At 74.4% G+C, this 115,343-nt stretch carries 96 protein-coding genes and 2 pseudogenes (2 of these 98 cut by a window edge); 39 read left to right on the plus strand and 59 right to left on the minus strand.

The window, feature by feature from the left end; genetic code table 11:
- The 9 genes from pgsA to JOE68_RS02305 all read right to left on the minus strand — a co-directional run.
- Nucleotides 1-330: the 5' portion of a phosphatidylinositol phosphate synthase gene (gene pgsA, locus JOE68_RS02265; RefSeq protein ID WP_204840690.1), read on the minus strand. It extends 279 nt beyond the left edge of the window; 330 of the gene's 609 nt are visible here — the first part of the coding sequence; its start codon is at nt 328-330; its stop codon lies off the left edge, out of view.
- Nucleotides 331-392: 62 nt separating this feature from the next.
- A complete protein-coding gene (locus JOE68_RS02270; protein WP_204840691.1) occupies nt 393-1,232 on the minus strand; it encodes a helix-turn-helix domain-containing protein in 840 nt (279 codons plus the stop codon).
- A 156-nt stretch (nt 1,233-1,388) separates the two neighbouring features.
- Nucleotides 1,389-1,937: an HIT family protein gene (locus JOE68_RS02275; RefSeq protein WP_204840692.1), complete on the minus strand. Its 549-nt coding sequence runs from the start codon at nt 1,935-1,937 to the stop codon at nt 1,389-1,391.
- Nucleotides 1,934-3,949: a threonine--tRNA ligase gene (gene thrS / locus JOE68_RS02280; RefSeq protein WP_204840693.1), complete on the minus strand. Its 2,016-nt coding sequence runs from the start codon at nt 3,947-3,949 to the stop codon at nt 1,934-1,936. Before thrS ends, JOE68_RS02275 begins: the two co-directional genes overlap by 4 nt.
- A gap of 705 nt (nt 3,950-4,654) precedes the next feature.
- The gene (locus tag JOE68_RS02285) at nt 4,655-5,356 is read right to left on the minus strand and encodes a FadR/GntR family transcriptional regulator (RefSeq protein ID WP_204845872.1); all 702 of its coding nucleotides are present in this window, start codon (nt 5,354-5,356) and stop codon (nt 4,655-4,657) included.
- Nucleotides 5,356-6,123, minus strand: a complete 768-nt coding sequence (locus JOE68_RS02290) for a 3-oxoacyl-ACP reductase (RefSeq protein WP_204840694.1) — start codon at nt 6,121-6,123, stop codon at nt 5,356-5,358. The genes JOE68_RS02285 and JOE68_RS02290 overlap by 1 nt, the downstream gene beginning before the upstream one ends.
- A gap of 48 nt (nt 6,124-6,171) precedes the next feature.
- Complete coding sequence (locus tag JOE68_RS02295) at nt 6,172-7,530, minus strand: aldehyde dehydrogenase family protein (protein WP_204840695.1); 1,359 nt, start codon at nt 7,528-7,530, stop codon at nt 6,172-6,174.
- Nucleotides 7,530-8,225, minus strand: a complete 696-nt coding sequence (locus JOE68_RS02300; RefSeq protein WP_204840696.1) for a gamma-glutamyl-gamma-aminobutyrate hydrolase family protein — start codon at nt 8,223-8,225, stop codon at nt 7,530-7,532. Before JOE68_RS02300 ends, JOE68_RS02295 begins: the two co-directional genes overlap by 1 nt.
- A complete protein-coding gene (locus JOE68_RS02305) occupies nt 8,206-9,546 on the minus strand; it encodes a glutamine synthetase family protein (protein ID WP_204840697.1) in 1,341 nt (446 codons plus the stop codon). Before JOE68_RS02305 ends, JOE68_RS02300 begins: the two co-directional genes overlap by 20 nt.
- Before the next feature lie 165 nt (nt 9,547-9,711).
- On the opposite strand from JOE68_RS02305, the gene eat reads away from it, so the two are divergent.
- Both eat and JOE68_RS02315 read left to right on the plus strand, forming a co-directional pair.
- Complete coding sequence (eat, locus tag JOE68_RS02310; protein WP_204840698.1) at nt 9,712-11,127, plus strand: ethanolamine permease; 1,416 nt, start codon at nt 9,712-9,714, stop codon at nt 11,125-11,127.
- Nucleotides 11,128-11,166: 39 nt separating this feature from the next.
- Nucleotides 11,167-12,030: a 3-hydroxybutyryl-CoA dehydrogenase gene (locus tag JOE68_RS02315; protein WP_204840699.1), complete on the plus strand. Its 864-nt coding sequence runs from the start codon at nt 11,167-11,169 to the stop codon at nt 12,028-12,030.
- Nucleotides 12,031-12,179: 149 nt separating this feature from the next.
- Here JOE68_RS02315 and JOE68_RS02320 read toward each other — a convergent pair whose 3' ends face one another.
- A complete protein-coding gene (locus tag JOE68_RS02320) occupies nt 12,180-13,226 on the minus strand; it encodes a tryptophan dimethylallyltransferase family protein (RefSeq protein WP_239562095.1) in 1,047 nt (348 codons plus the stop codon).
- Between the two features lie 274 nt (nt 13,227-13,500).
- Here JOE68_RS02320 and JOE68_RS02325 point away from each other — a divergent pair, with 274 nt between their 5' ends.
- On the plus strand, nt 13,501-14,805 hold the full coding sequence (locus JOE68_RS02325; RefSeq protein ID WP_307819446.1) for a flavin-containing monooxygenase: 1,305 nt from the start codon (nt 13,501-13,503) through the stop codon (nt 14,803-14,805).
- A gap of 35 nt (nt 14,806-14,840) precedes the next feature.
- Here the strand turns inward: JOE68_RS02325 and JOE68_RS02330 are convergent, their stop codons facing one another.
- The 5 genes from JOE68_RS02330 to JOE68_RS02350 form a co-directional block, all read right to left on the minus strand.
- Nucleotides 14,841-15,434 (minus strand): GTP-binding protein, encoded by a 594-nt coding sequence (locus JOE68_RS02330; protein ID WP_204840702.1) that lies wholly within the window; start codon nt 15,432-15,434, stop codon nt 14,841-14,843.
- Nucleotides 15,415-15,786, minus strand: a complete 372-nt coding sequence (locus JOE68_RS02335) for a DUF742 domain-containing protein (protein ID WP_121007672.1) — start codon at nt 15,784-15,786, stop codon at nt 15,415-15,417. The genes JOE68_RS02330 and JOE68_RS02335 overlap by 20 nt, the downstream gene beginning before the upstream one ends.
- Entirely contained in the window at nt 15,786-16,220 is a 435-nt protein-coding gene (locus JOE68_RS02340) for a roadblock/LC7 domain-containing protein (protein ID WP_204840703.1), read from the minus strand. The genes JOE68_RS02335 and JOE68_RS02340 overlap by 1 nt, the downstream gene beginning before the upstream one ends.
- Nucleotides 16,221-16,262: 42 nt before the next feature.
- Nucleotides 16,263-18,674: a sensor histidine kinase gene (locus tag JOE68_RS02345; protein WP_204840704.1), complete on the minus strand. Its 2,412-nt coding sequence runs from the start codon at nt 18,672-18,674 to the stop codon at nt 16,263-16,265.
- Between the two features lie 217 nt (nt 18,675-18,891).
- On the minus strand, nt 18,892-19,806 hold the full coding sequence (locus tag JOE68_RS02350) for an SMP-30/gluconolactonase/LRE family protein (RefSeq protein WP_204840705.1): 915 nt from the start codon (nt 19,804-19,806) through the stop codon (nt 18,892-18,894).
- Nucleotides 19,807-20,092: 286 nt separating this feature from the next.
- On the opposite strand from JOE68_RS02350, the gene JOE68_RS31650 reads away from it, so the two are divergent.
- The 6 genes from JOE68_RS31650 (at nt 20,093) to JOE68_RS02375 (ending at nt 26,683) form a co-directional block, all read left to right on the plus strand.
- Nucleotides 20,093-20,224 carry a hypothetical protein gene (locus tag JOE68_RS31650; protein ID WP_275584697.1) on the plus strand — a complete coding sequence of 44 codons (132 nt, stop codon included), beginning with the start codon at nt 20,093-20,095 and terminating at the stop codon, nt 20,222-20,224.
- Complete coding sequence (locus JOE68_RS02355; RefSeq protein WP_204840706.1) at nt 20,224-21,096, plus strand: FAD binding domain-containing protein; 873 nt, start codon at nt 20,224-20,226, stop codon at nt 21,094-21,096. Before JOE68_RS31650 ends, JOE68_RS02355 begins: the two co-directional genes overlap by 1 nt.
- Before the next feature lie 3 nt (nt 21,097-21,099).
- The gene (locus JOE68_RS02360) at nt 21,100-21,570 is read left to right on the plus strand and encodes a (2Fe-2S)-binding protein (protein ID WP_204840707.1); all 471 of its coding nucleotides are present in this window, start codon (nt 21,100-21,102) and stop codon (nt 21,568-21,570) included.
- On the plus strand, nt 21,567-23,852 hold the full coding sequence (locus JOE68_RS02365; RefSeq protein ID WP_204840708.1) for a molybdopterin cofactor-binding domain-containing protein: 2,286 nt from the start codon (nt 21,567-21,569) through the stop codon (nt 23,850-23,852). Before JOE68_RS02360 ends, JOE68_RS02365 begins: the two co-directional genes overlap by 4 nt.
- 428 nt (nt 23,853-24,280) lie before the next feature.
- Nucleotides 24,281-24,460 (plus strand): hypothetical protein, encoded by a 180-nt coding sequence (locus tag JOE68_RS02370; RefSeq protein WP_204840709.1) that lies wholly within the window; start codon nt 24,281-24,283, stop codon nt 24,458-24,460.
- 156 nt (nt 24,461-24,616) lie between these two features.
- Nucleotides 24,617-26,683 carry an ATP-binding protein gene (locus JOE68_RS02375; RefSeq protein WP_204840710.1) on the plus strand — a complete coding sequence of 689 codons (2,067 nt, stop codon included), beginning with the start codon at nt 24,617-24,619 and terminating at the stop codon, nt 26,681-26,683.
- On the opposite strand, the gene JOE68_RS02380 is transcribed toward JOE68_RS02375, so the two are convergent.
- Nucleotides 26,626-26,814 (minus strand): hypothetical protein, encoded by a 189-nt coding sequence (locus JOE68_RS02380; protein WP_204840711.1) that lies wholly within the window; start codon nt 26,812-26,814, stop codon nt 26,626-26,628. The two genes, JOE68_RS02375 and JOE68_RS02380, sit on opposite strands and share 58 nt — an antisense overlap.
- Nucleotides 26,801-27,949, minus strand: coding sequence for a hypothetical protein (locus JOE68_RS02385; RefSeq protein ID WP_204840712.1), 1,149 nt, complete (start codon nt 27,947-27,949; stop codon nt 26,801-26,803). The genes JOE68_RS02380 and JOE68_RS02385 overlap by 14 nt, the downstream gene beginning before the upstream one ends.
- Before the next feature lie 264 nt (nt 27,950-28,213).
- On the opposite strand from JOE68_RS02385, the gene JOE68_RS02390 reads away from it, so the two are divergent.
- On the plus strand, nt 28,214-31,186 hold the full coding sequence (locus JOE68_RS02390) for an AfsR/SARP family transcriptional regulator (protein WP_204840713.1): 2,973 nt from the start codon (nt 28,214-28,216) through the stop codon (nt 31,184-31,186).
- Between the two features lie 306 nt (nt 31,187-31,492).
- Here the strand turns inward: JOE68_RS02390 and JOE68_RS02395 are convergent, their stop codons facing one another.
- On the minus strand, nt 31,493-32,995 hold the full coding sequence (locus tag JOE68_RS02395; protein ID WP_204840714.1) for an LVIVD repeat-containing protein: 1,503 nt from the start codon (nt 32,993-32,995) through the stop codon (nt 31,493-31,495).
- A gap of 146 nt (nt 32,996-33,141) precedes the next feature.
- Here JOE68_RS02395 and JOE68_RS02400 point away from each other — a divergent pair, with 146 nt between their 5' ends.
- Complete coding sequence (locus JOE68_RS02400) at nt 33,142-33,765, plus strand: DUF305 domain-containing protein (RefSeq protein ID WP_204840715.1); 624 nt, start codon at nt 33,142-33,144, stop codon at nt 33,763-33,765.
- On the opposite strand, the gene JOE68_RS02405 is transcribed toward JOE68_RS02400, so the two are convergent.
- From JOE68_RS02405 to JOE68_RS02415, 3 genes are read right to left on the minus strand one after another with little or no spacing between them, the layout of a single operon-like run.
- Nucleotides 33,752-33,922 (minus strand): hypothetical protein, encoded by a 171-nt coding sequence (locus JOE68_RS02405; protein WP_204840716.1) that lies wholly within the window; start codon nt 33,920-33,922, stop codon nt 33,752-33,754. The genes JOE68_RS02400 and JOE68_RS02405 overlap by 14 nt on opposite strands.
- Nucleotides 33,909-36,779: an FAD-binding and (Fe-S)-binding domain-containing protein gene (locus JOE68_RS02410; RefSeq protein WP_204840717.1), complete on the minus strand. Its 2,871-nt coding sequence runs from the start codon at nt 36,777-36,779 to the stop codon at nt 33,909-33,911. The genes JOE68_RS02405 and JOE68_RS02410 overlap by 14 nt, the downstream gene beginning before the upstream one ends.
- 34 nt (nt 36,780-36,813) lie before the next feature.
- Entirely contained in the window at nt 36,814-37,230 is a 417-nt protein-coding gene (locus JOE68_RS02415) for a hypothetical protein (protein WP_204840718.1), read from the minus strand.
- Between the two features lie 178 nt (nt 37,231-37,408).
- Here JOE68_RS02415 and JOE68_RS02420 point away from each other — a divergent pair, with 178 nt between their 5' ends.
- From JOE68_RS02420 to JOE68_RS02440, 5 genes are all read left to right on the plus strand, one after another.
- Entirely contained in the window at nt 37,409-38,179 is a 771-nt protein-coding gene (locus JOE68_RS02420; RefSeq protein WP_204840719.1) for a GntR family transcriptional regulator, read from the plus strand.
- Nucleotides 38,180-38,266: 87 nt separating this feature from the next.
- Nucleotides 38,267-39,352, plus strand: a complete 1,086-nt coding sequence (locus tag JOE68_RS02425) for an S-(hydroxymethyl)mycothiol dehydrogenase (protein WP_204840720.1) — start codon at nt 38,267-38,269, stop codon at nt 39,350-39,352.
- A complete protein-coding gene (locus JOE68_RS02430) occupies nt 39,352-39,972 on the plus strand; it encodes an MBL fold metallo-hydrolase (protein ID WP_239562096.1) in 621 nt (206 codons plus the stop codon). Before JOE68_RS02425 ends, JOE68_RS02430 begins: the two co-directional genes overlap by 1 nt.
- Before the next feature lie 992 nt (nt 39,973-40,964).
- Entirely contained in the window at nt 40,965-41,657 is a 693-nt protein-coding gene (locus JOE68_RS02435; RefSeq protein ID WP_204840721.1) for a peptidoglycan-binding protein, read from the plus strand.
- Between the two features lie 8 nt (nt 41,658-41,665).
- A complete protein-coding gene (locus JOE68_RS02440; protein ID WP_204840722.1) occupies nt 41,666-43,999 on the plus strand; it encodes a zinc metalloprotease in 2,334 nt (777 codons plus the stop codon).
- A gap of 142 nt (nt 44,000-44,141) precedes the next feature.
- Here JOE68_RS02440 and JOE68_RS02445 read toward each other — a convergent pair whose 3' ends face one another.
- The 10 genes and pseudogenes from JOE68_RS02445 to JOE68_RS02480 form a co-directional block, all read right to left on the minus strand.
- Complete coding sequence (locus tag JOE68_RS02445) at nt 44,142-45,299, minus strand: glycoside hydrolase family 3 N-terminal domain-containing protein (protein ID WP_239562097.1); 1,158 nt, start codon at nt 45,297-45,299, stop codon at nt 44,142-44,144.
- Between the two features lie 367 nt (nt 45,300-45,666).
- The gene (locus JOE68_RS02450) at nt 45,667-46,341 is read right to left on the minus strand and encodes a GNAT family N-acetyltransferase (RefSeq protein WP_204840724.1); all 675 of its coding nucleotides are present in this window, start codon (nt 46,339-46,341) and stop codon (nt 45,667-45,669) included.
- Nucleotides 46,342-46,798: 457 nt separating this feature from the next.
- Nucleotides 46,799-48,325 (minus strand): spherulation-specific family 4 protein, encoded by a 1,527-nt coding sequence (locus JOE68_RS02455; RefSeq protein WP_204840725.1) that lies wholly within the window; start codon nt 48,323-48,325, stop codon nt 46,799-46,801.
- A 270-nt stretch (nt 48,326-48,595) separates the two neighbouring features.
- Complete coding sequence (locus JOE68_RS02460; RefSeq protein ID WP_307819450.1) at nt 48,596-50,068, minus strand: cation:proton antiporter; 1,473 nt, start codon at nt 50,066-50,068, stop codon at nt 48,596-48,598.
- Nucleotides 49,954-50,229: pseudogene (locus JOE68_RS31655) on the minus strand (cation:proton antiporter domain-containing protein); the annotation flags it as partial. The gene JOE68_RS02460 and the pseudogene JOE68_RS31655, both read right to left, overlap by 115 nt.
- A gap of 105 nt (nt 50,230-50,334) precedes the next feature.
- Nucleotides 50,335-51,378, minus strand: coding sequence for an NAD-dependent epimerase/dehydratase family protein (locus JOE68_RS02465; RefSeq protein WP_204840726.1), 1,044 nt, complete (start codon nt 51,376-51,378; stop codon nt 50,335-50,337).
- A 73-nt stretch (nt 51,379-51,451) separates the two neighbouring features.
- A complete protein-coding gene (locus JOE68_RS02470) occupies nt 51,452-52,126 on the minus strand; it encodes a DUF1990 family protein (RefSeq protein ID WP_307819451.1) in 675 nt (224 codons plus the stop codon).
- An 82-nt stretch (nt 52,127-52,208) separates the two neighbouring features.
- Nucleotides 52,209-53,045: a J domain-containing protein gene (locus JOE68_RS30770; protein ID WP_307819453.1), complete on the minus strand. Its 837-nt coding sequence runs from the start codon at nt 53,043-53,045 to the stop codon at nt 52,209-52,211.
- Complete coding sequence (locus tag JOE68_RS02475; protein ID WP_204840728.1) at nt 53,042-53,707, minus strand: hypothetical protein; 666 nt, start codon at nt 53,705-53,707, stop codon at nt 53,042-53,044. The genes JOE68_RS30770 and JOE68_RS02475 overlap by 4 nt, the downstream gene beginning before the upstream one ends.
- Nucleotides 53,708-53,921: 214 nt before the next feature.
- Entirely contained in the window at nt 53,922-54,719 is a 798-nt protein-coding gene (locus tag JOE68_RS02480) for an SDR family NAD(P)-dependent oxidoreductase (RefSeq protein ID WP_204840729.1), read from the minus strand.
- A 540-nt stretch (nt 54,720-55,259) separates the two neighbouring features.
- Between JOE68_RS02480 and JOE68_RS02485 the strand changes: the two genes are divergently transcribed.
- The 3 genes from JOE68_RS02485 (at nt 55,260) to JOE68_RS02495 (ending at nt 58,486) form a co-directional block, all read left to right on the plus strand.
- On the plus strand, nt 55,260-56,849 hold the full coding sequence (locus JOE68_RS02485) for a GMC oxidoreductase (protein ID WP_204840730.1): 1,590 nt from the start codon (nt 55,260-55,262) through the stop codon (nt 56,847-56,849).
- A gap of 555 nt (nt 56,850-57,404) precedes the next feature.
- Nucleotides 57,405-57,896, plus strand: a complete 492-nt coding sequence (locus JOE68_RS02490; RefSeq protein ID WP_204840485.1) for a winged helix-turn-helix domain-containing protein — start codon at nt 57,405-57,407, stop codon at nt 57,894-57,896.
- Nucleotides 57,875-58,486, plus strand: coding sequence for a transposase (locus JOE68_RS02495; protein ID WP_307819415.1), 612 nt, complete (start codon nt 57,875-57,877; stop codon nt 58,484-58,486). The genes JOE68_RS02490 and JOE68_RS02495 overlap by 22 nt, the downstream gene beginning before the upstream one ends.
- A 248-nt stretch (nt 58,487-58,734) precedes the next feature.
- Here JOE68_RS02495 and JOE68_RS02500 read toward each other — a convergent pair whose 3' ends face one another.
- Nucleotides 58,735-59,301 (minus strand): RDD family protein, encoded by a 567-nt coding sequence (locus tag JOE68_RS02500; protein ID WP_307819455.1) that lies wholly within the window; start codon nt 59,299-59,301, stop codon nt 58,735-58,737.
- A gap of 524 nt (nt 59,302-59,825) precedes the next feature.
- On the opposite strand from JOE68_RS02500, the gene JOE68_RS02505 reads away from it, so the two are divergent.
- Together JOE68_RS02505 and JOE68_RS02510 are read left to right on the plus strand one after the other, a co-directional pair.
- Nucleotides 59,826-60,986 carry a cysteine desulfurase family protein gene (locus tag JOE68_RS02505; protein WP_307819456.1) on the plus strand — a complete coding sequence of 387 codons (1,161 nt, stop codon included), beginning with the start codon at nt 59,826-59,828 and terminating at the stop codon, nt 60,984-60,986.
- Between the two features lie 436 nt (nt 60,987-61,422).
- Nucleotides 61,423-63,024: an ATP-binding cassette domain-containing protein gene (locus tag JOE68_RS02510; RefSeq protein ID WP_204840733.1), complete on the plus strand. Its 1,602-nt coding sequence runs from the start codon at nt 61,423-61,425 to the stop codon at nt 63,022-63,024.
- Between the two features lie 146 nt (nt 63,025-63,170).
- Here JOE68_RS02510 and JOE68_RS02515 read toward each other — a convergent pair whose 3' ends face one another.
- From JOE68_RS02515 to JOE68_RS02555, 9 genes are all read right to left on the minus strand, one after another.
- Complete coding sequence (locus tag JOE68_RS02515) at nt 63,171-64,148, minus strand: methyltransferase (protein ID WP_204845874.1); 978 nt, start codon at nt 64,146-64,148, stop codon at nt 63,171-63,173.
- 130 nt (nt 64,149-64,278) lie between these two features.
- On the minus strand, nt 64,279-65,739 hold the full coding sequence (locus JOE68_RS02520) for an MFS transporter (protein ID WP_204840734.1): 1,461 nt from the start codon (nt 65,737-65,739) through the stop codon (nt 64,279-64,281).
- A 196-nt stretch (nt 65,740-65,935) separates the two neighbouring features.
- Nucleotides 65,936-67,159 carry a PP2C family protein-serine/threonine phosphatase gene (locus JOE68_RS02525; RefSeq protein ID WP_204840735.1) on the minus strand — a complete coding sequence of 408 codons (1,224 nt, stop codon included), beginning with the start codon at nt 67,157-67,159 and terminating at the stop codon, nt 65,936-65,938.
- Nucleotides 67,160-67,230: 71 nt separating this feature from the next.
- A complete protein-coding gene (locus JOE68_RS02530) occupies nt 67,231-67,452 on the minus strand; it encodes an Rv3202a family protein (protein ID WP_204840736.1) in 222 nt (73 codons plus the stop codon).
- 136 nt (nt 67,453-67,588) lie between these two features.
- Nucleotides 67,589-68,257 (minus strand): hypothetical protein, encoded by a 669-nt coding sequence (locus JOE68_RS02535; RefSeq protein WP_239562099.1) that lies wholly within the window; start codon nt 68,255-68,257, stop codon nt 67,589-67,591.
- An 89-nt stretch (nt 68,258-68,346) separates the two neighbouring features.
- Nucleotides 68,347-68,895: an EF-hand domain-containing protein gene (locus JOE68_RS02540; RefSeq protein WP_204840737.1), complete on the minus strand. Its 549-nt coding sequence runs from the start codon at nt 68,893-68,895 to the stop codon at nt 68,347-68,349.
- 283 nt (nt 68,896-69,178) lie between these two features.
- Nucleotides 69,179-70,120 carry a dimethylarginine dimethylaminohydrolase family protein gene (locus JOE68_RS02545; protein WP_204840738.1) on the minus strand — a complete coding sequence of 314 codons (942 nt, stop codon included), beginning with the start codon at nt 70,118-70,120 and terminating at the stop codon, nt 69,179-69,181.
- Nucleotides 70,121-70,195: 75 nt separating this feature from the next.
- Nucleotides 70,196-70,915 (minus strand): phosphatidylserine decarboxylase, encoded by a 720-nt coding sequence (locus tag JOE68_RS02550; RefSeq protein ID WP_204840739.1) that lies wholly within the window; start codon nt 70,913-70,915, stop codon nt 70,196-70,198.
- A gap of 43 nt (nt 70,916-70,958) precedes the next feature.
- Entirely contained in the window at nt 70,959-72,791 is a 1,833-nt protein-coding gene (locus JOE68_RS02555; RefSeq protein WP_204840740.1) for an ABC transporter ATP-binding protein, read from the minus strand.
- A 531-nt stretch (nt 72,792-73,322) separates the two neighbouring features.
- Between JOE68_RS02555 and JOE68_RS02560 the strand changes: the two genes are divergently transcribed.
- The 3 genes and pseudogenes from JOE68_RS02560 to JOE68_RS32375 form a co-directional block, all read left to right on the plus strand.
- Complete coding sequence (locus tag JOE68_RS02560; RefSeq protein WP_204840741.1) at nt 73,323-73,742, plus strand: YciI family protein; 420 nt, start codon at nt 73,323-73,325, stop codon at nt 73,740-73,742.
- A gap of 32 nt (nt 73,743-73,774) precedes the next feature.
- On the plus strand, nt 73,775-75,043 hold the full coding sequence (locus tag JOE68_RS02565; protein WP_204840742.1) for an RNA polymerase sigma factor: 1,269 nt from the start codon (nt 73,775-73,777) through the stop codon (nt 75,041-75,043).
- Between the two features lie 1,141 nt (nt 75,044-76,184).
- Nucleotides 76,185-76,451 (plus strand): annotated as a pseudogene (locus tag JOE68_RS32375) (spore photoproduct lyase family protein); the annotation flags it as partial.
- A gap of 98 nt (nt 76,452-76,549) precedes the next feature.
- Here JOE68_RS32375 and JOE68_RS31660 read toward each other — a convergent pair.
- The gene (locus JOE68_RS31660; protein WP_275584698.1) at nt 76,550-76,675 is read right to left on the minus strand and encodes a hypothetical protein; all 126 of its coding nucleotides are present in this window, start codon (nt 76,673-76,675) and stop codon (nt 76,550-76,552) included.
- Nucleotides 76,676-76,731: 56 nt separating this feature from the next.
- Between JOE68_RS31660 and JOE68_RS30780 the strand changes: the two genes are divergently transcribed.
- Nucleotides 76,732-77,172: a spore photoproduct lyase family protein gene (locus tag JOE68_RS30780; protein ID WP_239562101.1), complete on the plus strand. Its 441-nt coding sequence runs from the start codon at nt 76,732-76,734 to the stop codon at nt 77,170-77,172.
- On the opposite strand, the gene JOE68_RS02575 is transcribed toward JOE68_RS30780, so the two are convergent.
- The 3 genes from JOE68_RS02575 to JOE68_RS02585 all read right to left on the minus strand — a co-directional run bounded on the left by JOE68_RS02575 (nt 77,160) and on the right by JOE68_RS02585 (nt 80,442).
- Entirely contained in the window at nt 77,160-78,392 is a 1,233-nt protein-coding gene (locus tag JOE68_RS02575) for an MFS transporter (protein ID WP_204840743.1), read from the minus strand. The two genes, JOE68_RS30780 and JOE68_RS02575, sit on opposite strands and share 13 nt — an antisense overlap.
- Before the next feature lie 111 nt (nt 78,393-78,503).
- Nucleotides 78,504-79,790 (minus strand): ArsB/NhaD family transporter, encoded by a 1,287-nt coding sequence (locus tag JOE68_RS02580; RefSeq protein ID WP_204840744.1) that lies wholly within the window; start codon nt 79,788-79,790, stop codon nt 78,504-78,506.
- A 193-nt stretch (nt 79,791-79,983) separates the two neighbouring features.
- On the minus strand, nt 79,984-80,442 hold the full coding sequence (locus tag JOE68_RS02585; protein ID WP_204840745.1) for a CBS domain-containing protein: 459 nt from the start codon (nt 80,440-80,442) through the stop codon (nt 79,984-79,986).
- Between the two features lie 292 nt (nt 80,443-80,734).
- On the opposite strand from JOE68_RS02585, the gene JOE68_RS02590 reads away from it, so the two are divergent.
- Both JOE68_RS02590 and JOE68_RS02595 read left to right on the plus strand, forming a co-directional pair.
- Nucleotides 80,735-81,694, plus strand: coding sequence for a HAMP domain-containing sensor histidine kinase (locus tag JOE68_RS02590; RefSeq protein WP_307819458.1), 960 nt, complete (start codon nt 80,735-80,737; stop codon nt 81,692-81,694).
- Between the two features lie 2 nt (nt 81,695-81,696).
- Entirely contained in the window at nt 81,697-82,353 is a 657-nt protein-coding gene (locus tag JOE68_RS02595) for a response regulator (RefSeq protein ID WP_204840746.1), read from the plus strand.
- Nucleotides 82,354-82,462: 109 nt separating this feature from the next.
- Here JOE68_RS02595 and JOE68_RS02600 read toward each other — a convergent pair whose 3' ends face one another.
- From JOE68_RS02600 to JOE68_RS30785, 3 genes are all read right to left on the minus strand, one after another.
- A complete protein-coding gene (locus tag JOE68_RS02600) occupies nt 82,463-82,627 on the minus strand; it encodes a hypothetical protein (RefSeq protein ID WP_204840747.1) in 165 nt (54 codons plus the stop codon).
- 112 nt (nt 82,628-82,739) lie between these two features.
- On the minus strand, nt 82,740-83,126 hold the full coding sequence (locus JOE68_RS02605) for a hypothetical protein (RefSeq protein WP_204840748.1): 387 nt from the start codon (nt 83,124-83,126) through the stop codon (nt 82,740-82,742).
- A 158-nt stretch (nt 83,127-83,284) separates the two neighbouring features.
- Nucleotides 83,285-84,043 carry an alpha/beta fold hydrolase gene (locus tag JOE68_RS30785; protein WP_204840749.1) on the minus strand — a complete coding sequence of 253 codons (759 nt, stop codon included), beginning with the start codon at nt 84,041-84,043 and terminating at the stop codon, nt 83,285-83,287.
- 139 nt (nt 84,044-84,182) lie between these two features.
- Between JOE68_RS30785 and JOE68_RS02615 the strand changes: the two genes are divergently transcribed.
- Together JOE68_RS02615 and fabG are read left to right on the plus strand one after the other, a co-directional pair.
- On the plus strand, nt 84,183-84,944 hold the full coding sequence (locus JOE68_RS02615) for a helix-turn-helix transcriptional regulator (RefSeq protein WP_239562103.1): 762 nt from the start codon (nt 84,183-84,185) through the stop codon (nt 84,942-84,944).
- Entirely contained in the window at nt 84,941-85,666 is a 726-nt protein-coding gene (fabG, locus tag JOE68_RS02620; RefSeq protein WP_204840750.1) for a 3-oxoacyl-ACP reductase FabG, read from the plus strand. Before JOE68_RS02615 ends, fabG begins: the two co-directional genes overlap by 4 nt.
- A 9-nt stretch (nt 85,667-85,675) precedes the next feature.
- On the opposite strand, the gene JOE68_RS02625 is transcribed toward fabG, so the two are convergent.
- The 4 genes from JOE68_RS02625 to JOE68_RS02640 are packed head-to-tail and all read right to left on the minus strand — an operon-like array spanning nt 85,676 to nt 90,954.
- Nucleotides 85,676-87,211: an aldehyde dehydrogenase family protein gene (locus JOE68_RS02625; RefSeq protein ID WP_204840751.1), complete on the minus strand. Its 1,536-nt coding sequence runs from the start codon at nt 87,209-87,211 to the stop codon at nt 85,676-85,678.
- Complete coding sequence (locus tag JOE68_RS02630; protein WP_204840752.1) at nt 87,208-88,575, minus strand: acetyl-CoA carboxylase biotin carboxylase subunit; 1,368 nt, start codon at nt 88,573-88,575, stop codon at nt 87,208-87,210. Before JOE68_RS02630 ends, JOE68_RS02625 begins: the two co-directional genes overlap by 4 nt.
- On the minus strand, nt 88,572-89,264 hold the full coding sequence (locus tag JOE68_RS30790; RefSeq protein WP_307819459.1) for a biotin/lipoyl-containing protein: 693 nt from the start codon (nt 89,262-89,264) through the stop codon (nt 88,572-88,574). Before JOE68_RS30790 ends, JOE68_RS02630 begins: the two co-directional genes overlap by 4 nt.
- Entirely contained in the window at nt 89,257-90,954 is a 1,698-nt protein-coding gene (locus JOE68_RS02640) for an acetyl-coenzyme A carboxylase carboxyl transferase subunits beta/alpha (RefSeq protein WP_204840754.1), read from the minus strand. The genes JOE68_RS30790 and JOE68_RS02640 overlap by 8 nt, the downstream gene beginning before the upstream one ends.
- Before the next feature lie 233 nt (nt 90,955-91,187).
- Between JOE68_RS02640 and JOE68_RS02645 the strand changes: the two genes are divergently transcribed.
- On the plus strand, nt 91,188-94,016 hold the full coding sequence (locus tag JOE68_RS02645) for a polyketide synthase (RefSeq protein ID WP_204840755.1): 2,829 nt from the start codon (nt 91,188-91,190) through the stop codon (nt 94,014-94,016).
- Here JOE68_RS02645 and JOE68_RS02650 read toward each other — a convergent pair.
- Nucleotides 93,990-95,342 (minus strand): wax ester/triacylglycerol synthase domain-containing protein, encoded by a 1,353-nt coding sequence (locus JOE68_RS02650; RefSeq protein ID WP_204840756.1) that lies wholly within the window; start codon nt 95,340-95,342, stop codon nt 93,990-93,992. The genes JOE68_RS02645 and JOE68_RS02650 overlap by 27 nt on opposite strands.
- Nucleotides 95,343-95,681: 339 nt before the next feature.
- Between JOE68_RS02650 and JOE68_RS02655 the strand changes: the two genes are divergently transcribed.
- From JOE68_RS02655 to JOE68_RS02670, 4 genes are all read left to right on the plus strand, one after another.
- Entirely contained in the window at nt 95,682-97,175 is a 1,494-nt protein-coding gene (locus JOE68_RS02655) for a GMC oxidoreductase (protein ID WP_204840757.1), read from the plus strand.
- A gap of 172 nt (nt 97,176-97,347) precedes the next feature.
- Nucleotides 97,348-98,172: a S1 family peptidase gene (locus JOE68_RS02660; RefSeq protein WP_204840758.1), complete on the plus strand. Its 825-nt coding sequence runs from the start codon at nt 97,348-97,350 to the stop codon at nt 98,170-98,172.
- Nucleotides 98,173-98,350: 178 nt separating this feature from the next.
- On the plus strand, nt 98,351-98,830 hold the full coding sequence (locus JOE68_RS02665; protein ID WP_204840759.1) for a hypothetical protein: 480 nt from the start codon (nt 98,351-98,353) through the stop codon (nt 98,828-98,830).
- A gap of 150 nt (nt 98,831-98,980) precedes the next feature.
- Nucleotides 98,981-99,715, plus strand: coding sequence for a putative universal stress family protein (locus tag JOE68_RS02670; protein WP_204840760.1), 735 nt, complete (start codon nt 98,981-98,983; stop codon nt 99,713-99,715).
- A 55-nt stretch (nt 99,716-99,770) separates the two neighbouring features.
- Here JOE68_RS02670 and JOE68_RS02675 read toward each other — a convergent pair whose 3' ends face one another.
- Complete coding sequence (locus JOE68_RS02675; protein WP_204840761.1) at nt 99,771-100,211, minus strand: universal stress protein; 441 nt, start codon at nt 100,209-100,211, stop codon at nt 99,771-99,773.
- Nucleotides 100,212-100,852: 641 nt separating this feature from the next.
- On the opposite strand from JOE68_RS02675, the gene JOE68_RS02680 reads away from it, so the two are divergent.
- Both JOE68_RS02680 and JOE68_RS02685 read left to right on the plus strand, forming a co-directional pair.
- Nucleotides 100,853-101,056 carry an RICIN domain-containing protein gene (locus tag JOE68_RS02680; protein ID WP_204840762.1) on the plus strand — a complete coding sequence of 68 codons (204 nt, stop codon included), beginning with the start codon at nt 100,853-100,855 and terminating at the stop codon, nt 101,054-101,056.
- Between the two features lie 125 nt (nt 101,057-101,181).
- Nucleotides 101,182-101,472 (plus strand): RICIN domain-containing protein, encoded by a 291-nt coding sequence (locus tag JOE68_RS02685; RefSeq protein WP_204840763.1) that lies wholly within the window; start codon nt 101,182-101,184, stop codon nt 101,470-101,472.
- 110 nt (nt 101,473-101,582) lie between these two features.
- On the opposite strand, the gene JOE68_RS02690 is transcribed toward JOE68_RS02685, so the two are convergent.
- The 4 genes from JOE68_RS02690 to JOE68_RS02705 all read right to left on the minus strand — a co-directional run bounded on the left by JOE68_RS02690 (nt 101,583) and on the right by JOE68_RS02705 (nt 108,286).
- On the minus strand, nt 101,583-105,455 hold the full coding sequence (locus JOE68_RS02690; protein WP_204840764.1) for an nSTAND1 domain-containing NTPase: 3,873 nt from the start codon (nt 105,453-105,455) through the stop codon (nt 101,583-101,585).
- Nucleotides 105,456-105,590: 135 nt separating this feature from the next.
- On the minus strand, nt 105,591-106,469 hold the full coding sequence (locus tag JOE68_RS02695; protein ID WP_204840765.1) for a polysaccharide deacetylase family protein: 879 nt from the start codon (nt 106,467-106,469) through the stop codon (nt 105,591-105,593).
- A complete protein-coding gene (locus tag JOE68_RS02700; RefSeq protein ID WP_204840766.1) occupies nt 106,466-107,506 on the minus strand; it encodes an asparaginase in 1,041 nt (346 codons plus the stop codon). Before JOE68_RS02700 ends, JOE68_RS02695 begins: the two co-directional genes overlap by 4 nt.
- A 417-nt stretch (nt 107,507-107,923) precedes the next feature.
- A complete protein-coding gene (locus JOE68_RS02705) occupies nt 107,924-108,286 on the minus strand; it encodes a peptidase inhibitor family I36 protein (protein ID WP_204840767.1) in 363 nt (120 codons plus the stop codon).
- A gap of 224 nt (nt 108,287-108,510) precedes the next feature.
- On the opposite strand from JOE68_RS02705, the gene JOE68_RS02710 reads away from it, so the two are divergent.
- From JOE68_RS02710 to JOE68_RS02720, 3 genes are all read left to right on the plus strand, one after another.
- Nucleotides 108,511-111,279: an AfsR/SARP family transcriptional regulator gene (locus tag JOE68_RS02710; RefSeq protein WP_204840768.1), complete on the plus strand. Its 2,769-nt coding sequence runs from the start codon at nt 108,511-108,513 to the stop codon at nt 111,277-111,279.
- 18 nt (nt 111,280-111,297) lie between these two features.
- Nucleotides 111,298-111,789, plus strand: a complete 492-nt coding sequence (locus tag JOE68_RS02715; RefSeq protein ID WP_204840769.1) for a hypothetical protein — start codon at nt 111,298-111,300, stop codon at nt 111,787-111,789.
- A gap of 637 nt (nt 111,790-112,426) precedes the next feature.
- The gene (locus JOE68_RS02720; RefSeq protein WP_204840770.1) at nt 112,427-112,762 is read left to right on the plus strand and encodes a hypothetical protein; all 336 of its coding nucleotides are present in this window, start codon (nt 112,427-112,429) and stop codon (nt 112,760-112,762) included.
- Between the two features lie 646 nt (nt 112,763-113,408).
- Here JOE68_RS02720 and JOE68_RS02725 read toward each other — a convergent pair.
- Nucleotides 113,409-115,343, minus strand: the 3' portion of a protein-coding gene (locus JOE68_RS02725) for an NACHT and WD repeat domain-containing protein (RefSeq protein WP_204840771.1). The gene runs 1,953 nt beyond the window's last position; the window shows 1,935 of its 3,888 coding nt (coding positions 1,954-3,888); the start codon falls outside the window, past its right edge — the gene reads right to left on this strand; its stop codon occupies nt 113,409-113,411.

The raw sequence follows: 115,343 nt of genomic DNA on the forward strand, positions 1-115,343 counted from the left end.
CCCGTGCTCGAAGCACCACCAGGCGATCGCGGCGAACAGCGCGCCGTCGGCGATCCGGTCGCAGCTCGCGTCCAGCACCGCGCCGAACCGGGTGCCGCCGCCCTGCGCGCGCGCCATCGCGCCGTCGATCAGGTCGAACAGCACGAACGCCGTGACCAGCGCGGCGCCGGTGAACAGCCGGTCGCGCGGGATGAACCACAGCGAGGCCGCCACGGAGCCGAGGGTGCCCAGCACCGTGACGGCGTTCGGGGTGAGGCCGCGGCGCAGCAGCCACGCCCCGATCGGATCGGTGACGCGCGAGACCGACGCGCGGGCGAAGATGTTCAGCATGGGGCGGTGACTGCACCTACCGGCGGGGGACGACTGGGTCCCGGGCAGCCTAACGGCCCAGCTCAGCCGAGCTTGCGGTGGTCCCCGGAGATCTGTTCCAGCAGGTCCTCCAGCTGCTCACCGCGCATCGCCAGCCGTTCCAGCCGGCCGAACAGGGCCAGGTACTCGCGCACGTCGTGCGGGTCGGTGATGGTCGCGTTGCCGGTCAGCACGCTCAGCGTCACCACCCGCTCGTCGTAGACCTGGAACCCGTGCAGCGCCACCAGGTTCGCGTCCGCGGTCCACGGCACCACGCCCAGCTGGACGTTCGGCCTGCGCATGATCTGCGCCAGGTGCTCGATCTGCTCGCACATCAGGTCCGCCGAGCCCATCCGCCACCGCAGCGCGCCCTCGGCCAGCAGGAACACGAACCGCTTGCCCAGGTCGTCCATCCGCGCCCGCCGGGCCCGCAGCGTGGCGATCGCCGTGTCCTGCTCGTGCGCCGGCGTCGCGTTGAGCACCACCCGCAGGTAGTTCTCGCTCTGCAGCAGCGCCGGCACCCCGGCGTTCTGGAAGAAGCGGCTGGTGGTGGCGCGGGCCTCGATCCTCGCCACGGTCTGCTGGTGGCGGTGGGCCCCGCGGTGCAGCACCACCCGGCGGGTCTCGGCCTCGGCGTGCAGCTGGCGGGCCAGCTCCACCAGCTCGACCCGGGTCTCGCGGGACGCGGACAGCTCCGCCACCAGGCGCTCCACGTCGGTCACGGACGGGAGGAGCATGCCGTTCTCGATCTTCGACAACTTGGACTGGCTCATCCCGGTCGCCCGCGCGGTGGCCGTGCCGGTCATCTTGGCCTCCGTGCGCAGCCTGCGTAACTCGCGCGAGAGCCGTTCCCGTGCCAGCCGCGAACGCTCAGGTGCGGTCATGAAACGCACGCTATCGACGCGGGCGACCCGTGACGATCGGCCACACAGGGAATACTCACGGTCCACCGGCCCGGCCGGTGGTGATCTACGGCACGCGCGCGGCACGTATCCGGGGCGCACGTGCGAACGCACGTGCACCTGCACGTGCGCGCGCGATCAGCCCTTTTCCGCCCAGGCTTCCGAGAGCAGCCGGCGGGTCTCGCCGAGCAGCTGGGGCAGCACCTTCGTGTGACCGATGACCGGCATGAAGTTCGCGTCGCCGCCCCACCGCGGCACCACGTGCTGGTGCAGGTGGGCCGCGATGCCCGCGCCGGCGACCAGGCCCTGGTTCATGCCCACGTTGAACCCGTGCGGGCTCGACACCGCCCGGATCACCTTCATGGCGCGCTGGGTGAACTCGGCGAACTCCACCGTCTCGGCGGGCGTGAGGTCGGTGTAGTCGGGCACGTGCCGGTAGGGCAGCACCATCAGGTGGCCGGGGTTGTACGGGTAGAGGTTGAGCAGCGCGAACACCAGTTCGCCGCGGGCCAGGACCAGGCCGTCGGCGTCGTCCATCCCGATCACCCGGCAGAACGGGCAGCCCTCCGGCTCGTCGCCGTCGGCCTTGCCCTCGCCGCGCACGTACGAGAGGCGGTGCGGGGTCCACAACCGCTGGAGCGCGTCGCGGACCCCGACCCCGTCCTGCTCCTCGTACTCCGGCGTCACCGGAGGAGGTCCGCCGTGGGCGAGGCGTTCTCCCGGCGCTTCACCCAGTCGACGACCGTCGCGACCGCCTCGGCCACCGGCACCCCGTTGACCTGCGTGCCGTCCCGGAACCGGAAGGACACCGCGCCGGACTCCACGTCCTTGGCGCCGGCCAGCAGCATGAACGGCACCTTCTGCGTGGTGTGGTTGCGGATCTTCTTCTGCATCCGGTCGTCGGAGGCGTCCACCTCGACCCTGATCCGGTGCTCCCGCAGGGCCGCGGCCACCTGCTCCAAGTGCTCCACGTGCTCGTCGGCGATCGGGATGCCGACCACCTGCACGGGGGCCAGCCACGCCGGGAACGCGCCCGCGTAGTGCTCGGTGAGCACGCCGAAGAACCGCTCGATGGAGCCGAACAGCGCCCGGTGGATCATGATGGGCCGCTGCCGCGAGCCGTCCGGCGCGGTGTACTCCAGCTCGAACCGCTTGGGCTGGTTGAAGTCGAGCTGGATGGTCGACATCTGCCAGGACCGGCCGATGGCGTCCTTGGCCTGCACGCTGATCTTCGGGCCGTAGTAGGCCGCGCCGCCCGGGTCGGGCACCAGCTCCAGCCCGGAGTCCTCGGCCGCCCGCCGCAGCGTCTCGGTGGCCTCCTCCCACTCCTGCGGGTCGCCGATGAACTTCGGCGAGTCGTCGCGGGTGGACAGTTCCAGGTAGAAGTCGCTCAGGCCGTAGTCGGCCAGCAGGTCGAGCACGAACTTCAGCAGCGAGCGCAGCTCGCCCGGCATCTGCTCCTTGGTGCAGTAGATGTGCGAGTCGTCCATCGTCAGGCCGCGCACGCGGGTCAGCCCGTGCACCACGCCGGACTTCTCGTACCGGTAGACCGTGCCGAACTCGAACAGCCGCAGCGGCAGCTCGCGGTAGGACCGCCCGCGCGACCTGAAGATCAGGTTGTGCATCGGGCAGTTCATGGCCTTGAGGTAGTAGTCCTCGCCCTCGAACTCGATGGGCGGGAACATCGTGTCGGCGTAGTAGGGCAGGTGGCCGGAGGTGTGGAACAGGCCGCTCTTGCTGATGTGCGGCGTGTACACGAACTCGTAGTCGGACTCCTCGTGCCGGCGGCGCGAGTAGTCCTCCAGTTCGCGGCGGACGACGCCGCCCTTGGGGTGGAACACGGCCAGCCCCGAGCCCAGCTCGTCGGGGAAGCTGAACAGGTCCAGCTCGACGCCCAGCTTGCGGTGGTCGCGGCGCTCGGCCTCGGCCAGCATCTCCAGGTGCACGTCCAGCGCCTCGGGCGACTCCCAGGCCGTGCCGTAGATGCGCTGGAGCTGCGGGTTGTTCTCGTTGCCGCGCCAGTAGGCGGCGGCCACCCTGGTCAGCTTGAACGCCGGGATGTGCTTGGTCGTCGGCACGTGCGGGCCGCGGCACAGGTCGCCCCAGACGCGCTCGCCGGTGCGCGGGTCGAGGTTGTCGTAGATCGTCAGCTCGCCGCCGCCGACCTCCATCACCTCGGCCGTGTCGACATCGGACTTGATGTCCACCAGCTCCAGCTTGAACGGCTCGGCGGCCAGCTCCCGCTTCGCGGCCTCGACCGACTCCACCACCCGGCGGTCGAACCGCTGCGCGCCCTTGACGATCTGCTTCATGCGCTTCTCCAGCGCCTGCAGGTCCTCGGGCGTGAACGGCCGCTCCACCTGGAAGTCGTAGTAGAAGCCGTCCTTGACCGGCGGGCCGATGCCCAGCTTGGCCTCCGGGAACAGCTGCTGGACGGCCTGGGCGAGCACGTGGGCGGCGGAGTGCCGGATCACGCTGCGGCCGTCCGGGCTGTCGGCGGCGACCGGCTCCACCTCCACGTCCACCGACGGCGCCCACGACAGGTCGCGCAGGTGCCCCTCGGCGTCGCGGACCACCACGACGGCGTCCGACCCCTTGCCGGGCAACCCCGCCTCCCGGACCGCCGTGCCCGCGGTGGTCCCGGCCGGCACCACCACGCGCGGTGGGGCGAGTGCGGCTGCGGGTCGCGGCTGGGACACGGTGACTCCTCGGGTAGGCGGTGCGGTCTGCGCTGTCTGCACCCAGATGTTATCGGTGCTCACCCACCGGTTATCCGCCGACACCGGCCGCGCCGCCTGCCCGACCCCTCGGGCACGGGAGCGCGCAGGGACCTCCGCCGGGAACCGGAGCGGCAACCGCACCCCCACCTTCCGCACTGTGCACGAAGCGATGCCGCACCTAGTGCGCATACCGGTTGCTTCGTGTTCTCCTCCCCGTACGGCCTGGGCGCAGCCCGATCAGTTTCGTCCGGGGGTGTCAAGCACGCTTTACCGCTTGACACCCCCGGACGAAACTGATTGCCTTCGGCAGGCCGTACGAGGAGGAGAACACGACCGCTCTTGCTTTTTCCTCCTCCTTGGGGGCCTCTCGGCCGCTCTTCATACTTGGGTCGCGCACCGATCTGGGTAATAATCGGTGCGGTAGAGCCCGAAGCTGAAAAGAAAAAGAGTCCTCGCCGGACAGGCAGGCCGCCAAGGAGAATGAAAAGAAAGAGCGGTCGTGTTCCCCCCGCATGACCTGTCAAAGACGACCATGCTTTCTTGGGGGGTGCAAGCGAAAAGCGTGCTTGCACCCCCCAAGAAAGCATGGCAGCCCTCCGGGCAGGCCATACGGGGAGAACACGAAGACACCGGACTGCACGGGGCGTGCCGAAGGGCAAAAGCTACTGGCTGCCAGGTGTGGGTCTAGGACAGGAAGCCGCGCAGCAGTGCGGCCGTGCCGGCCAGGTGCTCGGCCATTTCCCGTCGTGCGCCGTCCGCGTCGCCGTCGAGGACGCGGGTGATGATCCGCTCGTGCTGTTCGTTGGAGTGCGCCAGGTTGGGTGGCAGCAGCGGGATGCGGTCGAGCAGTTCGTTGATCCGCGACCGGGAGTCCGCGATCGCCGCCGTCAGCGACGCCGACCCGGTGGACTCCGCGATCGCCAGGTGCAGCCGGGAGTCCTTGCGCCGGTAGTCGGCCAGGTCCGCCGCCGCGCACTCGGCCAGCCGCGCCCGCAGGTCGTGCCGCTCCCCCGGACCCAGCGCGGTGCCCGCGGCGCACTCGGCGGCCCCGGTCTCCAGGACCGACCGCAGCGTCAGCGCGTCCGCCAGGTCGGGCGGGCCCCCGCCGCGACCGGGCGGTGCGGCGGGCAGTTCGCCGTTGACGAACGTCCCGCCGTACCGGCCGCGTCGCGACTCGACGTACCCGGCGTCCTGCAGCGACCTGATCGCCTCGCGCAGCGTCACCCGGCTCACGCCCAGCCGGGTCGCGAGGTCGCGTTCGGCGGGCAGCCGCTCCCCCGGCGGGACGGCGCCGAGCCGGATGGCCTGCAGGAGCCGCTCGACGGTCCCCTCGAACGCGTTGCCCGCCCGCACCGGGCGGAACAGCGCGTCGCGCAGGGCGACCATCACAGCGGTGTCACGTACGCGCCCGAGATGCCCCCGTCCACCAGGAAGTTCGACGCGGTGATGAACGAGGAGTCGTCGCTGGCCAGGAACGCCACGGCGGCGGCGATCTCCTCCGGTTCGGCGAACCGGCCCAGCGGCACGTGCACCAGCCGCCGCGCGGCCCGCTCCGGGTCCTTCGCGAACAGCTCGCGCAGCAACGGGGTGTTGACCGGTCCGGGCGAGAGCGCGTTGACGCGCACGCCCTCGCGCGCGAACTGCACGCCCAGTTCCCGGCTCATCGCGAGCACGCCGCCCTTGGAGGCGGTGTAGGACACCTGTGACGTGGCGGCGCCCATGGTGGCGACGAACGACGCGGTGTTGATCACCGATCCCCTGCCCTGCCGCAGCATGTGCGGGATGGCGTGCTTGCAGCACAGGTACACCGACGTGAGGTTGACCCTCTGCACCCGGTCCCAGACCTCGATGCCGGTGGTCAGGACCGAGTCGTCCTCCGGCGGGGAAATGCCCGCGTTGTTGAACGCGATGTCGACCGAGCCGTAGGTGTCCGCGGCCGTCCGGTAGAGCGCGCGGACCTGTTCCTCGTCGGTCACGTCCACCTGCGCGAACAACCCGCCGACCTCGTCCGCGGCGGCCTTGCCCGCCGTCGCGTCGACGTCCGCGACGACGACGCGCGCGCCCTCGCTCGCCAGGCGGCGCACCGAGGCCAGGCCGATGCCACCGGCCCCGCCGGTCACGACGGCCACCCGGCCGTCCAATCGCTGTGCCATGTCTCTCCTGTTCGGGTGGGTCGCCGCGCGGGCGGTGGGGAGCGGCGGTCAGTGGGCGATGAAGACGTTCTTGGTGTCGGTGAACGCCGCCAGCGCGTCCGGCCCCAGCTCGCGCCCCAGGCCGGACTGCTTGAACCCGCCGAACGGCGTCCAGTAGCGCACCGAGGAGTGCGAGTTGACCGACAGGTTCCCGGCCTCCACCGCGCGCGAGACGCGCAGCGCCCGCCCGACGTCCCGGGTCCAGATCGAGCCGGACAGCCCGTACTCGCTGTCGTTGGCCAGCCGCACGGCCTCGGCCTCGTCGGCGAACGGCAGCACCGCCACCACGGGCCCGAAGACCTCCTCCACGGCCACCGGGTCGTGCGGCGAGACGGGGGCGAGCACCGTGGGCGGGAACCAGAAACCGGGGCCGTCGGGCGCCGAGCCGCGGAACGCCACGGGCGCGTCGTCGGGCACGTAGGAGGACACCTTCGCCAGGTGCGCGGCCGAGATCAGCGGTCCCATCTCGGTGGCCTCGTCCTCCGGCGCGCCGACCACCACGCCCTTCACCGCCGGTTCCAGCAGCTCCATGAACCGGTCGTAGACCGACTCCTGCACGAGGACGCGCGAGCGCGCGCAGCAGTCCTGGCCCGCGTTGTCGAACACCCCGTGCGGCGCGGTGGCGGCGGCCCGCTCCAGGTCGGCGTCGGCGAACACGATGTTGGCCGACTTGCCGCCCAGCTCCAGCGTCACCCGCTTCACCCGGTCCGCGCAGCCGGCCATGACCTGCTTGCCCACCCGCGTGGAACCGGTGAACACCACCTTGCGCACCGCCGGGTGGGTCACGAAGCGCTGCCCGACCACGGGCCCGGCGCCGGGCAGCACCTGGAACACGTCCTCCGGGATGCCCGCCTCGCGCGCCAGCTCGGCCAGCCGCAGCGCGGTCAGCGGCGTCAGCTCGGCGGGCTTGAGCACCACCGCGTTGCCCGCCGCCAGCGCGGGTGCGAAGCCCCAGACCGCGATCGGCATGGGGAAGTTCCACGGCACGATCACGCCGACCACGCCCAGCGGCTCCTGGAAGGTCACGTCCAGCCCGCCGGGGACGGGGATCTGCCTGCCGAACAGCCGTTCCGGCGCGGCGGAGTAGTAGTGCAGCACGTCGCGGACGTTGCCCGCCTCCCACCGGGCGTTGCCGATGGTGTGCCCGGAGTTGCGCACCTCCAGGCGCGCCAGCTCCTCGACCGCGCCGTCCACCGCGTCGGCGAAGCGGCGCAGCAGCCGGGCCCGGTCGCCCGGCGCGACCGCCCGCCACGCGGGGAAGGCGGCCCGCGCGCGGGCGATCGCCGCGTCGGCCTCCTCCCGCGAGGCGAGGTCGACGCGGCGGATCAGCTCCTCGTTCGCCGGGTTGATCACGTCGAAGGTGGTCATCACGCGCCTTTCCGCACGGCGTCGACGAGAGCCGCGAACAGCCGGTCCTCGCGATCGGCCTCGGGGTGGGACTGGACGCCCAGCGCGAACCGCAGCGCGGGCAGCTCGACGGCCTCCACCGTGCCGTCGGGCGCGGTGGCCACGACCTCCAACCCGGCGCCGACGCGGTCGAGGGCCTGGTGGTGGTGGCACAGCACGGACAGGGACGGGCCGACGATCCCGGCCAGCGCGCTGCCGGGCGCCACCGCCAGGTCGACCGGCTCGTACACGGCGGGCGTCACGTTGTGGCCCCCGACGTGCTGGCGCAGCGTGCCGCCGAGCACCACGTTGAGCACCTGGGCGCCCCGGCACACCGCCAGCAGCGGCAGGTCCAGCTCCAGCGCGGCGCGCGCCAGCGCCGTCTCGGCCTCGTCCCGCTCCGGGTCGGGCGGGCCGGTGCGCGGGTCCCGGGCCGCGCCGTACCGGGCGGGGTCGACGTCCGCGCCGCCCGCGAGCACCAGGCCGTCGAGGAACCCGGCGGCGCGCGCGGTCCAGTCGACCACCGGCGGCAGCAGCACGGGGCGACCGCCCGCCCGCACCACCGCGTCGAGGTAGGTCCGGTGCAGCACGGCGGCTTCGGCGTCCCAGACGCCGAACCTCGCGCGCTGGAGGTAGGTGCTGATGCCGATGAGCGGCTCAGAGCCGTTCGAAGCCACGGACGCGCTCCCAGTCGGTCACCGCCGAGTCGTACGCCGCCAGCTCCACCCGGGCGGCGTTGAGGTAGTGGTCCACCACGTCCGAGCCGAACGCGTCGCGCGCGATCGCGCTGCCCCGCAGCAGCGACGCCGCGTCGCGCAGCGTCGTCGGCACGGTGGCGCGGTCGGAGGCGTAGGCGTTGCCGACGAACCCGTCCTCCAGGTCGAGGTCGTTCTCGACGCCGTGGAGCCCCGCCGCGAGCAGCGCCGCCACCGCCAGGTAGGGGTTGACGTCCCCGCCGGGCACCCGGTTCTCGAACCGCAGCGACGGGCCGTGCCCGACCACCCGCAGCGCGCAGGTCCGGTTGTCGCGGCCCCACGCGACGGCGGTCGGCGCGAAGCTGCCGGGGGCGAAGCGCTTGTAGGAGTTGATGTTCGGCGCGAGGAAGCAGGTCAGCTCGCGCAGCGCGGCGAGCTGGCCGGCGAGGAAGGACCGCATCAGCGCCGACATCCCGCCGCCCTCGGCGAAGACCGGCTCGCCGTCGGCCGAGCGCAGGCTCAGGTGGACGTGGCAGGAGTTGCCCTCGCGCTCGTCGTACTTGGCCATGAACGTCAGGGACTTGCCGTGCTGCGCCGCGATCTCCTTGGCGCCGGTCTTGTAGACGCTGTGGTTGTCGCACGTGGCCAGCGCTTCCCCGTACCGGAAGGTGATCTCGTGCTGGCCGGGGTGGCACTCGCCCTTGGCGGACTCGACCTGCAGGCCCGCGCCCGCCATGTGGTTGCGGATGTCGCGCAGCAGCGGCTCGACGCGCCCGGTGCCCAGCAGCGAGTAGTCGACGTTGTACCGGTTGGCCGGGGTGAGCCCGCGGTAGCCGCGGTCCCAAGCCTGCTCGTAGGTGTCGTCGAAGACGATGAACTCCAGCTCCGTGCCGACGAACGCCCGCAGGCCCAGCGCGTCGAGGCGGTCGAGCTGGCGGCGCAGGACCTGCCGCGGCGAGGGGGCCACCGGCTCGCCGCCCTCCCGCACCACGTCGCACAGCACCAGGGCGGTGCCCTCGTGCCACGGCACGCGGCGCAGCGTGGCCAGGTCGGGTCTCATCACGAAGTCGCCGTACCCGGACGCCCACGACGACATCGCGTAGCCGTCGACGGTGTTCATGTCGGCGTCCACCGCCAGCAGGTAGTCGCAGCCCTCGGCGGCGTGCTCCAGGACCTCGCCCAGGAAGTACCGCGCGGCGCAGCGCTTGCCCTGGAGGCGCCCCTGCATGTCGACGATCGCCACGAGGACGGTGTCGACCTCCCCGGCGTCGACCAGCTCGCGCAACTCCTCCACGGTGAGCATCCGCAGTGCCTCCAAAGGTATGCCGGCGAGCCATTGGCCGCCTCATCCTGGCACCGCCGGGTGAGGGCCGCCAGCCTCCGGCGGGCGGCGGGTTCGCGCCCCGGTTGACACACCGGTGTGACCCGCGCCACCCTCGACCGTGCGCCGCCGACCAGGGGAGCGCGGATGGGCGAGCACGTCGAGTACGAGAAGGTGGGCAGCGACTACCTGGAGCGCCGGCGGCTCAAGCGCGGCGCGGCGGGCTGGGTGCTGCTCGCCGGGCTCGGGGTCTCCTACGTGATCTCCGGCGACTTCGCCGGGTGGAACTTCGGCCTCGCCCAGGGCGGCTGGGGCGGCCTGCTGATCGCGACCGCGCTGATGGCGACCATGTACGCGGGCATGGTGTTCGGCCTGGCCGAGCTGGCCGCCGCGCTGCCCGTCGCCGGGGCCGGGTACGGCTTCGCCCGGCGCGCGCTGGGCCCGCTGGGCGGGTTCGCGACCGGTGTCGCGATCCTCGTCGAGTACGCCATCGCGCCCGCCGCCATCTCGGTGTTCATCGGCGGGTACGTCGAGGCCCTGGGGCTGTTCGGGCTGGCCAACTCGTGGCCGGTGCACCTGGTCTGCTTCGCGGTCTTCGTCGGCGTGCACCTGTACGGGGTGGGCGAGGCGCTGCGGCTGATGTTCGCCATCACCGCCGTCGCGGTGGTCGCCCTGCTGGCGTTCGTCGTCGGGATGATCCCGAAGTTCGACGCCGACAAGCTGTTCGACCTCGCCGGCGGCGACGGGTTCCTGCCGTTCGGGTTCACCGGCGCGCTGGGCGCCCTGGTCTACGCGATCTGGTTCTTCCTCGCCGTGGAGGGCGTCCCGCTGGCCGCCGAGGAGGCCCGCGACCCCCGGCGCGACGTGCCGCGCGGCATCGTCGCCGCGCTGGCGGTGCTGCTGCTGTTCGCCGGCGCCATCCTGGTGCTGGCGCCCGGCGGGGCCGGGTCGGAGGCGCTCCGGGCGTCGGACAACCCGCTGCCCGACGCCGTGCGCGCGGCCTACGGCGGGGACAACGCGCTGGCGCGGGTGGTGGGCCACGTCGGCCTGGCCGGGCTGGTGGCGAGCTTCTTCTCGATCATCTTCGCCTACTCGCGGCAGCTGTTCGCGCTGTCGCGGGCGGGCTACCTGCCGCGGTGGCTGTCCAGGACGGGCCGGCGCGGGACGCCCCACTGGGCGCTGGTCGTGCCGGGGGTGATCGGGTTCGCGCTGGCGGCGCTGACCCGCGACGGGGCGCGGCTGATCAACATCGCGGTGTTCGGCGCGGCGCTGTCCTACGTGCTGATGATGGTGTCGCACATCGTGCTGCGGATCCGGGAGCCGGGGCTGGAGCGGCCCTACCGCACGCCGGGCGGCGTGGTGACCACCGGCGTCGCCCTGGTGCTGGCCGTGGCGGCGGTGGTGGCCACGTTCGTCGTCGACGAGCTGGCCGCCGGCGTCACGGCGGGCATCCTCGCGGTGGCGCTGGCGCACTTCTGGTTCCACAGCAGGCGCCACCTGGTCGCCGCCGCCCCGGAGGAGCGGTTCGCGGCCGACGAGCGGGCGCGGCGCGAGGCGGGCTGAGGTTGCGCCGGGGGCGCCCGCCCCTGGCAGGATCGCGGTGTGAGTGACATTCAACGAGTTGGAGTGGTGGGGTCCGGGCTCATGGGCTCCGGCATCGCCGAGGTCTGCGCGCGCGCCGGCCTGGACGTGCTGGTCGCCGAGGTGAACCCGGACGCCACCGAGGCCGCGAAGGGGCGGATCGCCTCGTCGTTGGGCAGGGGTGTGCGCAGCGGCAAGCTGACCGCCGAGGACCGGGACGCCGCACTGGAGCGCCTCCGGTTCACCACCGACCTCGCCGACTTCGCCGACCGGAACCTGGTCGTCGAGGCCGTCGCGGAGAACGAGCAGGTCAAGACCGACGTCTTCACCGCGCTGGACAAGGTCGTGGAGGACCCGGGCGCGATCTTCGCGTCGAACACGTCCTCCATCCCGATCATGAAGCTGGGCATGGCGACCGGCCGGCCGGAGCAGGTCATCGGGGTGCACTTCTTCAACCCGGTGCCGGTGCTCAAGCTGGTGGAGCTGGTGCCCTCGCTGCTGACCGGCGAGCGGACGCGGGCGCGCGCCGAGGCGTTCGTGACCGGCGTGCTGCACAAGGAGGTCATCCGGTCGCAGGACCGGGCCGGGTTCGTGGTCAACGCCCTGCTGATCCCCTACCTGCTGTCCGCGATCCGGATGCTGGAGTCGGGCTTCGCCAGCGCCGCCGACATCGACACCGGCATGGTGCTCGGCTGCGCGCACCCGATGGGGCCGCTGCGCCTGGCCGACCTGATCGGCCTGGACACCACCAAGGCCATCGCCGAGTCGATGTACGAGGAGTTCAAGGAGCCGCTGTACTCGCCGCCGCCGCTGCTGCTGCGCATGGTGGACGCGGGCCTGCTGGGCAAGAAGAGCGGGCGCGGGTTCCACGACTACTCGGCCTGAGCAGCACCCGGACCGGTTCCCCGGCGCGAGCCGGTCCGGACACCCCGGCGCGAGCCGGTCCGGTCCGCCCGGCCGCGCGAGCCGGCCCGACCCCGGTCGCGCGAGCCGGTCCGCGGGTCTCCGAGGCGATCCCGGAGACCCGCGCGCCGTCACGCGTGCGCGCCGTCCACCGCCGTGTTGTAGACCCCGAACCGGAAGTAGACGCCGAGGTCCGGGCGGCGGGTGGCCGTGCGGAAGCTCAGCAGCTCGTGCATCCCGGTCATCGAGTCCAGCGGTCGGGGCGCGAGCGCGCGCGCCACGTCCAGGTACTGCCGGTGGTCGACGCCGAACCGGCGCATGACCGAGGTGACGCGCGCGGCGGCGTCCGCGTCGGAGGCCACCTCGCTGGGCAGCCGCAGGTAGACGTTGGCCTCCTCCGGCCCGTCGCCGCCGGAGCGGAACGCCAGGCACGTCATGGGCTCGTTGTCGGGCAGCGCCGGCGAGCCGTACACGTCCCGGTACGCCGGCTCGGCCAGCACCGGGTCGTGGGTGCGGGCCAGCGACGCCACCCGGTCCAGGTCCACCCGGCCGGTGTGCCGGAAGTAGACCTTCACCCGCGCCTGCGGGCCGTCCACCAGGTCCAGCGCGACGAACTCCAGCTCGTGCCCCTCGTCGGCCAGGTCGGCGCACTGCTCGGCGACGCCCGCCCAGGCGGTCGCCAGGCCCAGCCGGCCCATCGCCGAGCGCATCACCTCGGGCACGGCGTCCCGGCCGTGCGCCTGGGGGTTGAGGTAGACCTTGTAGCGCGGCGCCTCGCCGGCGCGGCAGGCCAGCGAGTGCCACACCGTCGGCCGGAACGGCTCCGGGTCGTCCACGACGAACAGGTCCTCCACCGCGTCGTACCGGGCCAACGAGACACCCGGCCGCCCCGCCAGCGAGCGGGTCAGCTCCCGGCCCGCGTCCTGCGCCGCCCGCGCCGTGGGCGCCGCGCCCAGCGATTCGAACAGCACCCGCGCCTCCGGCACGCCGCCGCGCCAGCTCACCGAGAACTCCACCGGGAATCCGTCCCGGGAAACGAACGACGGATATGCGCAGCGCGCTCCGATCGGGCGGTCGGCCCAGTCGCCGAGCAACGCTCCCAGTTCGGCCGTCGACCGCGCCGACGACTCGGCGGAGAAACCCAGCGCGGCACCGATGGCGCGCCATTTGTCCCGCATGAACTCCCGATAGGTTGAATCCGATGCACTGAACAGGCCCTCACGGCGTGAGGCCCGAGCCACAACGGCAGAACTGGACACTAGGCACCTCCGGGCGCAAGGCTTACCCGGTGAACAGGGCGCACGCAATGGAGGATCGGGTGGCCGACGCAGATCACACCACCCGACCGGCGGGCACGCTGCGTGATCTGGTTGAGCCGAAAGGGTGGCGTCACTTGTGGCTGTTTTCCCCGTGAGTCAATACGCCGAACGTCCCATTCATGATCACACCTGCGTGATCGGCGCCGGCGTCTCGGGGCTCGCGGTCGCCGGAACGCTCCACGGCCGAGGCTTGCCGGTCACGGTTCTGGAACGATCCACGGGCATCGGCGGCCTCTGGCGGCACCCGGACCCGGCCGAACCCGGCCCGGCCTACCCGTCGCTGCACCTGAACACCTCCGCCAAGCTCACCGGGTACGACGACTTCCCGATGCCGGCCGACTTCCCGCGCTACCCGCGACACGACCAGGTGGCCTCCTACCTGCGGAGTTACGCGGATCACAAGGGCGTGACCGGGCTGGTGGAGCTGGGCGCGGAGGTCGAGGCGCTGGCCCGGGAGCCCGAGGGCACGTGGGTGGTGACCACGCGTCACCACGACGGCTCCCGCCGGCGGCGCAGGTTCGGCCACGTGGTCGTCGCGACCGGTCACCACTGGTCCCCGCGGGTGCCGTCGATCCCGGGGGACGAGACGTTCCCCGGTCGCAGAACGCACTCGTTCGACTACTCCGGCCCGGCCGTCCACGCGGGCAGACGGGTGGTCGTGGTCGGGTTCGGGAACTCGGCCGCGGACATCTCGGTCGAATTGTCCAGGGTGGCCGCGAAAACCGTGCTGGTGCAGCGGCGGGGCGTGCACGTGGTGCCCAAGACAATGCTCGGCATTCCCATCGACGAGATCGCGTCGGCCCCGTGGTGGGCCCGCCTGGGGCTGCCCGAACAACGCCGCCTGATCGAGCTGCTGCTGCGCCTGATGCGCGGCCGGCTGAGCGACTACGGGCTGGCCGAACCGGACCACCGCGTCTTCGGCGGGGCCCTCACCATATCCGACGAGCTGCTCAGCCGGATCAACCACGGGGCGCTGGTGGTGAAGCCCGCGATCGACCGGATCGTGAACTCCGTCGTACATTTCGCCGACGGCAGCGCGGAAGCGGCGGACGACCTGGTCTACTGCACCGGTTATCGGATCGAATTCCCGTTCCTGCCGTCCGAATGGGTGTTCGAACCGGCGGGCCGGGTCGCGCTCTACCAGCGGGTCGTGTCGCCGGTCCAGCCGGACCTCTACTTCGCCGGCCTGATCCGGCCGTTCGGCGCGATCACCCGGCTCGTGCAGGCCCAGGCGGAGTGGATCGCCGACCTCGTGGAGGGCGTCGCGGAGCTGCCCTCCCCGCGGGTGATGCGCCGGGAGGTCGACGCGCACCTGGCGGCGGCCGCCGCGCGCTACGGCCCGTCGGCGGCGGACTCGGTCCAGGTGGACTTCGCCGCGTACCTGGCGGCGCTGCGCGCGCAGCGCCGCTCCTCGGTGCTGACCACCCGCCGCGGCTGAGGCGCGGGCGCGGTCGGGCGCCCGCCCGGCCGCGCCTAGGCCATCGCGTCCAGGCGGTCCATGGTGTGCTGGATCAGGCTCACCAGGACCGTCTTGGCCGACTCCCGGTCGCGCGCGTCGCACAGCACGAGCGGGATCGCCTCGTCGACGTCCAGCGCGCGGCGCACCTCCTCCACCCCGTAGGCGTGCGCGCCCTCGAAGCAGTTGACCGCGATGATGAACGGGATGCCGCGGCGCTCGAAGAAGTCGATCGACGGGAAGCTGGAGTCCAGCCGGCGGGTGTCGACCAGGATCACGGCGCCGATCGCGCCGTAGGCCAGTTCGTCCCACATGAACCAGAACCGGTTCTGGCCGGGGGTGCCGAACAGGTACAGCACCACCTCCGGGTTGATCGTGATGCGCCCGAAGTCGAGGGCGACCGTGGTGGTCTCCTTCTGCTCCAGGCCCAGCACGTCGTCCACGCCGACGCCCGCCTCGGTGAGCAGCTCCTCGGTGTGCAGCGGCGGGATCTCGCTGACCGAGTTGACCATCGTCGTCTTCCCGGTGCCGAAACCGCCGGCGATGACGATCTTGACTGGGGTGGGGACCAGCAGTTCCCCGCCCGGTCGCTCAGATTCCACGGACACCATCCAGCACTGCCTGCAACAGGTTCCGGTCCGGCACTTGCGGGACTCGGGAGGGGTCTCGGATCACGACGTCACCGCGCTGGATGAGGTCGCTCAGCAGCACCTTGACGACCACCAGCGGCACGTCCAGGTACGCGGCGACCTCCGCCACCGACAGGGGGCGCCGGCACAGCTCCATGATTTCGAGGTGCTCGACGGACAGCGCGTCCGGGTCCGCCGGCGACGGCATCGCCCGCACCTGGGTCACCAGGTGCAGTTCCGGCCGCAGCGGACGGGTCCGGCCGCGCACCATCGCGTACGGGCGGACCAGCGGCCCCGCGGCCTCGTCGTACCACCAGTCCTCGCGGCCGGCCATCACGACGACCTGCGTGCCGCGGGCAAGGCCGACGAGGTGCCGCGCGGCGCGGAGGACAGGTAGGTCCCCACGCGCTTGACGAGCATGTTCATCTCGTAGGCGATCATCCCCATGTCGGAGTCCTCTTCGCCCAGCACGGCCAGGCAGGCGCCGTGGCCGGCCGCGGTGACGAAGAGGTAGGCGTGCTCCATCTCCACGATGGTCTGGCGCACCGCGCCGCCGCCGAAGTGCCGGCCGGTGCCGCGGGCCAGGCTCTGGAACGCCGACGCCATCGCGGACAGGTGGTCGGAGTCGTCCTTGGACAGTCCGGGCGACCGGCCCAGCAGCAGACCGTCGGCGGAGAGCACCACCGCGTGCCGGGCGCCCACCACGCGGCCGACCAGGTCGTCCAACAACCAGTTCAGTTCCTTGTGCTGGCTGGTCATGTCGTTCATCGCCGTTGCCTTTCCGGTTTCCAGTCGTCCGGCCACTGCTGGTCAGGGTTCGAGGGCGTCGTCGGAGCGGCGGGCGTCGCGCGTGCCCCGCTGGAACGCCGACAGGCCCTCGCGGACCCGTTCGGCGGACTGCTCGACGTCGGTCTCGGCGAGCGGTTCGGGCGAAGGGTGGAAATCGTTGCGCGCCAACTGCGGCGCGAGGTTCTGCTGCCGCTTGCGGCGGGGCAGCTCCGGTCGGTCCGCCGAGCCGGCGGAGGGCTCGTCCGCGGGCCACTCCGCGGTCCGCTTGCGCTGCGGGAGCTGCAGGTCCCCGCTGTGCTGCGGCAGGTCCGGCTCCTCGGTCAGTCGTCGCCGGTCCGCTGGAACGGAATGCTGGTTGGCCGCGGCTTCGGCTTGGGCCCAGAACCCCTCCAGCGCTCGGGAGGTGTCGGGAAACCTGGCGTCTCGCACTGAGGTGTCGCCCTGCTCCGGGATCACGTGGTCGTCTGGGAAGGTGCGGCGCGGCAGCTCGCGGGTCTCGGCGGGCTCCACCGCGCTGGTCGGCCCCGCGACGATAGCGGACGGGATCAGCACCAGGGCCAGCGTGCCACCGTAGGGCGACTCGCGCAGCTCGACGTGGATGCCGCGGCGGGCCGCGAGCCGCGCCACGACGAACAGGCCGAGGCGGGACTCGCCGCGCAGCCGCATGGCGTCGAACTCGGGCGGGTCGGCCAGCATCGCGTTGTGCTGCTCGCGGTCCTCGGGGTTGATGCCCAGGCCGTGGTCCTCGATCTCCACCACCACGCCCTGCGGCACCTCGCTGGCGTGCACCTGCACCTGCGAGCGCGGCGAGGAGAACGCGGTCGCGTTGTCGACCAGCTCGGCGACCAGGTGGATGGTGTCCGCGACGGCCGCGCCCACCAGGGCGGTCTCCGGCACGGGGTTGACCTTGACCCGGACGTACTGCTCGGTCTCGGCGACCGCGGCCCGCAGCACGTCCAGCAGCCGCACCGGCTTGCGCCACTGCCGGCCCGGCTGCTCGCCCGCGAGGATGATCAGGTTCTCGGCGTTGCGGCGGGCGCGGGTGGCGAGGTGGTCGAGCTGGAACAGCGCGTCGAGCTGCTCGGGGTTCTCCTCCTCGCGCTCCAGCTTGTCCAGGATCTTGAGCTGGCGGTGCACCAGGCCCTGGTTGCGGTGGGCGATGTCGAGGAAGACCCGGTTCACGCCCTCGCGCGCCTGGCTCTCCTTCACCGCGGCGGCCACGGCGGTGTACTGGGCGGCGTTGAACGCGTCGGCCACCTGGCCGATCTCGTCGCTGCCGTAGTCCAGCGGCGGCACCTCGACCTCGACGTCGACGTGCTTGCCCTCGCGCAGCCGGTCGACGATGTCGGGCAGCCGCTCGTGGGCCAGCGCCAGGGACTCCTTCTTCAGCGACGCGAGCCGGGTGATCAGGGCGCGGTTGACCAGGCGGTTGGAGATGCGGACGGCGAACACGATGCCGGCCAGCACCACGACCAGCGCGACCAGCGCGCCGATGAGGACGGTGACGAACCGGGTGTTGCCGCGCTCCAGGCCGATGTCGGCCGCGGCGGAAGCCTGGTCGATCGCCAGGTCCACCAGGCGCTCGGACACCGGGCGCGAGGCCGCCTGCCACTGCTCCGGGGTCACGTCGGGGTCGGGCGCGGCGATCAGCTCGTTCTCCAGCTGGACGAGCCGGCGCCAGTCGTCCGACTCGACCAGCGCCCGGTGCTCGCGCCGGATGCGCTCCTCGGCGTCCGGGGCGGTCGTGGTGAGCTGCGCGCGGTAGGAGCCGACCAGGTTGGCGAACTCCAGCCGGTCCTCGGCGCCGGGCGCGCCGGCCAGCAGCGAGCCGGCGGCCACCGAGGACGCCCGCGACATCGAGTCCGCGGCGCGGAACAGGTCGGTGGCGGTGAGGCCGCCCTGCGAGGCCACCGAGTCGGGCACCACGCGGGCCTGCGTGCCGAACAGGGCGGTGCCCGCGTCGACCAGGCTGTTGTAGTAGGCGTAGACCTCTTCCCGGTCGACCTTGCCGGTCTCGACGCCGGCGCGGCGCTGCGGCAGCTCGCCGAGCAGGACGTTCAGCTCGGTGATGCGGGTGAGCACCTCGTCCGGCGCGCTGCCGGAGACGTCGTCGAACGCCCGGCGCATGGCGCCGGTCGTGTCGTCCACGACGCGCTGCTGCTCGTGCAGGTCGGTGAGGTCGGGGTTCTGCCGGTTCAGCGCCGCCATGGCCAGCTGGCGCTCGCGCTGGACGGCGACGAACGCGTTCACCGCGGGGATGGAGGCGTCCTTGACGCTGACCGCCACGGCCCGGGTGTAGAAGCCGTCGAACACCGTGTAGGAGGAGAACGCCAACCACATCACCAGCAGGACCACGCTCGGCACCACCACCACGCCGGTGAGCCGGGAGCGGATCGTCTTCTGGTTCGTCTCCGCCTTGTTCTTCTGCTTCACAGTGCTCCGCAGCCTCGTGAACTAGTCCGCTTGGTCAGACGCAGCACTGGGAGCGCTGCCTCCTCTTCACCTGATCGGCCACGGAACGGTAACACCAGAAGATCATTATTACGAAGAGACAGCGATCACTCGCACGGCGCGCTGGTGAGGTTACCCAGTCGGGTGATGACCCGAACAGGGGGCTGATGTGAACTTTTGGCACACCAGCCCCTTGCTTTCACCTGGTGGGAACGGCCACCGCGGTGTACTCGGTGGTCGGCGTCGGCGGCGTCCCGAACCGGGCGTTGGGCAGGTAGAGCCGGCGGCCGTGGGCGGCGACGGTGGTGGGCACGTCGAACCGGGGGTCGGTGATCTTGGTCACCAGCTTTCCGCTGGTACCGGCCTTGTCGAGCTGGACGACGGCCACCGCGTTCGACCCGTTCAGGACCACGTGCAGGGTGCGCCCGCGGACCAGCAGGCCGTCGCCGCCGGTCAGCAGCTCGCCCCCGAGGTCGACGACCTCGGTCACCCCGTCGACGACGCGGTGCAGCTGCCCGGTGTGGGTGTGCACGACCAGCAGCGCTTTCCCGTCGGGCGTCCGCGCGATGCCGTTCGCGTTGATCGAACCGGGCACGAGCACGAAATCGCCGGTCAGCGGGATCGCGGTGTAGGTGTCGGGCAGTCGGCCGTGCCGACCGAAAGCGATCTTGTACAGCACCGCGTTGCGCGAGTCGGTGAAGTAGGCGCCGTCATCGGCGATCACGACGTCGTTGGCGAAAGCGCCGGGCGTGGTGATCGCATAGGACTTGAGGATCGCTCCACTTCGCGCGTCCACCACCCGGAGTTGGCCACCGCCGGCGACGAACAGCCGGCCGCGGCGGTCGACCTTCAACCCGATCGACGGCCCGCCGGGGCCCTGGCTGAACACCTCGCCCGCGCCCGTGCGCAGGTCGACGCGGTAGAGGTCGCCGTCGGCCAGCGAGCCGAAGTAGGCGATCGGGGTGTCGCCGATGGCGATCCCCTCGGGGCGGAACCCGTCGGGGAGCCGGAACTCGGTGGGGAACGGGGGTGCGTCTTCGGCGGCGGCCGGCGCGGCCGTCACGAGCGAGAGCCCGACGACGACCGCGGCCAGCACACCGGACATGCGAGACATGACCACTCCTTACGTTGTCCGTGGCGCGAGTGTCGCGCAGCCGCACCGCGCCGGATACCTCCCTTCGGAACCGACGCGTTCCACCCGACGCGCGCCCGGAGGTCGGGCCGGGGCGAGCCCGCCGGTGGCGGGCCGCGCCCGACGGGGCGAGTCCGCTGTTAGCCCGTTCGTGTCCGCAGGAGAGCGGGAACCGCCGCGTTGTAGGAACCTGGGGTTCAGGTGCGCCGCCGCAGCCGCTCGGCTTCCCCCGGTCGGTGTGCTGGTCACCGCACCGGAGGAGGGTTCAGTGACGGTCGGCACCGACGTGCTCGACGCGCGACGCGGCGGGGCCGCCGCCGGGGTGGCGGCGCGGCCGGGCGGGCACCGGCCCGGTCCCCCGCGGCGGCCGTTCGCGTGCTCGGCCCACCGGGGCGGCTGATGGACTTCCTCCGACCCGACACCCTCGCCGAGGCGTTGGCGCTCAAGGCCGCGCGACCCGCGGCGGTGCCCGTCGCCGGCGGCACGGACGTGATGGTGGAGCTGAACTTCGACCACCGCCGGCCCGCCGCGCTGCTGGACCTGACCCGGATCACCGAGCTGCGCGGGTGGTCGGCGCGGGGCGGGGTCGTGCGCCTGGGCGCGGGCGTGACCTACGCGCGGGTCCTCGCGGAGCTGGGCGACCGGCTGCCGGGGCTGGCGATGGCCTCCCGCACGGTGGGCTCGCCGCAGATCCGCAACCGCGGCACGGTCGGCGGCAACCTGGGCGCGGGCTCGCCCGCCGGCGACGCGCACCCCGTGCTGCTGGCGCTCGGCGCGGTGGTGGAGGCGGCGTCGACCCGGGGCGCCCGGCTGATCCCGGCGACCGACTTCTACCTGGGGGTCAAGCGCACCGCCCTGGCGCCGGACGAGCTGATCACCGCCGTGCACGTGCCGGAGACCGGCGCGCCGCAGCAGTTCTGCAAGGTCGGCACGCGCAACGCGATGGTGATCGCGGTGTGCTCGTTCGCCGTGGCGCTGCACCCGGCCCGCGGCCGGGTCGGCGCGGCGGTGGGCAGCGCCGCGCCGACCCCGCGCCGGGCCCGGGAGGCCGAGGACTTCCTGTCCGCCGAGCTGGCGGCCACCGACCGGTGGGAATCGCCGAAACCGCTGTCGGAGCCGGTGCGGCGGGAGTTCGGGGAGCTGGTGGCGCTGGCCGCGGACCCGATCGACGACGTGCGCGGGACGGCCGCGTACCGCAGGCACGCCCTGTCCGTGCTGGCGCGCCGCGCGCTGGACTGGGCGTGGCAGGACTACACCGGGAAGGGGCGCTGAGCCGTGCGCGTGAACGTGACGGTCAACGGTGAGCCGCGCGTGGCCGACGACGTCTGGGAGGGTGAGAGCCTGCTGTTCCTGCTGCGCGAGCGGCTGGGGCTGCCGGGCTCCAAGAACGCCTGCGAGCAGGGCGAGTGCGGGTCGTGCACGGTGTACCTCGACGGCGTGCCGGTGTGCGCGTGCCTGGTCGCCGCCGGGCAGGCGCAGGAGCGCGAGGTCCGCACGGTCGAGGGGCTCGCCCGCCAGGGCGACCGGCTCGACCCGGTGCAGGAGGCGTTCGTGGCGGCGGGTGCGGTGCAGTGCGGGTTCTGCACGCCCGGTCTGGTCATCGCGGCGCACGACCTGATCGCCCGCGTGCCCGACCCGACCGACGCGGAGATCCGGGAGGCGCTGGCCGGGAACCTGTGCCGCTGCACCGGGTACGAGAAGATCCTCGACGCCGTGCGGCTCGCGGCGCGCAAGGGCAGGCCATGACCCCCGGCGCGGGAGGAGGGGCCGCGGGCCCGGCCCCGGCGGCGCTGACCTCCGCGACGCCCGGCGGCGTCGGCTCCAGCCCGCAGCGGCCGGACGGCGTCCTCAAGGTGCGCGGCGAGTTCGCCTACGCCTCCGACCTGTGGCACGAGGACATGATCTGGGGCGCGACCCTGCGCAGCCCGCACCCGCACGCGCGGATCGCCTCGGTCGACCTGACCGAGGCGCTGAAGGTGCCCGGGGTGCACGCCGTGCTCACCCACCGGGACGTCCCGGGGCGCAACCTGTACGGGCTGGAGCGCCGGGACCAGCCGGTGCTGGCCGAGGACGTCGTGCGCTACCAGGGGGAGCCGGTCGCGCTGGTGGGCGCGGACCACCCGGAGACCGCGGTGCGGGCGATGAAGCGCATCGGGGTCGAGTACGAGGTCCTGACCCCGGTCCTGGACATGGAGACCGCCCAGCACGACACCCCGCTGCACCCCGGCGGGAACCTCGTGCGGCACGTGCCGGTGCGGCGCGGCGACCAGGGCGCGCGGGCCGAGGTCGTGGTCACCGGCCGGTACGAGGTCGGGATGCAGGACCAGGCGTTCCTGGGGCCCGAGGCGGGGCTCGCCGTGCCCGCCGAGGACGGCGGGGTCGACCTGTACGTCGCGACCCAGTGGCTGCACGTCGACCAGGCGCAGGTGGCCTCGGCGCTGGGGCTGCCGCTGGAGCGGGTGCGGCTCGCGCTGTCCGGCGTCGGTGGCGCGTTCGGCGGGCGGGAGGACCTGTCGATGCAGGTCCACGCGTGCCTGCTGGCACTGCGCACCGGCAAGCCGACGAAGATGGTCTACAACCGCAGGGAGTCGTTCTACGGGCACGTGCACCGGCACCCGGCGGTGCTGCACTACGAGCACGGCGCGGACCGCACCGGCAAGCTGGTCTACGTCAAGGCGCGGATCCACCTGGACGGCGGCGCGTACGCGTCGAGCACACCGGCGGTGGTGGCGAACGCGGCGACGCTCGGCGTCGGGCCGTACGAGGTCGACAACGTGACGGTGGACTGCTGGGGCGTCTACACCAACAACCCGCCGTGCGGCGCGATGCGCGGTTTCGGCGCCGTGCAGGCGGCTTTCGCCTACGAGTCCCAAATGGACAGACTGGCCGAGGCGCTGGGCATGGACCCGGTGGACGTGCGGATCCGCAACGCGCTGTCCGAGGGCTCGGTGATGCCGACCGGGCAGGTGCTCGACTCCCCCGCCCCGGTCGCCCGGCTGCTGGAACTGGTGCGGGACAAGCCCTTGCCGCCCCCGGCCGCCGTCACCGACCTGCGCGACATGCCCGGCGGGGTGTCCAACACGACGCACGGCGAAGGCGTGGTGCGCGGTGTGGGCTACGCCGTCGGGGTCAAGAACATCTGCTTCTCCGAGGGCTACGACGACTACTCCACGGCGCGGGTGCGGCTCCAGGTCGTCAACGGCGAACCGGTCGCCCTGGCGCAGACCGCCGCGTGCGAGGTGGGGCAGGGCCTGGTGACGGTCGTCCAGCAGATCGTGCGCACCGAACTGGGCGTGGAGCAAGTCACGATCCTGCCGATGGACACCGGCATCGGCAACGGCGGCTCGACGTCGGCGTCCCGGCAGACCTACGTGACCGGCGGCGCGGTGCGGGCCGCGTGCGCCGCGGTCAGGGAGCGGCTGGCGCGGCTGGCGGCCGGGCGGGGCGCGGTGGGCCTCGCCGAGCTGCTCGGCGACGAGGTGGTCGACGAGACCACCGAGTGGCGCCACCGGGCGACCGAGCCGCTGGACCCGGTGACCGGCCAGGGTCGCGCGCACGTCCAGTACGGGTTCGCCGCGCACCGGGCGGTGGTCGACGTGGACGTGGAGCTGGGCCTGGTGAAGGTGGTGGAGCTGGCCTGCGCGCAGGACGTCGGCAAGGCCCTCAACCCGCAGGCGGTGGAGGGCCAGATCCAGGGCGGCTCGGCGCAGGGCCTGGGGCTGGCCGTGATGGAGGAGATCCGGACCTCCGGCGGCGAGGTCCACAACCCGTCGTTCACCGACTACCTCATCCCGACGGCGCTGGACGTGCCGCCGATGGCCATCGACGTGCTGGAGCTGGCCGACCCGAACGCGCCCTACGGCCTGCGCGGCGCGGGCGAGCCCCCCACCATCTCCGCCACCCCGGCGATCGTGGCCGCCATTCGCGCGGCCACCGGCCTGCCCCTCTCCCGCGTCCCGGTCCGCCCCGAGCAGATCGCGGGGCCCCCGGACGGGCGCGGCGGGCCGCCGAACCGGTCGGCGCGCTAGTCCGGGTCGCCTGGCATTGCACGGCAACGCGCTCGACGCCATAGCGAATCCTTTTCACTTACAGCCGCGTCGCTCTGCTTTGCGTGTCACCCACTCCACCCCCTCTCGCTAGGAGTTCACCCGAAAGTATGAGATGATCTTTCCATGGCATTGACGGTCAGTGCGCATTCGGCCGAATGGTGCGGGCGCTCCGACATCAGAGGTCATCAGCGGGTGATCAACTAAGCCTTTGATCACCCGGGGCACCGCCGCGCCCCACCGCCGTGCGGCCGAACGTGTGGCTCGGTCGGCCCGCCCAAAGGCAGGCCGACTACCGGCAGTATTCCCTACCACCTGTAATCACAGGTCGGCGACCGTGCCATGATCAACGCCCCCGCCCGTTCCAGGGCAGGAAGCGATCAATTCCCGGAATCGAAGGAAGAACTTTGGTGAGAAAGTCCGTTGCGGGCCTTGTCATGTCGGCCGCGCTGGGTGCGGCGGTGATCTCGGGCGTCCCCGGTGAGCACCGGAGCACCGGCTTCACCTCCGTCGCGGCGGCCAAGGGCGACACCAGCGACTACTGGAGCGTGGACTCCGTCGCGGCGGCGCTCCCGGTGACCGCCGTCTGACGAGGCCCGCGCAGCTCCGGCCCGCCTTGATCCGCGAAGGCGGGCCGGAGCCGTGTCGCGCTGCGGCATCACCCTGGCTCGCGACGACTGGCGGCACCGCGGGCCCACCCCGTCTGTGACACTCGGATCACACCGAGCGCGCGGGGAGGGGTGTGCGTGTACCGAGGTGGGGAGAACGTCGTGTCCGGCACGGCGCACGGGCCGGTGGTCCAGGCGGGCAGCGTCGGGGAGGTGCACTTCCACCGCCGGGGGGCGGAGCCGGTGGTCCCGCGCCAGCTCCCGCCCGCCCCCAGGCTGTTCACCAGCAGGCGCCGGGAACTGGCCCACCTGAACCGGTTGCTCGACGACGAGGGCGCGCTGGTCGCCGTCGTGAGCGGGCCGGCGGGGGTCGGCAAGACGTCGTTGGCGCTGCGCTGGCTGCACGACGCGCGAGCGCGGTTCCCGGACGGCCAGCTCTACGTCGACCTCGGCGCGCACTCGCCGGGCGGTCCCGCCACCCCGGAGGAGGTCCTGGAGTGGTTCCTGGTGGCGCTGGGCGTCCGCGCCTCGGGCATCCCGCTGGGCCTGGAGCGAAGACAGGCGCTGTTCCGGACCCTGACCGCGGACCGCTCGCTGTCCCTGCTGCTCGACGACGCGGTCTCCGCCGCCCAGGTGCGGCCGCTGCTGCCGACCGCGGCCCGCAGCGCGGTCGTGGTCACGAGCCGGTGGCGGCTCAGCGGTCTCGCGGTCGACGGCGCGCGGTTCGTGGAGGTCGAGTCCTTCGACGTGGAGGCGTCGCTGGAGCTGCTCGAACGCGCGGTCGGCCAACGGGTCGCGTCCGAGCCCGACGCCGCCCGCGAGCTGGCGCGCCTGTGCGGCGGGCTGCCCATCGCGCTGTGCGTGGTGGGCGCCCGCCTGTCCACCCACCCCCGGCGGACGCTGTCCAAGGAGGTCGGCTCGCTGCGCTCGGAACGCCTGGGCTCGCTCGCCGTCCAGGGCGGTCTCTCGGTGGAGGCCGTTCTCGACAAGTCCTATGTGGACCTCCCGGCGCGGCACGCCCGCGTGTACCGGCTGTGCGCGGTGCACCCCGGCGGCTCCTTCGGGTTGGAGGCGGCAGCGGCGGCGGCCGGCGAGCCGCCGCCCGAGGTCGAGCCGGTGCTCGACGAGCTGGTGGAGAAGAACCTGCTGACCGAGGTGGGCGACGAGCGGTTCCGCTTCCACGACCTGCTCCGCCTGCACGCCCGGCGGCAGGCGGACTGGCACTCCGCGGCGGAGAGCGACGCCGCCCTCCGCCGCGTGGTGGAGTGGTACCTGCACCGCGCGGTCGGGGCCGACCTCGCCGTGGTGCCCGATCGGCCCCGGGTCGGGCCGCTCTTCCGCGGCGCGCGACCGGCGTTCCCCCGCGCCGCGGAGGCGCTGGACTGGCTGGTGGCCGAGCGCGGCAACCTGGTGACCGCGATCGGCGAGGCGGCCGAGCGGGGTTGGCACGACCTGGCCTGGCAGCTCACCGAGGCCATGTGGGGTTTCTTCCTGCACCGGCGCCACCTCGCGGACTGGGTCCTCGCGCACGAGATCGGGGTCGGGTCGGCGCACGCGTGCGGGCACGTGGTGGCCCAGGCGCGGCTGCGGCTGCAACTGGCGGTCGGCTACGTCGGCCTGGGGCGCGAGGCCGACGCGTCCGAGCAGGTCGAGCTGGCGTTGCGCCTGGGCGAGACCGCCGGCGACCGGGGGTCGGTCGCCACGGCGGTCAGCCAGCTCGGCCGGATCGCGCGCGGCCGCCGGGACCCGGCCGCCGCGCTGGCGCACTTCCGGCGGGCGCTGGAGATCGAGTCGGACCTGGGTCGGCGGCGCGGCGTCGCCCTGGCCCACCGCCGGATCGGCGAGGCGCTGACCGACCTGCGCCGCCACGAGGAGGCGATCGTCGAACTCGCCACCGCCGAAGCGGTCCTGGTCGAGCTCGGCCAGGTGGTGGAGGCGGCCCGCGCGCGCGGCCTGCTCGCGCTCCCGAAGCTGGCGCTCGGCCGGGTGGACGAGGCGGCGCGGCTGCTCGAGGCCGCGCTGCCCGCCCTGGCGGGGACCGGGTCGCCCCACTACCTCGCCGACGTGCTCGTCCCCCTCGCCGACGTGGCGGAGAGCCGGGGCGACCCGGCCGGCGCGCAGGAGCGGCTGCGCGCCGCGGCGGCGGCCTACACCGCGGTCGGCGAACCGGTGCCCGAGCGCATCGCGGCCAGGCTGACCGGGTAGAGCAGGACGTCGGCCACCGCGGTCCAGCGGGGCGTCGCGGCCCGCCGGTCGACCACGAGGAGCCCGTCCCACGGCCCGCCGACGACCTGCCAGGCCCCGCGGGCCACCGGGCGCCAGTCACCCCAGGGCACGCGGCACCGCCACGGGCGACACCGGCACGGCCCGCGCCGGCTCCGGCAGGTCCAGCAGCCGGTAGGCGGCGCGGCGGGTGGCGGCGCCGGCCCCGCCGGGGCACGAGCTGATCGCCCGGGCCAGGCCGGGCACCGCGACGGCCGCGTCGAGCCGCGGCGCGACCGGGTCGAGCACGGGGGCGCCCCGGTACACCAGGTCGGCCGGGCTGCCCGGCCGGATCAGGATCGCCGGCACCGGCACCAGCAGGATCGGCCGGCCCAGGGCGGCCGCGTACTGGGTGGTCGAGCCGAAGTCGCCGACGACCACGTCGGCCGCCACCACCGCCGCCCGCCAGCCCTCCTCCGGCGGCAGGACCAACAGGCCCTCGGGCAGCCACGCGCGCACCTGGCGCGCGCCGTGCACGCTCCAGATGTTGGGGTGCAGCACCGCGGCGACGCGGTGGCCGGTGTCGAGGAGCCGCCGGTACAGCCCGATGTGCGCCCCGAAGGTGGAGTGCGTCGTCCACGAGGAGCTGACCGTGACCAGCGACTCCCCCGGCAGGACGCCCAGCGCCCGCCGGTAGTGCTCCCGGTACGGCTCGCTGGCCAGCACCCGGTCGAGGCACAGGTCGCCCGCCACCACCGCGGCCGGCGCGGCTTCCGGGCAGGACTCCCGCAGGGCGTCGAGTTCGTCGCGGTGCGCCAGCACGATCGCCGAGGGCACCACCCGGCCGTCCCGGACGAGCTGCTCGCGGCTCAACCCGTGCGCGGCCACGCGGCCCGGCTCCGGCGACCGCGACCGCGACTTCAGCGCGCCCGCCCCGTGCGGCACCACCATGATCTTCCCGTGCAGCTGGTCCAGACCGCGGAAGCTCGCCGCGAGCACCAGGTCGAACCGGTGCCTGATCGCCTGCTCCCAGGGCAGCACGTGCCCGCCGAGGTCGCGCACGAACTCGGCGGTGCCGTGCGTCGACCCCTCGACGGTGAACAGCACCTGCACGCGGTGGTCGGCCTCCAGCAGGGGCAGCAGGTCGACCAGGCGGGTCCCCGCCACGACGTGCGGGACGACGACCAGGACGACGCGGCACCCCGCCCGCGTGATCCGCGACGCCGCCCGCAGCCCGATCGGCCCGTTGGTCCATGGATTCCCGGTCACGGTTCCTCCCCATTCCCGATTCGAGATGACGGGGGAATCCTCGGGGCGACCGTCATCAATACCCTGTCGGAGGTCTCCGCAGCCGCGGTCCGCGCAGTTCGGGGCGGGCCGCGCGAGCACTTCCGCACGCTTGCGGGCCAATGCCCGCCCATTGGCTGTCGAACGCCTGTCAGCGGCCTTTCCGAGGCTATAACGTTACTGATGGGGCACTCGCGGTCGCCGGCGGCGCACAATACTGGACGGACTCCAGCGAGGGGTGGCGCTGTGACCAGTCTGTTCACGATCTTGGGACAAACTCGGATACGAATAGGCGCGCGGCTGCGCCGGGACTGGGCCGCGCCCAAAACCCGGGCGATGCTCGGCGCGCTGCTGACCAGACCGGGCGAGTGGTTCACGACGGTGAGCCTCGTCGACTGGATGTGGACCGCCGACGACAAGCTGCCGAAGAACCTGGCCCAGACCTTCTACAACTACGCCAAGCGGATCCGGGACGGCCTCCGGCAGATGCGGGCCGAAGCGGTGCTGGAGCAGCGGCGGGGCGCGTACCGGATCGTCGCCGACCGGGCGGGGATCGACTACTTCGCCGCCACCACCCTGCTCGACCGCGCCCGCCTGCTGCGCGACCCGGGAGCGGCGGTGGCGCTGCTGCGGGAGGCCGTCGGGCACTGGACCGACCTGCCGCTGGCCGACCTGCCGGGTGAACCGGCCGAGGCTTGGCGGCGCAACGCCCGGGAGAACCTGTGGATCCCGCTGCAGAACGCGCTGTGCGAGAACCTGATCGCCCTCGGGGAATTCCGGGCGGCGCTGGCCCAGGTCGACGGTCTGCCGGCCGAGGACGCCGCCCACCTGGCGCTGGTGATGCGCCGGTTGGAGGCATTGCACGGCCTGCACCTGCGAACCGAGATGACGTCCTACTACTTCGCCATGCGCAAGCGGTTGCAGGACGAGTTCGAGGACGCGGCGGCGGCGGCGCTGAAGGAGTTCTTCGAGGGCCTGGCCGAACCGGCGCAGGTGGAATCCCGTCGCCCCCGGGAAAACGCGCGGCCGCCCCGCCGGCTGCCGCACGACGTCGAGGACTTCGTCGGCCGGCAGGTGCTGCTGGCGAAGGTCGACGCGGTGACCGGCTGCGCGAAGCGGGAACCGCGGCCGGGAATCGTGCTGCTCGACGGCGCGGCCGGCGTCGGCAAGACGGCGCTCGCCGTGCACTGGGCGCACCGCGTGGCGCCGCAGTTCCCGGACGGCGTGCTGCACTGCGACCTCAAGGGGTTCTCCGCCGAGAACGCCCTGCAGGCCGGCACCGTCGTCGACAACTTCCTCGAGGCGCTGGGCGCCGACGTGGACCACCTCACCACGGCGGAGCAGCGGGCCCGGCGCCTGGAGCTCATCCTGGCGAACCGGCGGGTGCTGGTCCTGCTCGACAACGTCCGCGGCCTGCCCCAGGTGGAACCGCTGCTGCCGCTGCTGCGCACCTGCACGGTCGTGCTCACCAGCCGCAACCGCATCCCCGGCCTGGGGCACCGCGCGTTCCCGGTGGCCTCGATGGACCCGGCCGACGCCACGCGGATGCTCGACGCCAGGATCGGCGACCGCAGCACCTACCAGCGCCGGGCCGTGCAGGACCTGGTGGCGCTGTGCCGCGGGCTGCCGCTGGCGATCGACATCGTGGCCCACCGCATCGCCACCAGCCCGGGCGCCCCGCTGGCGGAGTTCTTCGAGCAGCTCAGCGACGAACGGCGGTTGCTGGCCCTCGGCGACCACGGCGACGGCGGTGACGGCAGCCTGAAGACGGTCTTCTCCTGGTCCTACCGCGCGCTGCGCCGCGCCGACCGCCGGGTGTTCCGGCTGCTCGGCCTCCACCCCGGTCCCGACATCAGCATCGACACCGCGACCGCGCTCCTCGGCGTGCCCCGCGCCGCCGCGCTGGACTGCCTGGACCTGCTCGTCGCGGCGCACCTGGTGGAGCAGCCGGGGTCGCTGCGCCGCTACCGGTTCCACGACCTGCTGCACGACTACGCGCAGGAGTGCGCGGTCTCGGACGAGCCGGAGGAGCAGCGCCGCGCCGCCGAGGTGCGGCTGATCGACTTCTTCCTGCACACCGCGAAGGAGGCCGACGCGGTCGCCTTCCCGTACCGGCCCGGCGTTCCGGTGCCGCCCCCGGTCGAGGGCGTCGTGCCGCTGCAGTTCGGCCACGACCGCGAAGCCCAGGGCTGGGTGATCGGGGAGCGCGCGAACCTGGTGGCGGTCCTCGACCTGGCTGCCCGGCGCGGCCTGCACGCCCACGTCAGCAGGCTGGCGCACGTCCTCGGGGACATGTTCAGGCGGTGCGGCTACTACGACGAGGCCCGGTTCGCGCTGGTGATGGCCATCGGCTCGGCCCAGGTCGAAGGCGACCTGGACGGCGAGGGCGCGGCGTACAACGACCTCGGCCTGATGCACCTCAGGCAGTCGGCGTTCTTCGAGGCGCGCAAGTGCTTCCACCTGGCGCACGGCATCGCGCAGCAGCTCGGCGAGCCCCGGGGGCTGGCCTCGTCCCTGCACAACCTCGCCCGGGTGGAGGTCGCGGAGGGCCGGGTGGACCGGGGGGTGCAGCTCTACGAGCAGGTCCTGTGCATCGCCCGCGGGTCTTCGCCGATGGAACCGGAGGCGGCGACCTGGCACCGCCTCGGGGTCCTGGCGCGGGAACGGCGCAACCGGGTCGACGCGGCGGCGCACCTGCACCGGGCGCTCGAACTGCGGGTGGCGATGAACAACACCACCGGCCAGGCCGACACGCTCGTCGAGCTGGGCGAGCTGCACCGGGAACAGGGTGAGCTGCACGTCGCCGAGCAGTACGTCCGCCGAGCCGTGGAGCTGCACCGCGGGACCGGCGTCCGGGAGGTGGTGGCGCGGGCCTGCGCCCGGCTGGCCCTGATCCGGCGGGACCGGGGCGACGTCGTGACGGCGACCCTGCACGCCCGGCAGGCCGTTCGGCTCTACGACCGGATCGGCGACTCCCTGGGCAAGGCGGGGGCGTTGACGCTGTTGGGCGAGCTCCGCTGGCGCGCGCGGGCGTTCGCGGCGGCCGAGGAGGGCTGGGAGCAGGCGTTCAAGATCTTCAGCGACGCCGGCGACCCGCGCGCCCCCGGGCTGGCCGACCGCCTGGCCCTGCTCGGCGGCGACCGGGCGGTGCCCGCCGCCCGGTCGGTGCGGTGGTCACCCGACCCGTCGGACTCGACCGGCCGGCGGGGCCCGGCCTGAGCGGTGCGCGGCGCCGGGTCGCGCGGCGCCGGTGACGTGCCGCCGGGCCGGCGCGGCTCCACCACCCCGTTCAGCCCGACCCCGCATGACCGGCTGCGGCCCGCGCCGCTCGACGGGGTCCACTTCGGGCAGTTCCGCCGGCAACGCGGTGCCCGGCGGCGCGGTGGGCCGGGGCCGCACGGTCTGCTCGCCGCCCACCCGGGCCACGAGCCCGGTCGGGCTGTCCACCGCCACCACCCGGCCCGCGCCGACGGCGGGAGGCCCGCCCGGTGGTCCGGGCGGGCCTCCCCGGCACGCGTTCGGGGTCTACCTCCTCGGGAACAGCTCCCGGTACTGGCCCTGCGTCTGCACGTTCAACTCGCCCACGCGGATGAACTTCGCGGACAGCACGCGCGGGTCGCGGATGTCCAGCACGTCGAAGCCCTTGGCGATGTCGGAGGAGTAGATGTAGCCGTTGTAGTAGTAGCTCGACCACGCGCCGCCGCCCTTGCCGTCGGGCAGCGGGCCGCGCTCGAACCAGCCGATCTCCTTGGGGTTGCGGGAGTCGGTGAAGTCCCAGATCGAGATGCCGCCCTGGTACCACGCCTGCACCATGATGTCGCGCCCCTGCACGGGGATCAGCGAGCCGTTGTGCGCCACGCAGTTCTCGGTGTCGGCCTGGGTCCGGGAGATCTTGTAGTACGAGCGGAACTCCAGCTCCCGGTCGTCGCCGCGGCCGGTGATGTCGTAGATGCCGTTCGCGCCGCGGGTCTTGCCGATGGTCTCGTTGCAGGTCGCCGCGCCGCCGCCGCCCAGCTCGTCGGTGAAGACGACCTTGGTGCCGGCGTTGTTGAACGTGGCGGAGTGCCAGAACGCGAAGTTCGCGTCGTCCTGCACGCGGTGGATCTCGCGGGGCTTCTCGCGGTCGGAGATGTCCCACAGCACGCCGTCGCCCATGCAGGCGCCGGCCGCGAGGTCCTTCGACGGGTAGACGGTGATGTCGTGGCAGCCGGAGGTCGCCCGCACGTAGCCGCTGGGCACGTCACCGGGGCGGCCTGGGTTGCCGCCGTCGGGGAACACGACCCGCTCCGACAGCAGCGTGGCCGACGCCGGGTCCTTCAGGGGGACCTTCACGATGGAGATCAGGTCGTGCGGCGGTTGGCAGTCGGGGAACGACGCGTCGGGCGCGTAGGAGGAGACGTACAGGTAGGCGTTGCGGCCCTTCTTGTCCGGCACCAGCGTGTGGGTGTGGGAACCGCACTTGGTCTCGACCGCGGCGATGTAGCGCGGGTTGCGCTTGTCGCTGATGTCGAAGATCTTGACGCCCTCCCACGCGCTCTTGTTGGTGGCGGGCAGCGGGGTGCTGGAGCACGAGTCGTCGCTGCGCGACGAGTCGGTGGACAGGAACAGCAGGTTGTCCTTGACCGAGATGTCGTTCTGGGAGCCGGGGCAGAGCACCTTGCTGACGATCTTGGGCCGGTGCGGGTCGCGGATGTCGTAGACGACGAACCCGTCGTAGTTGCCGTCGTAGGCGTAGCCGTCCTGGAAGGCGAGGTCGGTCCAGGAGGAGCTCTCGGTGAACGGGGCGGGCTTGGGCAGGTTCGCGAGGTGCTTGACGTTGCGGCTGTTGCGGATCTCGTCCACCCCGGGGATGCCCGTGCCCGGCTGTTCCTGGGCGGCGAGCTGGGCCTCCGACAGGCCGGCGAGGTCGGGGTCGGCGCCCGGCTCCGCCACCGCCTGCGGAGCCGCGACCAGAGCGGAGAGTGCGAGCGCGAGCGCCCCGAGGGCCGCGACGGGCCCTCGCCGGCGTGCCGAGTAGCGTGCTGTCACTTCAGGTCTCCCCTTCCCACCTGTAGCAGGGAAGGCAGTATCGCCCCTTCGCAACGCTAACCACCAGGCCCGTTCGTCGGTAAGGTGACGGCTTCCGGCTGGTGGGACGTGCCGGTACGGTGGCGACCGGAGCCAGGGGGTGCGGTGTGCGGATCTTGCTCGTGGCGGTGGCGATCGCGTTCCTGGCCGCGTGCACGGCGCAGCCGGCGGAGGAGGCCCCGGTCATCGTTCCGGGGAGGCCGGGCGAGCAGGCCGAGACGCTGGCGCCCGGCGACGTGGGCACCGACCGGTGGGTGGCGCCCGGCGAGGCCGACCTGAGGTACGTGGCGAGCATGATCGCCCACCACCGGCAGGCCCTGGACATGACCGCGCTCGCGCCCGAGAGGGCGTCGAACGACACGGTGAAGGGCCTCGCTTCGCGCATCCACGACACCCAGGGCCCGGAGATCGGGGCCATGGAGCAGTGGCAGCGGCAGTTCGCGGAGAAGGCGCCCGCGCACGGCCACAGCGGCACGCTGCCGCACGTGGACCACGCGACCATGCCCGGGATGGCGACCGACGAGGAGCTGGCCGCGCTGGCCGCCGCGCGCGGCCCCGACTTCGACCGGTTGTTCCTCCGGTTGATGATCGCCCACCACGAGGGCGCGCTGACGATGGCCCTCGACCTCCTCTCGAAGGGCACCGACGTGCGCGTGGAGGAGATGGCGAACGACGTGGTGGCCTCCCAGTCCGACGAGATCGAGCGGATGAGGGCGATCACGATCCCGTAGCGCCGGGCACGAGGTCCTCGGCCGGCCGGAACGTCTCCACGGCGTTGCCGGTGACGCGCCGGGCGATTCCCGCGTCGCGCTCGTGCGCCTCCCGGGAGGAGTCCGGGGCGACCCGCGCCCGGAAGTCCTCGCCGACCACTTCGTCAGGGCCGGTCACCCGGGCGGTCGGCGCCGTCGGGCAGGTGGTCGGCCAGCAGCTCGGCGAGGTGCCGGCCGCGGCGGGCGGCGAGGTGGTCCAGCTGGGTCCGACAGGAGAAGCCGTCGGCCAGGACCACGCCGTCCTCCGGGAGCGCGCGCACCGCGGGCAGCAGCGAGGTCTCGGCGATCCTGACCGAGACGTCGTAGTGCCCGCGCTCGGCCCCGAAGTTGCCCGCCAGGCCGCAGCACCCGCCGACGGCGCGGACGGACGCGCCCGCGGAGCGCAGCAGCTCCTCGTCGGCCCGCCAGCCCAGCACGGCGTGGTGGTGGCAGTGCGGCTGGGCGACGGCCCGCACCCCGTCGAGCCGCGGCGGCGCCCACTCGGGAGCGCGCCGGGCGAGCAGCTCGGCCAGGGTGTGCGTCGCCTCCGCCACCGCCGTCGCCCGGGCGTCCCCCGGGCCGAGCAGCTCGACGGCGTCCGAGCGCAGCACCGCGGCGCAGGACGGCTCCAGCGCGACCACCGGCACGCCGTCGCGGACGTGCGGGGCCAGCGAGTCCAGCCCCCGGCCCAGGACGCGGCGCGCGGTGTCGAGCTGGCCGGTGCTGATCCAGGTCAGGCCGCAGCAGACCTTGCGGTCGGTGACGCGGACGGAGAACCCGGCGGCCTCCAGGACGCGCACGGCGGCGATGCCGACCTCCGGTGAGAAGTGGTCGGTGAAGGTGTCCACCCACAGCAGGACGGGTGTGCCGCCGCCCGCCGGGCCGCGGTCGGCGAACCACCGGCGGAAGGTCCGGGGGGCGAAGCGCGGCAACGCGCGCCGCTGGTCCATCCCGGCGAGGAACCGGGCCGCGGTCGCGACGGGGCGCAGCGACAGCAGCCCGTCGACCAGGCGCGGCGCGAGGGAGGCGATCCGCGCCCACCGGGGCAGCGCGCCCAGCGAGTAGTGGGAGGCCGGGCGCAGCCGGCGGCGGTAGGCTTGGTGGAGCACTTCGGCCTTGTACGAGGCCATGTCGACGCCGGTGGGGCAGTCGGACGCGCACCCCTTGCAGGACAGGCACAGGTCCAGCGCCTCGCGCACCTCCGGGGAGCGCCAGCCGCGTGCCGTCAGCGAACCGGACACCGCCTCCTGGAGCACGCGGGCGCGCCCCCGGGTGGAGTCCTTCTCGTCGCGGGTCGCCAGGTACGACGGGCACATCACGCCGCCGGTCGCGGTGGTGTCGGCCCGGCACTTGCCGACCCCGGTGCACCGGTGGACCGCGGCGGCGAAGTCGCCGCCGTCGTGGGCCAGGGCCAGGCCCGCGCGGCGGGCGGGCAGGTGGTTCACGACCCGGGTCGGCCGCAGGTCGGCGTCGAGCGCCGCCGGCCGCACCACGACGCCGGGGTTGAGCAGGTCGTCGGGGTCGAAGACGTGCTTCACCGCGGCGAAGAGGCCGATCGCGCGCTCGGAGTACATCAGCGGCAGCAGTTCCCCGCGCGCCCGGCCGTCACCGTGCTCGCCGGACAGCGATCCGCCGTAGGAGCCGACCAGCCGCGCGGCGTCGTGCAGGAACCCGCGGAACAGGGCGGTCCCGCCGGGCTTGTCGAAGGGGAAGTCGATGCGCACGTGCAGGCAGCCGTCGCCGAAGTGGCCGTAGGGCGTGCCGGTCAGGCCCCGGTCGGTCAGCAGCGCGTCGAACTCGCGCAGGTAGGCGCCGAGCCGGTCCGGCGGCACGGCGGAGTCCTCCCACCCCGCGTGGGCGGGCGCCCCGGCCGAGCTGCGCGAGGCCAGGCCCGCGCCGTCCTCGCGGATGCGCCACAGCGCGGCGGCCTGCGCGGCGTCGACGACGATCGCGCTGTCCAGCGCGCCGGCGTCGGCGACCACCGCCGCCGCCGCGACCGCCGCCTCGGCCACCGTGGCGCCCGGCACCTCGGCCAGCAGCCAGCCGGCGCCGGCGGGCAGCGGCGGCACGGCGGCCGGCCCGCGCCGGTCGCGGACCACCTGGACGATCCGGTCGTCGATGCCCTCCAGCGCGACCGGCGCGTGCGGCAGCACGGCGGGCACCGCGTCGGCCGCCTCCGCCATCCCGGGGTAGCCCAGGGCCACCAGCACCGTCGCGGCGGGCGCGTCGACCAGGCGCACGGTCGCGCCGAGCGTCACCGCGCAGGTGCCCTCGGTGCCCACGAGCATCCGCGCCACGTCGAAGCGGTTCTCCGGCAGCAGGTGCTCCAGCGCGTAGCCGGAGACCTGCCGGGTGAAGCGCCCGAACTCGGTGCGGATGACCGCCAGGTTGGCCCGCGTCAGCTCCGCCAGCCGGGCGGGCAGCGGCGACCCCGTGCCCGCCGCGCCTCCCGCGCCCACCGCCAACCGCTCGCCGGCGCCGGTCAGGACGTCCAGCGCCACCACGTTGTCGGCCGTGCGGCCGTAGGCGAGCGCGCGCGAGCCGCACGCGTTGTTGCCGATCATCCCGCCGAGGGTGCAGCGGTTGTGCGTCGAGGGGTCGGGCCCGAAGCGCAGGCCGTGCGGCGCGGCGTGGCGCTGGAGCCGGGCCAGCACCGCGCCCGGCTCCACGACGGCGGTGCGCGCGTCCGGGTCGACCGACAGCACCGAGCCCAGGTGGCGGGAGAAGTCCAGGACCACGCCGGGGCCGACCGCGTTCCCGGCGATCGACGTGCCCGCGCCGCGCGAGGTGAGCGGGACCCCGCTGGCGCGGCAGACCTCCAGCACCGCGGCGACCTCGTCCACGTGCCGGGGGAACACCACCGCCCGCGGCAGGACCCGGTACAGCGAGGCGTCGCCGGAGTACTCGGCGCGCCGGCGGTCCGAGGTGTCCACCTCGGCCACCCCGGCGCGGCGCAGGCGCGCCGCCAGCGCTCCCGTGCCCGGATCGGTGCTCACGGCGCTTCCTCCTCCGGTCGTCCCGCGGCCCGGCTCACCACGGGGACGGCGAACGGGCGCAGGTGCCGGCGACGTCGTCCCCGGTGACCGGGCGCGGGGCGGTGGCCGGCAGCCGCTGCTGCCGCACCGTCCCCGCCGCCGGCGCCGGGACGTCGCCCTCGGCGCAGCCGACGCCGCCGATGCCGTCGGGCAGGCCGAGGTCACGCATCAGCCGCTCGATCGCGGCGGGCAGGTGCTCGGCGGGGCCGTCGGGGCGCTCGGCGCCGGGCACGAGCAGCCCGGTGGCGCGCTGCGGCGCGCCGGTGGCCGCCACCCCCGCGTCGGTGACCACCAGGGCCCGGCGCGCGCCCAGCCGGGCGAGGTCGAAGCCGACCTCGTCGGCGGCGCCCGGCCCGAACTCCGACGCCGGCGCGCCGCGGGTGAAGACGGACTCGGGAACCGTGGCGCCCACTGGTCGTCCCTCCGGTGTCGCGGCTGCCGGCCCGCCCCTGCTCGCCGGTCGGCGCCCCTGACGCTCGCATGTGACATGCTACTCGTCAAGGCCGCGTGGCCGCCGGGCACGACGCGCGGCGCACCCGCCGAGCGCCGATAAGCTGCCGCCGACGGCGACCGGGGAAAGAGGCGGGCGAGTGCGCGAGATCGCAGGTGCGTCGAGCCTGACCGACCAGGTGGTCGACGCCGTCCGCGCCGCCGTCCTGGACGGCGAGCTGAAGGCCGGCGAGCTGTACTCGGCCTACCAGCTCGCCGAGCGCCTGAAGGTCTCCCGGACGCCGGTCCGCGAGGCGCTGCTGCGCCTGGCGGAGGCCGGCATGGTCCGCTTCGAGCGCAACCGCGGCTTCCGGGTCCTCAAGCGCGACCCGCACGAGGTCGTGGAGGTCTTCCACCTGCGCCTGCTGCTGGAGGTCCCGGCGGCGGGCCTGGCCGCGCGGCACGCCGACGACGCCCTCGTCGCGGCGCTGCGCGAGGAGCTGGACGCCATGCGCGCCACCGCGGCCGAAGGCGACGACGCCCGCTTCATGCGCCACGACCGGCGGTTCCACCACCACCTGCTGCTGGCCGGGGGCAACGCCCGGCTGGCCGCGACCGTGGCCGGCCTGCGCGACACCACCACGACCCTGGGCGCCTCGACCGCCGGGCGGTCGCGCACCCTGGGCGAGATCGTGGCCGAGCACGAACCCGTCCTCGCCGCCGTCGCCGCCCGCGACCCGGAGGCCGCCATGCGGGCCCTGCGCGCCCACCTCGCCCACACCGCCGCGCTGCTGCTGGACCAGCTGGCCGAGGAGGGCGGCCGGCCCCTGACCGCGCGCCAGGCCGAGCTGATCGGCGGCGGGTCCGGCGCGGTCCCGGGTGGCGCCGACCGCGACCGCGCGGGCGCGCCCGCCCCCGGCGCGCCGCGGTAGCCGCCGCGACACCTCGCGCGCCCGGTCCGGGCCGCACGTATGGTCCTGGTCTGACACCCGGACGCGGATCAGCGTGAGGAGTTCTTCGTGGCACAGGCGGTTCAAGGCGTCATCGCGCGCGGCAAAGGCTCACCGGTCGAGGTCGTCGAGGTGCTCGTGCCCGACCCGGGCCCGGGAGAGGCCGTGGTGCGGGTGCAGGCGTGCGGTGTGTGCCACACCGACCTGCACTACCGCGAGGGCGGGATCGAGGACAGGTTCCCGTTCCTGCTGGGCCACGAGGCCGCCGGGGTCGTGGAGTCCGTCGGCGCCGGCGTGACCGACGTGGCGCCGGGCGACTTCGTCATCCTGAACTGGCGCGCCGTGTGCGGCGCGTGCCGGGCGTGCCTGAAGGGCAAGCCCTGGTACTGCTTCAACACCCACAACGCCGGGCAGCCGATGACGTTGGCGGACGGCACGCCGCTGGCCCCGGCGCTGGGCATCGGCGCGTTCGCCGAGAAGACGCTCGTGCACGCCGGCCAGTGCACCAAGGTCGACCCGGACGCGTCACCGGTCGCGGTGGGCCTGCTCGGCTGCGGCGTCATGGCGGGCCTGGGCGCGGCGGTGAACACCGGCGGCGTGAGCCGGGGTGACAGCGTCGCGGTCATCGGGTGCGGCGGTGTCGGCAACGCCGCCATCGCGGGCGCGCGGCTCGCGGGCGCCACCACGGTCATCGCCGTGGACATCGACCCGCGGAAGCTGGACTGGGCCGCGCGGTTCGGCGCGACGCACCGCGTCGACTCCTCGTCCGAGGACGTGGTCGAGCGCGTGCGCGAGCTGACGGGCGGCTTCGGGGCGGACGTCGTGATCGACGCCGTGGGCCGGCCGGAGACGTGGAAGCAGGCGTTCCACGCCCGCGACCTGGCCGGCACCGTCGTGCTGGTCGGGGTGCCGACGCCGGAGATGCGGGTGGAGATGCCGCTGATCGACTTCTTCTCCCGCGGCGGTTCGCTCAAGTCGTCCTGGTACGGAGACTGCCTGCCCTCCCGCGACTTCCCGTACCTGGTCGACCTGTACCGGCAGGGCCGCCTCGACCTGGACGCGTTCGTCACCGAGACCATCGCGCTGGACCAGGTCGAGCAGGCGTTCACGCGGATGCACGAGGGTGACGTGCTGCGCTCGGTGGTGGTCTTCTGATGGTGCGGATCGACCGCGGTGTCACCTCCGGCACCTTCTCGCTGGACGGCGAGACGCACCAGGTGGACAACAACGTCTGGGTCGTCGGCGACGACTCCGAGTGCGTGGTGGTCGACGCCCCGCACGACGTCGAGGCGATCCTGCGGGTGGTGGCGGGCCGCGAGGTGCGCGCCATCCTGGCCACCCACGCCCACGACGACCACGTGCGCGTCGCACCGGCCCTGTCCGAGGCGACGGGCGCGCCGGTCCTGCTGCACCCGGCGGACCTGGTCCTGTGGCGGCTGTGCCACCCCGGCACCGAGCCCGACGGCGAACTGGCCGACGGGCAGGCGCTGGACATCGCCGGGACCTCGCTGCACGTGCTGCACACCCCGGGCCACTCCCCCGGCGCGTGCTGCTTCCACGCGCCCGACCTGGGCGCCGTCTTCACCGGCGACACCCTGTTCCAAGGCGGTCCGGGCGCGACCGGTCGCTCCTACTCCAGCCACGACCTCATCATCGACTCGATCACCCGGAAGCTGCTCACCCTGCCCCACGACACCACCGTCCACACCGGGCACGGCCCCGACACGACGATCGGCGACGAGGCAACCCTCCTGCGCGACCAGCCCACCTCCTGATCCGCAGTCCTCGGTCCGCCGCACGGCCACCCCGCGATGATTTCGCGGGGTGGCCGTCCGCTTTTGATCCCGAGCACGTGGATCACGCCTTACGGCAGCTTTACGCGACCACACCACTGGCACCGCTTTTCCAAGCCGCGCCCACGCTTCAGCTCTCGCCTCAGGCCGCGCCCCGCGCGGCGGCGCTCAGCTCCCCGTAGGCCGCGCTCCGCGCGGCGGCGCTTCAGCGCAGCCGTGTGCCTCGTGTTCTCCCCGTACGGCCTGGGCGCAGCCCAATCATGCCGAGCTGGGGGTGTCAAGCACGCTTCACCGCTTGACACCCCCAGCTCGGCATGATTGCCTCCGGCAGGCCGTACGGGGAGAACACGACGCACTTCCCTCCTCCTTGGGGGCCTCTCGGCCGCTTTTCTTACCAAGATCGCGCACCGATCCGGGTGAGATTAGGGGCCGTACCGCCCAAGGCTGAAGAGCTTTAAAGAGTCCTCGCCGGACGGGCAGGCCGCCAAGGAGAAGGAAAAGAAAGAGCGGTCGTGTTCCCCCCGCATGACCTGTCAAAGACGACCATGCTTTCTTGGGGGGTGCAAGCGAAAAGCGTGCTTGCACCCCCCAAGAAAGCATGGTAGCCCTCCGGGCAGGCCATACGGGGAGAACACGAGAGCACCGGACTGCACGGGGCGTGCCGAGAGCCGACAACTGTGAGCCGTGAATTGCCGGGTGGTTGGTGTCGGGGCGGTGTTGCTGGTGCGGTGCCGTTGGTGCGCGCTGCCGCCGGCGTGTGGGGGTCCAGCCCGCCACGGGTCCTGTTCCGAAAGCTTTTCACTTCCGATCCCGCCATTCGGCCGAACGTCTTCGCGCCACGCGGTGGGTTTTCCGCGTGGATGTCGCGGATCGCGCCGCCTGCCCCGTTTCACCGCCCCGAAGCCGGGTAATGGTCTGAACCATCACCGGCCGAACGTCCAGACCGGCCGGTCCGACCGAGAACGGAGCGACGGATGAGCGCAGCGAACCTGCCCCCGCTGTCGAACGACGAGCTGGCCGCCGAGGGCGGCACGGCGTTGCCGGACAAAGAGGTCTACTCGCTGCTCGACCTGAACGTGGACCTGGACCTCGGCCTGGACCTGGCCGCGCCGATCGGCCTGGCGGTGGCCGCCAACGCCAACGTCGCGGCCCCGATCGACGCGGCGGTGGGCGCGAACGTGCTGTCCGACGGGTCCACCGCGCAGGCCCTGTCCGACCAGGGCGTCGCGATCCAGCAGGGCATCACCGGCGAGGCGGTGGCGAACTCCGCCCAGGACAGCGCCATCGACCAGGGCCAGGAGCCGGTGCGGACGCAGCCGGTGGCCGGTGGCGAGGCGCCGGTGCAGACCCAGCCGGTCTCCGACGGCGACGCGCCCACCCGGGCGTCCGGTGTGGCCGTGCCCACCGATCCCGGCGCGGCGCTGGACGGCGGCCTGCTCAACGTCGACGTGAACCTGGCCGCCGACCTCGACCTGGCCGCGCCCATCAACGGCGCCGTGGCGGCCAACGCCAACGTGGCCGCGCCGATCGACGCCTCGGTGGCCGCGAACATCGGCTCCGTGGGCTCGGAGGCGACCGCGGTCGCGCAGCAGGACGCCATCATCCAGCAGACCATCGACGGCACCGCCGAGGCGAACGCCGAGCAGAGGTCCGACATCGACCAGTGAGCGATCCCATGAGCGCTTCAGGGGAGAGCCCGGTCCGGCGGGGCGCGGTCACCGCGCCCCGCCCGCCCCGGGACGTGCCGCGCCGCGCCGAGGGCGTCGAGCTGATCGGCTCGCTGCGCGACTCCGGCTACCGCCGGCCGCCGGCCCTGGTCCGCCGCGCCGACGGCCAGGTGCTCCAGCTGACCCCGCTGCTGTACCGGGTGCTGGAGGCCGTCGACGGGCACGCCGACCACGCGGTGATCGCCGACCGGGTCGGGCGGGCCGTCGGCCGGTCGGTGTCCGCGGACGACGTGCGCTTGCTGCTGAGGACCAAGCTCGAACCGCTCGGCGTGCTGACGCTGCCCGACGGCTCGCAGCCCGAGCACCGCAAGGCCGAGCCGCTGCTCGGCCTGCGCCTGCGCCGGGTGGTGACCGAACCCGCGGTGACCAGGCGGATCACCGCGCCGTTCGCCCGGCTGTTCCACCCCGTCGCGGTGGCGGTGGCCCTGGCGGCGTTCGCGGCGGTGGCCTTCTGGGTGCTGTTCGAGAAGGGCCTGGCCGGCGCCACCCACCAGGCGTTCCACCAGCCCGCCCTGCTCCTGCTGGTGTTCGCCGCCACGGTGGTGTCGGCCGGTTTCCACGAGTTCGGGCACGCCGCGGCGGCCCGGTACGGCGGCGCGACGCCCGGCGCGATGGGCTTCGGCCTCTACCTGCTGTGGCCCGCCTTCTACACCGACGTCACCGACAGCTACCGGCTCGGCCGGGCCGGGCGGCTGCGCACGGACCTGGGCGGGCTGTACTTCAACGCGCTGGTGGCCGTCGCCGTGTGGGGCGTCTGGTGGCTGACCGGCTGGGACGCGCTGCTGCTGGTCGTGGCGACGCAGATCGTGCAGATGGTGCGCCAGCTCGCGCCCATGGTCCGCTACGACGGCTACCACGTGCTCGCCGACCTCACCGGCGTGCCCGACCTGTTCCGGCACATCAAGCCCACGCTGCTGGGCCTGCTGCCGCACCGCTGGGACAAGCCCGAGTCCAAGGTGCTCAAGCCGTGGGCGCGGGCCGTGGTGACCACCTGGGTGCTCCTCGTGGTGCCGCTGCTGCTGGTCGGCATGGCCTTGCTGGTGCTGGCCCTCCCCCGGGTCGTGGCGACGGCGTGGCAGGGCGTCGGCGACCAGTGGCGGTCCGCGAGCGCGGCGTTCGGCGAGGGCGACCTGGCGCTGGTGCTGGTGAAGGTGCTCTCGATCGCCGCGATCGCCCTGCCCGTGCTGGGCATCGGCCTGCTGCTGGTCCGGCTCGTCCAGCGGTTGTGCGCGAAGCTCTGGCGGGCCACCGACGGCAGGCCGGGGCGGCGCGCGCTGGTCGTGCTGTGCGGTGTGGCCGTCGTCGCGGGCCTGCTGTGGGCGTGGTGGCCGCAGGGCGAGCGGTACCGGCCGATCCAGCCCGAGGAGCGCGGCACGGTGGCCGACGCCGTGAGCGCCGTGGCGGCGGACCCCGGGCCGGCGCCGCAGGAGCCGCCGGCGGGAACGCAGGCCCCCGAGACCGCGACGGCCCGCACGGCGTGGCCCAGCGGGACGCCGGTGCCCACGAAGGACGAGCCGGTGCTGGCGATGGTCCTCGTGCCGGTCGACGGCCGGGCCGACGCGCCGACGTGGGTCTTCCCGTTCGACCGCCCGGAAGCTCCCGGGCCGGGCGACAACCAGGCCCTCGCGGTCAACACCACCGACGGGTCGGTGCAGTACAAGGTCTCCTTCGCGCTGGTGTGGGAGACCGACGGCGTGGTGGACAACCGGAACGAGGCTTACGCGCTGGCCTCGTGCCAGGGCTGCACCACCGTCGCGGTCGCGTTCCAGGTGGTGCTGGTGGTCGGCGAGGCGAACGTGGTGGTGCCGGAGAACATCGCCGTGGCCGTCAACCACTCCTGCGTGGAGTGCGTGACCTACGCGCTGGCCTCGCAGCTGGTCGTCAGCCTGCCCGAGGACCTCAGCCCGCAGGCCAAGGCCAGGCTGGAGGAGGTCTGGGCCCAGCTCTCCCGGCTGGCGCAGGACATCCCCGGCATGACCGCCCAGCAGATCCAGCAGGCGCTGGAGGACGTCAAGGCCCGGATCCTCGAGGTGCTGCGGGAGGAGGGCGTCCCGCTGCCGCAGACCTCGACGACGGCGGCGACGGCCCCGACCTCCGCGGTGACGTCGACCTCGCGGGCGACCACGTCGTCGGAGGTCACGGTCCCGACGGTGACCGCGTCGACGGCGCCGACGACGACGCCGAGCGGCCCGACGACGACCGCCACCACCACGCCACCGCCCCCGTCGTCGGAGGAGACCACGACGCCCCCGTCGGCGCCCAGCGCGCCGCCGTCGAGCTGAGGGCGTCGGGCGGAGCGCTGCCTCCCTCCCGAAGTGGTCGTGACCGGGATCCGTGCCCGGCACGGCCACTTCGGCGTTCCGCCCCTCGCCGGTCGGCCCACCGCGCCGACGGCGCCCGGCACGCGACGCGCGGTCGGAGCGCTCAGCACGCGTCCTTCATGGCCAGCACCCGCCGGGCCGCCTCGTCCACGCGGGCCACCGGGAGCGTTCCGGCCGCCACCGAGGTCTCCAGGTGGTCGAGCACCTCGCCGGCGCGGCCACCGGAGGACCACAGGGCGATGTCCGCGCCAGCCGCCAGCGCCTGCCGCACCGCCTCGGGCAGGTCGACCAGGTCCGTCACGGCGCGCATCGCGCCCAGGTCGTCGGTCATCGCCGGGCCGGTGAACCCGAACTCGCCGCGCAGCAGGGCGTACGCCTCGGGGCTCAACGTCGCGGGCCGGCCGCCGGTCAGCCCCGGCACGTCGATGTGCCCGAGCATGACCACGACGCGCCCGTAGCGGCCGATGTCCCGGTAGGGCGCCAGGTCGCTCCCGCGCAGCGCGTCCAGCGGCGGCGCGCTCACCGCCCCCTGGTGGGAGTCGCCGCTGGTGTTGCCGTGGCCGGGGAAGTGCTTGAGCACCGGGGTGGTGCCCGCCTCGCGCAGGCCCTCGGCGAAGGCCCGGGCGTAGGTGGCGGCCACCGCGGGGTCGGCGCTGAACGACCGGTCGCCGATCACCGTCCGGTCCGGCCCGCCGTCGACGTCGACCACCGGGGCGAGGTCCATCGTCACGCCCCGGGCCCGCAGCGCGGCCGAGCGGTCCCGCGCCAGCGCCCGCACCTGCTCCGGCGTCATGGTCTCGGCCATCCGCCGCGCGCTGGGGATCGAGCCGTCCAGCGCGTCCACCCGCTGCACCCGCCCGCCCTCGTCGTCCACGGCGACCGTCAGCGGCACCGCCGCCGCGGCGCGCACGGCGGCCAGGCCGCCGGAGAGCAGGGTCGTGTCGTCCCCGCCGACGAAGATGCCGCCCACCTGCTCGCCGCGCACCAGCCCCTCGGCGTCGGCGGTGCCGCTCGGGTCCACGCCGACCATCAGCGTCTGCGCCAGGCGCAGGCGCAGCGGCAGGGACGCCGCCTTCACCGCGCAGGGGTCCGGCGGGGGCGCGGCAGCGGTCGTGGACGCCGGCTCGCCGGTGGTGGAGCCCGGCTCCGCCGTCGCCGGGGTCGACGACGCGGGCGCGGCCACCGGCCGCCCGGTCACCGCGCCGCCCGGACCGTGCACCAGCGCCGCCAGCAGCGCGCCCAAGGCCGTGAATGCGAGCAACGCCCTCGTCCCGGCTCTCGGACCGCCGCGACGCGCGATCGGCAGTTCTTCCCGCACCACACCAAGCTACGTCACGCGGCCCCGTCCCTCATCTCGCGCACCGCGCGGCCGGCCCGCGGGGCCGCGGCGCCCGACGCGCCGACCTCGGGCTTCCGGCGGGGGCGGGGCCGAACGTGGCGCTCGTCTCCACGCGCCGCCCGGAGCCGGGCGGGGGGCGGTCGGCGCGCCGGCCGGACGGCTCCTCGCGACCGGCCCGCACCGGGCGGACGTCCGTCCACTGTGGACCAGTCCGAACAGTGGATTCACCGTCCACAGAGGACTCGACCGGAGCCGTCGCGCGGGGGTGCGACCGGACGGCGCGGATCGGTCAGGACCGGTCCTGGCCGTCCCAGTGCCGACCCCGGCGGTTGCGCCAGTGCCGGCCCCGGCGCGAACGGCTCGACCGGGAGCGGGCGTCCGGGTCCGGGTGGCGCTCGGCGAACTCGGCCGCGGTGATCCCCAGCCGCACCAGGTGCTTCAGCTCGCCGTGCGACAGCTCGGGGTCGAGCAGGCGCTCCTCCTCCCGGAAGCCGAGCCGGGCGTGCAGGGTCAGCGAGGCGAAGTTGCTGCCGTAGACGCTGACCTCGCACGCGCCGTAGCCGCGCTGCCCGAACATGAACGCCAGCAGCGTCGTGATGGCGTCCGCGGCGTAGCCGCACCGCCGGTGCCGCGACCCGATGCCGATGCCGTAGCTGAACCGGTCGGCGCGCTCGTCGGCCCGCACGGTGGACACCGACCCGACCAGCAGCCCGCTGCCCAGCGCCACGATCGCGAACTGGAGGTCCTCCCCCGGCTCCACGCCGCCCCGGTGCGCCGCCCAGTGCCGGTACCCGCCGACCCGCGGCTCGCGGCCAGCGAGGTCGCGGTCGAACCCGGCCAGCGTGCGCCGGTCGCCGGGCTCGATCCCGCGCAGCCTGGTCCTCCGCCCGATCAGGACCGGGTGTCCCGTCGACGCCGGACCGGCGACGGCCACCACGTCCGAGGGGTGCGGGTGCGTGATCATCGCGACAGACCATACCGGGTGCCGGGGGTGGAGCCGGTGACCGGCAAGCGGGTCGTCCCCCCGGTCACCCCCGCGGTGGCCGCGCCCGTCCCGGCTTCGGCGCGACTACCACGGCAAACCCGGTTCCCGGTGGCGCGGCGGACTTCGCCCTGCCGTCGTCGGGGCCGGGTGCGGCGCCGGCGGGGGCCGACGCGGGACCCGTCCGGGTGACCTGCTCCGCCCGGATCGTGCCCGGTACGGCGGCCCCACCTGCGCCGCGACCCCTGCCGGGGTCGTCGCGCCGTCACCGGGAGGAGTGGTCTTGGTGGCGCTCCTCCCACTCACCGGAACGGGCCGCCGGTCCGGTCGGTTCGACGTGCTCCCGGCGGCGGGCCCTTCGGCGCGTTCCCGCGACCGGTTCGCCTATTCCACGTGATGACGAATAGAAGTCGCCGTGGCGGCACCGCGCGGACGGTCCCTAGGGGCACTCCGCGTCGGTCCGGTTCGCGGTGACCACGGGGCTGTAGTCGTCCTGCCCGTCGTTGCCGTTGAACACCACGACCTGGGTGTGCGCGGCCGTCTCGCCGAGCGCGGCGGTGGGCACCCGCCAGGTGACCACGTGCCCGTCGCGCTCCTGCTCGGCGCCGGCGACCGGCTCCCACGTCCAGCCCGGCCCGGTGTGGCGGTAGAGCACGCCGTTCTCGATCAGGTGGTCCACGCCGGAGGGCAGTCCCGGGGGCAGCGCCCACCCGGTCGCGGTGTCGTCGTCGGCGTCGATGAACACCCGCAGGTAGGGGAAGTCCCGGGTGAACGTCGCCCGGTAGTGGGCGGTCGTCGGGCCCACGCAGGCGTGGGGGTCGAGCACCGCCGCGGGCGGTGTGACCGCCGTGACCGGCGCGCTGGGCGCGGAGGTGTTGCCCGCGACGTCACGCGCCCGCACGGCGAACGTGTAAGCGGTGTCGGGCTGGAGGTCGGTGACGGTGAAGGCGGTGTCGTGGGTGGCGCCGACGACGACGCCGTCCCGCAGCACCTCGTAGTCGGCGACCGCGACGTTGTCCAGCGCGGAGCGCCAGCGCAGCACCGCCCGGCCGGAGGTCGCGACCGCGGTGACCCCGCGCGGGACGGCCGGCGGGGCGGTGTCCACCACACCCGCCACCTCGCCCAGCTCCGCGTCCCAGTAGCCGGCGAGCGAGTCCCAGGTGGACGGGCTGAACGGCCGGTCGGTGACGTAGACGTAGCCGGCCCCGTTGGCCTTGGCGCGGGCCACGACGACACCCATGTCGTGCGCGGTCGGCACGTCGTAGACCAGGTGCCAGAACTTCTCCCGGTCCCGGTTCGCCGACTCCCACGCGGGCGGCACGTGCGCCAGGTACGCCTCGTGGCCGCCCTCGAACGACAGGATGGTGTCGGCGACGGCGTCGTAGCACTGCTCGGCGCCCACGCCGGGGTTGACGGCGATGCGGGCGTGCGGGTGCGTGGCGCGGACGTGGTCGCGGATCGCGGCGTAGCGGGCGGCGTGCTCGCCGTCCGGCCCGCAGGTGTGCAGGGCCTGGTCGAGGAACACCCCGTCCACGCCGTAGTCGCCGTAGAGCGCGTACCAGTCGTCTACGTCCTGCTTGATCTGCGCGACCCACGCGTCGGCCGAGGTCTCGCCGTCCCTGGTCCGGTGCGGGCCCTTGCCGTGGTCCACGCCGAGGTAGCCGGTGTCGACGTAGACCAGCACCCGCGCGCCCGAGTCGTGCACCGCTTCGATCGCGTCGGCCCACGCCCGGGAGAACGGCGCCTCCGGTCTGCTCTGGCTGCCGTTGATCACCACGATGCCGGTGGTCGGCCGGTTCTGCGCCAGGCGGCGGAACGCCGTCAGGCCCTCGGGTTCGGCCGGGCTCCAGTAGGCGGGGACCGCGGCCTGCTGGGAGGCCGTCGCGTCCGCGGGCACGGGCGAGAGCAGGGAGACCGTCGTGACCGCCGCGCCGACCCGGGCCAGAGTGGTGCTCAGGCAAGCCATGACGGCCAGTGTTGGCCACCGCCGGCGGGCGGGCAATCACGCGGAAGGCAGGGCGGTCGCTGCGCCGCGCGCCGGTACCCGGTGCAGGCAGCGGACCAGCCATCACCCGATCGGCCGACCAACCGCCGCGCGGGCGAGTGATACCGCGCGCGTCGTCCGAGCACCCCGCCGGTCGAACGCCCGCGGTGGGCCTCCGGGGCGGCCCGCTCGACGGGCGGGCGGGGGTGGCGCGCCGGAGGGGCTTCCCGGCCCCTGCCGGCCGGCGGTGGATCACCCGGTCGGGTCGCTGCGCAGCTCCAGGGTGATCTGCTCGGCGTCGACGGTGCGCAGCGCGGCGGACAGCGCGTCGGCGTCGAGGGCGCCTTCGTCCCGGGCGTCGAGGAGCGCGTCGCGCTGCGCGGTGAGCACGGCGAGGCGGTGCCGCTCGTCCGACGTGCCCGCCGGGCGCGGTGTGCCGTGGGCCGCGTCGTCGAGCAGCGACCGGATCCGCTGCCGCTCGGCGTCCTGCTCGGGCGCGTCGGCGCGGGCGTCGCGGTCGGGGAACAGCCGCCGGACCAGCGGCCCGACGGTCCCGCCCTGCACCAGCAGCGACAGGGTGGCCACGGCGAAGGCGACGAACACCAGCAGGGCGCGGTGCGGGGCGTCCTCCGGCAGGGTCTGCGCGGCGGCGACGGTGATCGCGCCGCGCATCCCCGCCCACACCACGACCACCCCCTCGCGCAGGCCCAGCGGCTGGCTGAGCAGGTAGTCGATGTCGGCCAGCGAGCGGCGGACCCGGGTGGCGAAGCGCCGCAGGTCGTGCTCGGTGGGCCGGCCGCGGGAACCGCGCCGCCGCGCGGCCGGCACGACGCGGCCGGCTTCGAGGTGCTCGCCGATGGCGGCGATGCGGGGCTGGAGCGCCCGGCCGCGCAGCGCGCGCCGCCGCAGCGCCCACAGCAGCGGCGCGACGTAGGCCGCGCGCACCAGCAGCGTCACGGCGAGCGCGCCGGCCGCGATCCCGACGGCCGCGCCGAGGCCGGTGTGCTCGCGGTGTACCTCGCCCAGGATCGTGGACAGCTGCAACCCCATCCCGAGGAACACCACGCCCTCCAGGACGAGTTCGGCGCTCGCCCAGTTCTGCGCGTCCGACAGCCGGTGCCGGGCGGGCAGCGCGCGGGGCGCGCGGAAGCCGGTGACCAGGCCCGCCACGACGGCGGCGACCAGGCCGGAGCTGCCCAGCAGCTCGGCCGGGACGGCGGCGGCGAACGGGACGGTGAACGACAGGATCGTGTTCACCGTCGGGTCGGCCACGCGGCGGCGCACCGCCAGGTTGCCCCACCCGACGACGGACCCGACCGCGACGGCCACCGCGATGGCGTACGCGAAGGCGCCCACCGCGCCCGGGAAGGAGAACCCCGCCGCGGTGGCCACGACCGCGGTGCGCAGGAGCACCAGGGCGGTGGCGTCGTTGAGCAGGCTCTCGCCGTCGAGGATGACCACGGCGCGGCGCGGGAGGCCGGTGCCCTTGATGATCGAGGTCGCGACGGCGTCGGTGGGGCTGACGATCGCGCCCAGCGCGACCCCCAGACGAACCCGAGGTCGGGGACGAGCCAGGCGAACAGCGCGCCCAGCACGAGGGCGCTGGCGACGACCAGCAGGACCGACAGGCCGCCGATGGCCCGGAACTCGCGCCGGAAGTTCATGGCCGGCATGGACACCGCGGAGGCGTAGAGCAGCGGCGGCAGCAGCCCCTGGAGGACCCACTCCGGATCGACCTCGAAGTCCTCCAGCACCGGGGCCAGGGCGACGGCGATGCCCACCAGGACGAGGACCAGCGGGGCCGCCACCCCCAGCCGCGGCGCGAGCACGGCGGCGGCGGCGATGACCACCAGCGCCGCCACCGCGACGACGACGAACTCCAGCACGCGCCCTCCTCCGCGGGTCGTGCCCGCCGCCCGTGACCCCCGGGGCGCCTGCCCGCGGCCCGGCCGCCGGCGCGGCTCGCGGAGGCGTCGGCCGGGGCGGGCGCGTCAGGTCAGCCGGGGGATGCCGAGGTCCTCGCGGAACCGGTCGCGGCTGAGCGCGCGGCTCGGGCCCGGCGTGCCCTCGGCCAGGCCGGCGAGCTGCTCGCGGGCGCACCCGGCGCTGTCGAGGCGGGGCGACCAGCCCAGCTCGGTGCGCGCGCGGGAGGTGTCCACCAGCGGGGACCGGGTGCCCACGTCGAACCAGCCCGGCGACATGCCGATCGCCCCCAGCCGCCACAGCAGCCCCACGCCGGTGCGCATCGCGGTCGCCGGCACCGGGACGGCCCGCGCGCAGGCCACCCCGGCGAGGTCCGCCGCGGTGAGCGTGTCGGCGGCGAGGTTGAACGCGCCCGTGGCCCGGCGGTGCAGGATCCGCACCACCGCGTCGCCCACGTCGTCGGCGTGCACCAGCTGCACCCGCATCCCGGCAGGCAGGGGCAGCAGCGGGATCCGCCCGTCGCGCACCAGCCGGATCAGCCACTGGGGCACCAGGGGGTCGAAGAACAGGGCCAGGAAGCTCGCCGACGCGGCGCTCTGCGCGACCAGCGTCGGCCGGATCACCGCCACGGCGGTGCCCGGGTTGTCCTCGGCGAACCGGTTCAGCACCGCCTCGACCTCGGCCTTGCCCGCGCCGTAGACCGAGCCGGGAACGCCCGTGGCGGGCCACGACTCGTCCACCGGCTGCTGACCCGCGGGCGCGTACACGCCGATGGAGGAGGCGTGCACCACGTGCGGCACGCCGGCCCGGCGCGCCGCCTCCAGCACCGCCGCGGTGCCCTTGTGGTTGGTGCGGTGCAGCCGCTGCCCCTGCCGGATCGGCTGGAACATCCACGCCAGGTGCACCACGGCGTCCGCGCCCGTCATGACCTCGTCCAGCACGTCCCGGGCGTTCTCCTCGCCGAGGTCGCACGCGTGCCAGGCGACCTTGTCGAACGGCGGGACCTGGTCGGGCGGCCGGCGGCAGATCCCCACCACCCGGTGGTCGCCGTCGTCGGCGGCCAGCGCGCGCAGCACGCCCGCGCCCACGTTGCCCGACGCACCGGTGATCACGATTTTCACTGCAGGCGCTCCGTCCACTGGGGTCCGCTGGCCCTGGGGCTACCCGGCCCGGTCGGCGACAACCTCACCGGATCGGGTTGTGCAGGCTCACGCTCCAGCGACCCGGGCGCTCCACCGCCACCGGGGCCACCGCCACCTGGGGCGTGCGGCGGCTGAGCAGCCGCAGCCGCTGCCCGGCCCGCCGGTAGAAGCGCAACTGGACACGACGCCCGAACAGCCGCCAACCCCAGCGCATCCACCACGGCGCGCGGGGGTGCAGCTGCGAGTAGCTGTGCACGACGAACTGCACCTCGCCGGTGGCGTGGTGCTTCACCAGGTCGTAGTCGACCCGGCCGCGCTCCAGGTGGCCGCGCAGCGTCTCGTAGCTCCACCCCCACAGCGTGCGGTCGGCGGAGGTCTCCTCGCGCACGTCGGTCACCCGCACGCCCATCAGGAAGCGCAGGCCGGGCAGGCGGGCCTGCAGCACCATGTCCCGCCCGAGCAGGTCCGAACCGGATTCGTAGAAGGCCCGGATGATCTCGGGAGGGGTGAACTCGTACGCGGCCACCAGCGCCCGCGCCCGCTCCCACAGCCCGCCGCCCTCGGGTGGGCCGGCCGCCTCCTGCCCCACCCGGTGCCGGTGCACGTCGAAGACCCACCGCGGCTCCCGCACCTCGGCGGGGTCGTAGTTGAGCCCCCGCTCCCGCAGCCCGCGCAGCACCGGTCCGATCTGGGTCCTGCTGGTCAAGGTCACCCGCACACCGACTCCTCGACATCCCGGAGCCCGTGGGCTACCCCCTCCCCCGCGCCTCAACCGGGTCGGCCGCGGGCGGGGCGGCGGTTCAGGGAACGGTCCGGGTGGCCGCGCCCAGGAGCCAGAACACGAGCAGGACCGTCCACACCGCCCCCAGCCCGATCGCCGCGACGGCGATCGGGCGGTCGTTGCGGCCTTTCCGGCTCGACAGGCCGGCCAGACCGAGGACCAGGCCGAGCGGGGCGCAGAAGCAGGCGGTGGACAGGACCAGCGCCACGATCGGCAGCGCGGAGACCGAAGGGCGGGCACGATCCGCCGCGTACTCCCACTGCTGTCCCTCATGGTCGTACAGCGGGGCCGCGTAGGACGGCATCACGTACGGCGGAGCCACATAGGACGGTGTCGCGTGAGGCGGTGCCACATAAGGCGGAGTCACATAGGACGGCGTGGCGTAAGGCGGCGTGGCGTAAGGCGGCGAGACGTGGGGTGGCGTCACGTGGGGTGGGGTCGCATACGGCGGAGGCGGAGGCGGCCAGTACGCGGTGGTGTGCGGCGGCGGTGGCGGGGTCGGCGGACCGACCCCCGTGGTGACTTCCTCGCTCTCCCAGACCGACTCGGGGTGCGCGTGCCCCTCGTGCGCCGGGTCGGAACCGGCCGGGTCCTCCTCCCGCTCACCAGGCGGGCCGTCGGCCGGTCGCGCGCGGGCCGCGTCGACCTCGGCGCGGCGGCTCGGGTCCAGCAGCACGGCCTTGGCGACGTGCAGCAGCTTCGTCTCGTACTCGTCGCCGCCGGGGCGGTCGGGGTGGACCAGCCGGACCCGCCGCCGGTGCGCGGCGACGATCTCGGCCCGCGTGGCCGTCGGCGCGACGCCGAGCAGCTCGTACGGGTCGCGGCCGTCGAGGTCCCGCGGGGAGGGGGCGCTCACCGCGCGTTCCCCAGCACCTCGGCGCGCCAACAGGTGAGCTGCCAGGAGCCGGGCCCGGTGTCCTGCCGGTAGCCGTTGCCCACCCCGGCGGCGAAGGTGACGTAGCGCTTGTCGGCCAGGTAGCACCAGACGCTCAGCGCGGCCCCGCCCAGCGCGCCGGCGGAGCCCGACCGGAAGTAGTAGTAGTCGCGCCACAGGTCGTCGTGGCCGTCGACGAACGGCTCCTGCAGCAGCTGCTGGGCGCGAGCAGGCAGGTTGCCGAGGAACCCGCTCATGTCCGCGCCCAGCCGGTCGGCCAACGCCGGGGCGGGGGCGCCGGGGCGGCTGCCGGGTGCGGCCCGCTCGGCGGCGGGCGGGGCGGCAGGTCCGCCCGCGGCCGGCGCGGCGACCGTCGCGCGGCGGAAGCTCGACTCGTCCAGCCGCAGCGCGCGGATCTCGTGCGCCGGCCCGCCGGCCGCGTTGACCGTCGGCTCCACCGTGACGAACGCCCTGGTGCCGAGCACGACCGCCGCGTTGCGCCCGCTGACGTCGGTCGCCCACCACTCCACGAGCGAGCCGATCCGCGCGCCGACCCGCTCCCGGACCTTCGCGCCGAGCCGGTCCCAGACCTCTTCGCGGGTGCCGACGGATTCGGTGAAGCGCAGGCTCCCCGCCGCGTGCACCGGGCTCGGACCCGTCCGGCGGGCCGGTGACCGCTGCTGGTCACGCCGGTCCGGCGGGCTGCCGCGATCCGATCGCAGGGGTAAGCGGTCGTCCACCACCGGTGCCCTCCAACAGCCGAGCCGTGATCGGCGACCCATGGTAGTCGAGCGAACACGCCCGATGACAGCCGAACCCGAGGGCGGGCGACCGCCGGCCACGCGGGCCGGAGCCCGCTCAACCGGGCAGCATCGCGCGGCGTCCGGGGGCGGCGGAGGACTGCATGGTCATGCCGCCGTCGATGACGAGGAGTTGGCCGGTGAGGTAGCGGGACTCGTCGGAGGCGAGGAACACCATGGCGTGACCGATGTCCTCGGGGGAGCCGAGGTAGGGCAGGGCGTTGCCCCCCTTGAGGGCTTCGATCACGTCGTCCGGCAGGTTGTCCTCCAGGGCCGGGGTCATGACGGCGCCGGGCGCGATGGCGTTGCAGCGCACGCGCTGGGGTCCGTACTGGACGGCGATCGACTTCGTGATGCTGACGACGGCGGCTTTGACGGCGCCGTAGGAGGTTTGCAGGACGTCACCCACCAGGGCGGCCACGGAGGCCGTGTTGATGACGGACCCGCCGCCGGCGCGGATCAGGTGGGGCAACGCGTGCCGGGTGCCCAGGAGGGTGCTGCGCACGTTGAGGGCGACGGCCCGGTCGAACTCGGCCATGTCCATGCGCAGCAGGTCCAGGTCCTTGCGCGGGTTGGTCCCGCCGACGTGGTTGCACAGCACGTGCAGCTCGCCGAACTCCCCGACCGCCGCGTCGATCATGCCGACGACCGAGGACTCGTCGGTGACGTCCACGGTGACGGGCAGCGCCCGCCCGCCTGCCCCCTCGACCAGCGCGGCGGTCTCCTCGGCCCCCTGGGTGTTGTGGTCGGCGACCACGACCCGGGCGCCTTCCCGGCCCATCAGCTCGGCGGCCGACCTGCCGATCCCACTGCCGGCCCCGGTGATCACCACCACTTTGCCCTTCAGGCGTTCCATCGCGGGTTCCTCTCGTCGTGCCCGGTGCCCAGTGTGTTGCGACGGCCGCCCGGACGCTCGCCGGGCGGACCGGCGCGACCCCCGGCGCCGCGCCCCCTGCGGCGGCGGACACCGAGGAAATGTCACTTCCGGGATATTCGGACCGGCGGCCGGGCACACCACCGGGAATTCCACCCCGAAAAGGAATTCCCGCCCCGGGAACTCGACCGGGACGACTTGACCGATTCCCCCCGGCCGAACGGACGAATGCCTTGAGGAGAACGCGCCGGCCGGTTACGCTGCACTTCAGCCGTCCCCACCTCGACTTCCCGAACCAGTGCGGACAATCGACCCCGCCGAATCCCGGGACGAGCCGGTCACCGCCGCCGGCCGATTGTCCCCGCTGTCGGTCCGACCGACAACGCGCCCCGAACCCGACGCCGCCGCGATCCGCGGTTCTTTCGGCGCGCCCGACCACCCGCGCCGGGTCGGCGCGCGGTTCCACGCCCGTCCGACCCGTGCCCGAGAGCAGTGCCCCACCGCGCAGGAAGGGTCCAGGAAATGACCACGCGACAGCGCTTGTCCCGACGCGGCCTGCTGGCCGGCGTCGGCGCCACCGCAGTGACGATCGGGTTGGGCGCCTCCCCCTCCCCCGCTCGCGCCACGCCCACGCCGACGCGGGACGAGCGCTACCGGGCCGTCGTCCTGGGCAGCGGGTTCGGCGGCGGCGTCGCGGCCCTGCGGCTGGCCCGCGCCGGCGTGCGCACCCTCGTCCTGGAGCGGGGCCGCTGGTGGAACAGCGTCCCCAACGACAACACCTTCCCGCGGTTCTTCCACCCCGACCGGCGGGTGAGCTGGCTGGAGCCGACCCCGGTGCTGCCCGCGTCCCCACCGGCGCTGTTCAAGCCCTACACCGGTCTGGTCGAGCGGATCCGCGGCCTGGGGATGAGCGTCCTGTGCGGCGCGGGCGTCGGCGGCGGTTCCCTGCACTACGAGGGCATTTCGCTGCAGCCCTCGGAGGAGCTGTTCACCAAGGTGATGCCCTCATCGGTGGACTACGACGAGATGGCCGCCGTCTACTACCCGAGGGCGGCCTCGATGCTGAACTTCTCCCCCATCCCGGACGACATCCTCAACCACGTCCGCTACACCCCCTCCAGGAGGTTCCTCGCCGATTCCGCGCTGGCCGGCGGCACCCCGGTGCGCGTGCTGCAGCCGATGAACTGGGACGTGATCCGCGCCGAGCTGCGCGGCGACCTGCCGCCCTGGTCCGCCCACGGCGACTTCCTCTACGGGGTCAACAACGGCGCCCGGTACTCGGTGGACAAGACCTACCTGGCCCAGGCGCTGGCCACCGGCCTGGTCACCATCGCCCCGCTGCACGTGGTCGACGAGGTGACCAGGGGGACCTCGACCCGGTACGTGCTGCGCTGCCGGCGCATCGACACCGACGGCGTCACGCAGGAGAACGTGCTCGTCCACACCGACAGCCTCCTCCTCAACGCCGGGTCGGCCAACACCTCCAAGCTGCTGGTGCGCGCCAAGGGCCGCGGCGCGCTGCCGAACCTGCCGCCCGCCGTCGGGCGGTACTGGGGCACCAACGGCGACCGGCTCCTGCTGCGCACCGAGGTGCCCCAACCCACCCTGCCCTACCAGGGCGGCCCGACCAGCGCCGCGTCACTGCACTGGGACGCGCCCACCGGCCCCGCGACCCTGTTCCACATCCCCGCGCCGTTCGACGTCGAGACCTTCACCATGTTCATCGGGTCCATGGCCATCCCGAACGGCCACGGCGCGTTCCACTACGACCCGCTCACCGACTCCGCGCGCCTGGTCTGGCCGCCGACCTCCGACGTGGAACCGGAGATCGCCATCGACGCCGCCGCCGCCCGGATGGCGCTGACCAGCGGCGGCGTCTTCGTGCCGACGCAACCGGTGGACCCCAGCACCTACCACCCGCTGGGCGGCGCGGTGATCGGCCCCGTCTGCGACCCCTACGGCAGAGTCCACGACAACCCCGGCCTCTACGTCACCGACGGCTCCCTCATCCCCGGCTCCACCGCCTGCTGCAACCCCTCCTGGACCATCACCGCCCTCGCCGAACGCTGCCTGGACCGCATCGTCACCCAGGACGTCGGCACGATCATCTAACCCCTCACACCCAATACACCCCACACGCCCCTATTGCATCTGTAGCTCTTGGCTCTTGGCACGTCCAGTGCAGACCGGTTTCTTCGTGTTCTCCCCGTATGGCCTGCCCGGAGGGCTACCATGCTTTCTTGGGGGGTGCAAGCACGCTTTTCGCTTGCACCCCCCAAGAAAGCATGGTCGTCTTTGACAGGTCATGCGGGGGGAACACGACCGCTCTTGCTCTTCCTTCTCCTTGGCGGCCTGCCTGTCCGGCGAGGACTCTTTAAAGCTTTTCAGCTTAGATCGGTACGGCCCCAAATCTGACCCGGATCGGTGCGCGACCCAAGTATGAAGAGCGGCCGGGAGGCCCCCAAGGAGGAGGGAAGTGCGTCGTGTTCTCCCCGTACGGCCTGCCGGAGGCAATCATCTTTGTCGGGAGGTGTCAAGCGAAGAACGTGCTTGACACCTCCCGACAAAGATGATTGGGCTGCGCCCAGGCCGTACTGATCTTCAATTGTTGGGGTCTGTGGTGGCTTGTGTCGGTGGGTGGGGCTGTCCCGGGGGTACCCGTGGGGTATGCGCTATCCCGATGGTGGTGGCCTGACCGGACGGGAACGGGCCCGACGTGAGGCGGTGCGGATGCAGGCCGCCGACTGGTTCGAGCGTGGTGTGGGCGCCTGCGAGGTCGCTCGTGGTCTGCGGGTGTCGACCAAGTCCGCCTATGCCTGGCGGCGTTTGTGGCGTGCCGGGGGCCGGCAGGCCCTGCGCTCCAGGGGGCCGGGCGGGCCGGACTGCCGTCTGGACCGGGCCCGGCTCGACCGGCTGGTCCAGGCCCTGGAGCAGGGGCCGGCCGCCCACGGGTACACCGAGGATCGACGCTGGACCCTGGCCAGGGTCGCGGAGCTGGTCGCGCGGTTGTTCGCGGTGCGCTACACCCCGGCCGGGATGTCGCTGGTGCTGCACCGCATCGGTTACAGCCCCCAGGTGCCGGCCCGGCGGGCCGACCGCCGTGACGAGGCCGCGGTCACCGCCTGGCGGCGGGAGTCGTGGGCGCGGGGAAAACCCTAGCCGCGGACCTGGGCGCCTGGTTGTGCTTCGAGGACGAGACCGGCTGCAACACCCGCCCGCACAAGGCCCGCACCTGGGCAAGGCGCGGCCACACCCCGGTCCTGCCCTACTGGGCCGGTTCCCAGGGTCGGATCTCGGTGGCCGGCCTGCTCTGCGTCAAACCCGGCGAACGCACCCGGCTGCTGCACCGGGTGCTCGTGCACCACCGCCGCCGCAGCCCGCCGGCCCCGCGCAGCTTCCTCGAGCGGCACTACCTCGCGCTGCTGGACGACGCCCACCGTCGCCTGGGCGGCCCGATCGTGCTGATCTGGGACAACCTCGACCGGCACATCAGCGCCCGGATACGGCCCGCCCTCGCCGCCCGGGACTGGCTGCACGTGATCCGACTACCCGCCTACGCCCCGGAACTCAACCCGGTGGAAGGGGTGTGGTCACACCTCAAACGCGGTCTGGCCAACCTCGCCCCCGTCGGTCTGAACGACCTGGTCCCGATCGTGCGCCGCCGACTCCGCCTCATCCGGAACCGGCCCGACCTGCTCGACGGATTCCTCGCCCACACCGGCCTGACCCTCACCCCCGAACCAACCTGACCCCAACAATTGAAGATCAGTACGGGGAGAACACGAGGCACACGGCTGCGCTGAACAGCGCCGCCGCGCGGAGCGCGGCTGAGGCGAGAGCTGAAGCGCCGCCGCGCGGAGCGCGGCTGAGGCGAGAGCTGAAGCGCCGCCGCGCGGGGCGCGGCTAACGGCGAGAGCTGAGCGCCGCCGCGCGAAGCGCGGCCCGAAGCGTCGGGCCGCCATGCCTGTCGGGCCGCCCATGCCTAGCGCACAGCGCGTCAGCCGCCGCGTACGTCGGTCAGCCGCACGAGGCCGGTGGCGTGCAGCTGCCGCGTGGCGGTCCGGTCGATGCTGGTCCGCGCGAGGGAGCCACCGGCGCCCGCACCGCCCAGCACCACAGCGGCGACCAGCAGCGGCAGCAGGAGGGTCCGGACCAGCATGGCCCAGCAGGCTTGGAGACCCACCCGGCCGCCGTCCCGCGACCGGACGAGCTGCGTGCCGGTGAGCACCGCGCCGAGCGCCCGGCCGTTGCCGTAGCACAAGCCGTACAGCAGCGGCACCGCGATCAGCACCCCGATGAACAACAAGGCGACGGTGCCACCGGGTAGCTCCATCCTGCGGTCCACCAACGCCACCACGACGATGCCGGCCGCCGATCCCAGGAGGAACACCGCGAAGTCGACCAGCCACGCCAGGAACCGCACCGGTTCTCCCGCCTGGACGTACAGGGTGCCGTCGCCGAACGCCGCCAGCCGCTTGGCGGGACCGGGGCCGAGCGCACTCCCGGCGAACGCCTTGGCGGTCTCCAGGCGGGTCGACGGACGGCCTGTCCCGGGGACGGTCACGGTGCGCTCCTGGTGGGTCGGCGGCATGGCGCGGTCGCAGCGGCGCCGGCGTCCGGCACCGCGGCGATGAGGATAAACGGCACCACCGGCAACGGTCATGGTCGCGCTGCGCCGGTGACGGCCGCTCGGCCCCGCCCCCACCGGTCGGGGGTCAGCGCCTTCGGGTAGCGGGAGACCTCGTCCGGCACGCCCTTGCACGACGGGTACGCCGGTGCGCCGACGGCCCGGCAGGGTCACCGTGCCGTTCGCCGCCACGAATCGCGACAGCGTGCTCTCCGACGACTGGTGGTCCGCGTTGCGGAACACTCCTTTGCGCGATCGGCCTTTTAGCAAAAGGCGATCCACAGTGGATGTTCGTCGGGCAGCGCACGCGAGGCCCACCGTCGTTCGCTCGTTCGAGTGGACCGGCGCCGCTGTCGCGCCGTCGACGCCGGGAGGCGTCCGGGACACTGGGCGGGAGACCGATCGGGTCCGCGCGCCGACCCGGCCGGGACCGTTCGACGAACCGACCGGAGGTCGCAGCGGTGGACAACCCCAGGGGAACGGGCTCCGGGCCGGTCTACCTCGACTACAACGCCACCACGCCGGTCGACCCGGCAGTGGTCCGGGCGTGCCTGCCCTACCTGCACGAGCACTTCGGCAACCCGTCCAGCCGCCACCCCTACGGAGAGGCCGCCCGCGCCGCCGTGGCCGACGCCCGCGCCCGGGTCGCCGCGCTCGTGGGCGCCGAGCCGGCGGAGATCGTGTTCACCGGCGGCGGTTCCGACGGCGACACGCTGGCCCTCCGCGGCGCGGCGCTGGCGCACCGCCGGCGCGGGACCCACGTCGTCACCCAGGTCACCGAGCACCCCGCCGTGCTGGAGAACTGCGCCGCGCTGGCCCGACTGCACGGCCACCGGGTCACCCGGCTGCCCGTCGACCGCCACGGCCTGGTCGACCCCGCCGACCTGGCCGCCGCGCTCACCGACGACACGGTGCTGGTGTCGGTGATGCACGCCAACAACGAAACCGGCACCGTCCAACCGATCCGCGAGCTGGCCCGCCTGGCCCGCTCGCGCGGCGCGCTGTTCCACTGCGACGCCGCGCAGTCGGTCGGCAAGATCCCGGTCTCCGTGCGCGAGCTGGGTGTCGACCTGCTCAGCTTCAGCGGGCACAAGCTGTACGCGCCCAAGGGGGTCGGCGCGCTGTACGTCCGCGCCGGCCTGGCGCTGGAGCCCTCGACCTACGGGGGCGGGCAGGAGCGGGGCCTGCGCGGCGGCACCGAGAACGTCGCGCTCATCGTCGCCCTGGGCGAAGCCGCCCGCCTGGCCGGCTCCGAGGGGGAGCGGGCCGGGCTGCTGCGCCGGCGGGACCTGCTGCACCGGCTGCTCGACGAGCACCTGCCCGGCCGCGTCACCCTCAACGGCCACCCCGAGCGGCGGCTCCCCAACACGCTCAACATCAGCATCGCGGGCGTCCGCGCCGACGCGGTCCTCGACGCCGCGCCGGGCCTGGCGGCATCGGCCGGGTCCGCCTGCCACGAAGGCGACGACCGCCCGTCGCCGGTGCTGGTGGCCATGGGCGCGGACCCGGCGCGGGCGATGTCCGCGCTGCGCCTGAGCACCGGCCGCTGGACCGGCGAAGCCGACGTCCGCGAAGCCGCCGCCCTGATCGCGGACGCCGTCCGCAGCCTCCCGGCGGGCTGACGGGGACCGGCCGCGCGGGCTCGGGCTCGGGCTCAGGCTCGGGAGAAGTCGGTCGCTTCGCGCCGTCGGGTGCGCGAGGATCCGCGTTCGTGACGGTGTCTGCGCGTGAAGCCCCGGGTTCCCAGTGCCGCCGGGGCGCCTGCACTCGCTGGTGACCGGCGAAGAACTCCCCGCCACCTGATCGCGTTGCGCGGTGGTCCCGTCCCAGGGCGGCCACGGCGGGCATCAGCGACCCGGCGGCCCTGCGGTGGTCGATCGCGACGGCCCCCGCCGGGCGGTAATCCGGGTGCGCGGCCCGTCGGTCCGCCCTACGCTGGCGCCCGTGATGCAGCACCTGTTCTTCCTCTGAGGGACGACGCCTCCACCGGTACCGGGAACCGCGGTACCGGACTTCGTCCTTCCTGCGCATCACTTCCCCTCGGAGGCAGTCCCCGTCATGTCGTCCCACCTCTCCCCCGCCCTCGTGCGCGCGGCGCACGTCCGCGCGTCCGACGTCCACCTCTCCCTCGGCGGGCGCCCCGTGCTCTCCGGGGTCGACCTCGTCGCCGCCGCCGGTGACCGGGTCGCCGTGGTCGGCGAGAACGGCCGCGGCAAGACCACGCTGCTGCGGGTGCTCGCCGGCGAGCTGCCCGTCGACCGCGGCGAGGTGCGCCGCGCGGGCTCGGTCGGGGTCGCCGACCAGCAGATCCCGCTCGGCCCCGCGGACACCGTCGGCGCCCTGATCGACCTCGAACTGGCCGCCGTGCGCGGTGCGCTGGCCCGCTTGGAGCACGCCGCCGGGGCGCTCGCCGAGGGCCGCCCCGGCGCGGGCGACGCCTACGCCGCAGCGCTCGCGGAGGCCGAGGCCCTCGACGCGTGGGACGCCGACCGGCGGGTCGCGGTCTCGCTGGCCGCGCTGGCCGCCGTCGACGACCGCTCCCGCCCGCTCGGCGCCCTCTCGGTCGGGCAGCGCCACCGGGTGCGGCTGGCCTGCCTGCTCGGCGCCGGGCACCCGGTGCTGCTGCTCGACGAGCCGACCAACCACCTCGACGCGGGCGGGCTCGACCACCTCACCGAGCGGCTGCGCGCGCACCCCGGCGTGGTCGTCCTGGTCAGCCACGACCGGGCGCTGCTGACCGACGTGGCCACCTCCGTGGTCGACCTCGACCCGTCCAGCGACGGCCAGCCGCGGGTCTACGGCGGCGGCTACCCCGCCTACGCCGAGGCCCGCCGGGCCGAGCGCGCCCGCTGGGAGGCCCTGCACGCCGAGCAGGTCGCCGAGCGGCAGCGCCTGGCCGACGACCTGTCCGCGGCGCAGGACCGGCTGCGCGACGGCTGGCGGCCGGCCAAGGGGCACGGCAAGCACACCCGCGCCACCCGCGCGCCCGGCCTGGTGCGGGCCGTGCACCGGCGGCAGGAGGAGCTGGCCGCGCACGTGGTGGAGGTCCCGCGGCCGCCGGCCCGGTTCGTCCTGCCCGACCTGCCCGAGCACGGCGCGGCGACGCTGCTGCGGGCCGACGGGGTGACCGTGGCCGGGAGGCTCACGCGCCCGGTCGACCTGGCGCTGGGCCCCGGCGGCCGGCTGGTGGTCACCGGGCCCAACGGCGCGGGCAAGTCCACCCTGCTGGCGGTGCTGGCGGGCGACCTGGAGCCGGGCACGGGCGTCGTCACCCGCGCCCGCTCGGCTCGGGTCGGGCGGTTGGGCCAGGAGTCCGACCCGCCGGGCGCGCGCACGGCCGCGGAGCTGTACGACCGGCAGCTCGCCCGCTCGGGCGCGGCCGGTCCGGGGCTGGGCGAGCTGGGCCTGCTCAGCGGCCACGACCGGCAGCGGCCGGTGGCCGAGCTGTCGGTCGGCGCCCGCAGGCGGCTGGACCTGGCGCTGCTGCTGGCCGCCCGCCCGCACGTGCTGCTGCTCGACGAGCCGACCAACCACCTGTCGGCCGCGCTCGTCGACGAGCTGACCGCCGCGCTCGGGTCGACCCCGGCCGCGGTGGTGATCGCCACGCACGACCGGCAGCTGCTGCGGGACACGCGGTCCTGGCCGCGCCTCGCCCTGTGAGACGGGCCCGGTGAGACGGGCCCGGTGAGACGGGCCCGGTGAGACGGGCCCGGTGAGACGAGGCCGGTGAGACGGGCTCGGTGCGCCCCGGTTCCGCACGGCGCGGAGCCGGGGCCGGTCGGCCGGGGCCGATCAACCGGGGCCGGTCAGCCGGGTTCGCCCACCGCCGCGACGCCGAACTCCAGCACCGTCCGCCCGTCGGCCACCGGCCCCGAGCCGCGGAGCACGAGCCCGCAGTCGGCGGCCAGCGCGGTCAGCTCGTCGACCGTCCGCTCCCGGCCGCCGAAGCACATCAGCATGAACAGGTCCATCGCGGTGCCGACCCCCCGCCCCCGCACGGGCTCGACCACCACCACGACGCCGTTCGGCGCGGCGGCCCGACGGCACCCGGCCAGGATCCGGCGGGCGCGGTCGTCGTCCCAGTCGTGCAGGACGTCGGACAGGAGGTAGGCGTCGGCCCCGGCGGGCAGCGGGTCGAAGAAGCTGCCGGCGACCGCGCCGGCCCGGTCGCCGAACCCGGCCGCCGCGAACCGGTCGGCGGCGGCGGCAGCCGTCGGCGGCAGGTCCACGACCCGCCCGCGGAGGCCGGGGTGGGCGCGCAGGACGGCGGCGAGCACCGCCCCGTCTCCCCCGCCGACGTCGACGACCTCGCGGAAGCGGCCCCAGTCGAAGCGCTCGGCGATCTGCGCCGCCTGCGCGCGGAACCGCCACTCCATCTGGGCGTCGAACGAGCGCCGCAGGTCGGGCCGGGCGTCGAGGTCCGCCCAGAAGTCGCGCCCGTACCGGTGCGCGTAGGCGGGAGCGCCGGTGGTGATCGTCCCGAGCAGCTCGACGAAGGCGAGTTCGGCGCGCCCGCCGGCGCTGGTGATGTCCAGCAGGCGCTTGACCCCTTCCGGGGCGTCCTCGCCCAGCTGCGCGCCGAGGCCCGTGGGCCGGTAGCGGTCGGAGTCCACGTCGAAGACGCCGATCTCGACCAGGTGGTCGAGCAGGCGGCGCAGGGCCGGCGCCGCGGTCCCGGTCTCGGCGGCGAGCCGGTCCGCCGTCGCGCCCGCGCTCCCCGCGCGCTCGACCAGCCCGAGCGTCGCGGCCACCCGGATGGCCATGGGGGTGGCCAGGTCCGCCATGGCCAGGATCGAGGGCGCGGTCGCATCCACGGGCCCGAACCTATCCGGACCGGCGCGACCGCCCCAACCGATTACCGCCGCGGGAGGCCCGGCGCCCCGGTCGACCCCGATCGGGCGGTGCGGCCCCCGGTCAAGGCCCCGACCAGGGGCCTCCCGGGCCGGCGCAGCACGGGCAGGGCCGCGGCTGCCCGCCGGGCGACGAGGCGTCCTCCTCGGCCACGACGCCGCGCCGCGGGCGCGGGGCGGCGCGCGGGGCGGGCCCCGATCCGCGGTCGTCCATCTGGAGGTAGGCCAGCACACCGGCCACGCAGGCGAGCACGGCGCCCCCGAGCAGGACGGGGCGGGTGCCGTCGATGACGACCTCGTTGCCGAGCACGTGCGCGGTCCGCGGTGTGACCAGGCCGACGAGGACCGGCACGACGGCGAGCGACGAGCCGAGCACGACCTTCATCAGCCCCTGGTAGAGGGCGTTGACCCGGCCCCGCACGTCGTCGGCGACCCGCGAGCCGATGATCGTCACGCCGGTGAGGAAGGCCGCTCCCGCGCAGGCGCCCACGACGACGACGGCGACCAGGGACACGAGCAGGTGCGGCGAGAGCGCGGCCGGCACCAGGGCGACCCCGGCCAGCACGATGGCCGCGCCGAACAGCCGCTCGTGCGCCAGCCTGCCGGCCAGCCCCGGCGCGCCGACCATGCCGATCGCCAGGCCGACGAAGACCGCGGCGAACAGCAGGCCGAACCCGGCCTGCCCGGCCGGCAGGCTGTTGGCGTAGGGCTGCGCGGACCCGACGACGGCCCCGCCCGCGGCGAACGCGCCCAGCGCGCCGATGATCAGCCCGCGCACCACCGGGGTGGTCCGGACGAAGTGCCCGACGTCGCGGATCATCGCCACGACGCCGGTGCCCCCGCCCTGCCCCGCCCCGGCTCCCGCCCGGTCGTCGCGCTCGGCGGTCCGGCGCGGCGGCAGCCCCGGCACGCGCAGCGACAGCTCCGGCACGCGCAGCGCCACCTGGGCGGCGCTGGCGAGGTAGAGCAGGGCCGCGACGCCGATCGCGAGCCTGATCGCCCCGTTCGCGCCGAGCAGGTCGGCGGGCAGCCCCAGCGACGGGCCGATCCCGGCCAGCGCGTGCAGGCCGCCGCCCGCCACGACCGCGAACCCGTAGGTCGTCACCATGCCGACCTGGTTGGCGGTCTCGACCTGGTCGCGCCCGCGCAGCAGGTTGGGCACCGCGGCCTCCTTGGCCGGGATCCACACCATCGCCACGCTGCTCGCCAGGAAGCTCGCAGCGAACGGCCACCACGGCAGGTCCGTGAACACCACCGACAGCAGCAGCGAGCAGCGCAGGACGTCCCCGACGGCCATCAGGACGCGCCGGTCGAACCGGTCGGCGAGCAGGCCGCCGACCGGCGCGAACAGCAGGCCGGGGACGAGGTTGCCCAGCACCACGCCGGAGAAGGCGAAGTTCTGCACCGCGTAGTCGTCGGAGCTGCCGGCCACCAGGGTCGCAATCCCCAGCAGCGCCAACCAGTCCGCCGTGCTGCACAGGAACGTAGCGAGCCAGAGCCGGCGGAACGCCGGGATCGCGACCACTCGCCGCACCCTGCCCGCCGTCGAGGACCTCGTCCTCGCCGTCCGCCCGGCATCGTCGGGAATTCGACTCACCCCCAGTGGTCCGCCGGCACCCGGAGAGCCTAGGGCACCCCGGCGGGCGGGCCCGCGCGCGAGCCGGTGTCGCGGCGGGCGCCGGTGTCGCGGCGGGCGCCGGGTTCGGGCCGGGAAGCGCGGCTCACAGGGCGGGCAGCAGGGTGAGCTGGTCGGTGGTGGTCCACTCCACCATCAGCAGGGTGGCGTCGTCCTGGAGGCGGCCCTCCTGGTGGTCGAGCACGGCGCGCACCACCCGGCGCAGCGTCTCCGGGGCGGGCAGGCCGGCGGCCTCGTGGCGCTGGGTGAGGTCGGCCAGGCGGTCCAGACCGAACTGCTCGCCCCGCGGGCTGCGGGCCTCGGTGACGCCGTCGGTGTGGAACAGCACCCGGTCGCCGGGCTGGAGCTGCTCGCGCAGCACGGTGGGCTCGGCCGGGGTCAGCTGCCCCAGGCCCAGCGGGGGGCGGCCCACGGTGTCGAGCAGCCGCACCACCCGGCCCTCGCGCAGCACCACCGGCGGCGGGTGCCCGGCGTTGAGGTAGCACAGCTCGCCGGTGTCCAGGTCCAGGTTCGCCAGCAGCGCCGTGGCGAAGGCGAAGGTGCCGGGCGGGCGGTGGGTGACGATGGTGTCGTCGGCCAGCGCGGCGGTGGCGACCAGGTCCGCCCCGGCGCGGCGGGCGTTGCGGGTGGCGGCCAGCGCGATCGAGGTGGTCAGCCCGGCGTGCAGGTCGTGGCCCATCGCGTCGAAGATCGCCACGTAGGCGCGGCCGTCGTCCACGGCGTAGTCGAAGCCGTCGCCGCCGACCCGGTCGTAGGGCTCCATCGCCGCGGCGATGACCACCCGGTCGGTGGCGAACACCGCCGGCGGCAGCAGCTGCCACAGCAGCTCGGAGGCCACCGACAACGGGCGGGTGCGGCGCACGCGGTGGAACAGGTCGCTGTAGAGCTGCTTGCTCACCACCAGGTGCGCGATCTGCCCGGCCAACGCCCAGCAGTGCCCGCGCAGCGCCCTGTCCTGCGGGTCGGCGCCCGCGGGCAGGGTCACGTGCAGCACTCCCAGCCGCTCGGTGCCGTCCAGCACCGGCACCCACAGCTGCGCCCGCCCGTCCTCGGCGGTCGCGACGGCCAGCTCCAGCCGGGCGAACGCCCGGCCCGCCAGCGTGGACCCGATCGACAACGACGGCCCGCCCCGCGGCCGGACCGGGTGCAGCTCCCGCTGGCCGAGGTCGACCAGGTACAGCTCCACCGCCAGCCCGACCCGCGCGGTCGCCTCGTCCACGATGCCGGGCAGGTCGTCGGCGGTCGCCAGGTGCGACCGGTTGACGATCCCCGCGAACACCGACTGCCAAGACCGATCCTCACCAAGCACCCACGAAGAGTAGGCGACACCGGCCCGGGGGCCGCACCCGCGCGCCGGCCGGCGCGGTCCGGGTGGTCAGGTCACAGGTCGTCGGCCGCGGGGCCGTCGTCGGGGTCCAGGGGCACGGCCTGCTGCTGCTCGGCGACGTCCGCCGGGTTGGCCTCCAGGGGCGCGGCGTCGGTCCCGGTCGCCGCCGGGGGCCCGTCGTCGACCTCGTCCGCCTCGGTGGCCGTGACGCGCTGCTCCAAGGCGTCGGCCTCCGCGGCCTCGTCGGGCAGCGGGCCGGGTTCGGGTGCGGTCATCGCCTCTCCCCTCGCTCTGGTGCGGTACCGGCGTCGGCTACCCGTCCGGGCGGCGGCGAAACCGCGCGCGCCGCCGGTGGCGCACCGGGCTCCGGCGGGCGACCGCGAACCGGCCGTGGCCGCACGGGCTCGCCGGTCACCGGCACGGTGGGCGGTAGCCGTGGACGCGCAGCCCGCGGAACTCGATCTCGTTCGGGGTCTTGCCGACGAAGACCAGGCCGCGCGCCTCGGCCAGCGCCGACGCGAACGGGTACGACGGCTTGCCCAGCTCGGGCAGCCACGTCCACTTGTCGGGCGAGAAGCTGAAGAACTTGCGCACGAGCCTGCCGCCGGTCGACGGCACCCGGACGAGCCACTTGTCGCCGCCGCTCCAGTGCGAGGCCGGTCGCAACTGGACGTAGAGGTCGTCGGTCGCGCTGTAGGTCAGCCAGAAGCCCGCCGACCGGGACAGGTCGGCCTGCGCTTCGAACTGGTTGCCCAGCCACACGACGACCACGTGCCAGTCGGTGCCGAGGAAGTCCACCTCGGCCGCGTACCCGCGGCCCTTGCGCACGAGCAGGCTGCCGGTCGGCGGCGCGGTGGCGCCCTCCCCGGAGGCGAGCCACTGCTGCAACCGGTCGATCGACGGGGTCGCGCACTCGCGGTGGCGCCGGGAGGACGGCTCGCTGTCGGCGGCGGCCACCGGGGTGTCCGCGTGCACGACCGTCGCCGAACCCACGAGCGACAACGCCACCACGGAGGCGAACGCCGCGAACGTCTTGGCGGACGCGACCGATAACCGGCTGTACGTCGACTTCCCGCGCATTCCCGGGAAGCTAGCACACCGGTCGGCCGCGCGGTGGCCGTCGCGGCGGGGTGCTGCGGCCCCGGGCCGCCCGGCCGGGCGGCCCGGTGCTACGGGCTGACCGGTCCGAGGAGGTAGTTGCCCGGCGCGTCCGGGTCGGCGCTGAGGTAGAAGTCGGAGATGGCCTGGCGGAACTCGGTGTGGCTGACCGTCCCGTCGCCGTCGCGGTCCAGCTTGGCGAACGCCTCGCGGGCGAACTCGCGCGGTATGCCCAGCGCCTCGAACAGGCGCACGTACTCGTCGAGGCTCAGGACGCCGTCGTCGTCGGTGTCCAGGGCGTTGATCACCGCGTCGGCGATCGCCATGACCGCGCCGTCGAAGTGCTCGGGAGCGGTGACGTTGACCTGCATGACGGTGATGAACTCCTCGCGCGAGACACCGCCGTCGCCGTCGGTGTCCCCGTGTTCGAGCACCAGCCCCCACCACGCGTCGAAAGCGTCGTGGAGGGCGGTGACGGTGGCGTGGTCGTCCTCCCGCGCCACCTGGGCGAACATCCGGGCGGTGGCCTGGAAGTCGTCCTGCGTCAGCCGGCCGTCCTTGCCCTGGTCGAACCAGTCGAAGACGATGCTGAACTTGTGGTCTTTCAAGACACTGGTCATCGCATGGGACCTCGGTTCGCACGACGCGCCCACCACGGTGATCGGCGCGATGTCCCGGACTCTACGAACATCCGCCCCCGTCGACCGTCCACATCGGGCTGATTCGCCTCTCCAGGTGAAACCCGGGGCGCGCCACCCACGGGCCGACCACTCGACCGGGCGACCGAAGAGGACGGCGCCCGCGGCCCGCGGCAGGCCGGGCTGCCGCGGACCGCGTCGATCGGGGGTCAACCGCCGCGCGGTCGCGGAACCGCCGCCGGGCGCCCGGTGCGGCCCGAGGTCATCACAGGAGCTTGAACCGGTAGGAGTTGCGGTTGAGGTGCATGACCATGCAGGACAGCATCGCGCCGCTCTTGTAGTACTCGTTGATGTTGAGCAGCACGACCTCGAAGCCCAGGTTCGCGGCGATGTCCTCCAGTTCGCGGTTCTTCTGGACCTCCTTCTGGTAGTCCTCGCTGCCGGCGCGCAGGTCGTGGACGTCCGACGAGTTGATGATGGTGTTGTTGAGCCGCACCGAGTTGCACAGCCCGCTGTAGGCGCTGTCGACGGACACGTCGATGACCTCGGTGTGCTTCTCCAGCAGGCGCAGCTCGTCCTGCTCGTACTTCGCGGTGCACACGAGGGTCTGCTCGGTGGTGATCGGGAAGACCGTGCCGTCCAGGTGGTAGAGGTAGGGGTCGGTGGCGGCCAGCTTCACGACCACCATGTCGTAGGTGCGTTCGAGCCACTCGTAGGTCTCCCGCTGCGAACGCAGGCCGTAACCGCCGACGTAGACGTTGTCGTGGAGGTGCTTGAGGTCCGCTTCCCCCTCGAACCTGGTCTCCGGCACCGCGGTGCGGTACCCCATGGACTCGAAGAACCGGACGCCGACCTCGGTCTCGCCCCGGCGCGGGGCGGAGGTGAAGTTGGAGATCACGACCGTGGCCGGGTCCGGCAGGTGCTCCAGGACGATGCCGAGGTTGGCCGTGTAGACCAGGTCCTGCAGGCCCTCGGAGCGGGGTGTCGGCAGGAGGTAGACCAGGCTCTCCGCCGCCAGGTGCCGGTAGAGCGCGGTGAACTGGGCCATCGCGCGGCTCGGGTCGCACGCCCTCTCGGCCGGGTCGAGCTCCTCCATCCAGATGTTGTTGGGCACTTCCGTCGAGAGGGAGAACGGCGGGTTGAGCAGGAAAGCGGGCTGGTTGAGCCGCGTGGGGTTGGTGGGCGCGGGTCCGGTGTTCGGGTCCATCGTGCTGCTCCTCCTTGAACTCGTTGGGTTCGCCGGGTTCACTCGCCCGGGGCTCGCCCGGGAGCTCGCCCGGGGTCACTTGCCGACGACGCGGACCAGCGGGTCGAGGCCCGCCTGCACGTGCTGGCCCGGCTCGCACAGCGGCTGCAGGTCCAGGCCGCCCCCCACGGGGATGATCAGGTCGACCTGCGACCCGAAGCGGATCTGCGAGAACCGCGACCCCTGCCGGACCGGGCGGTGCTGGGCCAGGGTGAAGGGCGTGATGGCGTCGACGTCGTAGTCGGCGAGCTGGAGCAGGTGGTAGGCCCGGCCCAGCTCGGCGGAGTCGACGCGGTTGACCACCCGCTGGTTGTGCCGGAGGTACTCCCGGCCCTCGGCGGGGACCCGGAGCCGCTCCAGGATCTCCTTCTCCACGTCGAGCATCGGCCGGTTGACCGTGTCGATCGCGTCCAGTTCCCGGTAGGTCAGCCGGCCCGAGTACGGCACGCGGTTGACGTGCACGTCGTAGAAGGTCATGAAGATGCCGATGACGAGGCTGACCCGGTCGTAGCCGTCGTCCCTGATGGCGTCGCGCACGGTGTGCGGGCTGCCCTTGATGTCGACCACCGGCGCGTCGGGCTCGACGACCCCCTGGTAGAGGACGACCCCGTCCGCCGGGGAGAAGAAGTACGCCGGGTCGACGTGCGTGTGCCGCATCGGGTCCCGGAAGAAGTAGTTCTCCGACAGCCACTTCACCGACTCGCCCCGCACGGGGTCCACGTCCTCGGCTATCCAGTCGCGCAACGATTTGACCAACGCCCTCTCCTGTCCATTTCCGTGGGGGGCACCGACCGGCCGGTCACCGGTCGACGGCGGGGAACGCGAGGACCTTCCGGTAGGTCGGGTCGTGCACGAGCTGCTCGTGCGCGCCGGACGCGTGCACCGAGCCGCCGTGCAGCAGGACCACCTGGTCGGCTTGGAGGACCAGGGGCAGCCGGTGCGTCACGGCGAGCACGATGCGGTCGCCGTGGTCGCGCACGATCGACTCCACGAGGGTCTGCTCGCTGAGCGGGTCCAGCTGCGAGGTCGCCTCGTCGAGCAGCAGCACCTCGCTGTCGCGCGCCAGCGCGCGGGCGACGGCGATGCGCTGGCGCTGGCCGCCGGAGATCCGCACCCCGCGCTCGCCCACCTCGGTGTCGAGCCCCCGCGGCAGGCCGCGCACCCACTCGGCCAGCCCGACGGAGGCCAGGACGCGGCGCAGCCCGTCCTCGGCGAGCCCGTCGACCCCGTAGCCCGCCGCCTCGCGGATGGTCGCGCCCAGCAGCGGCGCCTCCTGCTCCACGTACGACACGCGCCGGCGCAGGTGCGCCAGGTCGAGGTCGCGCACGTCCTGCCCGTCGAGCAGCACGCGCCCCCGGTCCGGGTCGACGAACCTCTCGACCAGGCTCAGGACCGTCGTCTTGCCCGTCCCCGAGGGACCGACGAGCACGGTCAGCCCCGGCCGCGCCTCGATGGTGACGTCGCGCAGCACTTCGCGGTCGCCGTGGCCGAAGGAGACGTGGTCCAGCCGCAGGAGCCGGTCCCGCGCGCCGGCCCGCGCACCGGGCGCCCGCCCCGGCCGGCGCGCCGCCACCTCGGCCTCGGCGGGCAGGTCGAGCAGGCCGGTGATCCGCCGGAGCGCGGCCACCCCCTCCGACAGCCGGCTCGCCGACTCGGTCAGCGACTCCACCGGGTCCTGGATGTAGACCAGGTAGAGCAGGATCGCCACCAGGTCGCCCACCCCGACCGCGCCGGAGCCGACCCGGAGGACGCCGACGGCCAGGACGGTCAGGAACGTCAGGTCCACCGAGGCGTAGGCCACGGTGTCCGCCCACGCCCCCGTCCGGGCGACCCGCAGGCCCGCCCGGTAGGCCGACCCGGCCTCCCGGTCGAACGACTCGGCCTCGCGGTGCTCCATCGACGACGCCTTGACCGTCCGCAGCGCGAGCAGGACCCGGTGCACGACGCCGGTCATCGCGCCGACGTGCTGCTGGCCGCGCTCGGTGTCCCGCGCCAACCGGCGGAACACCCCCAGCTCCACGACCGCGGCCACGGCCAGCAGCCCGAGGACCAGCGAGGCCAGGAACACGTCGACGAACAGCATCAGGACGATGCCGACCACGGCGGTGAGCGGCACGACGACCAGGTCCACCAGCGCTTTGACCACCGTCTGCTGGACCAGGGTGGTGTCCGACCCGATCCGGGACAGCACGTCGCCCACGGGCCGCGACGCCACCGCCGGGACCGGGGCGAGGACGACCCGCCGCGCGGCCGTGCGCCGCAGGTCGAGCACCAGCTTCTCGCTCAACCTGCCCCGCTGGTCGTAGGCGAGGTAGTTGAGCACCAACCCCACGGCGGCCAGCGCACCCAGCACCGCGATCGGGCCGCCCGGCCCGCCCGCGGCGCCGACGCCGTCGACCACCTCGCGGGCGGCCAGCGGCTGGACCAGCCCGACGGCCCGCGCGCCCAGCTCCAGCAGCAGCACCACCGCCACCGCGCCGCGCCGCGCGGCGAGCCGTTCGCGCAGCGCCGCCGAGGGCGACGCGCGCCGGGGCCGCTCGGCGGGCCCGGCGCCCCGCCCGGCAGCGGGGTGGTCGGGTGGTGTCGCGGTCGCCGCGCCGCCGGGACCGCCCTCGTGCGCCCGCCGCCTCACGGGGCACCGCGCGCCGTCGCCCGCCGGGACGGCGGACCCCCGGGCCACCGACGGGGACCACCCGGGCGGGCGGTGCGCGCCTCGCCCTCCACCCCCGCCCCGGGCGCGCGGACCGCTCCCGACGACGACCTGCGGACGAGGAGAGCCATCTTCACCTTCGCAGGAGTCCGATCAGGCCGGGAACGCGCGTCCCGGGGCACGTCGGCGACCGTACTGCGGTCATCCGGGACCCGCGTCCGCGTTGCCCCGATAGGGGCGGGACCGCGCCGGCAAATCGCCCGCACGGGTGGTCGGGCCGTCGCCGGCGGGCGCGCGTCGCCGGGCCCGGCGGGGCCCGCCCCCGCCGCGCGGACGTCCGACAGGGGCCGGGCACGATCCCCGCGCACCCCCTCCGACCTGCGGTGATCGGCTCGTCCGAGATCCGGGGGAAATTTTTTCCCGGAGGTGTCGATCCGGCGGGCGGCCCGTTCGACCTATGGCCGTGAGAGGGTTCGCGAGGAACCCCGCCGAGTACCCGGAGAGATCGAGACCATGAAGTACATGCTGATCATGCGCGCCACCGACGAGTCCTTCGCCGGCATGGCCGACTTCGACTTCGACCAGATGCTGGAGACGGTCGGCAGGTTCAACGACGAGCTGATCCGGGCGGGCGTGCTGGTGGCCGCGGAGGGCCTGGACTCCGCCGCCGACGGCGTCGTCGTGGACCACTCCGCGGAGCCCCCGGTGGCCACCGACGGCCCGTACGGGGAGACCAAGGAGCTGTTCGGCGGGTTCTACATCCTCAACGTGGCCTCGAAGGAGGAGGCGGTCGAGTGGGCCAAGCGGGCGCCGTTCACCGGGCCGGGGCTCAAGACCGAGATCCGCCGGGTCACCACGATCGACGAGTTCCCGCAGGACAACGAGTGGATCCGGAAGGAGCGGGCGTGGCGGGAGGCCACCGGGCAGCTCTGAGGCGGACCGACGCGGGAGGGGCTGGTCGCGTGATGGCCGACCACACCGGCCGGGAGGCGGTCGCCGCGGTCTGGCGGATCGACTCCGCGCGGATCGTCGGCGCGCTCGCCCGGTACACCGGCGACTTCGCCCTGGCCGAGGACCTGGCCCAGGAAGCGCTGGCGGAGGCGCTGGTGAGCTGGCCGGGCGACGGCGTGCCGCGCAACCCCGCCGGGTGGCTGCTCACCGTCGGCAAGCGCCGCGCGATCGACGCGTTCCGCAGGCGCTCCGCGCTCGACGAGCGGTACGCCGCCCTCGCCCAGGAGCTGGGTGAGGGCGGCGCCCCCGGCGCCGCCGAGGACGTCCTGTGGGACCCGGACCAGGTCGACGACGACGTGCTGGCGCTGATGTTCATCTCCTGCCACCCGGTGCTGTCGCGGGAGGCGAGGCTGGCGCTGACCCTGCGCGTGGTCGGTGGTCTGGGCAGCGACGAGATCGCCCGCGCGTTCCTGGTGCCCACCGCCACCGTGCAGGCCCGGATCACCCGGGCCAAGAAGACGCTCGCCGCGGCCCGGGTGCCGTTCGGGCTGCCCGCCGCCGAGGAGCGCCGCAAGCGGCTGGGCTCGGTGCTCAACGTCGTCTACCTGATCTTCACCGAGGGGTCCTCGGCCAGCTCCGGCAGCAGCCTGATCCGGCTGGACCTGGCCGGCGAGGCCCAGCGCCTGGCGCGGGTGCTGGCCCGGCTGGCGCCCGACGAGCCGGAGGTGCACGGGCTGCTGGCGCTGCTGGAGCTGACCGCGGCGCGCTTCCCGGCCCGGGTCGGCCCGGACGGCGAACCGGTGCTGCTGGAGCACCAGGACCGCCGCCGCTGGGACCGCGCCGCGATCCGCCGCGGGCGGGCGGCCCTGGCCCGCGCGGAGCGGGCCGGCCGGGGGCTGGGGGCCTACGGCCTGCAGGCGGCCATCGCCGAGTGCCACGCCGTCGCCCCGTCGGTGCGGGAGACGGACTGGGAGCGCGTGGTGCTCCTCTACGAGGCGCTCGGCCGGCTCGCGCCGTCCCCGGTGGTCGACCTCAACCGGGCGGTGGCGGTGTCCATGGCCCACGGGCCGGCCGCGGCGCTGCCGGTGGTGGACGGGCTCGTGGCCGACGGGGCGCTGGCGGACTCGCACCTGCTGCCCAGCGTGCGCGGCGAGCTGCTCATCCGCTTGCAGCGCACCGCCGAGGCCCGGACCGAGCTGGAGGCGGCGGTGCGGCGGTGCGGCAACGAGCGCGAGCGCGCGGTGCTGGAGCGCAAGCTCGCCGACCTGGGCCCCGCTTCGTGACCGGTCCGACCGGCGGGTGTCACCCGCCGGTCGGACCGCCGAGGGGCTCCCGGCAGGCGTCCGCCCGGGTGTGCGAGTCCCCGATCGGGCCGTCGCAGAAGGCGGCAGGCGGCGGTGCGCGAACCCCGCGCCACACCGACCCGGAAAAGCCCTTTAGCGCGTTCGGCGCCGACGCCGGGCGGTTCCCCCGCCGTGTCGGCATCGAGGTTCGAGACGAAGGTGAACCCCGAGGTCAGACCTTGGTCGGTAAGTTCCCCCGATCTTGACCGCGCCCCGACGCCGTGGTTCCCACTTGAGGCGCCGGCGCGACCGCGCCGACGAAGCCGGGGTCCGGGAAGCGTCGCGAGACGGGTCGACGCCCTGGTCCGCACGACCGGTCGAGGATCCCGTTCCGGTGCGCCGCAGGTGCGCCGTCGAGGAGGCATCGGCCTGTGCGAAAAGGTCCTGACCGGTCCGCAGTTCCGCATGTTGACGTTCGTGGGCCTCTGCGGCAGCGGTGACGCCGCGTTCACCAGGCCGGCGGCGCTGTGGAAGGCGTTGGGCACCGACACCCCGCTGCCACCGGACGGCACGCCCGTCCCCCCGCGCCCGGGTACCTGCTCGGCGGGCGACGACCGGCGCACGACCTCGAATGCGCCGCCGGGACCGAGGCCCGGCCGCCCGCTCGGGTTCCGGCCATCGGACAGCGCTTCCGGGGTGGCTCAGCCCGCTGACGGGCAAGGCGGCGCTTGCGGCCCCCCTGGACCGCAGGCGCTGCCCAGCCCGCGATCAGCAGTTGTCGAGCAGGCCCCGGTGGATCCACGCGTCCGAGCGCCCGCCGACGATGTTCCCGCTGGCCCCGGTGAGGTCCGGGCCGCCGGACCGGTGCGGGACCGCGCCGCGGCCGGGCCCCGGAGCGGGAGTGGCCGGGCCACTTCCCGGGTGTGCCGTTCCGGGCGCCCTGCCGACCGCCTGCCGCCGGCACGGGGGGCGCGGCGGTCGGGACACCGCGCCTTGGACGTGAACCGACCCACAAAGCGCCTCCCGGCGTGCACCGCGTCGGTCTCGTTAGGACACTGGAGGGGTGACCGACCAGCCGTTGCTCTCGCCCACCCGCATCTACGTGGAGCCCGCCGCCGCGGAACTGCCGCGCGGGCGCGAGGTGCTCGACCGGTTCCCCGACGCCGAGCGCGTGGAGGTCGACGACCACTGGCGCATCCCCGAGCTGCACGGCGACGAGGCCAACGCCCGCCGCTGGGTGCGCATCAAGCGGGAGGCGCTGGTGCTGGGGGTGAAGAAGTCGCTCAGCGCCCGGCCCAACGGCCGTTCGGCCCACTTCATCGCCCCGTCCACGGCCAACGGCTGCGCCATGGCCTGCGCGTACTGCTACGTGCCCCGGCGCAAGGGCTACTCCAACCCGATCACGGTGTTCGCCAACATCGAGCAGATCACCGGCTACCTGGCCCGGCACGTCGCTCGGCAGGGCCCGATGACCGCGCCCGACCAGGTGGACGACCGGGCGTGGGTCTACGACATCGGGGAGAACTCCGACTGCTCGGTGGACGCCCTGGTCAGCGACAACGTGCGCGACCTGGTCGGGCTGTTCCGCGGCCTGCCCACCGCCAAGGCGTCCTTCGCGACCAAGCACGTCAACCGCGACCTGCTGGACTGGGACCCGGGGGGGCCGCACCCGCGTGCGGTTCTCCCTGATGCCCGAGCGCACCGCGAAGCTCCTCGACATCCGCACCAGCCCGATCGCCGAGCGCCTCGCCGCCCTGGACGACTTCCGCGCCGCCGGGTACGAGGTGCACGTCAACCTCAGCCCCGTGGTCGTGCACGACGGCTGGCTGGACGACTGGCGCGAACTGCTGGCGGCGCTGGGCGACGCCGCCTCCCCCGCCACCCGCGACCAGCTGGCCGCGGAGGTCATCATGCTCACCCACAACCGGGCGCTGCACGAGGTGAACCTGCGCTGGCACCCCCGCGCCGAGGACGTCCTGTGGCGGCCCGACCTGCAGGAGTCCAAGCGCAGCGAGGGCGGCGGCGTCAACGTCCGCTACCGGCGGGGCCTCAAGCGCGGCCTGCTGGACGAGCTGCTGGGCCTGATCGCCCGGCACGCCCCGTACCTGCGCGTCCGCTACGCGTTCTGACCGCGGGGGGCTCCGTCGGCCGGCAGCTGCCGCACGGAGCGCACGGCCAGCGCCAGCGGCGCGCTGAGCACGGCGACCAGCGCGCCGGTGAGCAGCACCGCGTGCGTGCCGACGCGCTCGGCCGCCGGCCCGGCCAGGGCCATGCCCGCGGGCGCGGCGGCCAGGCCCACGACGGTGGACAGGCCGGTGGCCCGGGCGACGAGGTCGGCGGGCACGTGGACCTGCCGCGCGGTCTCGGTGAGCACCGCGTAGAGGGCGGACTGCACCCCGGCGGGGACGGCCGCGGCGGCGAGCGCCCAGACCGGCGCGCCGGCGGCGAGCAGGACCAGCAGCGGGGCCAGGGCGGCGGGGATGGTGACGGCGACCCGCAGCGGGCGCCGCGGGCGCCAGCGCAGGGCCAGGGCGCTGCCCAGCAGCGCGCCCGCGGCGTAGCCGTTGCCGATCAGCACCCACGCCAGGGGGCCGCCCAGCCGCTGTTCGGCGATGACCGGGCCGAGCACCAGGAACGGCGAGATGCACACCCCGTTGATGACGGCGACCTGGACGGTGGTGGCCTGCAACCAGGGGCGGGTGCGGAAGTCCCGCCACCCGTGCCGCGCGGCGGTCAGCAGCGCCGGTCGCCGCGGCACCGACCGGTCCGGCGCCTTGAGCGCGACGAGCGCGGCGGCGCTGATCGCGAACGTGACCGCGTCCACGGCGAAGGACACGCCCGCGCCGACCGCGGCCACCAGCGCCGCCGACACCACCGGGGCGACGAGCGTCGCGGCGTTCTGGGTGGTGGTGACCAGGGCGTTGGCCTGACGGCGCTGCGCCTCGGGCACGATGTCGGCGACCAGGCCCGCCGCGGCGGGGGTGAAGAAGGCGTGGGCCGCGCCCGCCACCGCCTGCAACGCGGCCAGGTGCCACAGGGTCGCGACCCCGGTGACGAGCAGGGCGGCCGTCAGCCCCTGGGAGGCGCAGCGGACGACGTCGGCGGCGAGCATGACGGCGCGACGCGACAGCACGTCGCCCACCACCCCGCCGACGAGGGTGAACACCACGACCGGCAACCGGCCGGCCAGCAGGACGAGCCCCAGCTCGGTCGGCGACGCCCCGAGCCGCAACGCGCCGAACAGCAGCGCGACGGGGATCAGGCCGTCTCCGAGGTGGGAGGACGTCCGGGCGAGGAAGTACCGGCGGAAGGCCGGGTCGCGCAGCAGCGCGGGCACGGGACGGGTCACGCGCTCGAACCTGCCGGCCCACACCGACAATCCGCGGAGCGGGCGGCCGGCCGCACGGCCCGCCACCCGCTCCGCCGCCTGTCGCACGGCGCCGCCCGGGGGTCTCCCGGGTCACATGAAGTAGCGCAACCAGACGTAGCCCCAGGCCATCACCGTGCTCAGCACCGTCACGACGATGCCGTACCTGGTGAACTGCCAGAAGCTGATGTGGTTGCCGGTGCGCGCCGCGATGCCGATGGCGACGACGTTGGCGCTGGCCGCCACCGCGGTGCCGTTGCCGCTGAAGTCCGCGCCGAGCGCGAAGGACCACCACAGCGCCTGCCCGGTCGCCGGGTCCGCGATCCCGGCCACCATGCCCTCCACGACGGGGCTCATGGTGGCGGCGTAGGGGATGTTGTCGAAGAAGGCGCCCAACACGCTGGAGCCGAACAACAACGCGGTGGCCGCGAGGAAGTGGTTGTCGCCGAACCCCTGCACGGCCCAGCTGCCCAGCGTCTCGATGACGCCGGTGTGCACCAGTCCCGCGACCATGACGAACAGGCCCATGAAGAAGGCCAGGGTGTGCCACTCGACCTCGCGCAGGACGTCGCCGACGTCGGCGCCGGTGGCCAGCATCATCAGCCCGGCGCCCACCAGGGCGACGACGGCCGGGTCGAGGTGGAGCACCGAGTGCAGGCTGAACCCGAGGACCACCACGGCGAACACGGCCAGGCAGCGGCGCAGCATCCGGGCGTCGGTGATGGCCCGCCGCTCGTTGAGCGCCATGACCGCCGCGACGTGCTCGGGGTTGTGCTGGAAGGACTTGCGGAACAGCACCCTGGTCAGCAGCACGAACACCGCGAAGATGACGACCACGATCGGCGCCATGTGGACCAGGAAGTCGGTGAAGGTCAACCCGGCCCGGCTGCCGATGATGATGTTGGGCGGGTCGCCGATGAGCGTCGCCGCGCCACCGATGTTGGACGCGAGCACCTCGGCGATGATGTAGGGCTGGGGCGCGATGCGCAGCCGGTTGCACACCACGATGGTCACCGGGACGACCAGCATGATCGTGGTGACGTTGTCGAGGAACGGCGAGGCCACGGCGGTGATCGCCATCAGCATCACCATCAGGCGGTACGGCTTGCCCTTCGCCTTCTTGGCCGCCCAGATGGCGAGGTAGTCGAAGATGCCGGTCTGCTTGACGATCCCGACGATGACCATCATGCCGAACAGCAGGAAGATGACGTTCCAGTCGATGCCGGCGTGCTCGGAGAAGAACACCTCGGCGCCGGGGACCAGGCCCAGGACGGCCATCGCGCCCGAGGCGATGAGCACCACCTTGAGCTTGTCCGCCTTCTCCGTGGCGATGAAGAAGAACGCGACCAGGAAGATCCCGAGGGCGAGGACGGCGCTCATCGGTCACGACCCGGAGGGCCGGTCCGGTCGTCGGCGCGGCCCCGGCACGCGACGGGTTCGCGGCCGGCTGATCGGGTGGTCGCGGCACTCGGGCACACTGAAGGCACACTCCTCGGAGGACACGGCGCAGCGCACCCGCGAGCGGATGCGGGTGCGGGCGCGGGGATGGGGTGGGGGCGGGCGGTGTCAGCCGCTACTCGACGTTGCCGAACACCGCCAGGCTGGTGATCAGGCGCTCCAGCGTGACGGCGCCCAGGAGCACGCCGCTCCCGTCGACCACCGCCACGAGGGGGCTGTGCAGACGCGCCATGAGCGCCGCGACCTCCAGCAGGGTCGCGTCCGCCCGCACGGTCACCGGTTTCACCGGTCGGCGCGGGGCGCAGTCGGCGACGGTCAGGTCGCCCAACTCCTGCCAGAAGTGGTCCGCGTGGGCCTCGTCGACCGCTCGCGCGAGCGCCGGGTCGTCCTGGTAGGCGCCGGGAACGGCCAGGCGCAGCACCTGGGTCCCGGGCAGCACCATGAGGGGGCGCGAGCGGTCGTCGACGACGATCAGGCCGGGCAGGCGGCTCACCGCCATCACCCGCACGGCCTGTGCGACCGGGTCGTGGACGGTGACCGTCGGCACGTTCACCGCGATATCGCTAGCGTGCATGAAATCAACCTGTTCGGCGTGGCGGTGGAGGTGTGCCTGTAGCGTCGGGATCGCGGCGCCGGCGACCGACGCCGCCGTCGGCGGTTCACGGGTCTGCTGTTCCGATCCGAGCACGGCGTCACCTCTTCCTCCGGCGTGGCAACCGTCCACACCAGTCTGTGCGGCGCCCGGTGGCGGGACAATCGGTGCCGGCACCCATTCGCGGGTGGTGGCGGCATGTACGCGCCGGGTGGGCGCCGGCCCGGGTGGACAAGGGCGCCGACCCCCCGGCAGCCTGGAGGCGAAGGAGGCCGTGACCGTGTCCCTGTTCTGGCGGATCTTCCCGCTCAACGCCGCGGTGCTGGTGGTGGCCGCGGCGGCGTTGCTGCTCGGGCCGGTGACGGTGTCCACCCCGGTCCTGTTCACCGAGGCGGTGATCCTCTCGGCGGGCTTGGCGGTGATGCTGGTCGCCAACGCCGCGCTGCTGCGGCTGGGCCTGGCCCCGCTGGACCGGCTCACCCGCGCGATGACCACGACGGACCTGCTGCGCCCCGGCCCGCGCCCCGCGGCCACCGGGCGCGGCGAGATCGCGGGTCTCATCAGGACCTTCAACACCATGCTCGACCGCTTGGAGGCCGAGCGCGGCGCCAGCGCCGCCCGCGCCCTGTCCGCGCAGGAAGCCGAGCGCAGCCGCATCGCCCGGGAACTGCACGACGAGGTCGGCCAGACCCTCACCGCCGTCCTGCTGGAGCTCAAGCGGGTGGCCGACCACGCGCCGCCCACGGTGCGCGACGAGCTGCACCAGGTGCAGGAGACGACCCGCGGCAGCCTCGACGAGATCCGCCGGATCGCCCGCCGGCTGCGCCCCGGCGTGCTGGAGGAGCTCGGGCTGATCAGCGCGCTCAAGGCGCTGACCACCGAGATCGCCGGGCACAGCGGGCTGTCGGTGCGCCGCCGGTTCGACGCCGACCTCCCCGAGCTGGGCAACGAGGTCGAGCTGGTCGTCTACCGGGTCGCGCAGGAGGCCATCACCAACGTCGCGCGCCACGCGCACGCCCGCCACCTTGACCTCACCCTCGCCCACGACCCGGCGGGGGTGGACCTGCGCATCCGCGACGACGGCCGCGGACTCGGCCAGGCCCCCGAGGGTTCCGGCATCCTGGGGATGCGCGAACGCGCGTTGCTCATCGGCGCCGACCTCACCGTCGGCCCCCACCCGGGCGGCGGCACCGAGGTGCGGCTGCGCGTACCGACCCCTGGCAGGAGCGCCTGACCATGCCCGAGCCGACGACCCGCGTCCTGCTCGCCGACGACCACGCGCTGGTGCGCCGCGGAGTCCGGCTGATCCTGGACGGCGAACCCGACCTCACCGTGGTCGCCGAGGCGGGCGACGGCGCCGAGGCGATCGAGAAGGCCCGCGCCGAACAGCCGGACCTGGCCATCCTCGACATCGCCATGCCGCGGCTGACCGGCCTGCAGGCCGCGCGGGAGCTGTCCCGCCTCCAGCCGGCGCTGCGCATCCTCATCCTGACCATGTACGACAACGAGCAGTACTTCTTCGAAGCGCTCAAGGCGGGCGCGTCCGGCTACGTCCTGAAGTCCGTCGCCGACCGGGACCTGGTCGAAGCCTGCCGCGCCGCCATGCGCGGCGAGCCGTTCCTCTACCCCGGCGCCGTCACCGCGCTGATCCGCGACTACCTGCACCGGGTCCGGGAGGGCCACGGCCTGCCCGACAAGGCCATCACCGACCGCGAGGAGGAGATCCTCAAGCTCGTCGCCGAGGGCCACTCCTCCAAGGACATCGCCGGCCTGCTGGTCATCAGCGTCAAGACCGTCGAGCGGCACCGCGCGAACCTGCTCCAGAAGCTCGGGTTGAAGGACCGGCTGGAACTGACCCGCTATGCGATCCGCGCCGGCCTCATCGAACCGTGAGGGGGAGCCGCCCGCTCCCGGAGGGGCGGTCCGGTCGGCCGCGTCGTGGCCGACCGGACCGCCCCGACGCCCCGGCGGCTCCGCCGGGGCGTCGGGTTCCCGGGCGTTACTAGGCCACGGCCAGGTGCACGAGCGCCATCACGCTGCCGGGGCCGGACAGGACGCCGAGCCCCACGGCGCCGTAGAACGGCTCGTCCTTGACGAACATGGCCACCATGAGGCCGGCCGCGGCCAGGACCGTGGCCGCGAGCAGCACGAGCACAACGACAGACATCGAAAAGCCTTTCCAGAGCACGGGTCGACGGCTCGCACGCGGACCGGCGCCACCTCCGAGCGGGGGGCGCGGCAGCCGCGTCGAGCGCGGTTTCAGAGCGGGTCGGGTCCGATCACGCGACCGGAGGCGCCCGGCTCGACCGCGGTGTCGGCTCGGCAGCCGCAGCACCGGCAGCACCGACCAGGTCGAGGGACGACCGCCCCCGCAGGGCGCGCTCGACGGTCGCGCACGGGCACACGACCCACCAGGTCTCCACCAGGGTCGTGGTCGACGCGCTGCGCACCCCCACCGACACCCGCAACCAGTCGTGCAGGTCGTCGTTCATCGACGGCGCGGCCGACGTCGACTCGCCGAGCACCGGCGGTCCGTGCAGCGGTCCGTGCAGCGGCGCCGAAGCCCCGCCGCCGGAACCCGGCGCCACCGCGGCGCTCACCCCGAGCAGCACGAGCAGCAGCGCGAGCAGCAGGCCGAACCGGCCCGTCCGCACCACTGCAGGCACCGCTTTCCCCCTCTACCGCGTCAACGCACTCTTCCGAGGTCGCGCACAGCCTACGTGCGGGCCGCCGCGGTGGTCCTGTCCCCGGCGACCGCGACCTCCCCGCGCCCGGGGATCGGCGCGTCCGCGGTGCAGGGGGCCGCCGCGTCGGCCGGGGCCGGTCACCGGCACTCCTCGGCGAAGCGGGCGATGAGGTCGGCGGTGTGCCTGCTGTGCACGTGCGGGAAGCCGTGCCCTCCGGGGACGGTCGCGCACCGGCCCTGCCGAGCCGCGGCGCCGAGCCCTTCCGCCCAGTGGGCGGGGCACAGGGCGTCGCGCTCGCCACGCACGACGAGGACCGGGCACCGGACGTCGGCGACGGCGTCCTCCGGGCGGTCGTGCCGGGCCGAGCGCACGAGCCGCAGCAGGGTCGTCGCGCCGACCCGCGCGCAGCCCGGCAGGGTGGTCCTCCACAGGTCGAGCGGTTCGTGCGCGCTGTCGCGGAAGTAGGCCCGCAGCAGGGCCGGCGCCCGGCGCAGCTCGGGCGCGAAGGTCGGTGACAGCAGGACGAGTGCCCGCACGGCCGCCGGCGCCCGGACGGCGGCCTGCAGGGCGGCCTGCGCCCCTGTGGAATGCCCCACCAGCACAACGGGTCCGGTCGGCACCGCCCGCAACCACGCCGCCGTCACGGCCGTGACGGCGGGCAGGTCCGCCCCGACCCGCCGGTCGCGGGCGAACACGTCGAGCAGGGACGAAACCGTCCACCGCGCGCACTCGCGCGCGAGTGCGCCGAGGTCTTCCGGGACGCCCAGTGCGGGGACGAGCACCGCACCGGGCTTGCCCGGCGACCGGCTGCCCGCGCACAGGCTGCGCACCGGCCGGCCTTCGACGTCGTCGTGCCGGACGCAGAAGGATCCCCGTTGTCCCGCACTGTCTTCCACCGCTGAGCCCCGTCCGCGTCGTGACGGCCGACGGAGGGAACCGCCTGTACCGCTTCATCAGTACGTGATACATTCTGCAATCAGGCAACTACCAAGCGCAACCACGCGCGCTGCGACCGGTCGACGAGGGGACTCGTTGATGAGCGGCTCGAACCCCACTCCCCCGTCCGCGGGGCCCGCGGGCGCCACCTCCCAGGTCTTCCGGCGGTGGCTGGAGGTCAACGGCTTGACCCCGGCCGATGTGGTGGACCGCTTGGAATTCCGCGCCCACCTGCACCACCGGAGCCCGGAGGAGCTGGCCGCGTGCCTGAGGTGGGTGCACTTCCGCCAGGACACCGACCCCATCCCCCCGTTCCTGGTGCAGGCGGTGTTCAGCGACATCGAGGAGGCGATGGAGGACGCCCTCGCCAGGGTCCGCCGGGTGGCCGCCCTGCACCAGGCCGGGGCGGACCTGGCCGCGATCGCGTTGCGGGAGCAGGGGATCCGGCAGGGGCGCCCGCCCGGTTCCCCGGCGCGGCGACCTGCCGACCGCCGCGCCGCCGATGACGACGCCGACGGCGGCGGCGCTCCCGGGCCGCCCCGCAGGCGCGCCGACAACCTCACCCCGCGGGAGCGGCAGGTGTTGCAACTGCTGGGACTGGGCCAGTCGAACCGCCGGATCTCCCGGTGCCTGGGGCTGTCCGAGAAGACGGTCAAGAACTACCTGAGTTCGCTGTTCGCGAAGCTGGCCGTCGCCGACCGGACGACGGCGGTGCTCGTCGCGCTCCAGCACGGTTACATCTCGGTGCCCACCGCCGCGAGCGGCGCATCCGGCACCGCCGCGAGCGGCGCATCCGGCACCGCCGCGAGCCGCGCAGCCGACACCGCCGCGAGCGGCGTTCCCGACGCGGTCTCCCCGTGAGCGGCCGGGTGGCCGTGGTGACGGGCGGCTCGCGCGGGATCGGCCGCGCGGTGGTCGCCGGGTTGGCCCGCGACGGCCACGACGTCGCCTTCTGCTACGAGTCCGACGACGAGTCGGCGCGGCAGGTGGTGGAGGAGGCGCGCTCGCGCGGCCGGGCCGTGCTGGGCGCGCGGTGCGACGTGACCGACCCCGCTTCGGTGCGGCGGTTCGTCGAGCGGGTGCGCGCCACCCTGGGGCCGATCTCGGTGCTGGTCAACAACGCCGGCGTCATGCGGGACGGTTGGCTGGCCAGGATGGGCGACGAGGCGTGGGCCCGGGTGCTGGAGGTCAACCTCACCGGGGTGTTCCGGATGACGCGCGAGGTCGTCCCCGACCTCGTGGACCGCCCCGGCGCGGCGGTGGTGGTGCTGTCGTCGGTGGTGGGCCTGGACGGCAACGCCGGGCAGGTGAACTACGCGTCGTCCAAGGCCGCGCTCACCGGTTTCGTCCTGTCGCTGGCCAAGGAGCTGGCGCGGTTCGACGTCCGGGTGAACGCCGTGGCGCCGGGTTTCATCAGCACCCGGACGACGCGGGCCTACGAGGGCAGGTGGGCGCCTCGGATCCCGTTGGGCCGCTTCGGCACCCCCGAGGAAGTGGCCTCCCTGGTCGGTTTCCTGGTGTCCGACCGGGCGCGCGGCGTGACGGGCCAGGTGGTGCGCGTCGACGGGGGCCTGCGGATCTGAGCGGCGCGCTCACGGCCCGATCACGGCCGATTGCAGGTGGCTGGTCTTGAGGAACACGTAGGTAGCCTCGCCGTGGACGCCCGCCGACCACCCGGTTCCGCCGTGGCTGGGCAGCAGGTGGACGAAGTCCATGTGCGGCTGGTTCACCTTGAGCATCGCGCCGTTGCGCACGCCGCTCACGAACCGCTCGGCGACCGCCGGGCTCCCGGTCCACAGCGAGTTGCGCAGCCCGTAGCGGTTGCCGTTGAGGAAGCCGATCACCTCCGACAGCAGTCGTCCGCCGTCGCCGTCCGGGTGCGGCACGACGAGGGACAGCAGCGGGAAGAAGGTCTCCTCGCGGACCGCGGTCAACTCCCGGGCGGTGGCCAGGCCGTCCACCCGGAGCAGGGTCGGCTCCACGAACGGCCCGGCGGGGTGCGGGGCCCCGGCGAGGGTGAGGCGACGGCCACCGCACACGACGACCGCCCCGGCGGCGCGGGCTTCCGCCAGCACGGCCTCGTGGTCGTCACCGGGCACCGGCGTGAGCAGCGTCGCCTCGTCCTCCGGGCGGCCGGGCCGGATGTCGGCGACCCGCAGGCGCAACGCCTCGACCAGGTCGTCGGCCACCGCGGGGTGGACCACGGCGCGGTTGGGCGCGATGCACATCTGCCCGGAGCCGTGGAACGCGGTCACCAGCGATTCCACCGCGTCGGCGAGCGAGGCGTCCTCCCACACCACGACCGTGTCGTTGCCGGACAGTTCGAGCACGGCCTTCTTGCCGTGCTCCAGGCACGCGCGGTGGAAGCGCAGACCGCGCTCGCTGTTGCCGTAGTACAGGATGTCGTCGACCCGCGGGTCTTCCAGCCAGTGCGCGAGCACGTGATCCGGTGCGGCGCAGAAGAAGTTCAGCGCGCCGGGCGGGGCGGGCAGGTCTTCCAGGCACGGCGCCAGCACGTGCCGCAGCAGGAAGGTCGTGCTCGACGGGAAGCGCCGGGGCACGCGGACGACGACGGCGTTGCCGGCCATGAGCCCGTGCAGCGCGGCGGTCACGGCGCTGAAGGCCGGCGCGTTGCCGGGAGGGTTGATCGCGAGCACCCCGTCGGGGTGGTGCTGCAGCACCAACCGCCGGTCGCCGTCACGCCACTCGAAGCGCATGAGCCGCTGGTACCAGCGGCACGATTCCGCGTCGAACATCGCGAGCATGCTGTCCACGAGCCAGTCGGCGATGCGGCGCGGGCACCCCTCGGCGACGAGCAGCGCGGTGAACTCCGCGGCGGAGTCCCGCAACCGCGCGCAGAACGCCGGTCCCAGCGCGAACCGCCGCGCCGGCGCCGTGTCGGCCCACGGCGGGGCCGCCCGCGCCGCCGCCGCCGACGCGGCGCGCACCTGCGCCGGCCCGGCGAGGGCGCACCGGCCCAGCACCGGCGGGGGCGGCTGGTGGGCGTGCGGGTCCTCCGACAGGCGGACCGCGGCCGGGCGGACCACCTCCCGGAGCGCGACGTCTCGGCCGTCGATGTAGGCGGTGTGGGTCCGCTCCGCGAGCGCCGCGGTGTCGGGTGTGGTCATCGGGCGTCCGCCTCTCCCCCGGGGCGCCGCACGGCCCGCTCGACCACGCCCGCCCGGTGCTCGCCCCGGCGGAACTCGTCGTGGTCGAGGATCTCGGTCAGCGCCTTCGCGTTGTGCGCCACGCCGGAGCAGGAGAACTCCCGCAGCGCCTGGACCAGGCGGCGGCGCGCGGTGTCCCGGTCGGGCGCCCAGGCGACGACCTTGGCCAGGAGCGGGTCGTAGTGCGGGGAGACGGTGGCGCCGCGGGTGAGCCAGGTGTCGACGCGGATGCCCGGACCGCCGGGGAGCACGAGGTCGGTCACGGTGCCGCAGCGGGGCGCCCAGTCGTGGTCCGGGTCCTCGGCGGAGATCCGCGCCTCCACGGCGTGCCCGCGCGGGCGCACGTCGTCCTGCCGGCACGGCACGGGCTCCCCCGCCGCCTCGCGGATCATCCAGGCCACCAGGTCCAGCCCCGTGCGGGCCTCGGTCACCGGGTGCTCCACCTGCAACCGCGGGTTGATCTCGGTGAAGTGCAGGCCGCCGCCAGCGTCGAGCAGGAACTCGACCGTGGCGAGGTTGCGCAGGCCGAGGTGCCGCGCCGCCCGGACGGCCCAGTCGCCCAGGGCCGCGCGCCGCGCCGCGGACAGCCCCGGCGCGGGGGACTCCTCGACCAGCTTGCGGTGCCGCCGCTGCACCGAGCAGTCCCGCTCCCCGAGGTGGACGACCCCGCCGTGGCGGTCGGCGAGGACCTGGACCTCGACGTGGCGCGCGTCGCCGATCCACTTCTCCACGTAGAGGCGGTCGTCCTGGAACAGCGCCCGCGCGGCGTCCCGGGCCCGGTCGAACCGCTCGGCCAGCTGCTCGTCGTCGTCCACGCGGTGCACGCCCCGGCCACCGCCCCCGGACGCGGCCTTGAGCGCGACCGGGTAGCCGATCCCGCGCGCCTGCCGGGCGGCGTCGGCCGGTCCCGTCACGGGGGCCCGCGATCCCGGCGGGACGGGCAGCCCCGCGGCGGCCACCTCGTTGCGGGTGGCGATCTTGTCGCCGAGCAGGGCGATGTGCCCGGGGTCGGGCCCGATCCAGGTGAGGCCGCTGTCGCGGCAGGCGGCGGCGAAGTCCGGGTCCTCGGCGAGGAAGCCGTAGCCGGGGTGCACCGCGTCGGCCCCGGCGCGGGCGCAGGCGTAGAGGAGGGCGGGGACGGACAGGTAGCTGTGCTCCGCCGGTCCGGGCCCCACGCAGACGCTGTCGTCGGCCAGGCGGACCGGCAGGGTGTCGCGGTCCGCCGTCGAGTGGGCCACGACGGAGCGGATGCCCAGCAGCCGGCAGGCCCGGACGACCCGCACCGCGACCTCGCCCCGGTTGGCGACCAGCACGGTCCCGATCACGACGCGCCCCACCCCGCGGTCGGTTCGGGCTCCAGGTCGAACAGGGCCTGCCCGTACTCGACCACCCGGGCGTCCTCGACGTGGACGGCGCGGATGACGCCCGCCCGGTCGGCGACGACGGGGGTGAAGGTCTTCATCGCCTCGACCAGGCCGACTTCGGCGCCGGTCGCCACGCGGTCGCCGACGTGGACGAACGGGGGCTCGCCGGGAGCGGGGCGCCGGTGGAACACGCCGATCGCGGGCGCGGTGATCGGCGTGATCGGCCGTTCGGCCGCTTCCGGTCGCGCCGCTTCCTGTTGTGCCGTCTCCGGTCGCGCCGTCTCCGGTCGCGCCGTCTCCGGTTGTGCCGTTTCCGGTTCTGCCGCTCCCGGTCGAGCCGCACGTGGTTGCGCCGCACGTGGTTGCGCCGCTTCCTGTTGTGCTGTCCCAGGTCGCGCCGATTCCTGTTGTGCCCCACGTGGTTCGGCGGCTGCGGGTCCGGTGGCGTGGTCCTCGGCCGGGAGGGCGCTTCCCGCCGCAGCGCGCCCGTCCGCCGCGCGGGGGCGCAGCGTGACGTCGAGCCCGAACCGGCCGCTGCGCACCCGGACCCGCCGCGCGCGGTCCGGTCCGAGCAGTGCCAGCACCTCGGTGAGCGCCCGGAGCACCGCGGCGGCGTCGTCGTGCGATCCGTTGGCGGGCGGGTCATCCACCGCGGCCTCCCGTCACCCGGGGCGTGCCGCACCAGTCGCGGCCCAGCGCCCGCAACCGGGCGGCGCGCGCCGCCACCAGCCGCGGGCCGTCGCACGCCCCCAGCTCGGCGAGGTGCCGGCGCAGGGCCGCGGCCAGCAGGTCGGCCGCGCGGCGCGGGTCGGTGTGCGCGCCGCCGGGCGGTTCCGGCACGACGGCGTCGATCAGGCCGTGCCGCAGCAGGTCGGCGGCGCGCAGGCGCAGCGCGCGGGCGGCCTCCGGCGCGCGGGCGCTGTCGGAGAACAGGATCGCCGCGCACCCCTCGGGGCTGATGACGGAGAAGGTGCTGTTCCGCTGCATCAGCAACCGGTCCCCGATGGACAGCGCGAGCGCTCCCCCGCTCCCGCCTTCGCCGATGACCGCGCACACCACCGGGGTGGGCAGCCGCGCGGCGGTCAGCATGGTCTCGGCGATGGCCCCGCACTGGTTGTCGGCCTCGGCGTCGGCCGCCGGGTGGGCGCCGGGGGTGTCGACGAGGGTCACGACCGGGAGCGACCACCGCGCCGCCAGGCGCATCACGCGGGTCGCCTTGCGGTAGCCCGAGGGCAGCGCCATCCCGGCGTTGCGCCGCGCCGGGCCCCCGGTGACCCGGTTGTGCCCGATGACGACGACGGGGCTGCCGGCCAGCCGGGCCAGGCCGGTGAAGACGGTCGGGTCGTCGTCCCTCATGCGGTCGCCGCGCAGTTCGACCACGTCGGTGAAGGCGGTGTCCAGGTAGTGCGCCAGGCGCGGTCGGTGCGCGGCCCGGACCGCGACGACCGCGTCCCAGGGGTCGACCTCGTCCTCCGGGGGCTCCGGCGGGTCGTCGGGTCCCGCAGGGGGTTCGGGGCGCGGTGCGCGGTCGGAGGACGCGTAGGCCACCAGGCGGGCCAGGGTCGCGGGCAGCTCGCGCCGCGGCGCGACGAGGTCCACGTGCCCGTGCCGGAGGAGGAACGCGTCGGTCTGGAAGTCCTCGGGCAGCCGGCAGCCGGTGGTCTGCTCGACCACGCGCCGCCCGGCGAAGCCCGCACGCGTGCCCTCCTCGACCAGCACGACGTCCCCGGCGCTGGCGAAGGAGACCTGCACACCGCCGATGACGGGGTCGGTGAGCACGCTGAGGTAGGGCACGCCGGCGTCCCGCAGCGCGCCGACCGCCGCCGCCGCCTTGGCCCCCTGCAGCAGCGCGAAAGCGCCTTCCTGCATCCGCCCGCCGCCCGATGCGGACACCGTCACCAGGGGGATGCGCCCGTGCTCGGCGATCTCCGCCGCGCGGGCGAGCTTCTCCCCCACCACGACACCCATCGACCCGCCGAGGAAGGCGAAGTCGAACACGACCAGGACGACCCGCCGGCCCGCGACCTCGGCCGTGCCGAGCACGGCCGCCTCCGCCGAGCCGGTCCGGGAGCGGGCGTCCGCGCAGCGCCGGGGGTAGGGGACGCGGTCGTGGAAGTCGAGCGGGTCGCCCGGCGCCAGCGCCGCGGCCAGCTCCTCGAAGGTGCCCGGGTCCACGAGGGAGGCGATCCGGTCCGCGGCCGGCACCCGGAACGGCGCCCCGCACCCCGGGCAGGTCCACCCGGGGGGCAGCGCGCGGCGCGCGCACCACCGCCGGCAGCGGGCGCACCGCCGCCAGCGGTCGGCGTGCGCCTCGACCCGGGCGAGCAGGGTGTCCCCCACGGGTTCCACCTCCTCACCGAGCGGCACGTGGCCGGGAACCATGGGTACCACCGGCTCCTGCCCGCGACCCCGGAGACGAAGGTCCCAGGCCGGACGGCACTGGCGGTCGCGCGCGGTCGCGCCGACGATGGCCCGGTCCGGCCGGGCCGCGCGCCGGTGCGCGGGCCGGGCCGCGCGCGGACCGCCGCCGTCCGCGCGGACCCGGTCACGGCCCAGCGAGCGGGGTTCCAGCCATGACGCGCAGCAACGACGAGCCGATCGCCGTCATCGGCGCGGGGTGCCGCTTCCCGCGGGTGCGCGGGACCCGGGCGCTCTGGCGCGCCCTGTGCGACGGGGTCGACGTGGTCGGCCCGGTCGCCCCCGACCGCTACGGCCTGGAACCGCTCGCCGGGCCCGACGGGGGCAGCCGGCACACCCCGGCGGCGCGGTTGGGGCTGCTCGACGACGTGGCCTCGTTCGACGCCGACTTCTTCGGCATCGGCCGCCGGCAGGCCGCGCACATGGACCCCCAGCAGCGGGTGGCGCTGGAGACGACCTGGGACGCCTTCGAGGACGCGGGCGTCGTGCCCGGCGGTCCGGCGACGCACCGGACCGGGGTGTACCTGGCGCAGACGCCGTCGCACTACTGGCACCTGCTGGCCCGCGACGGCCTGCTCGACATGTACTCGGTGATCGGGGCCGGGGCGCACGCGGGCCTGAGCGGCCAGGTGTCCTTCCAGTTCGACCTGCGCGGGCCCAGCGCCACCGTGGACACCAACTGCTCGGGCGGGCTGGCCGCCGTGCACCTGGCCTGCCGCAGCCTGCGGGGCGGCGAGTGCGACCTGGCGGTGGCGGGCGCGGTGCACCTGGTGCTCTCCGCCGAGGAGCACCTCGCCTACGGTCGCGCGGGGGTGCTCTCCGCGCGGGGGCGGTGCGCCTTCGCCGACGCGGCGGCGGACGGCTTCGTCCGGGGCGAGGGGTGCGCGGTGGTGGTGCTCAAGCCGCTGTCGGCCGCGCTGCGGGACGGCGACCGGGTGTACGCGACCGTCCTGGGCAGCGCCGTGACCAACGACGGCCGCGCGAGCGCGACGATGCTCAGCCCGGCCGGCGCGACCCAGGAGGAGGCCCTGCGCCGCGCCTACGAGGACGCCGGGGTGGACCCCGCGGCGGTGTCGTTCGTCGAGACCCACGGCGTCGGGACACCGGTGGGCGACCCGGTGGAGATCGCGGCGCTGGCGTCGGTGCTGGGCCCCGGCCGGCCGGCGGGGCGGCCCCTCCTGCTCGGCTCGGCGCGGGGCAACTTCGGCCACCAGGAGCCCGTCGCCGGGCTCACCGGCCTGCTCAAGGCCGCCTTGGCGCTGCACCACCGGGCGCTGCCCCCGACGCTGCACCACACCACGCCCACCCCCGCGGTGCGCTGGGCGGGGCTGCCCTGCTCGGTGGTGACCGACCTCGTGCCCCTGCCCGCTCGGCAACGCCTGGTGGCGGGTGTCAACTCGTTCAGCGTGACCGGCACCAACGTGCACGCCGTGCTCGGGTCGGTGGAGCGCCCGGCGGCGGTCGGCGCGCCGGGCGGTCGGCCCCTCGTGCTGGTGCTCTCGGCCCGGCGCCCGGACACCCTCGACGCCGTCATCGACGCCCACGCCGACTTCCTGGACTCCGCGCCCGAGGTGGGGGCCGCCGACGTCTGCCACACCGCGGCGGTCCGGCGGGCGCACCACCGGTACCGGCGCGTGTTCGTGGCCGCCGACCGCGCGGCCCTGGTGGCGGCCCTGCGGCACGAGCCCCGGTCGGCCCGCGCCGCGGCCGACGACCCGCCGGGCCCGGTGCTCTTCCTCCGCGGTGGGCCCGTCGACCCGGTGACGGTCGAGGAGTTGTCCCGGCGCAGCAACGCTTTCCGCGACGCCGTCCGGGAGTGCGCGGCCTCCGTGCCCGGCGCGCCGCCGCCCGGCGCGGACGTCGCGTCGTGGTCGTTCCTGGTCGGGTTGGTCGCCCTGTGGCGCGAGTGGGGCGTGACGCCGACGACCGTGCTGGGCAGCGGGCCCGGCTGGGTCGCGGCGCGCCAGTGCCGGGGGGAGGTCGACGCGGCCCGCGCGGCGGAACTGGTGCTGGCGGGCGCCGTCGAGGCCGACACCCCGCCGCCGGGGCGCCACGTGCTGCACCTGGACCGCACCGGCGCCTGCTCGGGCCACCCGGGCGCGGGCCCCGCGTGGGAGTCCCTGGTGGCCGCGGCCGCCCGGCTGCACGAAGCCGGGCACGCCGTGCGGTGGGAACGGGTCCTGCCACCCGGTCGGCCGGTGAGCCTGCCTCCCCACCCGTGGCGCGGGCGGCGGTACTGGGCGCCGACGACGGGAGCCCCCGCCGAGCGGGCCCACCCGCTGCTGCCCGACCGCGCCACCGAGCACCGCGTGGTGCGGTGGCGCACGTCCGCCGTGCGCCGGGCGGCCCCCACGACGGGTGAACTGGTGGAGCTGGCCGCGGCGGCGGCCCACCGCCTGTGCGGTTCGGCCCCGGCGACCCTCCGGCGGCTGAGCGTCGTCCACGACCCCGGGTTCCGGCGCGGCTCGGCGTTGGAGGTCGCCGGGGCGGTCGAATCCCCCGGGCGGTGGCGGTTCGCCGTCACCGAGGCGCCCGGGGCGCGGGACCCGCTGGCCGAGGGGACGGCGCAGGTGTTCCGGCAGCGCCGCACCGGCGACCCGGCCGCGTTGCTGCGCCGGCTCCGGGAGCACGCCGGTGACGGCGCCGCCGTGGCCCCCGGTGTCCGCGCCGCAGCCGGGCAGGGCGGTTGCACGCTGCTGCGGTTGACCGCCCGCGAACCGGCCGCGGTGGACCACGCCTTCCCGCCCGACCTGCTCGACCACGTGCTGGAGGTCGCGTCCGGCGGGTCCGCGCCGGGGCCGGTGCTCAGCGTCGAGCGGACCACCGTGACCGGCCGCTGGACCGGGTCCATGTGGGCCCTGGTGACCTCCGCGGCCCCGGACGGGCCGACGGACGTCCTGGTGTGCGACGACGACGACGCCGTGCTGGTCGAGCTGGGCGGCGTGCGCTGGGGCTCCTCACGCCCGTGGTCCCGCACCGCGTGACGGCCCGGCGCGCCCCGCCACCTCGTCCCACTCCTGGTGCAGGCAGTCCAGGAACAGCCGGGGCCGGCTGACCGCCGCCGGGTCGAGGTTCACCCCGAGGTGGCAGTTGTCGGCGTAGGAGACCAGCACCGCGTTCATCGCGCCGAACACCACCGACGCGTACGGGTAGACCGCCTCGACCCGGGCGCCGGCGAGCCGGACGCGCTCGGCGAGGCCCGGGAAGTTGGACGCGATCAGGTCGTTGCCCTGGAACAGCAGCTTCTCGGCGAACGCGATCACCGGCGCGGGCATGGGCGTCGCGCAGCGGACGAGCACCCCCAACGCCTTGAGCGGCGCGCCGGCGCGCGCGGCGGCGACCGCGGCGTGCACGAGGCGGACGCGCTGGTCGAACCCCACCCCGCTCATCGCGCCGGCCAGGCGGTGGCTCGCGAACTGGTTGCCGCCCGAGGCGGAGGCCGCGGTGCGGGTGCTGATCGGCACGAGGACCGGCAACTCGGCCAGTTCCACGCCGAAGTGCGCGTGGTACCGGTCGAACGCGCCGAGCAGCAGCGCGAGGTAGCTGTCGTTCAGCGAGCCGCCGGCCGCCCTGCCCGCCGCGCGCAGCCGCGCCGTCGGCAGCGTCATGGCGCCGAAGAACCGGGCGCTGCTCCGCTCGCCCAGCAGGGGCGACGGTGGCGCGGCGGGCAGCACGGTCGCCTTGAGGACGCTGCGCGCGAACCGGAACCCCGCCGGCACCGGGTTCCCCGTGCGCCGGGTCGTCCCGGTCGGGGGCGCGGTGGCGGCGCGTGCCGGCGGGCGGGCGAGGCGGACGGAGCCCTCCGGCGTGTCGGCCTCGTGCAGCAACGCGAGCAGCTGGGCCCCGCCGATCCCGTCGCACAGGCTGTGGTGCAGCTTGAGCACGTACCCGGCGCCCTCCCCGTCGAGACCTTCCACCAGCGTCGCCTCCCACAGGGGGCGCGTGCGGTCCAACGGCGTCAGGAACGCGGTCCGCGCGAAGTCGAGGAGGTGGCGCAGCGTGCCGGGGGCGGGCAGCCGGACGCGGCGGAGGTGGTACCCCAGGTCGAACAGCGGGTCGTCGCGCCAGTGGGGCCTGCCCAGCCGCAGCAGCGGTTCGACGGCCCGCTGCCGCAGCCGCGGGGCCAGCCGGGTGACCCGCTCGTGCCGGCGCACCAGGCGGTCCCAGGCCGGCACGCGGTCCAGGACCTCGACCGCCATGGTCGTGACCCGGATGCGGGGGTCGGTCTCGCCGCGCCAGAACATCGTCTCCAACCGGCTCATCCGGGGCTCGGCGCTCCAGGGCTGCTCGGCGGTGGGGGCGGTCGGCATGGGACCTCGCTTCCGGCGGGCCCACCCGCCGGGGCCGGGCGGACCCCGCCGGGCGGACGGGGAGATTGTCGGGCTCCCCCGCCCGCCCGCGCACCGGCCCTTCGCCCCCGGGACGTTCGCGGCCGTCCGACCGGAGCAGCGCCCTGCTCCGGTCGTGCCCAGGACCATGGGCACGGTTGCGGGGGCGGTTCCCGGCCGGCGCAATGGTCCTGCGGCGCAACGGTCCCGCGGCGCGGCGGTGGTCGCCGCGGGAGCAGCCGCCCGGACCGGCCGGCGCCCGGCGCCCGACGTGGTCCGGCGCCCGGTCCGGCGCTCGACGTGATCTCGTGAGGAGCTGTGATGGCGCCTCCGGTGCGCAGGATCCCCGTGCGGGAGGAGCACCGCCCGGTGGTCGTCGTGGGGAGCGGCTTCGGCGGCGCCGTCGCCGCCCTGCGCCTCGCCGAGGCCGGTGTGCCCGCGCTCGTGCTGGAACGGGGGCGCCGCTGGCCCGGCGCGGCGGCGGGAGAGCCGTTCCCGCGGCTGTCCCGCCCGGACCGCCGGGTGCGGTGGCCGGCGCGGATGCCGGCCACCGCGCGCAGGTCCCTGCCGCCCCGGTACGCCGGCCTGGTGGAGAGGGTCGTCGGCCGCGGGGTGCGCGTGCTGTGCGGGGCGGGTGTCGGCGGCGGTTCGCTGCACTACGGCGGGGCTTCCCTGCGCCCGCCCGGGCGGCTGTTCGACCGCGTCATGCCCACCGGCGTGGACTTCGAGGAGATGGACCTGGTCTACTACCCGAGGGCCGCGACCGCGTTGCGCCTGTCCCCGATCCCCGACGACGTCCTGTCCCACGAGCGGTACGCGTCGAGCAGGGGCTTCCTCGCCGACGCCCGTCGGGCCGGCCTGCGGGTGTTCCGCATCCCGCAACCGGTCGACTGGGACGTGGTGCGCGGGGAACTCGCCGGTCGGCTGCCGCCGCGCACCGCCCACGGCGAAGTCCACTGCGGACTGCACAACGGCGCGCGGCACTCCCTGGACAAGACCTACCTGGCCGCGGCCGAGGCGACGGGCCTGTGCGAGGTGGCGCCGCTGCACGTCGTCCGGCGGCTCGGCCGCGGGAAGTCCCACCGCTACGCCCTCTCCTGCGACCGCATCGCCACCGACGGGACGGTGCTGGAGCACGTCCGGATCACCACCGACACCGTGTTCCTGGCGGCCGGTTCCGTCGGCACCTCCGAGTTGCTGGTGCGCGCCAGGGGAAGCCGGGCGCTGCCCGACCTGCCCGACGCCGTCGGCGAGCACTGGGGCAACAACGGCGACCGCATCCACCTGCGCGCCTTCCTGCCCTACCCCACCCTGCCCCGCCAGGGCGGTCCGGCGTGCGTGGGCGCGCACGACTGGGAAGCCCCCGCCGGGCCGGTGACCGTCGAGCACATCCCGGCGCCCTACCCGTTCGAGACCAGGAGCACCGTGCTGGGGTGCATGGGCCTGCCGGAGGGCCGCGGGGCGTTCCGGTACGACCCGGCCACCGACGAGGTCCGGCTGACCTGGCCCGCCGGCGCGGACCGCGCCACCGGGCGGGCGGTCCGCGCGGTCGTCTCCCGGCTGACCGGCGCGGGCGGCGGGACGGCGATCGACCTCACCGCCGCCTACCCGCTCACCCTCCACCCGCTCGGCGGCGCCGCCCTGGGCCCGGTGTGCGACCAGGCGGGGCGCGTGCACGGCCACCCCGGCCTGCACGTGGTCGACGCGGCCCTGATCCCCGGCTCCACCGGCTGCTGCAACCCGTCCTGGACCATCACCGCCTTGGCGGAGCGCTGCATGGACCGCGCCCTGTCGAGGGGCGGCGACTTCACCTGACCCCGCGGCGCAGGTCCCCGGCGGAGCACGGGGCCGAGCCCGCGGGTGGAGCGGCCTCGACCACGGGTGGTCGGGACAGCCCCCCTGCCGACGGGCGGGTTGCCCGGATGGCCCGGTCCACCGTGGACGGACAGGATTGTCCTCGTCATCGTCCCCCGTACTAAGGAAAACCATGTCGAGACTGAAGTCCGTGCGCCGCGGGATGCTCCAGGCGGCCGGGGTCGTGCTGCTGGCCGCCTTCTGCGCGACGGCGATGACCGGCAGCGCCGGCGCCATCGTCAACGGGAAGGACTCCACCGAGCGCTACGAGTTCATGGCCTCGATCCCGGAGACCGTGCCCAGCATGGACAACGCCAAGGGCGTCTGCGGGGCATCGCTGATCAACCCGCGCTGGGTGGTCACGGCGGCGCACTGCGTCGACCCGGAGGGCACCGGGGCGGTGCCGGACGGGACCGTGCGCATCGGCAGCGACCGGCGGACCTCCGGCGGCACCGTCCGGAACATCGACCGCGTGGTGCGCCACCCCGGCTACCAGGTGGGCACGCAGCCCAACCGCAACGACATCGCGCTGGTCCGCCTGGACCGCCCGGTCGCCGAGCAGCCGATCCGGATCGCCGGTCGGGCCGGCGCGCCCGGCGCCCCGACCCGGCTGCTGGGCTTCGGCACCACGGTCGACGACCCCGCCGTCGACAAGTGGGAGTTCCCCGAGCGGCTCCAGCAGCTCGACACCCGGCGCGGCGCGGAGTCCGAGTGCGCGCCCGGTTACGCGGACCGGACCCGGCTGTGCACGGTCAGCCGGAAGGCCGGCGCCATGGCGTGCATGGGCGACTCCGGCGGGCCGCAGGTCCAGCGCGGCAAGTGGGGCCGCTGGGAGCTGATCGGCGTCACCTCGGGCCCCGGCGACGCGGACGGCACCTGCGCGAACGGCCCGGGCCTGTACACCAACGCGACCGCGTACACCGGCTGGATCCACAAGACGATCAACACCGACCGCTGACCCCGCACCGGAGCGCTCCGGCACGCTGTGGCGCCGGAGCGCTCCCCTGTCGGCAACCCGTCGACCCCGGAGTCCACGGCCGTGCGACGGGGGTCGCGCGAATCCCGGCGCCATGTCACGGAGGAAGCTCGTGACAGCGATGTGCGGACCCGCACCGCCCGACCCGGAAGGAGCACCCGTGCCCGTCGTCCTGCGCCGCACCGCCGAGGTCTTCGTCGACGCCTCGACCGTCGACCTCGTCGGGGAGTCCCTCGTGGCCGAGTTCGAGCCCGACTGGGACGTCGACGGCCTCGCCGAGGCCGATCCCGACGGCGAGGGCGTCCGCGTCCGGTGCGGCCGGGAGACGGGGACCGTCTCCGTCACCTGCGAGCTGTGGGACCGGCGGCCCCCGCTCCGGACCGCGCCCTGGCAGGACGTCGCCGAGGTCTCCGCCCGGTGGACCTCGCCGTACCTCGACTTCGGCACCACCTCCCGGGAGGAGCCCGCCCACCGCCTGCCCGTCCCGACCCCCGGCTCCTACCGCTTCCGCGTCCACGGCGCCCACCGCGACGGCGACGACCCGCGCGAGACCTACCTGGTCCAGCTGTGGGCCGCACCGCCCGAGGAGCCCGCCTCCCTCAAGTCGACCAGCGGCCCGGCGGCCGGCCCGCGCGCCTGACCGCGAGGGGAGCGCGGCCGGCAGGCGCCGCACCGCGCGCCCGGACCGCTCGGGAGCGGCCGACGTCCCCTGCCGGCCGGGACCTCCGACCCCGCGCGGTCACCGCTCCCGGCCCTGTGCCGGGCGCGGCGACCGGGGGATGGTGGGGGTATGACCCACCAGGCGATCCCCACCGCTCCCCCCGTGATCGTGGCGGGCGACGACTCCCCGTGGGGCCGGGCCGCCCTGCGGTGGGCGGCCGAGCACGCCGACGCGATCGGCGCCCCGCTGGAGGTGCACCCGCCGACCGAGGACCTGGTCAGGGACCTGCTGGTGGCCAGCGCCCGCGGGCAGGCCCTCGTGGTCGGCCACCGCGGCGACGGCGCCTCGTTCGGCCTCGGCAGGCTGGTGCTGCCGCTGGTCGACCACGCCGCCTGCGACGTCGTGGTCGTGCGCGGCACGCCCGAAGCCCTGCGGCACAACCACCACCGCGTCACCGCGCTGGTCTCCGGCAACCCCTCGGACGAGCTGCTGCTCGCACGAGCCGTCGAGTGCGCCGACCGGCAGCACGCGACGCTGCGCGTGCTGTACGCGGTGCCACCGCTGCCGCTGCGCGCCGACGACCCCGAGTGGCCGGTGTCGCACGCCGATCGGCTGCTGCGCGGAGTCCGGCACACCTCGGTCCTGGCCCGGATGCACCCGCACGAGGCGATCACCCGCTACGCCGACACCGACCTGCTCGTCCTGGCCGACCGCGGCCCGCTCACCCGCACCGCCCTGCACCACGCCCGGTGCCCCGTGCTCGTGGCGCACCGCTCCCCCGTGGAGACGGCCCGCGACCGCCGCCGGCCGGCCCGCGCCGCGCTGACGTCACCGGCGACCGGAGGCCGCGGCCCGGCGCGCTGACACCGGGACCTCCACCGGGAGGGTCGCTCCCCGGCGGATCACGCCGGCACGGCCTTCACCGCGTCGTCGGCTCCTCGGCGGCGGGCAGCACGACGACCGGCGAGGTGGCGTGCCGCACGCAGTGGGCGCTGGTGCTGCCCAGCACGATCCGCCGCAACCGGCTGCCCCCGTGCGCGGCGACGACCAGCATCACCGCGCCCCGCGCCGACGCCTCCAGCACCTCGGCCGCCGGCCCGCGCACGCACAGCCGGCTGATCGACGGCAACCGCGGGCGACCCGCGCACACCGCGTCCAGCGCACCGTCGATCACCTCCAACGACTCGGCGCGGATCCGCTCCTCGACCTCCTCGGTCCAGTCCGCCAACGGCTCGTACTGGTACGCGTTCACCACGTGCAGCGGAGCGTCCCACCGCACGGCTTCGTCCACCGCCCACCGCAGCGCGCGTTCACCGGCCGGGGTGCCGTCGACTCCGACGACGATCGGGGCAACGCTCATCACTCGCACCTCGCTCAGCTCGACAACGGCCCCCTGCGCGTTCTTCGGCGTGGGGTACCCGCCCGACGCCGAAGAACGCGCGGCTGGCGGACCGCTCTCCCGGCGGTTCGGCGGACCGCTCGGACCAGGCCGAGGCGGAAGGTCGCGCCGGCGCCCGGGTGGGCAGGTGTTCCAAGCCGCCGTGGACCTCCGCGGGCGACCGCGCGATGGCGAGCCCCGGACCGGCGCCGCCACCGTCCGCCAGCGCGACGCCGAACAGCCCGTGGACGTCCTCCGCTCCCTGAGGCCGTCGGGGCGGGCCGACGTGCGGCAGCGCGCCGAGGCAGCCTCGACCGCCCGGGGTCCTCACGGCGGATCCCCGGACCGGGATCAGGGATCCGACGCGGTTCCCCGTCGCTGCCCGCCCTCCGCAGGAGCGGGCGGCGGCCACGGCCGGCAGGGGCCGTTCGTTGTTCACCCGTTGATGACCAGCGGTTGTCGGCCGAACCTGAACAACCCACCCCGGCTGGACAGGCAGCGCCGGCGTCCACGCCGCAGTCGGGCGCGGACGACGTCCGGTCATCGACCACGACGCGTGAAGGACAACCATGCGAGGAAGAATCACCCGGCTCCCCGTCTTCGCCATGGTCGTTGTGGCACTCATGAGTTCCACGACGACAGCGCGGGCGGCTTCGCCGGAGGCGTCACCGCTCGACCCGCCCGCGAACGTCACCGCGAAGTTCGTCAACAAGTCCAGCGGCAAGTGCCTGAACATCCCCGGTGGCGGGACGCACGACGGCGCCCTCGTCACGCAGTTCCAGTGCGGCAACTGGTCCGACCACTTCTGGGCGATCAACCAAGTCTGATCGCGCGCTCGTCCACCGGTTCCGGTCGACCACACCGCTGCCGTCGACCCCACAAACGCCCGGTCGGCGGTGCGGAGTCGACGCGCACGGGGCAACAGCACTGCGATTCCAGGAGGTTGACAAGCATGTCGGGCAAGGTTTCGAGCCGAGCGGTCGTGTTCGTCCTCGCGGTCCTCGCGACGTGGTGGTTGGCACCGGCCTACGGGCACGCGGCCACCACGACGGCCGCCGGCGACCGCGCCGTCTCCGAGGAGGACTTCACGCAGCTGGGAACGACGTGGCGGTTCCGCAACGGGTACACGGACCGGTGCGCCGCTGTGCTGGGCTCGAACAACGTCAACGGCGCACCCGTGTTCCAGCACGACTGCCTCGGCTACGAAGACCAGGAATGGATCATCGAGTCGATGGGTTCCTGACACCTCGGCGGCACTTCGGCGGTGAACGCCGCACCGCGCGGCGGCGTGGCCGGTCGGTCACCGGCCACGCCGTCGCGCGGAAGGGGACGAACTGCCTCCGCACCAGCGGTTCACCGGCACGGCACGGGCGCGCCGATGTCGGGGAAGTAGTCCGCCCACTGCTCCGGCACCGCCGGCTGGGCGAGCACGCAGACCTCCCGCGCGGCGTCCTCGGGGTCGACCCGCCACAGCAGGCCGGTCGTGTCCCGCCCGCCGGTGAGCAGGGTCCGGCCGTCGGGGAAGAACGCCGCGGTGTGCACTTCGTCGGTGTGTCCGGACAAGGTCGCCCACGGCACGGGCGCGCGGGGATCGGTGAGGTCCCAGAGCCGGACGGTCCGGTCGTACCCGGCGGTGGCGACCCGGGCGCCGCCCGGCGCGTAGGCGACCGCGGGCACCGCCCCGTTGTGGCCGGTCAGCGTGGAGGCGTGGAACGGGGAGCGCGGGTCGCGCACGTCCCACACGCGCGCGGTGCGGTCGAGGCCGGCGGACACCAGGTGGCGGCCGTCCGGGGCGAAGGCGAGCGCCAGCACGCGGTCGCCGTGCCCCGCCGGCTCGGCCAGCAACCGCGGTTCGGCCGGGTTCGCCACGTCGACCAGCCGCACCACCCGGGACATCGCCAGGGCGAGCACGTCCCCGCGCGGCGAGAACGCCAGCGCGGGCACGAAGTCCGTTTGCCCCGCGACCCGGCCGACGACCACCGGCCGGGTCGGATCGCGCAGCGACCACAGCCGGACCACGTGCTCGGCGTCGTCGCCGCCGACCGCCAGCACCGCCCCGTCCGCGCTGAACGCCAGCGCGCGGGCGGTGGCGGGGTGCCGCACGGCGTCGGGCAGCAGGCGGGCGCGGCGGGGGTCGGTGATGTCCCACAACCGGACCAGCCCGTCCACGTCCCCGGCGGCCAGCAGGGTGGGGCTCATCGCCACGGACCGGATCCGCCCCATCGCCGCGGCGGGCAGCGGCAGGCCGACCGGCCGGTCGGGGTCGGTGGTGTCCCACAACCGCACCACTCCCTCCCGGCCGCCGGTCGCCGCCGTCCGCCCGTCCGCGGACACCGCCGAGGCGCGCACGGTGTCGGTGTGCCCGCCCAGGACCCGGCCGGGCACGTCGGTCAGGCGCACCGCGCCGTCGTTGCCCGCCGTGGCCACGACCCGCCCGTCCGGGCTGAAGTCGGCGGCCCACACGATGTTGGTGTGGCCGGTGATGGTCCCCGTGGCGACCGGCGCCGAAGCGGTGGACACGTCCCACAGCTGCGCGGTGTGGTCCCAGCTGCCGGTGATCGCGGTCCGGCCGTCCGGGGAGAACCGCGCCGTCTGCACCGAATCGCGGTGCCCGGACAGCTTCGAGACCTCGCGGGGCCCTCCGTCGGCGCGCAGGTCCCACAACCGGGCGACCGCGTCGAAACCGGCCGTGAGCAGCAGGGCGCCGTCCGGGCTGAACGCGGCCGAGGTGACGTGCGACGGGTGGGCCTTCAGCACGGCCGTGGGGATGGGGCGCGCCCGGTCGGTCACGTCCCACAGGCGCACCTCGCCGTCGTCGGAGGCGGTGACCGCGGTTCGCCCGTCCGGGGCGAATTCCGCCCACGACAGGGGGACTCCGTGCCCGGTCAGCACGGCGTTGCGGGTCGGCGTGCTCGGATCCCGGACGTCCCACAACGCCGCGGTGCCGTCGTTGCTCGCGGTGATCAGGGTAGCGCCGTCCGGGCTGAAGCGCAGGTGGTAGGCCGCCTGCGGGTGCGCCTGCACCTGCGCGAGCGGTCGGGGCCTGCCCGGGTCCTCCACGTCCCACAGCCCCAGCGCCCCGTCGTGCCCCACGCCGGCCAGCCGGGTCCCGGTGGGGTCGAACGCCAGCGACTCCACCCGGTCCGACCGGGCCGCGATCCCGGCGGCGGGCTCGGGGTCGTGGGCCGTCGGCAGGCGCCACAACCGCACCACGCGGTCGTCGCCGGCGGCGGCCAGCACCGCGCCGTCGCGCCCGAACGCCACGGCCCTGCGGGCGGCCTGGTCGGTCAGCACCGTGGTGCGGCGTCCGGCGACGGTGCTCAGGAGGCTGCCGCGGGTCTCGGCGGTCGGGTCGAGGCGGTGAGCCGCGAGCGCGAGCCGGGCGGCCAGCGCGGGGTCCAGGGTCCGCAGCCCGGGGGCCTGGGTCGCCACCTTGTGCGCGAGCGCGGCGTTGCGCTGCTCCTCGGTGACCACCGCGGCCCGCACGGCGTACCAGGTCGTGCCGACCGCGACCAGCAGCAGGGCGCTGAGCAGCGCCACCAGCCCGCGCAAGCGCGCGGTCCTGCGGCGCTCGGTGCGCTCGACGTGCTGCTGCGCGGCCACCGACGCCGCCAGGAAGTCGCGCTCGGCGACGCTGAGGACGTCGCGGTGCGCCTGTGCCCACGACCGGGCGGCCTCCAGCCGGACACCCCGGTACAGCGTGCCCTCGTCCTGGTCGTGCGCGCGCCAGGTCGCCGCGGCGACGGTGAGGTCGCGGTGCACCTGCAATCCCCGGCGGTCCTCGGCCAGCCAGTCGCGCAGCCGCGGCCACGACCGGATCAGCGCTTCGTGCGCGATCTCCACCCCGTCGTCGTCCAGGACGACCAGCCGGGCGGCGGCCAGGCGCTCCAGCACGGGCCGCACCTCGTCGCCGAGGTGGTCCAGCTCGGCCCGGCCGGCCCTGCGCTTGGTGTCCTCGGCGCCCCCGATCGCGCACAGGCGCAGGAACACCTGCTTGGCGATGTCCCGCTGCCCGGGCGACAGGTCGGCGTACGCGCCCTCGGCGGAGTGGGCGACCGCGTGCCCGATCCCGCCGGCGGCCTCGTAGCCCCGCAGGGTCAGCGTCGTCCCCCGACGCCGCCGCCACGTCTCCAGCAGCACGTGCGAGACCAGCGGCAGCACACCCGCCCGGCCGGCGGCGTCGGCCGTGATCCGGGCGACCAGGGCGGTCTCCACCACGCAACCGGCCGACACCGCGGGCTGCACGACGACCCGGTGCAGCTCCTCGGCGGTCATCGGCTCCACCGCCACCTGCCCCGCCCGCAACACGCGTGCCAGCCGGGGATGGCCGACGCAGTGGCCGTAGAAGTCGGCGCGCACGCTCAGCACCACGCGGCAGCGGCTGCCGTCGGCCGTCGCCGCGTCGATCAGCTGGTCGATGAACCGCTCGCGCTCACCCTGGTCGGCGCAGAGGGTGAACACCTCCTCGAACTGGTCGACCACCAGCACCAACCCGCCGTCCCGCGGCTCGGCTCGCCGCACGGCCGCGCACAGCTCCAGCGAGTCGCCGGCCGACGGCTCCACGGCCACGTCGGTCGCGTCGGTCGCGTCGGTCGCGTCGGTCATGCCGGCCACGTCGGTCATGCCGGTCGCGTCGGTCGTGCCGGTCGCGTCGGTCATGTCGGTCGTGCCGGTCGCGTCGGCTCCCCGGGCGAGCCCGGCGAGGCATCCCCGCACCGGGTGCGCGCCAGGGGTCAGGACGACCACCCGATCGTCCAGGCGGGGCACCACACCGGCACGCAGCAACGACGACTTCCCGGTGCCCGAAGCGCCGACGACGACCACGACCCGCTGCGCGGCCAACCGGGACATCACCTCCTCCACCAGGGCTTCCCGCCCGAAGAAGCGCTGCGCGTCCGCCGTCCGGAACGGCGCGAGCCCCGCGTACGGCGACCTGGCCGAGTCGGACCGCGCCGACGGCCCCGACTCCGCCGCCAGCTCGTGCCAGCGCCGCCGCCACTCCTCCACCGGGCCGCCGCACGCCCGCACGTACGCCAGCGTCACCTCCAGGCTGGGCAGCTTCTGCCCCGCGGCGGCCTGCGACAGCGCCGCCGCGGAGTAGTGCGCCCGTGCGCTGAGCGCCCGGTAGCTCGGCCTGCCCGCTTCCTCCCTCAGCAGGCGCAGGCCGCGGGCGAAGTCCACCAGCGGCCCGTCCCCCTCGCCCAACGGATTCTCGGTCCGTGGCATCCCGACCACCTCCACCGCCTGATGGTGGGGACACCACCCGCGACGAGTCCCGGTTTTGGTCCACGGGCACACGAGCGGGGTAGCGCGAACCGCCGCGGTCGGCCTGCGGCGGTGGGGCGGGGCGGTGGGGCCGGGTCAGCGGCGTGGGTGGCGGGCGGCGAAGTCGTCGGCGATGTCGTCGAACCGAACCCAGCGGACGCCCTGGTGGCCCGAGATGTGGTCGATCAGCCGTTGGTGCATCAGCAGGTTCTGCGGCCGGCCGGAGACGTCGGGGTGCACCGTCATGGTGAACACGGCGTACTCGCACTCCCGGTAGACCCAGTCGAACTGGTCCCGCCACATCCGCTCCAGCTCGCGCGGGCTGACGAAGCCGTGGCTGTTCGGGCTGGCCTTGACGAACATCATCGGCGGCAGGTCGTCGAGGTACCAGGAAGCGGGGATCTCGATCAGGTCGGTCTCCTCGCCCCGCCGCAGCGGTGTCATCCAGGTCTGCGCGGGGCGGTCGTAGTCGATCTTCGTCCAGGTGTCGCCGACGCGCACGTAGTACGGCTCGAAGTCGCGGTGCATCAGGGAGTGGTCGTACTTGATCCCGCGCTCCAGCAGCAGCTCGTTGGTCACGGGGGAGAACTCCCACCACGGCGCCACGTACCCGGTGGGGCGGCGGCCGGTGCGGGACCGGATCAGCTCGATGCAGTGGTCCAGGACCGCGGCCTCCTGCTCCCGGCTCATCGCGATGGGGTTCTCGTGGCTGTAGCCGTGCACGCCGATCTCGTGCCCCGCCTCGACGCAGGCGTCGAACTGCTCGGCGAAGGTCTCGATCGAGTGGCCGGGCCAGAACCAGGTGCTCGGGATCTGCTCGCGGCGGAACAGCTCCAGCATGCGCGGCACGCCGACCTCCCCGGCGAACAGGCCGCGGGAGATGTCGCACGGCGAGTCCTGCCCGCCGTAGGAGCCGAGCCAGCCGCCGACCGCGTCGACGTCGACGCCGTAGGCCACCAGGATTTCCTTGGTCATCGCGCTGCGTCCTCCGTGGGTGTCGACAGGGGGTCCGGGCACGGGACGGCCCCGGTCTCGCGGAGCCAGGCCAGGCAGCGATCGCGGACCGCGCCGAGGTCGCCCGGCGCGGTCCCGGCGAGCACCCAGGCCAGCAGCAGCCGGGCCTGCCACGGCGAGAGGTCGCCGGCAAAGACGGCGCCCGCGGCGGCGAGGTCGGCGCCGCCCCCGGCGTACAGGGGGGCCACCGGCCCTTCGCCCACCCGGCTGGTGATCAGCACCGGGACGCCGTCGGAGAGCAGGCGCAGGCAGGCCCGCGTGGCCTCCGGCGTGGTGTTGCCGGAGCCGAACCCGGCGACGACCACCCCGCGCGCGCCCCGGGACCGGGCGTCGGTCAGCGCCGCGGCGTCCGCGCCGAGGTACTGGCCGACGACCTCCACGCGGGGCAGGTCGCGCACCGCGGGCATCGGCAGCGGCGCGGGCCGGACGGTGGCGAGGACCCGGACCCCGGCCTCGTCCACCTGCGCCACCGGGCCGCGACCGGGGGCGGCGAACGCGCGCAGGGCGAGGGTGTGCGTCTTGCGCACGCCGACCACGGGCAGGACCCGGTCGGCGAAGACCAGGGTCACCCCGCTGCCGCGGGACCGCGGGGACGCCGCCCAGCGCAGCGCGGCCGCGAGGTTGCGCGGGCCGTCCGGGGCGGGGTCGTCGAAGGGCCGCTGCGCACCGGTGAACACCACGGGCGCCGGCGAGGAGTGCGTCAACGAGACCAGGAAGGCGCTCTCCTCCAGGGTGTCGGTGCCGTGGGTGACCACCACCCCCTCGGCCTCCGCGACGGCGGACGCGATCCGCGCGGCCAGGTCGAGCACGTCGGTGAGCCCGGCCGCGAAGCTGGGCCTGCCGGCCACGTCGCGCGGCTCGACGCGCACCCCGGGCCGGGGCCAGACCGCGTCGGCGGCGCGCAGCAGCTCCGCCGCGCCCACCCCGACCGCACGGCCGCCGCCGGTCGCGCGGGTGGCGATGGTTCCGCCGGTGCCCAGCAGGACGAGATGCGACACAAACCCTCCGCCGACGACTCCGCAGCCTCCGGCGGACCGGTCCGCCCCGGGTCGGGGCCGAGCCGGGCTCCGCCTACCGGTGACTCTGTCAGCCCGGCGCGCGGTCGGCCGGGGAGCCGGCCAGGATTACCGACAAAGAGCGACAGGACCGTCACGACCGGGGTGCACCGGAGCCGAGCCCGTGCGGCCGGCCGACGTCGCGGCGGAGCCCCGGAGACCCGGGCCGGACGAGCCGGCCCGGGTCTCCGGGGACGCCCCGTCGCCGCCGTGCGCGACCCGCAGGGCGACCGGGCCGCGACAGCGCACACCGACGGCACTCCGGTCATCCCGCACGACAAGCGGGAAGCCCGGCCTCAAGATCGTGGACCGGGTTGCCGGCCGGGCCCCCACCCGGCCGGCAACCCTCGGCGTCACGGTTCAGCAGCTCCCCCGTTTGATGGAGCTGTACGCGTCGTTGTGCGGGAACCAGCCGCTCGACCCCGGAGCCGACTGGTAGCGCTCGCCCCGGTACTGCGAATCCACGTAGAAGCAGAAGGGGAAGGGCGACCTGTTCCACCCCGAGCTGATCTGGTCGTTGAGCACACCTCCCTTCCAAGTGCCCAGGTCCTCCACCGCGAAGAGCAGTTCGATGCGCTCTCCGTCGCCTCCCGGCCAGGCGTAGGCGCACATGTGGTTGGCCGTGCACTCGTATGCCGCGGCTCCCGCCGCCTGGCCGGTTCCGGCGGTGACCACCGGCAGCAGGGTGGCGGCGATCGCCGCCACCGTTCTGCGGATCTTCATGGAGTTCCTCCCGTGAACAGCGCTGCGCATTCCCCGGACGGGTCGACCGGCGGCGGGTTCGCGACGCTCCTCGACCTGTCGCGGACCCGTGCCGGCGGCGTGCCCGCTCCCCCGTCGCATCTCTGCTTGCACGGACCACTGTGCCGACGTGACCTTGCTGTGACCTTGCACTAGCCTGGCTGGGCGCGGAGGGGTACCGCGCACGTCACGGGGGGCGTCGGGGGATGCTGTTCCAACTGCTGGGCGAGGTGCGGGTCGTGCGGGGCGCGGGAGCGTTGCCGATCACGCAGACCAGGGTGTTGACGGTGTTGGCGATCCTGGCGGTCGAGGCCAACCGGGTGGTGTCGGTCGACGCCCTGGTGGACCGGCTGTGGGGTGAGCAGCTGCCGCGCAGGCCCCGCGAGGCCCTGTACAGCTACGTGTCACGCCTGCGCACCGCCCTGGGTGAAGGAGGCGACGCGGTGGTGGCGCAGCGCTCCGGCGGCTACGTGCTGGACACCGACCCGCTCGACGTCGACCTGCACCGGTTCCGCGCGCTGCGCGGGGACACCGCCCGGTTGGCCGAGGCGCTGGGGCTGTGGCGGGGCGAGGCGTTCACCGGGTTGACGGCCCCGTGGTTGACGGGCCTGCGCGCCACCCTGGCGCGGGAGCGGTTGGACGCGGTGCTGGACCTGCTCGACGCGCGGCTGCGCGGGGGCGAGCACGCCGGGCTGGTGGCCGAGTTGACGGAGTTGGCGGCGGCCCACCCGTTGGACGAGCGGATCGCCGTCCTGCTGATGACCGCCCTGTACCGGGCGGGGCGCCCCGCCGAGGCGCTGGAGCGGTACCGCGTCGTCGATCACGACCTGGCCGAGCAGGTGGGGACCGATCCCGGTCAGGCGTTGCGCGAGGCGCACCGGCGCGTGCTGGCCGACAGCGACCCGCGCGACCCCGGCGAACGCGACGCGGGCGAGCGCGACGCCGGGCCGGGCGTCCCGGCGCGGGGGCGCCTCCCGGTTCCCGGGCAACTCCCGGCGGACGTGCACGGCTTCGTCGGACGCGCGGAGCACCTCGCCCGGCTCGACGCGCTGCTGCCGGACCGCCCCGGCACGCCTTCGATCACGGTCGTCTCGGGTCCGGCGGGGATGGGCAAGACGACGCTGGCCGTGCGGTGGGCGCACCGGGCCGCCGACCGCTTCCCGGACGGGCAGCTCCACGCCGACCTGCGCGGGTTCGACCAGGGGGACCGCCCGGCCGACCCGGCCGACGTGCTGCGGGGGTTCCTCGACGGGCTCGGGGTGCCCCCCGGGGACATCCCGCCCGGCACCGACGCCCGCGCCGCGCGGTACCGCAGCCTGCTGGCCGGCAAGCGCGTGCTCGTGCTGCTCGACAACGCGCGGGACAGCGACCAGGTCCGCCCGTTGCTGCCGGGGACGGCCGACTCCCGCGTCCTGGTCACCAGCCGCAACCGGCTGACCGGGCTGCTCGCGTCCCACCACGCGCACCCGCTCCGGCTGGACCTGCTCACCGGCCGGGAGGCACGACACCTCCTCGTCGCGCGACTGGGCCACGACCGCGTCGAAGCCGAGTCCGCGGCCGCGGACGAGGTCGTGCGGCTGTGCGACCGCCTGCCTCTCGCGCTGTCCGTCGTCGCCGGGCGGGCCGCGTCCTGCACGGGGACGTCGTTGGCCGACCTGGTCGCCGAACTGCGCGAGTCCGGGTTGGCGGCGCTGGACGACGGGGAGCCGGCTGCGAGCCTGCCGACCGTGCTGTCGTGGTCGTACTCCGCGCTGGAGGAACCCGAGCGCCGGCTGTTCGCCCTGCTGGGCGATGCCCCCGGCCCCGACACGGGTCTGCGCGCCGCGGCCAGCCTCGCGGGCCTGCCGGTTCCGCGCACCGCTGCGCTGCTGCGCTCGCTGGTCCGCGCCTCCCTGCTGGACCACGACGGGACCAGGTACCGCATGCACGACCTGATCCGCCTGTACGCCGCCTCGCTGCACTCACCCGACCGGGACGCGGCCGCGGACCGGTTGCTCGACCACTACGTCCACACCGCCCACGCCGCGGCGCACCTGGCCCACCCGACCGGCCGGGTCGTCGAACCGGAGGTCGCGGCGCCCGGCTGCACCCCGGAGCGGATCGACACCCTCGACCACGCGTGGAGGTGGTTCCGCAGCGAGCAGGACGGCGTGCCGGCGGTGCAGCGCACGGCCGTCGAGCGGGGACGCGACACGGCAGCGTGGCTGCTGACGCGTTCCCTGTACCCGTTCCACCACATGACAGCGGACTCCGGCCGGCTCCTCGCTTCCAGCCGCACCGCCCTGACCGCCGCCCTGCGGCTGGCCGACCGCGCCGTGCACAGCGACGCGCACCGCTTCCTGGGCGAGGCGCTGATCCGCACCGGACGTCACGACGAGGGCATGGACCACCTGAGGACCGCGTTGGACATCGCGCGCGACCTCGCCGACCACCGCTGCCTGTCGCGCACCCACCTGGCGCTGGCCCGGGCCTGGCAGCGCCGGGGGCAGCACGACTCGGCACTGCGCTGCACCGCCAGGGCACTGCGCTCCACCGCCGCGCTGGGGGACCCGGTCTGGATGGCCGTGGTCCGCACCACCGCCGGCCGCAGTGCCGCCCTCACCGGCCGGCACCGCCTGGCCCTGATCCACTGCCGCGCCGCGCTCCCCGTGCAGCGGCGACACGGCGCTCTCGACGGCGAGGCGAACACGCTGTCCACCCTCGGCATGGTCGCCCTGGCCAACGGCGACCCCGGCAAAGCCGTGACAAGCTTCCGGCAGGCACTGGCGCTGTTCCGCGTGCAGGGCAACGCGCACCTGGAGGCCGACACCCTGGACCTGCTCGCCGACGCGCTGCACGCCGCGGGCGAACACGACGAGGCCCGGCGACAGCGCGCCGTCGCCACGGCCCTGTACCACGCCCAACGACGCACGCCACAGCAACGCGGTCACCCCGGGCGCCCTGCTCGCCCGGCACCGCAGATCGGCGGCTCGTAAGCGGGACCACTCCGCGCGATGACGAAGGACAGGACCACGGTTATGCGCACCTGGCTCGAAGAAGCGCTGAACGGCACGAACTACCGGAGGTTCGGGTTCGAGTCCGTTACGATCAACAACCTCCTCGACGACTACTCCGAGGCCACCGCCCTCGATTCGGGGTTCAGGCTCCTCGGTGAACTGGTCGAGGCGTACGCCGACGTTGACGAGCAGGTGATCGCGTGGGCGGTTTTCGACCTGGGCCTCGAGGACGAGCTGGTCCTCGAGGCGCCTGACGTGCGGAAACTCGCTTCCGTCCGGGATCGTTCCGCACCCCCGACGCTGTACGTGCAGAAGCGGTTCCTGCGGCCGCTGTCGCCGTACGTCGTCGAGGAGTACAAGAAACCGTACCCGGCCGATACGTTCCGCGCTCCGCACGGCGTCTACCACACTTACTACCGGTGCCACCGCCAGGACGACGTCGACGAGTTCGCCCGCGCGATCTACGTCGAGCACTACCCGCATTCCTGACGGCCGGCAGGCCGGATCGAGGGCCCGATCGCCCATGCTCTGCAACACATCGCTGAACGACAAGGGTGAACCGATCATCGACACCGCCCCGGAGGCGATCGACTTCTGCCTGCGGCGCCGGATCGGCGTCGCGCTCTTCAACGGCGCCGGGTCAGGCTGGGGAATTTCGACGACTACCCCGAGGACCGGCCGCCGACCCGGTCACACGAGCCGTTCTCGTTGGCGGGAGAAGACCTGGCGGCGGTAGCCGTACGGCCAGTGATGCCCAGTGGACGACACTCACCGGCCCGATCGCCGCCGCCCTCCCCCCGGCCTGCTCCCGGCTGGCCTCACCGCCGAGCCCACAGGCTCGGCGCCCCACCCTTCGGTCGCCCGCCCCAGCAACTCGTGATCAGTCAGATCACCTGTCGCCCTAAGCAGATGAGCGCCGAACCCGACCCAGGCAGTGATGCTCCGAGGTGGACAACCGTGCTTCTGCCGACAGCATCGGCCACCTCTGACGTCGCGGCCGCGAAGCCGAGCGCGACGACGGCGCACGGCGGAACGCGGGTGCCGTCGAAGAGTCCTGGCAACGGGGCCGGCACCTTGCTCGAAACGGCCGTTTCGAGCAAGGTGCCGGACTGCGAGTATCGCCGTCATGAGACCCCTCTTCCTCTCGGCCGTCATCGCCACGGCCTTGCTGCTGCCGACGACGTCCGCCTCGGCGACGTCCGACTCGGCGACCTCTCACCCGACGACCTCTCACTCGACGGCCGCCGCCGACTACACCGTGCCCCGGTCCGCCACGTCGACCGCATCCGCCCGGAGCAGCAACGCGGCGATCGAACTCGCATCCTCCTACGCGCGCGGCGCGGTCGTCGCCGTCGGCGTCGACTGCGTCGGCTGGCGGTACTCGATCGTCAGCCTCGTCGAGCACCCCAGCGTGTCCCTCTACAGCGCGACCGTGACCGCGAAGGCGACCTGCGTGCAGTGACCCGACCCGAGACCGCACCGCCGTCCAGCTGACAGACCCGCTCCTCCCCCGGCACGGGCATGACGCCGCTCCGCCGCCGGCGTCGGCCACGCTCACCAAACCCCGCGCGGACACCACGGCCGGGCCCGCCGCGACGACGCCGCAGGACCGCTCCCGCCCTGACCGCGCAAGCAGCGCGTCTGGTCGGCCTACCGGTGCACATCGCCCTCGTGGAACCGCTCGGCGAGCCGGTGCGCCTGCCGCTCCAGCCGGGTGGCCGGTTCCTTCCCCGCACTCGGCTCGCCGCCGGCCCACCGCATCACCTCGCGCGGCCCGGCCGGACGATGTCGCCGGACCAGCCCAGGACGTAGCCCGGGTGGTCTGCGGCGCGTCCAGCCGCCACGCGACCGGCCGGACTCCGTAGAACGCCGGCAGGTCCGCGGCGCGGGGCGTCGGGCGAGTCCGGCCAACAGGGACAAGATTGCCACGGTGTTGGGACCATGTCCGGGTGATCGTGTCCCTGCTGTACAAGGCACTACAACCAGCACCGCCCCACCAGGCCCGAGACCAACTACCGCCCGAGGCCCAACAGAACCCTCCCGGAGCACGGACATCCCGCTTGACCAGCAGCGATGACTTTTCGAGCGGCACAACCTACGTCACACGGTTATTGACATTCTTCAGGCGACTCCTGATAAGACAAGGTCGTGCAGATGCGAGTTATGGCGGCGTGAACTTCTGTCGGCCACAGACCGATTCGGCCGTCGGCTCCAGCACTAGCGATCGACTTGCCGTCGGGTGAGAAAGCTACTTCGTTGAGCGAGTCGGGTCCATGCCCTGTGTAGCGACCTTTCAACGTACCGCTGCGCAAGTCCCACAACCGCAGGACCGGATCTGCGATCGTGCCTGTGGCAACGGTGGCGCCGTCCGGGGAGACGGCGATAGCGCGGATGGCGGAGGGGTGTTCGCCAAATTCCTGCAGCACTTCACCGGTGCGGGCGTCACGCACGTGGACGCGAGTCTCCATCCCGGCGGTGAGCAAGGAACGGCCGTCGGGTGTGAGCGCCATCGTGATGGGGGTGTCGGACAGCGGAACGCTGCGCTCCACTGAGAAGTCTTTCGTCGTCCACATCATCAGCGCCCTGTCGGGTTCGCCGGGGATGGGTTTGATCGCGGAGGTGAGCGCGATGAGCCGATCGTTGTCGACGGAGAAAACCAGGGATCCGACGGAGCGGTCGCCGAGGTCGAGCAGAGCACGTTCGGTCAGGTCCGTCGCGTTGAGCACGAGCACCTGGTGGCTGACGTTCTCGGTGATCCCCGTCGGGGTCGGCGAGTACGTGACGGCGATCGTGCCACCGTCCGGTGACAGCACGACGTCATCCAGCATTCGCCGTCCACCGCGCGGGGAGACCACACGTGGCGGGCCTTCGGACGGGGACGTCAGCGTGATGGTGCCGGCACGTGTCGCTGTGATCTCGGTGCCGTCGCTTCCGTGACGGACCAGCCACCCGCTGGCACCCAGGGCTTTCGACTCCGTCATCCCACCGGTCGTCGTATTCCAGGTTCGCAGCACTCCGTCACCGAACACGCCCGAAACCCCACCGTTCACAGGGTGGAATGACACCGCGTTGGTGGTCTCGATCAGCCCGTCGTACCAATAAATGCCGCGTTCCCACCGCACGACGTCGCCGCCCTTCAGGGCAACGGCCATCGGCCCGCCTTCGTCGGATACCGTCAAGGACATGATGGGCTCAGTCAGCATGGGCAGGTCTTCCACGTGCCGGCGGGTGGCCGTGTCCCAAGTAGTGATTGTTCCGCCGTCCACGGTGACCAACTGCCGCCCGTCGGACGTGAAGGCCATGATGCCGATACCGTGCTCCTGCCCCAATGGGCCGGTCAGGTTTCCGACGGGCGCACCCGTCCGCACATCCCACAACCGCAATCCGGCTCCCACCCGGGAGGTGGTCGCCATCAGCTCTCCGGAGACGGCAAGGGCCGTCATGAGGGCACCGGGCTCGCCGCCCGTGGCGACTCGCGTTCGGGTCGTGAGGTCCCAGAGCTCGAAGGTGCCATCACCTCGGCCCAACGCGAGGCGTTCGCCGGTCGTGTCGAACTCCACGTCGGTCACCACGGGCTCGGCGGTGGGCAACTCCAGGATGCGGTGCCCGGTGCGCGGATGCCAGACGGTCACGCCGAAATCTTCACCGCGAATCTCGATGGCAGCGATCGCGTCACCGTTGGGGTGCCATGCCATCCGCGAAAGGCCAGGCAGTGTTGCGATCGGTTCACCGTCCGGCACGCTCCAGATTCGTACGCCGTCGAGTTCCGTCGAAGAGGTGGCGAGCATCGAGCCATCCGGGGAGAACAGGACCTCGTCCACCTCTGCCCCATGTCCGCTGAGGGCGGCCGGAAGGTGACGACGCTCGCGGACGTCCCACAGTGTGATCCCGTCGTCGGAGTGGCCAACGGCCATGAGTGTGCCATCGTGGGTGAGGTCGACGCTGTGTGCAGCGTCGCCGAAGTCTTCGGTCACGGGTGGCGTCGACATGGACGCGGAGACGAGCGCGTCCCGCGCCTCGTCAGTTGGACTCGCGCGCCACGC

Source organism: Saccharothrix algeriensis, from assembly GCF_016907655.1.
Taxonomy (GTDB): Bacteria; Actinomycetota; Actinomycetes; order Mycobacteriales; family Pseudonocardiaceae; genus Actinosynnema; species Actinosynnema algeriense.

Bases quoted from the DNA above. Each gene is read 5' to 3' on its own strand.
- JOE68_RS02545 (WP_204840738.1), bottom strand. From the start codon at position 70,120: ATGGACCCGAACACCGGACCCGCGCCCACCAACCCCACGCGGCTCAAC.
- JOE68_RS02530 (WP_204840736.1), bottom strand. From the start codon at position 67,452: ATGACCGCACCCGAACCCGGCCCGCTGCCCGACGAGGCCGCGGAGGCC.
- JOE68_RS02365 (WP_204840708.1), top strand. From the start codon at position 21,567: ATGACCCCCGGCGCGGGAGGAGGGGCCGCGGGCCCGGCCCCGGCGGCG.
- JOE68_RS02565 (WP_204840742.1), top strand. From the start codon at position 73,775: ATGGCCGACCACACCGGCCGGGAGGCGGTCGCCGCGGTCTGGCGGATC.
- JOE68_RS02340 (WP_204840703.1), bottom strand. From the start codon at position 16,220: ATGAACGACATGACCAGCCAGCACAAGGAACTGAACTGGTTGTTGGAC.
- JOE68_RS02290 (WP_204840694.1), bottom strand. From the start codon at position 6,123: ATGGCACAGCGATTGGACGGCCGGGTGGCCGTCGTGACCGGCGGGGCC.
- JOE68_RS02715 (WP_204840769.1), top strand. From the start codon at position 111,298: ATGACGAAGGACAGGACCACGGTTATGCGCACCTGGCTCGAAGAAGCG.
- JOE68_RS02430 (WP_239562096.1), top strand. From the start codon at position 39,352: ATGGTGCGGATCGACCGCGGTGTCACCTCCGGCACCTTCTCGCTGGAC.
- JOE68_RS02440 (WP_204840722.1), top strand. From the start codon at position 41,666: ATGAGCGCTTCAGGGGAGAGCCCGGTCCGGCGGGGCGCGGTCACCGCG.
- JOE68_RS02335 (WP_121007672.1), bottom strand. From the start codon at position 15,786: ATGGCCGGCCGCGAGGACTGGTGGTACGACGAGGCCGCGGGGCCGCTG.
- eat (WP_204840698.1), top strand. From the start codon at position 9,712: ATGGGCGAGCACGTCGAGTACGAGAAGGTGGGCAGCGACTACCTGGAG.
- JOE68_RS30780 (WP_239562101.1), top strand. From the start codon at position 76,732: ATGCCCGAGCGCACCGCGAAGCTCCTCGACATCCGCACCAGCCCGATC.
- JOE68_RS02675 (WP_204840761.1), bottom strand. From the start codon at position 100,211: ATGAGCGTTGCCCCGATCGTCGTCGGAGTCGACGGCACCCCGGCCGGT.
- JOE68_RS02515 (WP_204845874.1), bottom strand. From the start codon at position 64,148: ATGGCGGACCTGGCCACCCCCATGGCCATCCGGGTGGCCGCGACGCTC.
- JOE68_RS02690 (WP_204840764.1), bottom strand. From the start codon at position 105,455: ATGCCACGGACCGAGAATCCGTTGGGCGAGGGGGACGGGCCGCTGGTG.
- JOE68_RS02695 (WP_204840765.1), bottom strand. From the start codon at position 106,469: ATGACCAAGGAAATCCTGGTGGCCTACGGCGTCGACGTCGACGCGGTC.
- JOE68_RS02650 (WP_204840756.1), bottom strand. From the start codon at position 95,342: ATGCCGACCGCCCCCACCGCCGAGCAGCCCTGGAGCGCCGAGCCCCGG.
- JOE68_RS02450 (WP_204840724.1), bottom strand. From the start codon at position 46,341: ATGATCACGCACCCGCACCCCTCGGACGTGGTGGCCGTCGCCGGTCCG.
- JOE68_RS02480 (WP_204840729.1), bottom strand. From the start codon at position 54,719: ATGGAACGCCTGAAGGGCAAAGTGGTGGTGATCACCGGGGCCGGCAGT.
- JOE68_RS02595 (WP_204840746.1), top strand. From the start codon at position 81,697: ATGCCCGAGCCGACGACCCGCGTCCTGCTCGCCGACGACCACGCGCTG.
- JOE68_RS02320 (WP_239562095.1), bottom strand. From the start codon at position 13,226: ATGCGGGACAAATGGCGCGCCATCGGTGCCGCGCTGGGTTTCTCCGCC.
- JOE68_RS02510 (WP_204840733.1), top strand. From the start codon at position 61,423: ATGTCGTCCCACCTCTCCCCCGCCCTCGTGCGCGCGGCGCACGTCCGC.
- JOE68_RS02655 (WP_204840757.1), top strand. From the start codon at position 95,682: ATGGCGCCTCCGGTGCGCAGGATCCCCGTGCGGGAGGAGCACCGCCCG.
- JOE68_RS02705 (WP_204840767.1), bottom strand. From the start codon at position 108,286: ATGAAGATCCGCAGAACGGTGGCGGCGATCGCCGCCACCCTGCTGCCG.
- JOE68_RS02285 (WP_204845872.1), bottom strand. From the start codon at position 5,356: ATGGTCGCCCTGCGCGACGCGCTGTTCCGCCCGGTGCGGGCGGGCAAC.
- JOE68_RS02540 (WP_204840737.1), bottom strand. From the start codon at position 68,895: ATGACCAGTGTCTTGAAAGACCACAAGTTCAGCATCGTCTTCGACTGG.
- JOE68_RS02270 (WP_204840691.1), bottom strand. From the start codon at position 1,232: ATGACCGCACCTGAGCGTTCGCGGCTGGCACGGGAACGGCTCTCGCGC.
- JOE68_RS02600 (WP_204840747.1), bottom strand. From the start codon at position 82,627: ATGTCTGTCGTTGTGCTCGTGCTGCTCGCGGCCACGGTCCTGGCCGCG.
- JOE68_RS02670 (WP_204840760.1), top strand. From the start codon at position 98,981: ATGACCCACCAGGCGATCCCCACCGCTCCCCCCGTGATCGTGGCGGGC.
- JOE68_RS02485 (WP_204840730.1), top strand. From the start codon at position 55,260: ATGACCACGCGACAGCGCTTGTCCCGACGCGGCCTGCTGGCCGGCGTC.
- JOE68_RS02685 (WP_204840763.1), top strand. From the start codon at position 101,182: ATGTCGGGCAAGGTTTCGAGCCGAGCGGTCGTGTTCGTCCTCGCGGTC.
- JOE68_RS02350 (WP_204840705.1), bottom strand. From the start codon at position 19,806: ATGTCTCGCATGTCCGGTGTGCTGGCCGCGGTCGTCGTCGGGCTCTCG.
- JOE68_RS02330 (WP_204840702.1), bottom strand. From the start codon at position 15,434: ATGGTGTCCGTGGAATCTGAGCGACCGGGCGGGGAACTGCTGGTCCCC.
- JOE68_RS02720 (WP_204840770.1), top strand. From the start codon at position 112,427: ATGAGACCCCTCTTCCTCTCGGCCGTCATCGCCACGGCCTTGCTGCTG.
- JOE68_RS02580 (WP_204840744.1), bottom strand. From the start codon at position 79,790: ATGAGCGCCGTCCTCGCCCTCGGGATCTTCCTGGTCGCGTTCTTCTTC.
- JOE68_RS02295 (WP_204840695.1), bottom strand. From the start codon at position 7,530: ATGACCACCTTCGACGTGATCAACCCGGCGAACGAGGAGCTGATCCGC.
- JOE68_RS02615 (WP_239562103.1), top strand. From the start codon at position 84,183: ATGAGCGGCTCGAACCCCACTCCCCCGTCCGCGGGGCCCGCGGGCGCC.
- JOE68_RS02535 (WP_239562099.1), bottom strand. From the start codon at position 68,257: ATGCGCGGGAAGTCGACGTACAGCCGGTTATCGGTCGCGTCCGCCAAG.
- JOE68_RS02305 (WP_204840697.1), bottom strand. From the start codon at position 9,546: ATGCTCACCGTGGAGGAGTTGCGCGAGCTGGTCGACGCCGGGGAGGTC.
- JOE68_RS02355 (WP_204840706.1), top strand. From the start codon at position 20,224: ATGGACTTCCTCCGACCCGACACCCTCGCCGAGGCGTTGGCGCTCAAG.
- JOE68_RS02490 (WP_204840485.1), top strand. From the start codon at position 57,405: ATGCGCTATCCCGATGGTGGTGGCCTGACCGGACGGGAACGGGCCCGA.
- JOE68_RS02660 (WP_204840758.1), top strand. From the start codon at position 97,348: ATGTCGAGACTGAAGTCCGTGCGCCGCGGGATGCTCCAGGCGGCCGGG.
- JOE68_RS02625 (WP_204840751.1), bottom strand. From the start codon at position 87,211: ATGACCACACCCGACACCGCGGCGCTCGCGGAGCGGACCCACACCGCC.
- JOE68_RS02645 (WP_204840755.1), top strand. From the start codon at position 91,188: ATGACGCGCAGCAACGACGAGCCGATCGCCGTCATCGGCGCGGGGTGC.
- JOE68_RS02435 (WP_204840721.1), top strand. From the start codon at position 40,965: ATGAGCGCAGCGAACCTGCCCCCGCTGTCGAACGACGAGCTGGCCGCC.
- JOE68_RS02710 (WP_204840768.1), top strand. From the start codon at position 108,511: ATGCTGTTCCAACTGCTGGGCGAGGTGCGGGTCGTGCGGGGCGCGGGA.
- JOE68_RS02585 (WP_204840745.1), bottom strand. From the start codon at position 80,442: ATGCACGCTAGCGATATCGCGGTGAACGTGCCGACGGTCACCGTCCAC.
- JOE68_RS02560 (WP_204840741.1), top strand. From the start codon at position 73,323: ATGAAGTACATGCTGATCATGCGCGCCACCGACGAGTCCTTCGCCGGC.
- JOE68_RS02455 (WP_204840725.1), bottom strand. From the start codon at position 48,325: ATGGCTTGCCTGAGCACCACTCTGGCCCGGGTCGGCGCGGCGGTCACG.
- JOE68_RS02680 (WP_204840762.1), top strand. From the start codon at position 100,853: ATGAGTTCCACGACGACAGCGCGGGCGGCTTCGCCGGAGGCGTCACCG.